The sequence below is a fragment of the Streptomyces sp. NPDC027663 genome (assembly GCF_055566415.1).
In genome coordinates, this window is the sequence record NZ_JBVHSK010000002.1 from 373,317 (window position 1) to 486,191 (window position 112,875).

Genomic DNA, 112,875 nt, shown 5'->3' on the forward strand with positions numbered 1-112,875 from the left:
GCGTCCGCGTCCTCGGCCTCGGCCGCCTTCGCCCATTGCGCGCGCGCCTTGTCCAGGTCGGCGGCGAGCGCGGCGACCGGCTTGCGGGCAGCCGCGGGCCAGTCGTGGGCCCGCAGCATCCGGGCCTGCGCCCCCAGCGCGGCCGCCACCCGGCCCGCCCACGCCTTGTGTCCCGGCAGGTCGTCCTCCACGTACTCCTCGTCGGGAGCGGTGGCGAGGGCCGCGTTGAGGATGTGAGCGGCCTTCAGATAGGCGACCTGGTCGGCGTCGAGGACGGTCTCGTCGTTGCGCAGCGACCCGGTCAGGTCCTCTCCCTCGTCGGTGTCGCCGAACACGCAGGTGACCTCGCGGTCTCCCGCGGCCCAGCTGTCCCCGGTCGGCGTCAGGTGGTACACGTCGACGTTCCCCGGGAGCGCCCAGCCGTCCATCGCGTAACCGTCCTGGAGGCCCCGGCAGCGCTCGCCGGCGGTCTCGGCGACCTCGTCGTCCCCGGGGTAGGCGGCGCCGGGCAGCCGGAAGGACGCGAACACCTCGCCGTCGTGCGGGCCGGAGCAGGGAACCTTGTCCACGTCGTACGTCTCACCGCTCAGCGAGCCGGCGGGCGAGTCGAAGCACTCGCCCTCGGCCGGCGAGACGGTCGCACCCTCGCGCGCGCCCTCCTTCATGCCCTTCCACATGTCCGAGGCGCCGCCCGTGGCGAACAGCAGCACCCAGAGCACGAGCCCGACCAGGGACAGCACCGCGCCGCCCACGGCCAGCCCCGTGCCGCGTTCGCCGCGCCGGCGGATCTGGCCCAGCGCAACCAGTCCGAGCACCAGCCCGACACCGGGCAGGAAGCACAGCACACCGAGCACGAGGGCGGCGATGGCGAGGCCGTTGACCGGCGCCGGGTGGTTGTACGGGCTGTAGCCCTGCGCCCACGGCCGGTACCCGGGCAACCCCTGGAAACCGTCGGGCCGTTGGCCGTACGGGGTCGTTCCGTACGGCCCGCCCGGGTCCGACTCGGGTGGCTGGAACGGCCCTTGTGGCTGGTGGGGGCCGGGTGGCGGGGGTGTGGACACCGGTACCGTGCTCCTGGGTCGGGGCGGCGGCAGCGCAGGACCGGCGGCCGGCCGGTGGCTGGACTGACGTACGACTGGCCGCATGGTAAGCGGGACGCGAGCGGGGGCGGAATGAGGGGGGAGACCGGGCCGGACGGCCGGGTGGACGACGTTGTGAACGGGGACGAGCAAGGAATGAGCAAGGCCTACGGGGAGGGCGACGAGTGAGCAAGGTGACCGAGGAGACCGTCCGGCGCGTCAACGGGCTGACGGCCCGCTGGGCGCACGCCCTGTCCGAGGGCACGGTGTTCTCGGCGCCGGGCGTCTGGCCCCTGCTGGCCTTCCTGGCCGACGGCGCGGCGGGCCCGGCGCGCGCGGAACTGGCCGGCGCCCTGGGGGTACCCGCCGAGCAGGCGGCCGGTGCCGCACGGGAGCTGCTGGCGGGGCTGACGTCGGTGTCCGGCCTGGACGCGGCGCTCGGCCTGTGGACGCACCACGGGCTGCCGGTGCGCGAGGAGTGGCGGGCCGGGCTGCCCGCCGGAACCCACGGGGTGTTCGGGGACGACCTCGTCACCGCGCAGGAACGGCTGGACGCCTGGGCGGCCGAGCGGACCGGCGGGCTGGTCGAGCGCATGCCGGTGACGCTCACCCGGGAGGCGCGGATGATGCTGGCCACCGCCCTCGTGCTGCGCACCGAGTGGCGCCAGCCCTTCACCGAGGTGCCGCTGCGGCCCGACTCCGGCCCCTGGCAGGGCCGTACCCTCCGCGGCCTGCACCGGCGCAGCGTACGGCCGGACCGGGTCGGTGTGACGGGCACCCCGGACGGCTTCGTCACCGCGCTTACGGTGCCCGGCGACAACGGCATCGACATCCATCTGGTGCTGGGCGAGGAACGGATGACGCCCGGTCAGGTGCTGGCGGCCGGGGTGGGAATCGTGGAGCGCAGCCTGCCGCTGTCCGGGGGCGGCACGCTGCCGCACGGGCATGTGGGCCCCGGTCTCCACATCGGGCAGCAGCCGGCCATGGCGCCGGAACCGACGACACTGGACGTGCGGACGGTGGCGTACGAGGTACGGGCCGACCACGATCTGCTGGCCCTGCCGGGCCTCTTCGGTCTCACGACGGCGGCGGACACCCGAGTCGGACACTTCCCGGGCGTGAGCGCCTACCCGCTGGCTGTCGGGGAGGCCCGGCAGTCGGCCGTGGCCCAGTTCGGCGCGCTCGGCTTCCGGGCGGCGGCGGTCACGGCGGTCATGCCCAGGGCGGCTGCCGGGGTCCCGCAGTACCGCTACGAGACCACCGTCGTCCGCGTCGCCTTCGACCGCCCCTTCGGCTTCCTCGCCGTCGACCGCGAGTCCCGTCTCGTGCTGATGACGGGCTGGGTCACGGAACCGGCGCCTTACCCGGTCACGAATCTCCGGCCGGCCGCACCGCCCCCGCCGCCGGTCGGCTGAGGCAGGCCCGAGGCAGAGTGCGCTAGCCCCCCAGGGCCGCGCCCTGGGGCAGGTGGAAGGGGACCGTGTTCCAGGGGCTGTCCGGGTGGGCGGCCAGGGCCCGGTGGGCCGCCAGCATCTCCTGGTACCAGCCGCCGAACTCCTCGTCGTCGAAGTGCAGGCACCGGCCGAGTGCGTAGCCGGCGGAGAAATCCGGCCACGAGGTGTGGGCGGACTGTGCGGCGCCGCTCGCCTCGACGACGGCCTCGCGCATCTCGGAGCGTGTGGCGAAGCGGGCGCCATGGCCCCAGCGCGCCATCATCGAGGCGCGGCCGATGTCCCAGGCGGCGACCGAGCCCACCGCGGCGTCCGGCGTGAGCAGCCCGTCGGCGCGGAACCGGGCCTCGTAGCGCAGCACCTTGCCGACCAGGCCCACGACGTGCCCGACGAACTCCTCCCAGTCCGGGCCGATCTCCTCCGGCGCCCGCGCGGCGCGCTCGCGCAGCGTCAGCTCGACGCATTCGCGCCACGCGGTGGCGTCGACGGCCTGCAACCGCCCGTTCGTGTGCCGGTGGGCGAGTGCGTTCCGTGCGTCGAGGACGAACTCCCAGTACCAGGGGGTGACCTCACGGTCGAGGAGCCTGCGCTGGGTCTCCTGCCATTGCGCCCGGTCGGTGACGCCCCACCACTTGGCGAGCCGCTCGTGCTCGATGGACAGGCCGAGACCATGGTAGTGCGGGTTGTTCCAGGCCTCGCCGTTGACGAAGCACATCTGGGCACCGAGGGCCAGGCCGTGCAGGAGCGGGCCGAGGGGCGGGGCGCCGGTGCGCCGGGTGACGAGCCGGTCGGCGCCGCCGTCGGGTTCCCAGTGCTCGTTGTGCAGCGCCCGCCACACCTGCCGCTCCTCGGCGTCGGCCGACATGAGCATCGGGCACGGCGTCTGGTTGTTGACGGCGATGCCCGCGACGTCGTCGGGCAGGTCGTCGGCGAGGTCGCGCAGGGTGTACGACTCGTAGACCAGGTGCGGGTGGGGGCGGGGCAGCAGACCGCGGGTGTAGACGGCGACGAGCCGTCCGACGGCGGTGTCGTGGACGTGGAAGGTGCGCTCGCCGGGCTCGGGCGAGGTCTCCTCGCGGCGGAACGGCACGTATACGAGGTCGGCGGCGAGTGCCTCCAGGTAGGCGAGCTGCATGTCGCCCCGGCCCTCTTCCTCGGCCTCCGCGTCCGCCCACTCGGTCGTGGCATGGCGGACGAGCAGCGCGTACAGATGCTGTTCGAGCTCGTCGGGCGCCTGCCAGGTTCCCGGCTCGGCGGGTGCGGGAACGCTCGGCAGCGCCTCGTCGTGATCGTCCAGCTCACCGACCACGTACTGCTCCGCCGGCTCCTCCCCTTCTCCACTCTGCTCGTACCGCGCCGCCCGTTTCCGACTGCCGAACACCACGTGCCCCCGTGTTGACGATCTTGGCTGCGGCCACTCTACGACCCCCGCACGGCGCGACGTCAGGGCGGCGGACGTGACCTCCTCCACCGACCAGCCGTTCCGGTGGCAGCCCTTCCGGCGTGGGAGTCGGTGCAGCGCGCCGCCGGTGATATGCGATCGCCGACACCGCGAGGAGGGGAGCCCAGGCGAGCAGCGGGGTGTAGCAGACGAGGAGGAGGACCGTCTGCGCCCTGGTGTCGGTGAGTGCGCCGTCCGCCAGATTGCCGCCCTGGACGAAGCCGACCAGAAGGCTCAGGGCGCACAGCAGGAACGCCCCGACGAGCGCCGGGACCACCACCGCGAGGGGGCGTACCGGCCGGCCGCCGATCAGCGGGACCCAGCGCGGCACGACCTCACTCCACGGCCGCACCAGGCCGAGCGTCAGCAGGGCGAGCCCCTCCGTGACCGCCGTCAGGACCAGGACGTACGCCACGCCCCAGCCCGTGCGCACCGGCTCCGAGGCCACCGGGAGCCCGGCGACCAGAGCGATCCGCCACAATCCCGAGGGCAGCGTGATCAACGGTACGGCGTAGGCGGCGCGGACGGCCCGGCGCGGTACGGCCCGGACGGCCCGGCGCGGTACGACCCGGACGGCCCGGCGCGGTACGTCCGCAGGTGTCTTCCTGAGCATGCGATCCACATTTGTCGCTGCGGCGCCCCCACGCCTCAGCCCGGGGGATCATCCTCCTCCCCCGTCCGGCGGAGACGGACCGGCACCCCTGGACGACTCCGCCGCCCGGCTTCCGCACCCGCACCCGCGCACCGGCAGCGGCCGACGACGACCGGCCCCGGCCGGATCCCGAGGCACCGACGGCTGCCCGGCGGCCCCCGCAGGGCTCAGTCCTCGATCACCGGGTTGCACGGCGAGAGGAACGGATCCAGGCGCTCCTCGACGGTCCCCCTGCGTACGACGCGCACCCGGAACGCGTTGTCGGCGTTCGGGATGTCGCCGTCGTCGGAGCGGTCGTAGAGCAGCCCCCACGCGCCGGGAAAGCGGCGTGCGACGTACGCCACCAGTTCGTCCAGCTCTCCGGCCTCGTAGCCGACGTGGTTCGTGTGGCCGGTGGCCGTGACGACGTCCAGCCCGTTGAACACGTCGAGCGCGACCTTGCAGCTGGAGGACCACTGGACCGCGTCGATCCGCGCACGCAGCTCCTCGACGCCCGCCCTCAGAGACTGCGAGTCGTCCTCGTCCGGGTCCTCGGAGATACCGAACCAGCCATGGAACTCGTACATGCCCTCACTCCGGCGAAGTCGTGTCGATCACCGGCTCGACGCCGTGAATCCCTGCTGGTGCACCGACCCCTATGACCGCACGTTGAAGCCCTAACGCACAGTAGCGAAGTAGCGAACAGGTCACACGTTGAAGCGGAACTCCACCACAACTTGTCTGACCTGCGGGAATGCGAAGCCATCCCAGCACCATCCCAGCACGGGATTCGCGACAAAATACGAGAAGGCTCGGGACCGCCAACATTACACAACAGCGTTAGCAGCAGATCGAGGTTCAAGGGACTTCTCCGCGACGCCCTTTCAGCCTTATCGCGCCCCAAATCCCTTGCCTCGCCTGCTATTCGCCACTCACAGCGGCCAGGCTGCCAGCAAGTGGCCGGGGTCGTAGGCGGCGTCGAGCCCCGGACAGTCGACTCCGCTGCGCGAGACCGCCACGACGGGAACGGGTTCGTCGGTGAGGGCGGCCCGGTGTCGATGGAGGGCGGCCAGGTCGTGCCGGTCGAAGGGCGACTGCTCGAGCCACTTGATGGAGCCTACGAAGAGCAGCTCCTTGGCAATGGGGGCGCGGTCCGCCCCGACGATGTCGATTTCGACGTCGTTGGTCCGGGTCCAGTAGCCGCCCACCGCGGAGGCTGCGGGCAGTCGGCCGTCGGGCAGTATCCGGGCAAGCGCCTCGCGGATGAGCGGCTCGATCGCCCGGCCGCGCCAGCTGGTCCAGTTCTCCCGGATGCGCGCCAGGGTCAGATCGCCCCGCCCCCGCTCGATCTCTTCCATGGACGGGCCGAGCAAGTGCAGCCAAAACCGCAGGTAGGGATCTGTCACCCGGTAGCGGCGATCCTTCGACGGACGCAGCGACACAGGCAGCTCCCCAGCGACGATCCGTTTGTCCGTAAGCAGCTCCAGAGCTCGCTGCAGCGGCGTGGCCCCGATCCCGCCGGCTGCACGGGCGATGTTGGTGAAGGTCCGCTCGCCACTACCGATAGCCGCCAGCACCGTACGCGCCTGGGCCTGCGGGGGGAACTCGGCAGCCAGCGAACGCTCGGCCGACACGAGCAGGGCCGAGACCGGATCACTCAACGCCTCGCCGAGGAAGTCCCACAACCCTGCGCCGCGCGGCCACTCAGCGCAGATCAGCGGCAGCCCGCCGGTGACCAGCGCAGCGTCGAAAGCTTCCGCCGGATCCAGCCCAAGCATCTGTCCCACCTCGGCGGGGTTGAGTGGTCCCAGCACCATCTCCCGGCCGCGCTGATGGAAGGGTCGCCCGTAGCTGTTCAGTGCCTCCATCATCGACAGATCGGAGCCGATGAGGACCAGCAGCACCGGCTTCGTTTCCAGCACCCGATCCCAGGCCCGCTGCAGCATCCCCTCAAAAGCGCCATCGGTATCCATCAGGTACGGCACTTCATCGATGACCAGCACGCTCGCCCGGTCAGCGGGCAGAGCCGCAGCCAGCACGTCGAACGCGGCATCCCAACTCTCCGGCCGCGCGGCGGCCACCAGCCCCGCCAACGGCAGCGTCGATGCCTGGGCATCCCGAGCCAGCCGAGCCAGATCATCCCTGGGGGACGCACCAGTCGCCGCGTAGAACAGGAACGGGGCTCCGGAGTGCTCCGCAAACCGCTCGACCAGTCGCGACTTGCCCACTCGGCGCCGCCCGCGCAACATCACGCACCGACCGGGCCGCTCCCCGCCAACCCCTGCCGCGACTTTCTGCAGCTCTCGCTCCAATGTCGCCAGTTCCTGCCGACGGCCTACAAAGTCCACCACGCCTGCCGACCTCCACCGTGATACTAACGTCAATGTTAGCAACATTGACGTTAGTAGGGCACTCTTACAGCTGTCGCTCAGGGTGCTGGTCCGTGCACTCCTGCTGCCAGGCACTGGACAGTGCGCGACCCAGTACCGGCGTCCCCCTGACATCCCGGCACGATCCCAGCACGGTACGGATGACCAGGGATGATGACAGGTGACGAGGGGTCAGCTATCCCAGCACCATCCCAGCACGAGAAAAGACAAAGGGTCCGACTCCGAAGAGTCGGACCCTCCTGACCTGCGTGTTTGCCAGATCAGCACTGTGATGATGCAGCGCCCGCTACACGTTGAAGCGGAACTCCACCACGTCGCCGTCCTGCATGACGTAGTCCTTGCCTTCCATGCGGGCCTTGCCCTTGGCGCGGGCCTCGGCCACCGAGCCGGTCTCGACCAGGTCGGCGAAGGAAACGACCTCGGCCTTGATGAAGCCCTTCTGGAAGTCGGTGTGGATGACGCCGGCGGCCTCGGGGGCGGTGGCGCCCTTCTTGATCGTCCAGGCGCGGGACTCCTTGGGACCGGCCGTCAGGTAGGTCTGCAGGCCGAGGGTGTCGAAGCCGACGCGGGCGAGGGTGGCGAGTCCCGGCTCGTGCTGACCGACGGACTCCAGCAGCTCCAGCGCCTCCTCCTCGTCCAGCTCGGCGAGGTCGGACTCCAGCTTGGCGTTGAGGAAGATCGCCTCGGCAGGGGCGACCAGGGCACGCTGCTCGTTCTTGAATTCCTCGTCGGTCAGCTCGTCCTCGTCGACGTTGAAGACGTAGAGGAAGGGCTTGGTGGTGAGCAGGTGCAGGTCGTGCAGCAGCTCGTTGCGCTCGGTGCCCTGGACGATGCCGTGCGCGAAGAGCGTGTCGCCCTTCTCCAGGATCTCCTTGGCCTCCTCGACCGCCTTGACCTTGGGCGCGATGTCCTTCTTGATCCGGGACTCCTTCTGGAGGCGCGGCAGGACCTTCTCGATGGTCTGGAGGTCGGCGAGGATCAGCTCGGTGTTGATCGTCTCGATGTCGTCCTTCGGCGAGACCTTGCCGTCCACGTGGACGACGTTCTCGTCCTTGAAGGCGCGGATGACCTGGCAGATCGCGTCGGACTCGCGGATGTTCGCGAGGAACTTGTTGCCGAGGCCCTCGCCCTCGGAGGCACCGCGCACGATGCCGGCGATGTCGACGAAGTCGACCGTGGCCGGGAGGATGCGCTCCGACTTGAAGATCGAGGCCAGCTTGGCCAGGCGGGCGTCGGGGACACCGACGACGCCGACGTTCGGCTCGATCGTGGCGAACGGGTAGTTGGCCGCCAGCACGTCGTTCTTGGTCAGGGCGTTGAACAGGGTCGACTTGCCGACGTTGGGCAGGCCGACGATTCCGATCGTGAGCGACACGTTGCGACTTCCCGTAGATGAGTGGGCCAGGGGCTGCCAGGGGGCCAGAGACCGACACTGGCCGATCCACCAGTTTACGGCGTCCCCCGCCCGTGGCTCACGGAAGCGTCGAACGCCCGGCCGAGCTCTCCGCCTCGGCGTGTCTGAGGGCCGATTGGGCACATAAACAGACCTAAGTTGGTCCGATGGAGCAACACAGATCGCGACCCCCGAACGACGGACCGCGGCGCGGCACACCGCCCACCCCGCTGCCGCCACAGACCCGGCGCCGGCCGGGCGGGGAGCGCAGGGCCGCACCGGGGGCGGCTCGTCTTGCGCGTGCGGGCCGGGCCGCGCAGCCCCCGGGAGCGGCCGGACGCCTGCCGAACCCGCGGCTCACCGGACTCGGCAGCGGGCTGTTCTGCATCCTGGCGATGTGCCTGCTCGGCTTCCTGGACCAGCTGCTCTTCGGGGCCTCCCTGACGGTGTACGGGGTGCTGTTCCTGCCGGTGTGCGTGCTGACAGCGCTGTGGGTGCGCCCCGGGGACGTGCTGACCGCGCCCGTGGTCGTGCCGATCGCGTTCGCGGCGGGGCTGCTGCCCGTGGCCGACGACAGCGCAGGGCTCGCCGGCCGGCTGATGGGACTGTTCACCGGGCTGGCCACACAGGCGGGCTGGCTGTACGGGGGCACGCTCGCCGCGGGGGTGATCGTGCTCGTACGCCGGGTGCAGTGGGTACGCCGACAGCAGCGGCGGAGCTGAGCGGGCGGGCCGAGGAGCCGGGCGCCAGAAGCCCAGGACGCCGGGAGCCGGGGTGCCAGGCGCACAGCGCGCCACGAGCCGAGGTGCCAGGCGCCCAGCGCGCCACGAGCCGAAGGTGCCAGGCGCCCAGGACGACACGAGCCGAAGGTGCCAGGCGCCCAGCGCGCCACGAGCCGGGGGTGCCGGGAGGCGGATGCCCCCGGCGTGGCTGGCGCTCGGCCCTGGCCCTGGCCCTGGCCCTGGCCCTGGCCCTGGCCCTGGCCCTGGCCCTGGGGCGGCTACGCCTTCTCGGCCGCTCTCATCGCCGCTCCCACGATCCCCGCGTTGTTCTGGAGCTGCGCGGGGACGATCTCGGCCTTGATGCCCTCGATGAAGTGCAGGAACTTCTCCGCCTTGCGGCTGACTCCGCCGCCGACGATGAACAGCTCCGGCGAGAACAGCATCTCCACGTGCGCCAGATACTTCTGCACGCGGTGGGCCCACTGCTGCCAGCTCAGCTCGTGGTCGTCCTTGGCCTTGCTGGAGGCACGCTTCTCCGCATCGTGGCCGTTCAGCTCCAGGTGGCCCAGTTCCGTGTTGGGGAGCAGGACGCCGTCCACGAAGACGGCGCTGCCGATGCCGGTGCCGAAGGTGAGCAGGACGACCGTGCCCCGGCGGCCCTGGCCGGCGCCGAACCGCATCTCGGCGACGCCCGCCGCGTCCGCGTCATTGGTCACGGTCACCGGGAGGCCGCCGAGTCTGCCGCTGAACAACGCGCGCGCGTCCGTGTCGATCCAGCCCGGGTCGACGTTCGCCGCCGTTCGCACCATGGCCCCGCCCGTGACCACCCCGGGGAAGGTCAGCCCGACCGGGCCGGTCCAGCCGAAGTGGTCGATCACCTGCTTGACCCCGTCGGCCACGCCGTCGGGGGTCGCCGGATGCGGGGTGAGCACCTTGCAGCGCTCCTGCGCCAGGTCGCCCCGGGCCAGGTCCACAGGGGCGCCCTTGATCCCGGATCCGCCGATGTCCACACCGAAGATCTGCATGGCTCCACGTTACGACGGGCGACCGACAGTCACGCCTCGGGCGTACCGGACCCACCGCGCTGGGCCACCAGGGCGGCGGCCTCCTCGCGCAGGTCACGGCGCAGTTCCTTGGGCAGCGAGAAGGTGATGGACTCCTCGGCGGCCTTGACGAGCTCCACGTCCGCGTAGCCGCGCTCGGCGAGCCACTCCAGGACCTGCTCGACGAGCACCTCGGGCACGGAGGCGCCGGAGGTGACGCCGACCGTGGTGACGCCCTCCAGCCAGGCCTCGTCGATCTCGTCGGCGAAGTCCACCAGGTAGGCCTCGCGGGCGCCGGCCAGCTTGGCGACCTCGACGAGCCGCTTGGAGTTGGAGGAGTTGCGCGAGCCGACGACGATGACCAGCTCGGCCTCGGCGCCCATCTGCTTGACTGCGAGCTGCCGGTTCTGCGTGGCGTAGCAGATGTCGTCGCTGGGCGGGGAGACGAGCCCGGGGAACTTGGTCTTCAGTGCGTCGACGGTCTCCATGGTCTCGTCGACGGAGAGGGTGGTCTGGGAGAGCCAGACGACCTTGGAGGGGTCGCGGACCTCGACCTTGGCGACATCGCCGGGGCCGTCGACCAGCTGGATGTGGTCGGGGGCCTCGCCGGAGGTGCCGATGACCTCCTCGTGGCCCTCGTGGCCGATCAGGAGGATGTCGTAGTCCTCGCCTGCGTAGCGGACGGCTTCCTTGTGGACCTTGGTGACCAGCGGGCAGGTGGCGTCGATGGTGGCGAGGCGGCCCTGCCTGGCCTCCTCGTGGACGACGGGGGCGACGCCGTGCGCGGAGAACATGACGATGTTGCCGGGCGGCACCTCCTCCGTGCGCTCGACGAAGATGGCGCCCTTCTTCTCCAGGGTCTGCACGACGTACTTGTTGTGGACGATCTCGTGCCGGACGTAGATCGGGGCCCCGTACTGCTCCAGGGCCTTCTCGACGGCGATCACGGCGCGGTCCACACCGGCGCAGTAGCCCCGGGGGGCGGCGAGCAGGACACGGCGGCCAGGCGAAGCGGTCATGCGTCCCATCGTAAGGGTGCGTCCGGCGGCGCAGGGATCGCACGCCGATCGCTGCACGGGAAGATCGGTGCCCGCGTCCGCAGCACCGGAATGACGGCTTCCGTGACCGGCGCCGGAGCCGGTCGAGCAGCTGAGCGGCTCGGGCGAGTGTGTGAGCGACTCGGGCGAGTAGCTGAGGCGCTCGGGCGAGTAGCTGAGCGGCTCGGGCGAGTAGCTGAGCGGCTCGGGCGAGTAGCTGAGCGGCCTGGGCGCCGGGCAGCCCCGACGGGGCGCGGCGGATGGCGCGACCGGTCACGACGCGCCCCAGCCGGAAACCGGCCGTGGCTCAACGGCGCGTGGCCGGACTGTCGGTCCCGGCCGTTAGGCTCGCCGCATGGCTGTCAACACGTCCCCCGAGGCCCCGCTCCCCGTCGGTGAGGTGTCCCGGATGATCGGGGGCTGGATCGACCGGCTCGGGGCGGTGTGGGTCGAGGGGCAGATCACCCAGCTGTCGCGCCGCCCCGGCGCGGGCGTCGTGTTCCTGACGCTGCGCGACCCCTCGTACGACATCTCCGTCAGCGTGACCTGCTACCGCCAGGTCTTCGACGCGGTCGCGGACGTCGTCGGCGAGGGCGCCCGGGTGGTCGTACTGGCGAAGCCCGAGTGGTACGCCCCCCGCGGTCAGCTCTCCCTGCGCGCCGCCGAGATGAGGCCCGTCGGCGTCGGTGAGCTGCTGGCCCGGCTGGAGCAGCTGAAGAAGGCGCTCGCTGCCGAGGGGTTGTTCTCCCCCGAGCGGAAGAAGCCGCTGCCGTTCCTGCCGCAGCTGATCGGGCTGGTGTGCGGCCGGGCCTCCGCCGCGGAGCGTGACGTGCTGGAGAACGCCCGGCACCGCTGGCCCGCCGTCCGTTTCGAGGTGCGCAACGTGGCCGTGCAGGGCGTGCACGCCGTCCCGCAGGTCGTACAGGCCGTCAAGGAACTCGACGCGATCGACGAAGTGGACGTGATCGTCGTCGCGCGCGGCGGCGGCAGCGTCGAGGACCTGCTGCCCTTCTCGGACGAGCAGCTGGTGAGGGCAGTGGCCGAGTGCCGTACGCCCGTGGTGTCCGCGATCGGGCACGAGCCGGACAATCCGCTGCTGGACCACGTCGCGGACCTGCGTGCATCCACGCCGACGGACGCGGCCAAGAAGGTCGTCCCGGACGTGGGCGAGGAACTGGAGCGGGTGCGGATGCTGCGGGACCGCACGCGGCGCTGCATGAACGCGTTCCTGGAGCGGGAGGAGCGCGGGCTGGCGCATGCGCTGGCGCGGCCCTCGATAGAGGATCCGCACCGGATGATCGACGAGCGCGCGGACCAGGTGGCTTCGCTGCTCGACCGCAGCCGCCGCACGCTGGGGCATCTGCTGGACCGCGCGGACTCGGAGCTGACGCACACGCACGCGCGCGTGGTGGCCCTCTCCCCCGCGGCGACGCTCCAGCGCGGCTACGCGGTGCTGCAAAGGGCCGACGGGCACGTGGTGCGCGATCCGGACGAGGTGACGGCGGGCGAGGAGCTGCGCGCCCGCGTCGCCGGCGGTGAATTCACGGTGAAGGTGGGCGAATGACGAGCAAGGTGGACGAGGCGCTCTCGTACGAGCAGGCGCGGGACGAGCTGATCGAGGTCGTACGGCGGCTGGAAGCCGGCGGCACGACGCTGGAGGAGTCCCTGGCGCTGTGGGAACGCGGCGAGGAGCTGGCCAAGGTGTGCCGGCACTGGCTGGAGGGGGCGCGGGCCCGGCTGGACGCGGCGCTGGCCGAGGAGGAGGACGAGGACGAGGGGCAGGCCGGCGCGTAGGCACCGACGCGCAGGTGCCGGCCCGCACCGGCCCGTGGGCACCGGCCACAGACACCGGCCCGGCCCGTAGGCACTGGCCTCAAGGCACCAGCCACAGGCACCGGCCCGTAGGCACCGACCGCAGGCACCGGCGCCCAGAAATGGGCCCGTAGGCACCCAGCCGTCGGCACCGAGGCGTGGACGCGGGCCCGTAGGCACCCGGTCGTGGGCCTGTGAAGCCCGTCACCACACCCCGGCATTGGTTGAAGGTTGAACTTCACCTGCCGTAGGGTCGGTGTCGTCAGCCGATCCGGACCATGGTCCGGTACGTCGGACCGAGGCACCCCAAGGAAGTTCACGCATGTCTCTCGTTCTTGACCCCGCCGCCCAGGACCTGCTGTTCCGCGAGGCCCGCACCGCGAACACCTTCAGCGACGAGCCGGTGACCGACGAGCAGGTCCAGGCCATCTACGACCTGGTCAAGTACGGCCCCACCGCCTTCAACCAGTCCCCGCTGCGCATCACCCTGGTCCGCTCCGCCGAGGCCCGGGAGCGCCTGGTCCGGCACATGGCCGAGGGCAACCAGCCCAAGACCGCCGCCGCCCCGCTGGTCGCGATCCTGTCCGCGGACAACGAGTTCCACGAGGAGCTGCCGGCCCTCTTCCCGCACTTCCCGCAGGCCAAGGACGTGTTCTTCAGCGAGCGTCCGGCCCGGGAGGGCGCCGCCGCGCTGAACGCCGCGCTCCAGGCCGCGTACTTCATCATCGGCGTCCGCGCCGCCGGTCTCGCCGCCGGCCCGATGACCGGTCTCGACTTCGAGGGTGTCCGCAAGGAGTTCCTGGACGACGACCACACCCCGCTGATGGTCGTCAACATCGGCAAGCCGGGCGAGGACGCCTGGTTCCCGCGCTCGCCGCGCCTGGCCTACGAGGACGTCGTCACCACCGTCTGACGGTCGAGCAGCAGGTACGCGCGAACCCGTACACGTGAAGAGGCCCCCGGCACCGCCGGGGGCCTCTTCACGTACGGTCACCGTCGCACACGACGGACGGTCACGTCCGCACGCCCGGCCACTTCAGCACGCGGTCACGTCCACGCACAGCCACGCCAGCTCGCGCGGTCACTTCAGCTTCAGTGCCGCCACCATGACCGTCAGCTCCTCGTAGGAGCCGGTGCCCGCCACCACCGTGGTGGAGCCGGGGGTGTCCTGCAGGACCAGGGCGTCGTAGCGGCCGCCGGTGTAGCGGGTCCACGTACGGCCGTCGATCTTCTCGGTCCGCTTGGTCGGCTTCCCGCCCTGGCTGGCCTGGTCGATGAATTCGGAGCGCTTCTGCGTGGACTGCTCGACCTGCACGTACTGGTCGGCCGGGGTCTGGAAGCCGAGGTGCCAGCGGTCGGAGTTCTCGCCCTGGAAGCGTACGGAGGTCGCTTTCCAGGTACTCGGCAGGCCCTCGGGCGCAGCCACGGGATAGCTCACCGCCCGCCTGGCGGTGACCAGCTCGACCCCGTAGTCGACCCGCTTGAGGTCGGGAGCGTGATCGTCGTGCGGGATGGAGAGGAAATAGACGACCGCCGCCGCGATGCCGATCAGGGCCAGGGAGAGGATCATGTCCCGGGCCGTCTTCTGCTTGCCGTTCGAACCTGCCACGCCCCCTATCGTCGCAGGTGCCCCAAGCGCTCATCCGTGGGGTCCCCTGCTCATTTTGTCTGCTCGGCGATAGAGTCAGGGTCCAATACCCTCATCCGGCCGTCGTCGTATCAGAAAGGTGCGCTCCGATGACCGAAAATCATCATTTGCCGTCCGAGCTCGATGTTCCCTCAGAGGCTCCCGACCGTAACCTCGCCCTGGAACTCGTCCGGGTGACCGAAGCCGCCGCGATGGCTGCGGGCCGCTGGGTGGGGCGCGGCGACAAGAACGGCGCCGACGGTGCCGCGGTGCGCGCCATGCGGACCCTCGTCTCCACCGTCTCGATGAACGGCGTGGTCGTCATCGGCGAGGGCGAGAAGGACGAGGCCCCGATGCTCTTCAACGGAGAGCAGGTGGGTGACGGCACCGGTCCCGAGGTGGACATCGCCGTCGACCCGATCGACGGCACCACGCTGACGGCCAAGGGCATGCCGAACGCGATCGCCGTGCTCGCCGCCGCCGAGCGCGGGGCCATGTTCGACCCGTCCGCCGTGTTCTACATGGACAAGCTGGTCACGGGTCCGGAAGCGGCGGACTTCGTCGACATCAACGCGCCCGTCTCGGTGAACATCCGGCGGATCGCCAAGGCCAAGCGGTCCTCGCCGGAGGACGTCACCGTCGTCATCCTGGACCGGCCGCGGCACGAGGGCCTGATCCGGGAGGTCCGGGAGGCCGGCGCGCGCATCAAGCTGATCTCCGACGGCGATGTCGCCGGCTCGGTGTACGCGCTGCGTGAGGGCACCGGTGTCGACCTGCTGCTCGGCATCGGCGGCACCCCCGAGGGCATCATCTCGGCCTGCGCCGTGAAGTGCCTCGGCGGAACGATCCAGGGCAAGCTGTGGCCCAAGGACGACGAGGAGCGGCAGCGGGCCATCGACGCCGGACACGACCTGGACCGCGTGCTCACCACGGACGACCTGGTGTCCGGCGAGAACGTGTTCTTCGTCGCCACCGGTATCACCGACGGCGAGCTGCTGCGAGGCGTCCGGTACCGGTCGGAGACCGCGCTGACCGAGTCGATCGTGATGCGGTCCAAGTCGGGGACCGTGCGGAGGATCGACTCCGAGCACCGGCTGAGGAAGCTGCGGGCCTACAGCGCGATCGACTTCGACCGGGCCAAGTAGCACCGGCCCCCGGGGGCTGCGCGTCCGCCGGACGGTGCGGGTCGCCCGCGACTCGTCGCGCAGCTCCCCGCACCCCTTGCGGTGCGTAGCTCCCCGCACCCCTTGCGGTGCGTAGCTCCCGCGCCCGTAGCGGTGCGCCGTTCCCCGGCGACGAAAAGGGCGCCCTCTGTGCGGAGAGGGCGCCCTTCGTCACACGTCCTAGCCGGCTATGCGGTTCGCCGCCGCCCTCGCCGCCTTCTGCAGTTCCATTTCGCGCCTGCGGCGCCGCGCGAGGACCACACGGCGTTCGGCTGCCGTGAGGCCGCCCCAGACGCCGTACGGCTCGGGCTGGAGGAGGGCGTGTTCGCGACACTCGACCATGACCGGACAGCCGGAGCAGACGCGCTTGGCCGCCTCCTCGCGGGACAGCCGGGCGGCGGTCGGCTCCTTCGACGGGGCGAAGAACAGCCCGGCCTCGTCGCGCCGGCACACCGCCTCGGTGTGCCAGGGTGCGTCTTGCTCCCTGTCTCGCGCTGGCCCCCGCTGGGCCGGAACGGCAGCTACCTGCAGGGACGAATGCGGCGGTTGCGGCACGGTCTACTCCTGACGACGGCTTCGCGAGCGAGAGACGATGCAGCAAGGCCTACCCGCTGTGCGCGCTCCTATGCACAGAGTTCCCAACCGCAGGCGTGCGGCAAGTCGTTCACGCCCCCGCACCGGCGTCATCGGCGGATCCGGCCCCTCCGATGGCCCGTGGATTCGCGACCGTCAATGGCTCAGGTGTTTGCGCAGCTTCCGGTCGACCTTGTCCTGGGCGCGGTCCAGCTTGTCCTGCACGCGCTCCAGGATGTCCGCCACGGTCCTGCCCCGCCTGGGCCGCGCCTCCACGTTGCCGAAGACGGCCCAGCCGTCGACATAGACCACCGGCGCGTCGGAGTCGACCGAGTCCAGCGGACTCACCTCGAAGTTGCCGAGCACCCCGCCCCCGGTGCCGCGCAGCGAGATGTTCTCCGGCACGCGGATCTGGACGTCACCGAAGACGGAGACCGCCTTGATCACCACTTGCTGGTACTCGAAGATCGCCTCGCTGAGGTCGATCTCGACGCTGCCGAAGACCGCGTACGCGTGCAGCCGGCGCCCGGCGCGCCAGCGACCCCGGCGCACGGCACTGCTGAACACCGCCACCACGTTGGCGTCGGCCTCCGCCGGGACCGCGCCCGGGCTGGGACGGGGCGGGACCGGCTGGTAGGCGGGTGCGGCCGGGCGCCGGTGGGCAGCGGGCAGGTCGCGGATGAAGACCTCCAGCTCCCCCACCGTCTTGGCGTGCAGCACGCCCTCCACGCGCTCGGCGTGCTCGTCGGCGGTCAGCCGGCCCTCGGCCAGGGCCTCGCGGAGTATGTCGGCGACCCGGTCGCGGTCGGCGTCCGAGGCCCGCAGTTCGGCTGCCGGAGTGGGTGCGGTCTGCTTCTGAAGGTCCACGACAGTCAGCGTACCCAAACACGATAGATCGCGACACCCCCAACTGAGCCTTACCTCACAAGCTCGGCCGGGTCGCCAGGTTCTACGCTGGTGGGCGCCCGCCAATGGAGGCGGCCGCTGTCTGTCGAGTGAGGAATGGGCTGCGATGCCTGAGTTCGCGTACACCGATCTGCTCCCCCAGGGAGAGGACACCACCCCCTACCGACTGGTGACGTCCGAGGGCGTCTCCACGGTCGAGGGGCCCGACGGGCGGACGTTCCTCAAGGTGGAGCCGGAGGCACTGCGCGAACTCGCCGCGGAGGCCATCCACGACATCCAGCACTACCTGCGCCCGGCCCACCTCGCCCAGCTGCGCCGCATCATCGACGACCCCGAGGCCTCGAGCAACGACAAGTTCGTCGCCCTGGACCTGCTGAAGAACGCGAACATCGCGGCGGCCGGCGTGCTGCCGATGTGCCAGGACACCGGCACGGCGATCGTCATGGGCAAGCGCGGGCAGAACGTGCTGACGGCCGGCGAGGACGAGAAGCACCTCTCGCACGGCATCTACGACGCCTACACCAAGCTCAACCTGCGCTACTCGCAGATGGCTCCCCTCACCATGTGGGAGGAGAAGAACACCGGTTCCAACCTGCCGGCCCAGATCGAGCTGTACGCCACCGACGGCGGCGCCTACAAGTTCCTCTTCATGGCCAAGGGCGGCGGCAGCGCCAACAAGTCGTTCCTCTACCAGGAGACGAAGGCCGTCCTGAACGAGGCCTCCATGATGAAGTTCCTGGAGGAGAAGATCCGCTCGCTCGGTACGGCCGCCTGCCCGCCCTACCACCTGGCGATCGTCGTCGGCGGCACCAGCGCCGAGTACGCGCTGAAGACCGCCAAGTACGCCTCCGCGCACTACCTGGACAACGCCCCCACCGAGGGCTCGCCGCTGGGCCACGGCTTCCGGGACACGGAGCTGGAGGAGAAGGTCTTCGAGCTGACCCAGAAGATCGGCATCGGCGCGCAGTTCGGCGGCAAGTACTTCTGCCACGACGTCCGCGTGATCCGCCTGCCCCGCCACGGCGCGTCCTGCCCGGTCGCCATCGCCGTCTCCTGCTCCGCCGACCGCCAGGCCGTCGCGAAGATCACCGCCGAGGGCGTCTTCCTCGAGCAGCTGGAGACGGACCCGGCGCGCTTCCTGCCGGAGACGACCGACGAGCATCTCGAGTCGGACGGCGACGTCGTCAAGATCGACCTCAACCAGCCGATGGACACGATCCTCGCCGAGCTGGCGAAGTACCCGGTCAAGACCCGTCTGTCCCTGACCGGTCCGCTGGTCGTGGCCCGCGACATCGCGCACGCCAAGATCAAGGAGCGGCTGGACGCGGGCGAGGAGATGCCGCAGTACCTGAAGGACCACCCCGTGTACTACGCGGGCCCGGCGAAGACCCCCGAGGGCTACGCCTCCGGTTCCTTCGGCCCGACCACGGCCGGCCGCATGGACTCCTACGTGGAGCAGTTCCAGGCCGCGGGCGGCTCGAAGGTGATGCTCGCCAAGGGCAACCGCAGCAAGCAGGTCACCGACGCGTGCGGCACCCACGGCGGCTTCTACCTCGGCTCCATCGGCGGCCCGGCCGCGCGCCTCGCCCAGGACTGCATCAAGAAGGTCGAGGTCCTGGAGTACGAGGAGCTGGGCATGGAGGCCGTCTGGAAGATCGAGGTCGAGGACTTCCCGGCGTTCATCGTGGTGGACGACAAGGGCAACGACTTCTTCCTGGACCCGGCCCCCCAGCCGACGTTCACCAGCATCCCGGTGCGGGGTCCTGGCCTGGCCTGAGTCCCCTGAGAGCCTCACAGACCCCTCGGCGTCGCCGGGGGGTCTGCTGCTGTCCATGGGCGGCGCTACAGTCCCCCGCTCCTGTGGCTCGAAGGGCAGTGACGCCGGCGCGGCAGCATCGGAAGGGTCCGTGCGCAGAAGTCCGTGCAATCCGCGTAGCCCGGGAGGCTGCTGTGTCGCTGCGGTTCATAGTCCGAGGTCCCGGTCCGAGGTCCCGGTCCGAGGTCCCGGTCCGAGGTCCCGGTCCGAGGTCCCGGTCCGAGGTCCCGGTCCGGGCTGAGCCGGGATCGAGGTGGTCGGCGAGCCACAGGTCTGTGCGCCGGGCAGGGGCGCATAGTGGATGGCGCACGTCATCCGTCCGGGAGGCCGCCGTCATGACGGACCGTTATGACCCCAGCCGCACTGCAGTACTGCTGGTGGATCCCTACAACGACTTCCTCTCCGAGGGCGGAAAGCTGTGGCCGCGCGTGGCGCCGGTGGCCGGGGAAGTGGGTCTGCTGCGCAACCTGCGCACGGTCATGGACGCCGCGCGCACAGCCCGCCTGACGGTGGCCTTCGTCCCGCACCGGCGCTGGGAAAGGGGCGACTACGTCGGCTGGGACCACCCCAATCCCAGTCAGCGCAAGGTGCAACGGCTGCAGACCTTCGCCCGCGGCAGCTGGGGAGGCGAGTTCCACCCGGACTTCCAGCCGCAGCTGGGAGATCTGCTGGTCAAGGAGCACTGGGCACAGAGCGGCTTCGCCAACACCGATCTGGACTTCCGACTCAAGCAGCACGGCATCACGCACGTCGTCCTGATCGGACTGCTCGCCAACACCTGCATCGAGTCGACGGGCCGCTTCGCGATGGAGCTCGGCTACCACGTCACTCTCGTCACCGACGCGACCGCCGCGTACAGCGCCGACATGATGCGCGCCGCACACGAGCTGAACGGCCCCACCTACGCCCACGCCATCGTCACCACGGCGGAACTCGTCCACACGCTGGCGGGCTGAACCCGCGAACGGCTCAACGCGGCGGTACCGCCCAGGGCAGCCTGGACGACTGTGGCGCCGGCCGCGGTGGATCGAAGTGGCCGCGTGACGGTGGGGTCAGCGGGGTAGGCAGCCGAACCAGTTCACGGTGTCGTCGTCGGAGGTGTAGCCGAGACACCTGATGGTCCTGTCGTGCAGGGTCTCGGTCCGGCCGACCCCTCCGTTCAGGTATCCCGTCTTGTAGTGGGGCTCCACGAGGGTGTCGATCTCGACGGTGTACCAGCGGCGCTCGTCGTCCGGCAGGCTGCAGCCGTGGGCGGTCATGTTGCGGCTGGGGTCGTCGCCGGTCCATATGGGCCGTTCGGCGCGGTCGCAGTACGCGCGGTGTGCGCGGCCGGCGGCGTCGGCCGCGCCGGCGCCGGTACCGAACAGGACCGTGGCGCCCGTGGCCACCGCCGCGGTGGCGCCGAGCAGGCGCTTCAGAGTGAGGTTCACCGGTTTGTCCTCCTGTAAGCCGCGATGACGGCCCGGAGCCGCCCTGTCACCATGAGTTGATAGTCACACTTATCCGGGATGTCCGGCTCGTCAGGCGGAGGTGCGGTCCCCCGACCCGGTGACTCCGGTCATGCCAATGCAGCAGCGGGCACCCGGGCTCCCGCCCGTGCGGCCCAGGGTCCGGAACATCCCCGGCGCCCTGACCGCTGATACCGGCATGAGTGAATACCGCATCGAGCACGACTCCATGGGCGAGGTCCGGGTCCCGGCCCACGCCAAGTGGCGGGCGCAGACCCAGCGCGCCGTCGAGAACTTCCCCGTCTCCGGGCAGCGGATCGAGCGGGCGCACATCGAGGCGCTGGCCCGCATCAAAGCGGCGGCGGCGAAGGTGAACGCCGAGCTGGGTGTGCTGGACAAGGACGTCGCGAACGCGATCCAGGAGGCGGCCGGGGAGGTCGCCGCGGGCCGGTGGGACGAGCACTTCCCGGTGGACGTGTTCCAGACGGGCTCCGGGACCTCGTCCAACATGAACACCAACGAGGTCCTGGCGACGCTGGCGACCGAGCGGCTCGGCCGGGACGTGCACCCCAACGACCACGTCAACGCCTCGCAGTCGTCCAACGACGTCTTCCCGTCCTCGATCCACATCGCCGCCACCGCTGCCGTCACCCACGACCTGGTCCCGGCCCTGGAGCACCTCGCCGCGTCCCTGGAGCGCAAGGCCGGGGAGTTCGCCGACGTGGTGAAGTCGGGGCGTACGCACCTGATGGACGCGACGCCGGTGACGCTGGGCCAGGAGTTCGGCGGGTACGCCGCCCAGGTGCGGTACGGCATCGAGCGCCTCAGGGCCTCCCTGCCGCGGCTGGCCGAGCTGCCGCTGGGCGGCACGGCGGTCGGCACCGGCATCAACACCCCGCCCGGGTTCTCGGCCGCCGTCATCGAGGAGGTCGCCCGGGCCACCGGGCTGCCGCTCACCGAGGCCCGCGATCACTTCGAGGCGCAGGGCGCCCGGGACGGCATCGTGGAGACCAGCGGGCAGCTGCGGACCATCGCGGTGGGCCTGACGAAGATCGCGAACGATCTGCGGTGGATGTCGTCCGGGCCGCGCACCGGCCTCGCCGAGATCCGGCTGCCCGACCTCCAGCCCGGCTCGTCGATCATGCCGGGGAAGGTCAACCCGGTCGTGCCCGAGGCCGTGCTGATGGTCGCCGCCCAGGTCATCGGGAACGACGCCACCATCACCACCGCTGGCGCGGCCGGCAACTTCGAGCTGAACGTGATGCTGCCGGTCATCGCCAAGAACGTGCTGGAGTCGGTCCGGCTGCTCGCCAACGTCTCGCGGCTGCTGGCCGACCGGACCGTCGACGGCATCACCGCCGACCGCGAACGCACCCGCGAGTACGCCGAGTCGTCGCCGTCCGTGGTGACCCCGCTGAACAAGTACATCGGTTACGAGGAGGCCGCGAAGGTCGCCAAGAAGTCCCTCGCCGAACGGAAGACGATCCGCGAAGTCGTCCTGGAGGGCGGCTACGTGGAGCGCGGCGACCTGACACTGGAGCAGCTCGACGAGGCGCTGGACGTCCTGCGGATGACGCGTCCGTAACTGCGAGCGAACCTTTCCGGCCACCGCCGTACAACCGTGACGGGTGCCGCAGCGTCCTACGACTGCGGCACCTAATATCTGTGCATGACGGACGACGGAGCGGTGACACGAGTGACGGCGGGACCTGCGGCGCACTGGACCCCGGGGACGCAGATCCTGTGGCGCTACCGCGAGAACGGGGGCGAACACGTCCACATCGCCCGGCCCGTCACCGTCGTACGCGACGACGCAGATGTCCTCGCGGTGTGGCTGGCCCCCGGCACCGAGTGCGTGAAGCCGGTCCTGACCGACGGTACGCCCGTGCACCTGGAGCCGCTGGAGTCCCGCTACACCAAGCCGCGCACGGTCCAGCGGGACCGCTGGTTCGGCACGGGCGTACTGAAGCTGGCCCAGCCCGGTCTGCCCTGGTCGGTGTGGCTGTTCTGGGATCCGGGCTGGCAGTTCAAGAACTGGTACGTCAACCTGGAGCAGCCGTTGACCCGTTGGGCGGGCGGGGTGGATTCCGAGGACCACTTCCTGGACATCTCCGTGCACCCGGACCGCAGTTGGCACTGGCGGGACGAGGACGAGTTCGCTCAGGCCCAGCGGGACGGGCTGATGGACGCGGCGACCGCCGAACGGGTGCGGGCGGCCGGGCGGGAGGCGGTCGAGGTGATCCGTTCCTGGGGGCCGCCGTTCTCGGACGGCTGGCCGCACTGGCGCCCGGACCCGTCCTGGGCGGTACCTTCTCTCCCCGAGGACTGGGACCGTACGCCCGCGCACGTGTCCTCATGAGACCCTTGATGCGCCCCCAGGCAAGAAACGTAGGATCGTCCTCCGCAATCATACGAACAAGGCCGGTGCACGGCACCGTCGTTGAGGGGTGGTGGTCGGGTGCCGAAGGGGAGCGTCAGCGCAACTTGCGGATCATGCACCGAGCTTGACCGATCGTCACCGAGGGGCGGCAGCACGTGAGCGAGGCGTACGAGGGCGGTACCACCGCGGACGGCGGCGGCTCTGCGAACGACACAGGAACAACCCCTGACCACGCGGGAATTCCGTTCCTGGGACACGTATTGCGGGTATCGGGATTTCGGCGGGACCAACTGCGCGCTCGGCGTACCCGGTGCGCAGCCCCGGACGGATGGATGCGACACGCGTGACGGAGCAGCCCACCTCCTTCGAACGCCCCCAGCCGGGCGTCGACCCCGCGGAGGCCCGCGGGGCGCTCCTGCGTACCCCGAAACAGCTCGGCAACCCGGCCTTACCCGCGCAGGCCCGGTCCGAGGGAACCCCCTCGGGCCCGGGCACGGCCACGCCCTGTGGCAAGGGAAAGGACGGCAAGGGGAAGGAGCCCCCAGTCAACGGCCCCGAGCACTCCCAGCCCGCCACCGACGACCCGATGGGTGGACCTCCCGCGAGGGGGAACGCGAGCGTGGGTGACCACCGCCCGCGCCCCGCTCCGGAGGGCATCCCGGCGCAGCCCGGTGCGGAGCCGGAGCGGGCCTCGGGCGGTCAGGAGCGCCGTACCGGGCGGGGACTGCCGCCGGGGCGTCCGATGCCCATGCGGCGTGACGGGGACCGGCTCAGGTTCGTGGGCGCGGCCACCCGGCGGATCGCCCGCGGGCTCGACCTGGACGAGATCGTGATGGGGCTGTGCCGGGCCACCGTGCCGACGTTCTCGGACGCGATCCTGGTCTATCTGCGCGACCCGCTGCCGGTGGGCGACGAGCGGCCCACCGGGCCGGTGGTGCTGCGGCTGCGCCGCACGGACCGGATACCGGAGGAACGGGACACCGAAGGGGTGCTGCTGCCGCCGGCGTTCGACCCGGAGCCGGAGCCGACCGCGCTGGCGGAGCTGTCGTCGCTCACCACCGAGTTGTGCGAGGTGCGGCCGGGCGGCGCGCTGAACGAGGTGCTGCGCGGGGTGCGGCCGGTGTTCGCCGACGCGCCCGCCGCCCGGGCCGCGCTGCCGGAGCTGCTGGGCGAGGGCGGCGAGGCGGTCGTACCGGGCGGGCAGCACGCGATCCTCGCGCCGTTGCGCGGCCGGCGCCGGGTGATCGGCGCGGCGCTGTTCCTGCGCCGCCCGGAGCGGCCGGCGTTCGAGGCGGACGACCTGCTGGTCGCCGCCCAGCTGGCCACGCACAGCGCGCTCGGCATCGACAAGGCGGTGCTGTACGGCCGCGAGGCCTACATCGCCGACGAACTGCAGCGCACGATGCTGCCCGAGACCCTGCCGCGCCCGACCGGTGTCCGGCTGGCCTCCCGGTATCTGCCGGCTGCGGAGACCGCACGGGTCGGCGGCGACTGGTACGACGCGATCCCGCTGCCCGGCAGCCGGGTGGCGCTGGTCGTCGGCGACGTCATGGGGCACTCCATGACCTCGGCGGCGATCATGGGGCAGCTGCGCACGACCGCGCAGACCCTGGCCGGGCTCGACCTGCCCCCGCAGGAAGTGCTGCACCACCTGGACGAGCAGGCGCAGCGCCTGGGCAGCGACCGCATGGCGACCTGCCTGTACGCCGTCTACGACCCGGTCACGCACCGCATCACGATCGCCAACGCCGGCCATCCGCCGCCCGTGCTGCTGCATCTGGGCGGGCGGGCCGAGGTGCTGCGGGTGCCGCCGGGTGCGCCGATCGGTGTCGGCGGTGTCGACTTCGAGGCGGTCGAGCTGGACGCGCCCGCCGGGGCGACCCTGCTGCTGTACACCGACGGTCTGGTGGAGTCCCGGCTGCGGGACGTGTGGACCGGCATAGAGCAGCTGCGCGAGAAGCTCGCCGCGACGGCCCAGCTGACCGGCCCGGACCATCCGCCGCCCCTCGAGGCGCTGTGCGACGAGGTGCTGGACATGCTCGGACCGGGCGACCGGGACGACGACATCGCGCTGCTCGCGGCCCGGTTCGACGGGATCGCGCCGAGCGATGTCGCGTACTGGACGCTGGAGCCGGAGGACGCGGCTCCCGGCCAGGCTCGTCGGCTGGCCCGGCGGGCGCTGGCCCGCTGGGACCTGGAGGAGCTGACGGACTCGGTGGAGCTGCTGGTCAGCGAGGTCGTGACGAACGCCGTGCGGTACGCGTCCCGGCCGGTGACCCTGCGGCTGCTGCGCACCCATGTGCTGCGCTGCGAGGTCGGCGACGACGTGCCGCAGCTGCCGCGCCTCAGACAGGCGCGGGCCACGGACGAGGGCGGCCGGGGCCTGTACCTGGTCAACAGGCTGGCGCGGCGCTGGGGAGCGACCCGGCTGAGCACCGGCAAGGTGGTCTGGTTCGAGCTGAACCGGGGCTGAGCGCCCCGAGCGAGCGACGTGCCGACGCCGTCGTCCTGCGCGCCCCGGGGGCCGGAGAACGGCGAAGGGCGCCCGGAGCCCCGCGGCGGTAGCCGCACGGCTCCGGGCGCCCTTTCCCGTGCGCGCCTACTGGCCGAAGTCGGCGTCGGGGTCGAGCGGGTCCTCCGTGGTGGGCGACGTCGGCGGCTTGGTCGTCGGGGTCTGGGGCTGGGTCGGGCTCTGCGACGGGCTCTGGGACGGCGACTGCGACGGCGACTGGGACGGCGACTGCGACGGCGACTGGGAGGTCGGCGGCTCGCTGGTCGGCGTCTGCGACGGGGTCTGGGTCGGGGTGTGCGTCCACGTCGGCGTCTCGGTCGGCTCGACGGCCGCGCCCTGCGTGGTGTTCAGGTCGAACTCGGACTGGTCGGTCACCCCGAAGGTGTATGCGGCCCAGATCTTCGCGGGCGGGCCGCCGCCGTTCACGCGGCCGCCGCCCATGGCGCCCCTGAGCGACACCTGGGCGCCCTTCTTGATCGGCTCGCCCGCACAGCCGGTGCCGCCGGCCTTGGCCGCCTCACCGAACAGGCCGACCGAGGTGACCAGGTCGGGTGTGTAACCGGTGAACCAGGCCGAGCGGTTGCAGTCGGAGGTGCCGGTCTTGCCGGCCACCTGCTGGCCGTTGCGCAGCGGGTTGCCCGCCACCGACTCCTGGGCCGTACCGTCGTCGACGACGCCGGTGAGCACGGAGGTGACCGTGTCGGCGGCCGTGCGGCTGATCACCGAGCCGCCGACCGCGTCCGGGATGTCGGCCGAACGGCCCTTGATCTCGGCCGACTTCAGGATCGACGGCGTCACCTTGTAGCCGTGGTTGTCGAAGGTGGCGTAGATCCCGGCCATCTCCAGCGGGCTGGCGCCCATGGAACCGAGCGTCTGGGCGGGCACGGCCTGCATGTCCTTGGTGTCCATGCCCAGCTTGTTCGCCGTGCTCATGACCTTGTCCATGCCCACGTCGACGCCCATCTGCGCGAAGACCGAGTTGACGGACGCGTTCATGGCGTTCTGGACGGTGATCTTGTCGTAGTTGTGGTTGTCCTCGTTCGGCGGAGCGAACCCGACCTTGGAGCCGTGGTCGACGACGGGGCGGCGGCTGGTGCCGTCGTAGACGGTGTTGGCGGCGATCGGCTTGCCGTCCTGCGTGGTGGCGTTCTCCTCCAGCGCGGCGGCGAGGATGACCGGCTTGAACGTCGAGGCCGGCTGGTAGTCCGTGCGTGTGGCGTTGCTGTAGTAGTGCTTGTAGTAGTCCTCGCCGCCGTACAGCGCGACGATCCTGCCCGTCTTGGGGTCGACGGAGACGGCACCGGCCTGCACGTCGTTGTCGACCTTGCGCTGCTTCTTGTCGAGCTTGCCGGTCAGGCGGCTCTTGACGGCCCGCTCCAGCGCGGCCTGCTTCTTGCGGTCGATGTTGAGGGTGATGGTCCAGCCCTTTTCGATGACCGCGTTCTCCGCCTGCGACTGGGTCAGCCCCTGCTGCTCCATGAGCTGCTTCTCGAGCTGCTGGTTGGCGAGTTCGACCAGGTAGCCCTTCTGTCCTTCGAGGCCCGGGGCGCCCTTGGGCTCCTTGATCTTGGGGAAGTGCATGGCGTCGCGCTTGCCCTTGGCCAGCCAGCCCTCCTCGACCATGTTGTCGAGCACGTAGTTCCAGCGTTCAGTGACCAGCTTCTTGCCGGTGGCCGAGGCGGCCGTCCAGTCGTACTGGCTCGGCGCCTGGAGGAGGGCGGCCAGGTAGGCGCCCTGTTCGACCGACAGCTCCTCGGCGTCGACGTGGAAGTAGGCCTGGGCGGCGGCCTGGATGCCGTAGGCGTTGCGGCCGTAGTAGCTGGTGTTGATGTAGCCGGCGAGGATGTCGTCCTTGGACGTCTCGCGGTCCACCTTCAGCGCGATGACCAGTTCCTTCACCTTGCGTGTGACGGTCTGGTCCTGGTTGAGGTAGAAGTTCTTGACGTACTGCTGGGTGATCGTGGAGCCACCCTGCTTGCCCCTGCCCGCCAGCGTGTTGAGCAGACCGCGGGCGGTGCCCTTGAAGTCGACGCCGACGTCGTTGTAGAAGCTCTTGTTCTCCGCGGCGACGAAGGTCAGCTGGACCTTGCGGGGCACCTTGGACAGGTCGACGATCTCGCGGTTGACCTTGCCGCTGCGGGCCAGAAGCGATCCGTCGCTGTACTTGTAGACGTTGCTCTGCTGCTGGGCGGCGGCGTTGCCCTCGGGGACGTCGACGTACAGGTAGAGCCCGATGAAGGCCGCGATCACCAGCAGGCACATCCCGAAGAAGGTCCCGAGGATCTTCTTCCAGGTGAACATCCGGCGTATGAGGCTCTTGCCGGGCTTGCCGCCGCCGGTGGCCTTGCGGCCGGCCGCGGGTGTGCCGCCGGTCGCGTTCTCTCCGCCGGGGGCGGACGCGGTGGCGGCCTCGGGCGCCGAGCGGCGGCGTTGGGGCGCCGCGCGGTGGCCACCGCGCTGTCGCGCTCGTCTCTCTTCCGCTCGTCCCATGTGTCCCTACGCTCGCTTCCGTCTCGGGGTCAGCTCCGAAAGCTAACACCCCCCTATATGACAAAGGGCGTCCGATCCGCTCTTTTACGGACGTGAGAATGAGCACCCGCCCCTAGGGAACCGACGGCTATCAGTGGCGAAGGGTTGCCTGACGGCTTAAAGTGATATCACTTAGCTAGAAGCAAGCTAGGCACTTCGAGAACCGGGGGTCCCCTGTGTCCATTTCCGAGCCGGCCGCCACCGCCGACGTCCCCGAGATGCCCGCGCCACGCGTGCGGGAGTTCACCGCCCACAGCATCGGCGGCGGCCTCGCCCTGCTGCTCGGGCTGATCGGACTCGGCGCCGCGATCGTCCTGTTCGCCGCCTCAGGAGCCGCCTCCTCGTCCGGCGCCGAGGGCGGGCTCATCGCCGCGGGAGTCCTCATACTCCTCGCGTCCCTGATCGCGATGCGCGGCCTGAACACGGTCGCGCCGGGCGAGGCCCGGGTGGTCCAGCTCTTCGGGCGCTACCGGGGCACGATCCGGCAGGACGGTCTGCGCTGGGTGAACCCCTTCACCTCACGCACCCGGATCTCCACCCGGGTGCGCAACCACGAGACCGCCGTGCTGAAGGTCAACGACGCCTACGGCAACCCGATCGAGCTGGCCGCGGTCGTGGTGTGGAAGGTCCAGGACACCGCCCAGGCCACCTTCGAGGTGGACGACTTCGCCGAGTTCGTCGCCACCCAGACCGAGACGGCCGTGCGGCACATCGCCATCGAGTACCCCTACGACGCCCATGACGAGGACGGCCTGTCGCTGCGCGGCAACGCCGAGGAGATCACCGAGAAGCTGGCCGTCGAGCTGCAGGTGCGGGTCGAGGCGGCCGGCGTGCAGATCATCGAGTCCCGCTTCACGCACCTCGCGTACGCTCCCGAGATCGCCTCGGCGATGCTCCAGCGGCAGCAGGCGGGAGCGGTCGTCGCGGCCCGGCGGCAGATCGTAGACGGCGCGGTGGGCATGGTCGAGGCGGCGCTGGCCCGGATCGCGGATGCGGACATCGTGGACCTGGACGAGGAGCGGAAGGCGGCGATGGTGTCGAACCTGATGGTCGTGCTGTGCGGGGACCGTGCCCCGCAGCCGGTCCTCAACACCGGGACCCTCTACCAGTGACGGACTCCCCGGAGACGCCCAGGCGGCGGCCGCAGCAGCGCAAGCAGGTGCTGCTGCGGCTGGACCCGTCGGTGTACGACGCACTGGCCCGGTGGGCCGGGGACGAACTGCGGTCCGCCAACGCGCAGATCGAGTTCCTGCTGCGGAAGGCGCTGGCGGAGGCCGGGCGGCTGCCGCGGGACACCGGCCCGCTGCCGCGCCGGGGGCGGCCCCCGGGCGGCTCCGCCCCGAAGCCCCCGTCGGCCTGACCAGCCCCGTCCCAGGCCAGGGGACGGGGCTGCCGGTCGTTACGGAACCATGACAATCGCGCGCCACCTGCGGGGCCGTACCGCCCGCCACGGCCTGCACACTCGGCGTATACATCCCGCGTATACACCGTGTGTAGAGTGCTCTGCATGTCCATCGGTCACACCCTCCTAGGGCTCCTGGAGTCCGGCCCGCGCCACGGCTACGACCTCAAACGGGCCTTCGACGAGAAGTTCGGTCACGACCGGCCGCTGCACTACGGCCAGGTCTACTCCACGATGTCCCGGCTGCTGAAGCACGGCCTCGTGGAAGTCGACGGCATCGAGGCGGGTGACGGCCCCGAGCGCAAGCGGTACGCCATCACCGACGCCGGCATCACCGATGTCGAGCGCTGGCTCGCCACCCCGGAGAAGCCGGAGGAGTACCTCCAGTCGACCCTCTACACCAAGGTCGTCCTCGCGCTCCTCACCCACCGCGACGCGGCCGACATCCTCGACACCCAGCGCTCCGAGCACTTGCGCAGCATGCGCATCCTGACCGACCGCAAGCGCAAGGGCGACCTCGCGGACCAGCTGATCTGCGACCACGCCCTGTTCCACCTGGAGGCCGACCTGCGCTGGCTGGAGCTGACGGCCGCCCGGCTCGACAAGCTCCGTGAGGCGGTGGCCCGATGACTCCTCCGCCCGGCTCCCTGCTCGCCGCCCAGAACCTGCGCAAGGCCTACGGCCCCACGATCGCGCTCGACGGCGCCGAGTTCTCCATCCACCCCGGCGAGGTCGTCGCCGTAATGGGCCCCTCCGGCTCCGGCAAGTCGACGCTCCTGCACTGCCTCGCCGGCATCGTGCCGCCCGACTCCGGATCCATCACCTACGACGGCCGCGAACTGGCCGGCATGACCGACACCCAGCGCAGCGCGCTGCGCCGCAGCGAGTTCGGCTTCGTCTTCCAGTTCGGCCAGCTCGTCCCCGAGCTGACCTGCGTGGAGAACGTGGCCCTGCCGCTGCGGCTGAACGGCACCTCCCGCAAGGAGTCCGAGCGGGTCGCGCTGACCTGGATGGAGCGCCTGGAGGTGGACGACCTGAAGGCCAAGCGGCCCGGCGAGGTCTCCGGCGGCCAGGGCCAGCGGGTCGCGGTGGCGCGGGCGCTGGTCACCGGACCACGGGTGCTGTTCGCCGACGAGCCGACCGGCGCGCTCGATTCCCTCAACGGCGAGCGGGTGATGGAGCTGCTGACGGACGCCGCCCGCTCCACCAACGCGGCCGTCGTGCTGGTCACGCACGAGGCCCGGGTGGCGGCCTACTCCGACCGGGAGATCGTCGTACGCGACGGCAAGTCCCGGGACATGGAGCGCGCGATATGAACGACAGGAGGGGGCAGCGCCCGCGCGAGCGAAGCCGAGCGTGGGGGAGGTCCCGGGACCTGGGCATGGGGATCCGGTTCGCGTTCTCCGGCGGGCGCGAGGGCTGGGTCCGGATGGTACTCACGGCGGTGGGCGTCGGCCTGGGCGTCGCCCTGCTGCTGCTGACGACCGCGCTGCCGAACGTCCTGGCGGCGCGGGACCAGCGGGGTTCGGCACGGCAGGACCTCACCTTCGGCGCGCCCATGCCGCCCAAGGGTGACAACACCGTACTGGTCGGCATGAATGACACCGAGTGGCACGACAAGGACATCCGGGGCCGGCTGCTGCAGCCCGAGGGGTCCCGGGCGCCGCTGCCGCCCGGCGTGGACCGCTTCCCGGCGAAGGGTGAGATGGTCGCCTCGCCCGCACTGAAGGAGCTGCTCGCCTCGGACGCGGGCAAGCTGCTGCGCGAGCGGCTCGCGGACCGCATCATCGACACGATCGACGAGCCCGGCCTGCTCGGCTCGCACGAACTCGCCTACTACGCGGGCGCCGACGACATGGTGGCGAGCAAGAACAGCTCGCGCGTGGTACGGCTGACCGCGTTCGGGGAACAGCACCCGACGACGACCGAGCGGGCCGACCCGGTGCTCATCCTGATGACGCTGGTGGTGTTCGTCGCCCTGCTGACACCGGTCGCCGTGTTCATCGCCGCGGCCGTACGGTTCGGCGGCGAGCGGCGCGACCGGCGGCTGGCCGCGCTGCGGCTGGTGGGCTCCGACAGCCGGATGACCCGCCGGATCGCGGCCGGCGAGGCCCTGGCCGGGGCGCTGCTCGGACTGGCCGTCGGCACGGTCTTCTTCCTGATCGGACGGCAGGTGGCCGGCTCGGTAGAGGTGATGGGCGAGAGCTTCTTCCCGAGCTACGTGGACCCCTCCCCCGCCCTGGCCCTGCTGGTCGCGGTGGCGGTTCCGGCCGCCGCGGTACTGGTGACGCTGCTCGCGATGCGCGGGGTGGTCGTGGAACCGCTCGGAGTGGTGCGTACGGCCAAGCAGGCCCGGCGGCGCCTGTGGTGGCGGCTGCTGCTGCCGCTGGCGGGCCTCGGGATGCTGTACCCGATGATCGGCAACGGCCGCAGCCACGGCGAGTTCAACCAGTACCTGGTCATCGGCGGCGTGCTGCTCCTGCTGGTCGGCATCACGGCGCTGCTGCCCTGGCTGGTCGAGGCGGTCGTCGCCCGGCTCGGCGCGGGTGCGGTCTCCTGGCAACTGGCCGTACGGCGCCTGCAGCTGAGCAGCGGCACGGCGGCCCGCATGGTCAACGGCATCGCGGTGGCGGTGGCCGGCGCGATCGCGCTGCAGATGCTGTTCGCGGGCGTGGAGAGCCAGTACACGAAGGACACCGGCCGCGACCCGCAGCGGGCGTCGATGGAGATCGACCTGTCGGACCGGTCCCGGGTTGCGGTGGCGTCCCGCGAGTTCGCCCGCACCAAGGGCGTACAGGCGTCGGTGACGATCTCCAGCGGCGGGTTCGGCGAGCGCCGCCGCGATCCCGCCACCACGGCGGGCATCACCGTCGGCGACTGCACCGCGCTGCGCGAGCTGGCCCACCTGCCGTCCTGCCGGGACGGTGACGTGTTCCTCCTGCCGGGCGAGGACGACGACGCCGCGCTGCGGGCCCTCCGGCGTGCGGGCCGGCACGGATTCATCGACCCGAGCTACAGCAGCGAGCGCGGGCGCGAGGTTCCCTGGACGGTGCCGGCCGGCCTGCGGCAGGCGACCGCGCGCAAGGACTCCCTGCAGTCCGGCCTCTCCGGCCTGCTGCTCACCCCGTCCGCACTGCCCGCCCGGGCCGCGCCGACGCTGTACCACCAGGTCTTCGTCCGTCTCGATCCGTCGGTGCCGGACGCGAACGAGTACGTACGGAACACGGCGGCGCACGTGGACCGGCTCGCCACCGCCTGGAGCCTGTCGCCGACCCTGACGTCCACGAAGTTCGCCTCCCTGCGCACCGGCCTGTTCATCGGCGCGGTCTGTGTGCTGGGGCTGATCGGAGCGAGCCTGCTGGTGTCCCAGCTGGAGCAGTTGCGGGAGCGGCGCAAGCTGCTGTCGTCGCTGGTCGCCTTCGGCACCCGGCGCCGCACGCTGGGACTGTCGGTGCTGTGGCAGACGGCGCTGCCGATCGCGCTGGGTCTGCTGCTGGCCTCGGTGGTGGGCCTGGCGCTGGGTGCGGTGCTGTTGAAGATGACGGCGACCCCGGTCACCGTCGACTGGGCGAGCGTACTGTCGCTCACCGGCGCCGGCGCGGCGGTGGTCCTCACGGTCACCCTGCTGAGCCTGCCGCCGCTGATCCGGCTGATGCGGCCGGAAGGACTGCGGACGGAGTAGGACCGCCGTCGGCCGGCTGCGGCGCCGTGGCCGGTTCCATCGCGGCGCCGCAGTGGCCGGTTCGGCTGCGGCGCCGTCGTGGCCGGCCGTCCCGCCGCGGCCGCATGTCCCGCACGGCGTGCTGCGAAGCCGCATGTCCCGTACGGCCCCGCGCCCTTCCGAGTTCTCTGCCCTTCGGGGCGCGGCCCCTCAGGCTTCCAGCACGCGTACCGGCAGGGGCCGTAGCGCGCCCCTCAAGGCCGCCGCCAGCTCCTCGTACTCGGCGGAGCGGGCCGCTCCCGCGCGCATGGCGAAGGCGACTCGGCGGCTCGGGGCGGGCTCGGCGAAGTAGCCGGTCAGCAGTTGGCTGCTGCGGGCGGTCTCCAGTTGCAGCGCGGTGCGCGGGAGCAGCGTGCAGCCGAGGCCACCCGCCACCAGCTGGACCAGCGTGGACAGTCCCGCGGCCGTGGTGGTGACGGGCGCGTCCTCGCGTCCGGCCTCCCGGCAGATGTCGAGGGCCTGGTCGCGCAGGCAGTGACCCTCGTCCAGGAGCAGCAGGTTCAGCTCCTTGAGCGCCTCGCGGGGGATGCCCTCCCGGCCGCCGAGCCAGTGGTCGAGCGGGGTGACGAGCACGAAGTCCTCGTCGAAGAGGGGAAGTTCGACGACTCCGGGAACACCGAGCGGCACGGCAAGCAACAGCAGGTCGAGGCGGCCGGAGTTCAGACCGTCGAGCAGGCTGGAGGTCTGCTCCTCGTGCACCTGGAGGTCGAGGTGCGGGTAGCGGTCGTGGACGAGCCGGAGTACGGCCGGCAGCAGATACGGCGCGACCGTCGGGATCACCCCGAGCCGCAGCACGCCCGTGAAGGGCGCCCGGACCGCCTCGGCCTCCTCCAGCAGCGCCCCGACCTCGTCCAGCACCGCCTTGGCCCGCACGGCCAGCCGCTCCCCCGCGGGCGAGAGCAGTACCTTGCGGGTCGTACGCTCGAGGAGGGTCACGCCGAGCGTCTCCTCCAGCGCCGAGACGGCGCCGGACAGGGCGGGCTGGCTCATTCCGATGGCCGCCGCCGCGTCCCGGAAGTGCAGATGCTCGGCCACGGCGACGAAGGCACGCAGCTGGGCCAGGCTCGGCTGCCTCCGCTTGCCGTTACTGATAGTCACTGATAGCCACCTCCGATCAACCTGACCCATTGTAGCTATTTCACTAATCAATGCACCCTGTGCCAACATCGATAACGTCCAACCCATGGGAAACATCCCCAAAAGGGGTGTTTCTTTGCTGCAAGGAGAGCGTGTGCTCACTGTCGGTGACAAGTTCCCCGAGTTCGAACTGACCGCCTGCGTCTCGCTGGAGAAGGGCAAGGAGTTCGAGCAGATCCACCACAAGTCCTACGAGGGCAAGTGGCTGGTGGTCTTTGCATGGCCCAAGGACTTCACCTTCGTCTGCCCGACCGAGATCGCCGCGTTCGGCAAGCTGAACGACGAGTTCGCCGACCGTGACGCCCAGATCCTCGGGTTCTCCGGTGACTCCGAGTTCGTCCACCACGCCTGGCGCAAGGACCACCCGGACCTGACCGACCTGCCGTTCCCGATGCTGGCCGACTCCAAGCACGAGCTGATGCGCGACCTGGGCATCGAGGGCGAGGACGGCTTCGCGCAGCGTGCCGTCTTCATCGTCGACCCGAACCGCGAGATCCAGTTCACCATGGTCACCGCCGGTTCCGTGGGCCGTAACCCCAAGGAGGTCCTGCGGGTCCTGGACGCCCTGCAGACCGACGAGCTGTGCCCGTGCAACTGGAGCAAGGGCGAGGACACCCTGGACCCGGTCGCGCTGCTGGCTGGTGAGTGACCCATGTCGCTCGACTCGCTGAAGTCCCGCGTCCCGGACTACGCCAAGGACCTGAAGCTCAACCTGGGCTCGGTCATCGGCAACTCGGAGCTGCCGGCGCAGCAGCTGTGGGGCACGGTGCTGGCGACCGCCATCGCCTCGCGTTCCCCGATCGTGCTGCGTGAGCTGGAGCCGGAGGCGAAGGCGAACCTGTCGCCGGAGGCGTACCAGGCCGCCAAGGCCGCCGCCGCGGTGATGGCGATGAACAACGTCTTCTACCGCACCCGGCACCTGCTGTCCGACCACGAGTACGGCACCCTGCGCGCGGGCCTGCGGATGAACGTCATCGGCAACCCGGGCGTGGAGAAGGTCGACTTCGAGCTGTGGTCCTTCGCGGTCTCCGCGATCAACGGCTGTGGCATGTGCCTGGACTCGCACGAGCAGGTGCTGCGCAAGGCCGGCGTGGAGCGCGAGACCGTCCAGGAGGCGTTCAAGATCGCCTCTGTCGTGCAGGCGGTCGGCGTGACCCTCGAGGCCGAGGCCGTACTGGCCGAGTGACCCGAGGCGGCGCATCACGGCCCCCTGCCCACCTGGTGGGCAGGGGGCCGTCGTCCGTCTTCTGAGTACCCGTACTCAGGCCCCGCGGCAGGCGGTTGCGGAAGGCTGCGGGCATGGAGACTCACCCCACGCCGACGCGGTCCGCGCTGCCCCGCGTCCTGGGTGCGGCCGCGACGGGAGCGCTGCTGGCCGTCGCCGCCCGCAGCTACCTCTCGTGGGCCGTCCACCGCACCGACGCGGAGTGCGCGACGACCGACGGCCTGTGCTTCACCTGGTGGGGTGTGACGGCTGTTCCCCTCGTCCTCGCCGTCTCCGCGACCGTCCTGAGCGTCGTCTACCGATGGCTGGACATCCGGCCGCGGCTCGTCATCGTCCCGCCGACGGTCCTGCTCGGGGTGCTTCCCCTCGGGGCCGCACAGGCGGTGCTCGGCCGGCCGGCGGTCGCCCTCGCGGGCGGGGCCTGGGCCTGCTCCCTCGCGCTCGCCGCGTGGCGCCGTCACCGCGTGCCGGCCGTCGTGGCCTCGGCCGCGCTGCTGCTCGCCGCCATGGCCGTGCTCTACGGCTGAGCCTGCACCGCCCGCGGTGCTGCGCCGCCCTAGACGCGCGCGTTCTCTTCCGCGCCGGCCGGGGCCGGCTCCCCGGCGGGTTCTCCCCCGGCAGAAGCGGCGGCCTTCTGCCGCTCCATCTCCTGCGAGTACTGCCGCAGATAGCCCACCACCGTGTTCGACACCGCGACCAGCGGTACGGCCACCACCGCGCCGCCGATGCCCGCCACCATGCCGCCGGCCGCCACGGTCAGGACGACCGCCAGCGGGTGCACCCGGACCGCACGGCCGAGGATGAACGGCTGCAGGACGTGCCCCTCGATCTGCTGGACCGCGAGGACGACCACGAGGGTCATGACGGCCGTGAAGACACCCTGGGTCACCAGCGCCACGATCACCGCGAGCGCGCCGGAGGCGACCGCGCCGACCAGCGGGATGAACGAGAACAGGAAGATGAAGACGGCCAGCGGGACGGCCATCGGCACGTCCAGGAAGTAGATGCCCATACCGATGAAAATGGCGTCGATGAGCGCCACGAGGACCGTGCCGCGGACGTACGCGGTCAAGGTGCGCCAGGCACGCGGGCCGGCGCCGGCCACGCCCGGGCGGGCTGCCGTGGGCACCAGCTTCAGGAACCACTGCCAGATCCGCTCGCCGTCGTAAAGCAGGAACAGCGTCGAGAAGAACACCAGCAGGATGCCGGTGAGCGCCTCCACGATGACCTGAACTCCCTCCAGGCCCGCGGACGTTATCTGGTCGGCGTTGGCGCCGATCGCCTCGCGGAGGTTCTTGGCGATCTGGTTGATCTGCTTGTCGGTGACGTGGAACGGGCTCTTCAGCAGCCAGTTGCGCAGGTCGTCGATGCCGCTCTGGATCTGGTTGGAGAGCGTGTCGATGTTCTCCATGACCTGCCAGGTCACGAACCAGCCCATGAGGCCGATGACGACGAAGCCGCTGATGGCGGTGAGCGCGGTGGCCGGGCCGCGCGGCACGCCGCGACGGGTGAGCCGGGCGACCGTCGGCTGCAGCAGCGCGGTGACCAGCAGGGCGATGACGAACGCGAACACCACCAGCTGGACGGCGCTGATGACCCGCATCAGCACCCACACGGTGCCGGCGAGGACGAGCAGGCGCCAGCCGGCCTCGGCCGCGACCCGTACGCCCCAGGGCACGGCCTCGGCCGGGTCGGGGCGAGGGCCCTGGGCGGCGGGCGGGGGCGGGTCGGCGGCGGGTGCGGCGGCCGGTTCCGGACCGGCCTGTCCGGCGGACCCGGAGGGGTCCTTCTCCGCCTCCGCGCGACGCTCGTCGAGACGCTCGCTCATCTCGGTGAGACCGGCCCCGAGCCGGCCGAGCCACCCTGGCACTCGCGACATGATCCGTCCTCTTTCCCCGCGTCCCCGGGTGCTCGCCACCACTCCCCCCTGGAGTCGTTCGGGTACGACCGTACAGGGCGAAAGCCCCTCCCCTGAGGACGGGGAGGGGCTGCGCGAGGTCGAGCGGAGCCGGGCGGCTCGGTACCGGTGACCGGCGGTCGGCCTAGTACCAGTGGTTGGCCTGCCAGAACGACCACGCCTGGCACGGGCTGCCGTAGCGACTGTTCATGTAGTTGAGGCCCCACTTGATCTGGGTGGCCGGGTTGGTCTGCCAGTCGGCACCGGCCGAGGCCATCTTGGTGCCGGGCAGGGCCTGGAAGAGGCCGTATGCACCGGAGGAGGCGTTCACCGCACGGTAGTTCCAGCTGGACTCGTGGTCCACGATGTTGCTGAAGCACTGGTACTGGCCGGAGGCCACCATCTGACGCGCCATCGCCTGGATCTGCGCCACGGTGTAGCTGCTCTGGGTGGGGAAGCTGGAGGAGTCGCGGACGTCGTCGCGGCTGGCCGCGGCCTTCGCCTCGGCGCGCTCCTTGGCCTCCTCGGCAGCCGCCTTCTCAGCGGCTTCCTTCTTGGCGATCGCGGTTTCGGCGGCAGCCTTGCGGGCCGCTTCCTCGGCGTCCTTCTTGGCGCTCGTGTCCGCGGCGATGGCCTGTGCGTCGGCCTGCTGCGTCAGGGACGCGGACGCGGCCTGCACCTGCACCTGCTGACCCGCGGGTATGTCCGCGAGGAGCGTGGTGTCGGCTGCCGTAGCCTCGGCGTCGTTGGTCTGCGCGGTGCTGCCCGAGGCAACGCCGACGACGCTTCCGACAGCGGTGACCGCGGTGGCGGAGGCCACTGCGAATCCCCGGACCGAAATCCGGCTCACACGGTTTCCTTCCAGCATCGCCCGCTTCGGTGACCCTGGCGGACGCAATCGTGCCCCTGGCACTGGCCTCCCAACTGCGGGGTCACGGGAGGCGCGGGCCCGGTGGGCAACTCCCTCAGCGGAAGCGCCGCGTGGTGCTCGGGCGGCATACGGCGGCGTTATGGAGTTGATGGTGCTGCTGTGGTGCGAACCGCTGGGGGTACACGTGTGCCGTATGCGGGGCCTGACAGGACTGAGACTCTGCCGCAACCGGACGCCGGGTGGCAATTCTGTGTTGCGTGTGAAAGCTCACATCCCGTTTGGCCCTGGTGATTTCAGGAAACCTCCACGCACGAAGGCGCCGCCCGGCTAGGCTCATGGCCTTTGCCGGACGGCGCCAACAGCCGTCAGCTCAGCGTCAGATGTGTCCGTCCTCCAGCATTTCGGTCACAAGCGCCGCAATCTGGGACCTCTCGGACCGCGTCAGCGTGACGTGGGCGAAGAGCGGGTGCCCCTTCAGCTTCTCCACGACGGCGACCACACCGTCGTAACGGCCTACGCGCAGATTGTCCCGCTGTGCCACGTCATGCGTGAGAACGACCCGCGAATTGGCGCCGATCCGGGACAGAACGGTCAGCAGCACGTTCCGCTCCAGCGACTGCGCCTCGTCCACGATCACGAACGCGTCATGGAGGGACCGGCCGCGGATGTGGGTCAGCGGGAGGACCTCCAGCATCCCGCGCGCGGTGACCTCCTCGATGACCTCGCGGCTGGTGACCGCCGAGAGCGTGTCGAAGACGGCCTGCGCCCACGGGCTCATCTTCTCCGCCTCGCTGCCCGGCAGATAGCCCAGTTCCTGTCCGCCGACCGCGTACAGCGGCCGGAAGACCATCACCTTCTGGTGCTGCCGGCGCTCCAGGACCGCCTCCAGGCCCGCGCACAGCGCCAGCGCCGACTTGCCGGTGCCGGCCCGGCCGCCCATCGAGACGATGCCGACGTCCGGGTCGAGCAGCAGATCGAGCGCGATGCGCTGCTCGGCGCTGCGGCCCTTGATGCCGAACGCCTCCCGGTCGCCGCGCACCAGGCGGACGTTGCCCTCGGAGGTGATCCGCCCGAGCGCCTTGCCGCGCTCGGACTGGATGGTCAGGCCGGTGTGCACGGGGAGGTCGGAGGCCTCCGGGACGTACACGTGCCCTTCCTCGAAGAGGATGTCCACCTGCTCACCGGAGAGGGTGAGTTCGGACATACCGGTCCAGCCCGAGTTCTCCGTGATGGCGAGTTCGGCCCGGTACTCCTCGGCCAGGAGACCGACCGACGACGCCTTGATCCTGAGCGGCAGGTCCTTCGACACGACGGTGACGTCGAACCCCTCGGCCTGCAGGTTGCGTGCCACCGCGAGGATGCGGGAGTCGTTGTCCCCCAGGCGGTAGCCGGTGGGCAGCACGCTGGGGTCCGAGTGATTGAGCTCGACACGGATCGTGCCGCCGAGGTCCCCGATCGGGATGGGGGCGTCGAGACGGCCGTACCGGACCCGGTAGTCGTCCAGCAGGCGCAGCGCCTGGCGGGCGAAGTAGCCGAGTTCGGGATGATGCCGCTTGGCCTCCAGTTCCGTGACCACGACGATGGGGAGCACGACCTCGTGCTCGTCGAAGCGGGTCAGGGCGTTCGGGTCGGCCAGCAGGACGCTGGTGTCGAGAACATAGGTGCGCCGGTCTGACTTGTGGCGCTTTGCGCTGGTCACCACGGAAGGACGTACCCCCTCGGATGAGGTCGGGGAGCGACGGAGTGGAAGCCGGGCCGGGAGGGCGGGGAAATCCAGGCCGGTCGTCGGCCGCCCTGCACGGGCCGAGAACCGGCCCTCCGCCTCTTCGTCCGCGCTGTGACCGCACGATCGGGCTGGTGCAAAGGGCCTCCCGGGCGAACGGCTCCGTGCCGCCCGCTGAGATCCGACACCCGTGGTTCGGGTGTCGACCTGCTTGGCTTATGCCCTCGAACATGCACTGCCATGCAAATACGGCCAACAGCGCGCCGGTGAACTCCTCATTACGTCCACACGAACCGGGGGAAACGACAACGCCCCGTCACCAAGCGGCGACGGGGCGGTTCCGGGCGGTCAGCCGCCGTAGCGCCGGTGACGTGCCGCGTAGTCGCGCAGCGCGCGCAGGAAGTCGACCTTCCGGAAGGCCGGCCAGAAGACCTCACAGAAGTAGTACTCGGAGTGGGCCGTCTGCCAGAGCATGAATCCGGACAACCGCTGTTCGCCGCTGGTGCGGATCACCAGGTCCGGGTCGGGCTGGGCCCCGGTGTAGAGGTGACGGCCGATCATGTCGACGTCGACGGACTCCGCGAGGTCCTCCACCGCCACGCCCTTGTCGTGCGCGTCGAGCAGCATGGAGCGCACGGCGTCGGCGATCTCCTGCCGGCCGCCGTAGCCGATGGCCACGTTGACGAGTATCCCGTCGATGTGGGCGGTGGCCTCCTCGGCCTCCTTCAGGGTGCGCTGCATGCCCGCGGGCAGCAGGTCCATGGTGCCGACGTGGTGCACGCGCCAGCGGCCGTCGGCGGCGAGGGTGCGGACGACGTCCTCGATGATGCCGAGCAGGGGGACCAGTTCCTCCTGCGGCCGCTCGAAGTTGTCGGTCGACAGCAGCCACAGGGTGACGACCTCGACGTCGGTCTCGGTGCACCAGCCGAGGAACTCCTCGATCTTCTCGGCACCGGCCCGGTGGCCGTGGACGGCACTGGAGCCGCTCGCCTTGGCCCAGCGGCGGTTGCCGTCCATGATGACGCCGATGTGCTTGGGCACCTGAGCGTGGTCAAGGTGGCCCTCCACCCGGCGTGCGTAGAGCCTGACGAGCAGGCCGCGCAGCTTGTCGCGCAGGTTCACGTGGCCCTCCGGGGGTTTTGGCGCGGGGTCAGGTGCCGGAGCCTACCGGTGCCGGGCGCCCGCTCACGGTCCGGGGTTTGGGTTCCCCAGGCCCTGGGTGAGGACGACGGGCGCCGTTCGAGCGGTTCCTGGACGTCCGCCACAAAAAACGGGCCGGTCCGTGGGGGGGAGACGGACCGGCCCGAGGGGGGGTTTCCACCATAACCCTTCGTGAGGGATGGTGGGTGCATCGGCGCGAGACAACTACTCTCCGGAATCACCCGGCAACCGCTCCGTGGCCCCGGAATGGTGCATTCAGGGGCGCTTCATGGCCGATTCACTGCGGAATCCCAGGGAAATGCGGCCGAATACGCAGGGATTCGCAAGGATTGAGCCATCTTGGGGGTGCGTCGGCGAGTTGTCCGGGGTCCCCCCGACGGGCGACTCGGTCAGCGAACGGTGACTTCACGGTTCCGCCACGCGCTCCGACCAAGATCATGCGGCTTCACGGCACCGCGCAACCCCCTCCACTGCGCGGTGCCGCCCGCGCAGCTTTGCTCACGCGAATTACCTTGGTCTGAACTTACGTGACCTGTGAGACGGATGTGAACCAGGCTCGATAACAATGTGGAAACCGCAGGGAACACTGAGGTGAACCGTCACCTGTTTCCTGCCGTATGCCGGTTTCGTCACTCCCTGGTTTACGTACGTCGAACAGCCGTCACTCCCTTGGTTTACGTACGTCGAAAAGCTGCCGGGAGCTGTGGGCGACGAACGGCCCCTCCCGCTCGATGTGCTCGTGCAGCGCACGGAGCCGGGGCTCGTACGCCTCCACCGTGAAGCCCGGGACCATCCAGACCACCTTGCGCAGAAAATGCACGACGGCGGCGATGTCATGGAACTCCATCCGCAGCCGCTCCGCCCGCAGCCCGGCCACCTCCAGGCCCGCCGCCTCGGCCTCCGCCCGCTCCCGCTCCGGATCACGGGCCCGCCGCACCTCCTCCGGCTGCGGCCCGAGGAAGTACTCGACCAGTTCGAAGACACTGCCCGGCCCCACATGCTGGGCGAAATACGTGCCGCCCGGCCGCAGCACCCGGGCGATCCCGGCCCAGTCCGGGCGCACCGGATGGCGGCTCAGTACCAGGTCGAACGCCTCGTCGGCGAACGGCAGCGGTGCGTCGTCCGGGGCGGCGACCACCACGACGCCGCGCGGCCGCAGCAGGGCGGTGGCCTTCGCCACGTTCGGCGGCCAGCCCTCCGTCGCAGCGACCAGCACCGGCCGGGCCGGCTCCGCCCGGCCCAGCGCGAAGTCCAGCACCTCCCCGCCGCCGGTCTGGATGTCGAGCGCGGCCTCGGCCATGGCCAGCCGCTCCCCTGCCGACCGGGCGTACCCCCACGAGGGCCGGGCCTCACCGGCCCTCCCCTCGAACCAGGAGAAATCCCACCCCTCGGTGGGCACGGCGACGCCCTCGGCCACGAGGTCCTCGAAGGAACGGTCAGCAGGCATACCGCCATGATCACAGCGGACGGCCGCCGGGCCCTGCTAGTTTCCCCGCGCATGACGACCTCTGACGCCTTTGCCGCATCGGATGCCGCGGACGCCTCCGACACCACGGATGCTTCCGGCGCCGTGTACACCGCCGGTGAGAAGGAGACCCTGCACCGGAGCCTGGACCGGCACCGCGACGCAGTGCTCTGGAAACTCGACGGCCTCGACGACGAGCAGCTGCGCCGCCCGATGACCCCGACCGGCACGAGCCTGCTCGGCCTGGTCAAGCATCTGGCCTCGGTCGAGTACGGCTGGTTCGTGGAGACCTTCGGCCGCGAGACGGAACCCCTCTGGTTCGACCCGTACACATCCGAGGACATGCGGATCGCCCCCGACGAGACGACGGACCGGATCACCGCCTTCTACGGCCGCGCCCGAGCCGCCGCCGACCGGGTGATCACCGAGCTGCCCCTGGACGCACCGGGCCACCCGGCCTGGCGGGACCACACCGTCTCCCTGCGCTGGGTCCTGGTCCACATGATCGAGGAGACCGCGCGGCATGCCGGGCACATGGACATCGTGCGGGAGCTGATCGACGGGGCGACGGGGGACCATCCGCGGGGGAACGCCGGGAGCTGAGCGACGGCCGGGCGGGGCGTGGGGCAGGGCTCGGTCACGGCACCAGTGGCCGGACCTCCTCCGCGGCGAAGCGCACGAAGCGCTCCGGGTCGGGCTCGTCGGCGGTGGGCTGCAGCACCACCGTGTCCGCGCCGGCCTCGGCCAGCCGCCGCACGGCCTCCGCCACGGCAGCCGCGTCCCCGGCGACCCCGACATCCGGCACCGACGCCAGCCCCTCGGCGGCGAGTTCGGCGCGCAGCCGGGCGCCGGCGCCGTCCCCGGTGGCGGCCAGGAGATAGACGACGAGCCGGTGTGCACCACCGCGACCGGCCGCCTGCCGCCCTTCCTCGACGAGTTTCCGGGCCCGCCGTACGCCGTCCACCGAAGTGGCAGCGGTCAGGAGGGTGCCGTCGGCCTTCTCGCCGGAGAGCCGGAGCGTACGGGGCCCGGTGCCGCCTGCGAGCACGTCGACCGGGTGCGGCGGGGGCCAGTCGAGAGCGACGTCGTCCAACCGGACGTACTGCCCCTGCACAGTGAGCCGCTCCCCGCGCAGCAGGGCGCGCAGGGCGTCGAGATGCTCGCCGAGCAGACCCAGCGGTGAGGCGGCCCGGGCACCGACCTGCCCCATCCAGTCCTGCACGCCGTGTCCCAGGGTCAGGATGGCCCGGCCGGGGAACATACGCTCCAGCGAGGCGGCCTCCATGGCGGTGACGGCCACGTTCCTGAGCGGCACGGGCAGCAGCCCGATGCCGACCCGCACCCGTTCGGTCCAGGCGAGTGCGGCAGCAGCCGTGGACACCCCACCCTCCAGGAAACAGTCCTCCCACAACCACAGCTCTTCCAGCCCCACGTCATCCGCGAGGCGGGCAACGGCTCGCAGCCGCTCGGGCGGAAGCTGGGGGCGGAAGACGACACCGAGTCCTGTCATGGACTTCTTCCTAGTGGGGAGGGTGAGGGGTGACAACCGGTTTTCCCGGGTGAAGAGCCGGGGGCGCCGACAGGTCGTGGGAGGGGGACGCGGGGCCATGGGAAGACGCCGGCGGGACGGGGTGGGGAAGCTGATCGTGCCGGGGGGCGAGGACGGGGAACACCCGACGGTTCTCCCCCTGGAGATCGCGAGCACCTACCGGGCGCGGACGAGGGGGCTCCTGGACCGGGACTCGATCACCGGGGCGATGCTGCTGTCACCGGCGAGCGGGGTGCACACGTTCGGGATGCGGATCCCGATCGACGTGGCTTACCTGGACCGCCGGCTGACCGTCATCGCCGTCCGCACGATGCGTCCCGGCCGCCTGGGCCTGCCCCGGCTGCGGGCACGGCACGTGGTGGAGGCGGAGGCGGGGACGATGGCGGGGTGGGGGTTGCGGGCGGGGGTGCGGGTGAGGGTGGAGACGGCGTAGGCACCGGTGCCGGTCGAGGGCCGTGACTCCGAGGCGCCGGGGCCCGGCGAGCGACGCGGACGGCACCCGTCGGATCTGGTCCGAGTACGAAGTGGGGGGCGAGGAGGCGGGGAGCCGGCCGGCCGGGCTACTGCTGGGTGCGGGGGAAGGACACCTCGACCCGGCGGTTCTTCCTCCGGCCCTCCTCTGTGGAGTTGTCGGCGATCGGGTACTGCTCGCCGTAGCCGCGGACGTCGAAGGTGATGCCCGAGTCGTTCAGGTCCTGGTCGAGGACGGCCTGTACGGCGTTGGCGCGCTGCTTGGACAGGGTGTCGCCGTGGGCGGAGGAGCCGAGGTTGTCGGTGAAGCCGAAGACACGGACCCGGGCCGCGTTCTGCTTCTTGACCTCCTCGGCGATGGTGGCGATGCGGGCCTTCGCGTCTTCGTCGAGCTTGGCGCTGTCCTTGCCGAACAGCACCTCGGCCTGCAGAGCGAAGGTCACATCGGCGTTGGTGTCCTCCCGCCGCTCGTCCCCACTCTGATCCTCCACGACCGACTTGATGTCCAACACCTTGGCCGCAGCCAGCGTGGCCCCTTCGGGCAGCTTGAGGTCGGGGTCGGTGGGGTCGACCTTCACGGGGGCGGTGGCGGTGGGTTCGGTGCCGGGGGGTTGGCTGGGGGTGTCGTCGGCGACTGCCGTGGTGCCGGACAGATTCACGGCACACAGCAGGACAACGGCGGTGAGGACGAGGCGGGGTGTGGTGATCACTTGGGCCTCAACCGGAGATCTGGATGGTGGCGGAGGAGAACGTCGGCAGCTGGAATTCCACGTCGGACGTGCTCGCTGGGGGTGCCGGGAACTGCATGAAGACCGCCAGTGTTTCACCGGCCTTGAGTGTCGAGAATCCGGTGGTGGTCAGCGGACGGCCCTCTGTGTCCCGGAGAACGTAGTAACGCTTCTTGCCCTGTGGATCAACCAGCGCGGCTCCGCCCAGGGACCTGCCGTTCTTGATGATCTCGGTTTCATTGCCGCTCAGGGCGGACGGGATCACGAGGCTCTGCGCACCGTCGTTCTTCAGCGTGCCGTTGACGGTGACGAAACCACCTGAGTCACGTTGAGCGGAGGTGATCTGGAGGTCCAGTCCCCTCGAGCCTTTCAGCTCGGCCAGCGGCTGGCCCGACTGCCCTTCCTGGACGCTGGGGCCGGATCCCCCCGCTTTGGAAGCGGACGCTGAACTGTCCGGCTTCTTGTCGTCGCCGCCACTTCCGCCGCAACCGGCCACACCGATGGCCAGACCAGCCGCAACGGTCAATGCGACCATTCCCTTGCGGGCCTTCGCAGTGAACCGAATGCTCATCGCTCCGCTTCCTTCGTCATTGATCGTTCGCTGGTGAGTCGGCCAGGTGGACGTCAAACAGGTTTTCTGGTCCCGGCAGGTCCTCAGGGGTATCCGGATTCGGTTTCCAGATCTTGCCGTCGCAGTCCAGCTCGGGCAGCGGGACGTCGTAGGAAGCGTCCTCGCCAGCGGGGTCGAACGTGCAGATCGGTTTGACGACGGCAGTGGCAGACTTGGTCGACTGGATGTTCTCGACCCCTGGGACGACCGACTTCCCGACCCGCTTGTTCGTCGTGACTTCGACCGTGATCTTCATCGGCTGCGAGTCGTCACATCCGTCGACTTGGCTATCGTTCTCTGCGGCGAGCTGGTAAGCCCGCCAGCACGACGGATTCGCGCCCACGTCGCCGTTGAAGACGTCCGGCCACTTGGTCGGGTCCTTGAGGATCTCCAACCATTTTTCCGCCAGGTAGTCCCGACGGTTCTGGGCAGCTGCAAGAGCGGCCGCATCCGCGGCCGTCTGCGCCTCACTCCTGTTCACCGCGGCCTGGCCGACCGCAAGGTAGGCGAACGCGAGAAAGAGCAGGCCCGCCACCACCGTGATGTAGATGGGGAAGGCCTGCCCTGCGTCGCGGAGCGGCGGAATCAGCCGCCGGTGACCTCGGCGATCTTGTTGGTGATCGCGTCGTAGATCGACTGCCCGATGCTCGTGCCGGTGATAGCCAGGACGATCGCCACCACCACCGCGATGATGCCGAGGTACTCCACCGCGGTCTGGCCCCTGTCGCTCCGGACGACACGGGCCCGTAGGTACGCAACGGTGGTGTTGTACCAGTTGCTCATGGTGGTCCCTTCCGGTTTCGCCGCCGATCCGGGAAACGTATGCCGGGGCACGGCGCCCGTCAGAGGGCCCCAGGACCCAACTCCAGGCCCATTTCCTCCCCGTGGTGCTCCCCCACCCATCCATCTCAAGCCACCCCCAGCCACTTCGCCGCGGCCTGTGACCTCGTTGTGCTGTGGAGCTTGGCGAAGATGCGGTTGATGTGGTTCTTGACCGTCTTCTCGCTGATGAAGCAGGCGGCGGCGATCTGCTGGTTGGTCATGCCGGACGCGATGAGGTCCATGATCTCCGCCTCCCTCGCACTCAGCCGGAACTCCGATCGGAACGACTGTCCCACAGGCCGTTGCAATTGCGAAAGAGGCGTGGCGGCAAAATTCGGTTCAGAGTCCAGGGGTTGGGGCACGGCATGTGCAGGTGCACCTTCCCGCAACCCTGTCAGTAACGCCCTCGCCGCCCCTGGGGTCACATGCGGCCGCCCCTCCCGTACGTCCCGCACCGCCCTCACCAACTGCTCCGTCGTGAACTCGCCGTGCACCAGGTATCCCCCTGCCCCCAGCCGCAGTGCCTCCCGTACGGTCTCCGTCTCGTGGCTGTAGGTCAGCATCATGACCGGGGCCAGCGGCACCAGGTGGGGCAACGCCGAGATTCCGTCGACTCCGGGCATGCGGACGTCGAGGAGGATGACGTCCGGCCGGTGCCGCAGCGCCGCCTCGTACGCCCCTCGGCCGTCCGTCGCCTGCGCCACCACCGTGGTGTCCGCGCGGCCCGAGAGCAGCGCAGTCAGGCCGGCGCGGACCACGGGGTTGTCGTCTGCGACCAGCAGCCGCAGCGGAGTCGAAGTCGGTGCCGGCGGGGGGACGTGGTCGTTGTCCGGGAGCCGCATCGTGCCTCCTCTCAGGGATTGCTGGAAACGGGGGTCGTCGGCGGAACGGGAAGGGACGGGGGCAGGGGCAGGTCCAGGCGTACCTCCGTGCCCCGGTCGTGCGTTCCCCGTCCGATGCGGATGCGGGCGCCGGCCTGTGCGGCCCGTTCGACCATGCCGAGCAGGCCGAAGTGACCGGTGGTGCGGAGCTGTTCGAGTGTCGTGCCGGGTGGCAGGCCGGTGCCGTCGTCGTGAATCGTGAGGCAGAGCAGGTCTCCCCGGACCGCCGCCCGGATGTCCACGCCGGTCGCGGACGCGTGACGGTGGGCGTTCTCCAGCGCTTCCGTGGCGATGGACAGGAGGTGGCGGGCCAGGGGGGCGGGCAGGGGTGGGAGGCCGGGGGCGTCAGGCGGCCAGTGGCAGGTGATCCGCAGGCCCGTGCGCTTGCCGGCCTGTTCGGCCGCCTGTGCCAGTTCGTGCCAGAACGGCGGCCGCTCCGACCGCTCACGCCGCAGGTCCGTCAGCAGTTCCCGGGACTCCGCCGCCGCCCTGCGGGCCGAGCGGGACACCAGTTCCGCCTGGTCCCTGATGCGGGCCGGGTCGGGGGCGGCTGCCGAGGCCGTGGCCGCCAGGCCGTCCGCCGCCAGGGCCACGCCGTACAGGGTCTTGGCCACCGAGTCGTGCATCTCCCGGGCCAGCCGAGCCCGTTCCGCGCTCACCGCCTCCGCCGCCGCCAGGCGGGCCTGGACCGTCGTCAGGGCCTGGGTCGCGGCGCCGAAGCGGAGCATCAGGTTGCGCAGGGTCGAGCCCATGGCCCCGGCGATGACGCACAGGCCGGGCAGCAGCAGGGCCTCGGCGACGGGGGCGTGCCGGTCGGCCTTCAGGGTGGCGTGGACCAGGAGCAGGATCAGGGACTGCAGGGAGGCGAAGCAGGCCGCGCCGCGCCAGCTGTAGACCAGGCCGGCCAGGAGCGGGGTGCAGACGCTGACGTAGGCGAGGGTGGTGTCCGGGCCCGCCGAGATCAGGAGGAACGAGCCGAAGAGGGTGTCGGCGGCCAGGACGCTGGGGTGGCGCAGCAGGAGGGGGCCGAAGCGTTCCCAGTCGCGGAAGAGGACGTAGGACACCATGAACGTGACGACCACGGCAGCCCCGACCAGACGGGCCCCCAGGCCGGGTGCCGCGTTGAGGAGAGCTGCGGGGGCCGACAGGACGATCATCGCCAGCCGGAAGCCGAAGACCTGGCGGCACATCGCCTGCAGGGCACGGATCTGGAGCTTCTCGGAGGGCTCGGCCGGGGGTGGTACGGCGAGGTCGGCGTGACCGACGCCGACGGCGTGGTCCGCAGGGTCGAGCCCGTCGGCGGGATCGACGCGGTCGACGCCGACGGCGTGCTCTGCCTGATCGAGACCGGCGGCGCGGTCGAGGTGGTCGATGGCCGGCCGGGCCGGCCGCGACAGCCGCAGCCTCCGCAACGGCCGCAGCGGCCGCCCCTGCGGCAGCGGCCGCCCCTGCGGCAGCGGTCGCCCCTGCGGCACCGGCCGCCCCGGTCGCCGTACGAACCACCCGCCCATGCCCCGAAACCGCGACCCGAGTCGCACTCCCCCCTCCCCGCTCCCGCGGCCTGTGAGACCCGTCAGTCCTGTCGCCGTCATGCCCGCCTCACTTCCCCGTGAGCGAGCCGAAGTCCACCCCGGAGCCCAGCAGCAGGCCGGCGCCGAGCAGCAGCATCGTCGCCGGGACCATGAACGTGGTGATCATCAGCGTGGCCTTGGGGACCGCGCGGGCGGCCTTGCGGCGGGCGTTCTGGGCGTCGGTGCGGCGCATGTCCTTGGCCAGGGAGACCAGGGTGTCCACGATGGGTGCGCCCAGTTCCTCGCCTTGCTGCAGCGCCGTCACGAACATCGCCACCTGCTCGGAGTCGTTGCGCCGGCGCAGTTCCGCGAAGGCCTGGCGGCGGTTCATGCCGAGGTCCATCTGGCGGAGCGTGATGCGCAGTTCGTCGGCCCAGGGACCCTCGTAGCGGGTGGCGACCCGGTCCAGGGCCTGGCGGAAGCCGAGGCCCGCGCTCACCACGACCGCCAGTACGTCCAGGAAGTCGGGCAGGGTGCGTTCGATGACGTCCTTGCGGACCCGGATCGCCGACCAGATGCCGACCTCCGTCCAGAAGGCACCGAACAGCAGCAGGAGCACGGCCACAAACCACTGGCCGCGGAGCAGGAAGACCAGGCAGCCCACGCCGCCGAGTGCGCCGTAGACCGCGCGGCGGGCCGCGTAACGGTCGATCGTCAGGCCGCCGGGATTGCCCGCGAGGTCGATCTTCCTGCGGTACTTGGCCACCATGCGCGGGCCCATCAGGCGCAGCACGGCGGGGGCGTAGCGCATGCCCATGCGGTCGATGACGGAGCCGACGGCACCGGTGCGGGTGGCGCCGACCTCCAGGGCGACGGCGAGGTCGCCGGGGAGCCTGGCGTCCGCGCGGTACATCCGGATGCCGGTGAAGGCCCCGAAGACGCCGAGGCCCGTCAGCAGGGCGAGCAGGAATGCCATCGGGTCACCTCCCTCACACGTCGATCCGGCTGAGCCGGCGGATGAGGACGAAGCCGACGGCGTACATGGCGAAGGCGATGATCACGCAGGCCTGGCCGGCCGGTGAGCCGGTCATGCGGTCCAGGGCGCCGTCCTTCACACCGTTCATCAGGAACAGCGCGCCGATGCCGAGCACAGGTACGGCGTACGACGTCATGGTCACCTGGGAGAGCTGGGTGCGGATCTCGCGCCGGGTCTCCTTGCGTTCCTCCAGGGTCTCGGTCAGGTTGCGCAGGGCCGACACCACCTGGCCGCCCGCCCGGTTCGACAGCACCAGCGTCGTGACGAGGACGACCAGCTCGCGGGAGGGGAGCCGGTCCGCGAGTTCGCCGAGCGCGTCGTCCAGGGAGTGGCCGATGGCCAGCTGGTCGGCCACCTTGGCCAGTTCCTCGCCGGCCGGGGCCTCCAGCTCCTCCGCCGCCATGCCGATGGCGGTGCGCAGGGCGAGTCCGGCCTGGGTGGCGTTGGCCAGGATGCGGGCCAGGTCGGGGAGTTGGCCGATGAAGCGTTCGATGCGTTTCTGGCGTTGCCAGTTGAGGAACTGGACCGCCGCCCAGATGCCGAGCAGTCCCGCGAGGGGGCCGAAGAAGGGGGCCAGGGTGGCCTGGCCGATCAGCCAGAGCGCGGCGACCGTGGCGAGCATGTAGACGAAGAACTCGCCCGGCGTGAGGTCCAGGCCGGTCGCCGCCAGCCGCAGCTCCAGCCGGCGGCCGAACCGGGTGCGGCGCAGCCGCCGGTCCAGGTCCCGGAAGCGGCGCCTGCGGCCGGCCGACGGGGACGCGCCGGTGTGCGAGAGGCGGTCGACCAGGGCTGCGCGCTGGGCCCGGCCCGAGGCGTACGTGTGGACGCCGGCCACCGCCAGGACGCAGGTCAGCAGCGCCACGCCGGTGGTGAGCTGGACGAGGGTGTGGAGTTCCATGGGTGGACTACCTACCTGGCTTCTCGGGTGGCGAGCTGTTCGGCGCAGTGGGCGACGCCGAAGGCCTGCGGGACGGGCTGGCTCGCCATGTAGAGGCGGTCGGCGGTACGGCGGGGCAGCGGGAAGTACTGGAAGGCGCCGGGTACGCGGCCGTCGGGTGTCATGGGCCGTGCGTCGAAGCGGGCGACGGTCGCCAGCCGGTACGGCTCCCCGCCGTGGCTGTCGAGCAGCGCGATCTCGGTGATGCGGCGGGCGCCGTCGGCGAACCGGGTGAGCTGGACGATGACGTCGACCGCGCTGTTGATCTGGTCGTGCAGCGCCACGAAGGGGACCTCGACGTCGGACATCGAGGCCAGGGTCTGGAGCCGGGTGAGGGCGTCTTCGGCGCTGTTGGCGTGCACGGTCGCCAGTGATCCGTCGTGGCCCGTGGACATCGCCTGGAGCATGTCGAGGGACTCACCGCCGCGGACCTCACCGACCACGATCCGGTCGGGGCGCATGCGCAGGGAGTTGCGGACCAGGTCGCGGATGGTGACCTGCCCCTTGCCCTCGACGTTCGGCGGACGCGACTCCAGGCGGACCACGTGCGTCTGCTGGAGCTGGAGTTCGGCGGAGTCCTCGATGGTGATGATGCGTTCGTGGGACGGGATCAGACCGGACAGCGCGTTCAGCAGGGTCGTCTTTCCGGTGCCGGTCGCGCCGGACACGATGATGTTGAACTTCGCCTGCACCAGCCCCGCCAGCAGGTACACCATGTGCTCGTCCAGCGAGCCGAAGCCGATCAGCTCCTGGAGGGTGAAGGAGCGCGGGAAGCGGCGGATGGTGAGGATCGGGCCGGTCAGCGAGAGCGGCGGGATGATGACGTTGACGCGCTCGCCGGAGGGCAGGCGGGCGTCCACCATCGGGTTCGACTCGTCCACCCGGCGGTTGACCGTCGACACGATCCGTTCGATGGTCTGCATCAGCTGGTCCGCGGAGGCGAACCGCAGCGGCAGCTGCTCGACCCGGCCGCCGCGTTCCACGAAGATCGTGTCCGGCCCGTTGACCATGATCTCGGTGATCGACGCGTCCTCCAGGAGCGGTTCCAGGATGCCGAGGCCGAGCGCCTCGTCCACGACCCGGCGGATCAGCTGGGACCGCTCGACCGTCGACAGCACCGGCCCCTCGCGGCTGATGATGTGCCCGAGCACCCGCTCCAGCCGTGCCCGGCGCTCGGCGGCGGCCAGCGAACTCATCTCCGCGAGGTCGATCTCCTCCAGCAGCTTGGCCCGGTAGGAGGCGACCAGATGCCCGTCCTCGCCCCGGCTGCCGTGCTCCTCCGGAGTGCTGATGCGTGCCCGCAGGCTCATGGTCGGCGGCTCCTCACTCAGTGGTCCAGCGGCATGGTGGCGGTCTTCTCGGCGGGGTCGAAGTCCCAGCCCGGGATGATCGAGGGGATGCCGACCCGGGCGGTGACGGTGACCGAGTCGGCCCCTCCGCCGCTCTCGCCGCACTTCACCGACAGCCCGCCGCTGACGGCTTGTGCGCACGCCGGCTGCGGTTCCTGCCGCAGGGAGGCCGCCCGCGCCCCCGCCCGGGCCGCCGTACCGGCCTGCTCGGCGGCGTAGGCGACGGCCCCGATCTGGAAGCCGGCCAGCCCGACGATGAGCAGGACCGGGATGAAACCGAGGTATTCGATGGCGACCTGGCCCGCGTCGCGCCTACGGCGGTACGGCATCTCAGTCCTTCACCTCCTCCACGGCGCCGGCCCGGCCGTGCACGGTGACCGGGAAGGAGATCACGCCCGGGAAGAGGACCGGGACCTTGAGGCGGACGTCGGCCGTGACGTAGCCGGACGGATTGCAGCGCACCGACGCGTCCCCCTTCCACGCTGCCGACAGGTGCTTCAGCCCCGCCTCGGCGCACGCGGCCTGACGTGCCTCTCCCCGCGGCGCCGCGGTACCCGCCCGCACCGCCTCGTCCGCAGCATTCCCCGCGAGCGTGAAGGTGTACCCCACCAGCACGGCCTGCCACATCAGCACCAGCGTCAGAACGATCAACGGAGTCATCCCGAGTAGCTCGATGCTCACCTGTCCCCGGTCCCCGCCCGGCCGTTTCATGGAGCGCTCACTCCTTCCGCCGCCGGAAGCCGCCCGGCCCCCGGCCTCCGTTTCGGTGGGAGCCCGTCTCGGCGGCGCCCTTCACCAGCCCCAGCTCCCCCGCGAGTCCCCACAGGGCCTGTTTCACCGTGCTCTTGGCGTCGAGTTCGTGCACCCGGCCCGCGTCCACGACACCCTGCAGTTCCTTGAAGTTGGCGGGTACGGCCGTGCGCGCCAGCGCGGTCCCGGTGATGCGCTGCACCAGCGCGGGCTGGATCTCCGTACTGCGCGTGTGCCGGTTGACCACGGCCGTGGTCTCCTCGGCCTTGCGGATCTGCAGCCGGTCCCACATCCGTACCGTGCGCTTGGCGGCGCGCACCGCGATGACGTCCGGGGTGGTGACGAGCAGGGCGGTGTCGGCCATCTCGACGGCCGCCGCCCCGGCGCCGCTCAGCTGGGCGCCGCAGTCGATGACCACGACCTCGTAGCGGGAGCGCAGGGCGCTGACGATCTGGCGGGCGGCTCGGTCGCTGACCTCTTCGCCGCGTTCGCCCTCGCCGGGCGCGAGGAGCAGGGCGAGGCCGGTGTCGTGGCGGTAGACGGCGTCGGCGAGGACACGGGGTGAGATGTCGGTGATGGCGGCGAGGTCGGCCACGGACCGGCGGAACTGGATGTCGAGGTAGGAGGCGATGTCACCGGTCTGCAGGTCGAGGTCGACCAGGGCGGTGGGGCGGCCGGAGGCCTGTGCGGCGAGGGCGAGCTGGACCGCCGTCAGTGTGGCGCCCACGCCTCCCTTGGCGCCGCTGACCGTGACGACCGTGCCGCCGGCGCCGCCGAACACGTCGGCGCCGTGGCCGAGGTGCCGTCGTACGCCCGTGGACCACTGGGCCACCGCCTGCACGCGGTTGGCGAGTTCCTCGTACGACAGCGGGAGCGCGACGAGGCCGCGGGCGCCGGAGTCCATGGCGGCGGCGAACAGGCCGGGGCTCGCGTCGGTGGTGACGAGGATGACGCCGACGGCGGGGAAACGCAGGGCGACCTCGCGGATCAGCTCCAGGGCGGGGACCGGGCCGATGCGTTCGTGGACGACGACGACCTCGGGGAGTTCGTCGACCGACTCGGCGGCCAGCCGGGCGAGGGTGTCGACCAGTTGCGTGGAGTCGGTCACCGGGGGTTGTGGTTCGGCGTCGGGCAGCTGGCTGAGCAGGGTGGTGAGGGAGCGGACGGCGTCCGGGTCCGCGCCGGCCGGGAGGATCCTGGTGGGCATGGCCGCCTCTCACTTGTCCGTCGCGAGTTCGTAGGTGCGGTCCTTGTCCGGGACGCTGGTCTCGCTGCCGGGGGCCACGAGCGCGAGCCGGACGCGCTGGGCGAAGGACTCGGCGTAGGTGATGCGCTGGGCGTCGAGGGCGGACAGCGCGAAGGTGATGGGGACGGCTTCGGTGGGCTGCTGCTGGTTCTTGCTGCGGTCGGGGTCGAGGGCGGTGATGTGGCCGACGTCGAGGACCCGGGCGTTGGTGACGATGATCTTCGACTGGTCGGGGTCGCCCTCCTTCTCCCCCTCGAAGGTGGCGTAGACGTTGACGCGCGAGCCGGGGGTGATCTTGCCGGCGACGCCGGTGGCCGCGTCGATCATGATGGCGACCTCCTGCTGGCCCGGCTGGAGGGCGGGCTGGTCGACGATCATGTCGGTCTGCAGCAGGGAGCCGGCGCGCAGGGTCGTGACGGCGATCTTGCCGCGGATCCTGCTCAGATCGGTGACGGCGTTGCCGGACAGCCACCGCCGCGGCATCTTGATCTTCTCGAACTGGCCGGTGTCCAGGGCGGTGTACGGCTCGACCTCGGACTTGACCCGGTAGGCGGTGACCTCGGGGCCGACCTTGGAATTCACGTCATGGACGACGGAGAGCACGCCGGCGAAGGCGCCGAGAGCGCACAGGACCGACAGGATCAGGAGTATCACGCCGCGGCGCTGACGGGAGTTCATGAACCGTGCAACCTCATTGGGGGACTCGGTCGAGCGGGATGTGAGGGTCGTGTCCGGGCCGGTCAGGCGGGGGCGCGTTGCTCCAGTGCGCGGGGCGCGGCGGGTTCGTGGGCGGGTGGCGGGGTGGCGGAGCAGAAGACGCACCGGTCTCCGATGACGTCGAGGCCGCACCAGTGGCAGCCGGTCTGCCGTACGGAGGTGACCAGTTGGTAGAGGACCGACAGGTCGGCGAGGTAGCTGCAGAACTCGACCAGGCGTCCGGTCCCCCACCACACCGGGGACTCGGCGGGCAGCGGGGTCTCGCGCAGCCCGTGCACGCTCCACCGGGTGCCGAGCCCGGCGGCCCACTCGCTCTGCAACTGGCCCTTGGCGACCAGCATCCAGGTGCTGAACTCGGGCCCCTTGAGGGTGGCGTCCGGGGTGACCTTGACGAGCTGCGGCTCGGGATGCGCGACGACGGCGAACTGGCTGCCGGGCACCCAGGATCTGGCGTGTGCCTTCAGCCCGACCGGCACCCGGTCCAGTCTGGCGACGGAGCCGAGGACGGCGCCGGCGTGGATGTAGTGGGTGAGCAGCCGGCCGGCGGAGGCGAGCACCCCCGGGCTCAGGTCGCAGGAGGCGAGCTGGCGCAGCTGCCGGGCCAGGACGGCGATGCCGAGCGGCGGCAGCTCGGGCCGGAACAGGGCGATGCGGTCGCTCTCCAGCAGCGAGCGCAGGGTGTGCAGGCGCCGGACGACCGGTTCCGGGGTGGCCTGTGAACACACGACGACCACGTACCCGTACTGCTCGGTCAGGGTGTGCAGTTCGGTGAGCGCGTGGTCCAGCGGCTTGCGGTCGAGGTCGCTCAGCACGACGGCGGGCATGGTCCGTTCGTCCTGCGCCGGCAGCGCCATGTCGGCACTGGTCACGGCAATGGCAGTTGGCACGCGCAGCTCCCCGCTCTTCACACCCTCCGGCCCATCGGTGTAACTCCCATGCGCCAGGACGACTTCATTGCGTGACTACGTGAGCACTGTATCCACGGCCGTATGACCGGAGAACAGCGTTTGTGAAGCCGGTGTGGAACTCTCCTGACGCAAGTCCCGCCAAACCCGGACAGGTTGAGCGAGTGAACGGAGACGGTTTCGGTCTGGACCTCTTGACACCCCGGATTGGTCTGGACCAACTTGTAGGCAAGCGGTGGCCACCGTGCACTCCCCCTCTCCCCGTCAACTCCCCCACCGGAGGCTCATGTGGACCGCGCACCAGGCATACCCAGACCCCGCGGACGGCGGCTCGCGGTGTGGTCCGCCGCCACCGCCCTGGCCCTCTCGTTCGCGGGCCTCGCCGCTTCCCCCGCCTCCGCGGCGGACGTCAACAACGTCAAGAACGCGGGCTTCGAGTCCGGCCTGGCCAACTGGACGTGCACGTCCGGCAGCGGCACGTCCGTCTCCTCTCCCGTGCACGGCGGCACGGGCGCCCTGAAGGCGACTCCGGCCGGCCAGGACAACGCCAGGTGCACCCAGCCGGTGGCGGTGAAGCCCAACTCGACGTACACGCTGAGCGCGTGGGTGCAGGGCGGCTACTCCTACCTGGGCGTGACCGGCACCGGCACGACGGACGTCTCCACCTGGACCCCCGACTCCCCGGCGTGGAAGCAGCTGACGACGACCTTCACCACGGGCGCGTCCACGACCTCGGTCACGGTCTACACCCACGGCTGGTACGGCCAGGCGGCCTACTACGCCGACGACATCTCCGTGTACGGCCCCGACGGCGGCGGAGGCGGCGACCCGGCCCCGACGGTCCCGGCGGCCCCGGCCGGCCTCACCGTCTCGGGCACGACCTCCTCCTCGGTCTCCCTGTCCTGGTCCGCGGTGCCGGGCGCGACGGGCTACAACGTCTACCGGAACGGCACGAAGGTCACGGCGGTGACCGGCACGTCGGCGACGGTGACCGGTCTGGCGGCCTCGACGTCGTACTCGTTCCAGGTCACGGCCACGAACGCGGCGGGCGAGTCGGCGAAGTCGGCGACGGTGACGGGCACCACGTCCTCCGGCACGGGCGGCGGGGGCGGGACGCTCCCCAAGCACGCGGTGACCGGCTACTGGCAGAACTTCGACAACGGCGCGACGGTCCAGAAGCTGTCCGACGTCCCCTCCGCCTACGACATCATCGCGGTGGCCTTCGCGGACGCGACGTCCACACCGGGAGCCGTGTCCTTCAACCTGGACTCGGCCGGCCTCGGCGGCTACACGGTCGACCAGTTCAAGGCCGACATCAAGGCCAAGCAGGCGGCGGGCAAGAAGGTCGTCATCTCGATCGGCGGCGAGAAGGGCACGGTGTCGGTCAACGACGCGTCCTCGGCCACGAACTTCGCGAACTCCGTCCACTCGCTGATGCAGACGTACGGCTTCGACGGCGTCGACATCGACCTGGAGAACGGCCTCAACGCGACCTACATGACGCAGGCACTGCGCTCCCTTTCCTCGAAGGCGGGCTCGTCCCTGATCATCACGATGGCCCCCCAGACGATCGACATGCAGTCCACGTCGAACGCCTACTTCCAGACGGCACTGAGCGTGAAGGACATCCTCACGGTCGTCAACATGCAGTACTACAACAGCGGTTCCATGCTGGGCTGCGACGGCAAGGTGTACTCGCAGGGCACGGTGGACTTCCTCACCGCCCTGGCCTGCATCCAGCTGGAGGGCGGCCTCTCCCCCTCCCAGGTGGGCCTGGGCCTGCCGGCCTCCACCCGCGCGGCGGGCGGCGGCTACGTCTCCCCGACCGTGGTGAACAACGCCCTGGACTGCCTGGCCAAGGGCACCGGCTGCGGCACCTTCAAGCCGTCCAGGACCTACCCCGACGTGCGGGGCGCGATGACCTGGTCCACGAACTGGGACGCGGCGTCCGGGAACGCGTGGTCCAACCCGGTGGGAGCGCACGTGCACGCGATGCCGTGACGTGAACGCCTGCTGACGTACGGCGCCCGGGACCTCTGCGGCCCCGGGCGCCGTCATGTGCGGGAGGTGGCGTGCGCCTGGCCGGACCTGACCGTTCACGCCGACTTTCGCGTTGCAGTCGCCAATATGCCGGTGTGATGATCGCGGGCATGGCTGAACATGGGGGAGACGTCGCTTCGACGGAGGGCGCCCGCAGGTCACGGCTGTACGACTACGCGGACATGACCGGTGCCGCGGAGGCGGAGAGCACGGGGCCGGAGGCCACGGAGCCGGAGACTTCGGAGAGCGGGACCGCGGGTCCGGGGATGAAGGAGCCGGAGACCGCGATTCCGGAGGCACCCGGCATGCCCACCGCCGTTGCCGAGAGCGAGCTGCGTCGGCGTGAGTTCGCTGCGCTGTTGGGGGAGTTCCGGCGCACGGCCGTGCTCGTTCCTCTGGATACGGAGACGGGGAGTCCGCTGGCCGCGGACTTCGGTGGTGTGCGCTGGTTCTACGCCTTTTCGAACAAGCAGGCGTTGGCGCGGTTTGCGGTGGCTCGCGGTGAGGCTTCTCGCGAGTGGGAGTACCAGCGGTGGCTGGGGGCACGCCTGCTGGACGCGGCGGTGCCGGCGGTCGGGGTGCCGTGCGGGGTGGCGCTGGACTGCGCGGACGGGGCGGACGGCGGTGTGCTGTTTCCGCCGGTGCGGGGGATCGTGCCGGACGAGGCTGCGGTGGACGTCGACAGCGGGGCGGGGGCTGAGAAGTGACCGACGGCGGTGGCAAGGACCTGGCGACGCAGGGGCTCGGTCTGATCGCGAAGGGTCTGACCGAGGCGCTGGGCGAGTTGAAGGAGCTGGGCATGGTCGGCACGGCCGGGGCCGGGCGTGGCTTCGGTGAGATCGCGCTGTCCGGGCTGGAGTTGGGGCACGAGGGTCTGACGGGTGAGTTCCAGTCGTTCTGTGAGCGCTGGGAGTGGGGCGTGCGGTCGCTGATCCATGAGGGCAACGGGTTCGCGCAGAAGACGGGGCTGGCGGCGGGCACGTACTACGAGACGGACCAGTACGTCGAGGGCACCATCAAGGTGGCCGAGAACGCGGTCGTCGGGAATCCGTACGCGTCCGAGGAGGACGTGCAGAAGATGGGCTATGGCGAGATCGCCACGTCCGGCGCGTGGGGCGGGGACGTCGACTACAGCAAGGAGTCCTTCGAGCAGGCGTGGGCCAACAGCAAGCAGGGCTGGAAGGACGCCGGGCGGGATGTGATGACCTCCCAGGCCCTGGGACCGCTGAGCCCGGACGCGGGGAAACTGGGCATGACGGACGCCGAGTACGCCAAGTATCTGGACGACACCTTCGGCCCCTCCCCCGAGGAGCGTGCCAAGGCCGCCGAGCAGCAGGGCGGTGAGCGCTGATGGGCATGGGGGACATCACCAACTCGCTCCTGGGCAGCGGCGAGAAGCTCCTGGACGGCGGCAAGAAACTCCTCGGTGAGGGCGTCGACTACACCACCGACAAGATCGGTGACGGCCTGGACTACGTCGGGGCGCACAAGGCGGCCGACGTGGTGGAGGACTGGGGTGACGGGGTCGCCTCCGACCTGGGTGCGACCCCCGGTGAGCAGCAGCTCGGCGAGACGGAGGAGGCGAACGAACTCGTCCACGGCAGCCCGTCGAAGATCCGGGAGAGTGCCAAGCACCTGCGGGACTTCCACGGCGCGTTCGACAAGGTCAGCCAGGGGCTGAAGAAGGTCGACTCCTCCGGCTGGAAGGGCGAGGGCGGCGACGCCTTCCGCAAGAAGTTCGGCGTGCATCCCACGAAGTGGGCGCAGGCGGCCGAGGCCTGCAGCACGGCTGCGGCGGCGCTGGAGTCGTACGCGGACACCGTCAAGTGGGCGCAGGACCGGGCCAAGGAGGCCGTCGAGCTCTACAAGAAGGGCGTGAAGGCAGGCAAGGACGCGGCTGACGACTACGAGCACAAGGCCGAGACCTACAACGCCAAGATCCGCGCGGGTGAGAACCCGGGGCCCAAGCCGCACCAGGACCTCGACGCGGGCAAGGCCGACGTCAAGGCCGCCGTGCACAAGCTGGCCGAGGCCCGCAAGCAGCGCAACACCGCCGCCTCCGAAGCGCAGGGCAAGGTGAAGGAGGCCCTGGCCCACGCCCCGGCCGAGCCCCCGCCCCTGGACCGCCTCGAGGGCAACCTGAAGGACGGCGCCCTGTCCACCGGCATCGAACTCACCCACTTCGGTGGGGGCGTCGTCAAAGGCACGGCAGGCCTGGTCAACTTCGTCCGCGGCCTGAACCCCACCGACCCCTACAACGTCACCCACCCGGCCGCCTACATGCAGAACGTCAGCATGACGCTCTCCGGCCTGGTCTCCAGCGGCGCCCACCCCGAACGCACCGCGAAGACCATGTGGGACGAGTTCCGCAAGGACCCCTCCGAGTTCGGCGGCCGCATGCTCCCCGAAGCCTTCGGCACCAAGGGCCTCGGCATGGAGGCGGGGCTGGCCCGCAAGGCCGCCGAGACGGGACTCGCCCGACGCGCGGCAGAAACGGCGGCGGGACGGGAAGCACGAGCCGGGGCGGAGGGGGCGGCCGGGAGATCGGGGCGGGGTCAGTTGGACGAGGACCCCGTACAGCCCACCCGGGATGGTGACTCGGTACACAGCGGCGGCACCGACCCCATTGACCTTGCCACCGGCAAGATGTACCTGCCGCAGACGGACGTCACCCTCCCCGGCGCCCTGCCACTGCTGCTGACCAGGCGAGTCGAGTCCGGGTACCACATCGGCCGTTGGTTCGGCCCTTCCTGGTCCTCCACCCTGGACCAGCGGCTGGAGGTCGACGCGGAGGGAGTCGTCCACGTCACGGAGGACGGCCTCCTCCTGTCGTACCCCCACCCGGCCCCCGGCCTGCCGACCCTGCCGAGCCACGGCCCCCGCCGCCCCCTGGACCGGGTGGACGGCGGCTACACGATCACGGACCCGCGGACCCACCGCACCTGGCACTTCGCCGACCGGGGCCCCGGCCTGGCGGTCCTGGAACAGATCGACGACCGCAACGGCAACTGGATCACCTTCGAGTACGACGTCGAGGGCACCCCTCTGGGTGTCTTCACGAACGCCGGCCAGGGCGTCCGCATCACGACGGAGTCAGGCCGCGTCACGGCGTACCACCTGGCCGCGACCGGCGAGGAACTGAAGCGCTTCGGCTACGCGGACGGCAACCTCACGGAAGTCACCAACTCCTCCGGTCTGCCGCTCCGCTTCACGTACGACGAGGCGGGCCGGATCACCTCCTGGACGGACACGAACGACCGCAGTTACACGTACGAGTACGACGACCGGAACCGCTGCATCGCGGAGGGTGGCTCGGCAGGCCACATGGCGCTCCGCCTGACGTACGGGGACCCGGACCCCGAGACGGGTCTGCGGACGACGACGGCGACGACGTCCGAGGGTCACACCCGCCGTTACCTGGTCAACGACGCCTGGCAGGTGGTGGCGGAGACCGACCCGCTCGGCGCGACGACCCGCTACCGCCGGGACCGCTACAACCGCCTGCTGTCCACGACGGATCCGCTGGGTCACACGACGACGTTCGAGTACGACGAGCCGGGCAACCTGACGTCGGTCACCCGCCCGGACGACCGCGGAACCAGGGCGGAGTACAACGACCTGGGCCTGCCGGTGAAGGTGGTGCACGCCGACGGCACGGTGACCCGCCAGACGTACGACGAGCGCGGCAACCGCACGTCGGTGACGGACCCGGCGGGCCAGACGACCCGCTTCGCGTACACGCAGGCCGGTCACCTGACGTCGGTGACGGACCCGCTGGGCAACACGACGACGGTCGTCTGCGACCGCGCGGGTCTCCCGGTGGAGGTGACGGACCCGCTGGGCGCGACCACCCGGTACGAGCGGAACGCTCTTGGCCTCCCGACGGCTGTCACGGACCCCACCGGCGCAGAAACCCTCCTGGAATGGTCGATCGAAGGCTGGCTGACCGGCCGCACGGCCCCCGACGGCACCACGGAGAGGTGGACGTACGACGGCGAGGGCAACTGCACGACCCACACGAACCGGCTCGGCGGCGTCTCGCGCTTCGAGTACACCCACTTCGACCTGCTGACGGCACGCACGGGCCCGGACGGCGTCCGCTACGAGTTCGACCACGACACGGAACTACGCCTGACCAAGGTCACGAACCCGCAGGGCCTGACGTGGAAGTACGCATACGACGCGGCCGGCCGCCTGGTGACGGAAACGGACTTCGACGACCGCAGCCTGACGTACGAGTACGACCCGGCGGGCCGCCTGGCCTCGCGGCGGAACGCGCTCGGCGAGGTGACGTCCTTCGAGCGAAATGAATTCGGCCAAGTCCTCCGCAAGGACACGGCGGGCCGAATCACCACATACGCCTACGACCTTACCGACCAACTGGCCCGGGCGACCGGCCCCGACGGCACCACACTGACGCTCCTACGGGACCGCTACGGCCGCCTGCACTCGGAGACGGTCGACGGCCGCACGGTGACGTACACGTATGACGCACTGGGCCGCCGCACGGGCCGCACCACCCCGACCGGAGCCGAGACGACGTGGTCGTACGACGCGGCGGGCCGCCGCACGGGCATGGTGGCGTCGGGCCGGCCGATCGACTTCACGTACGACGAGGCAGGCCGCGAACTGACCCGCCACGTCGCCGGCGCGATCGCCCTGGAGCACACCTTCGACGCACTGGGCCGCCTGACGACCCAGTCGGTGACCGGCGCGGGGGGCCACCGGGTCCAGCACCGGGCGTACACCTACCGAGCCGACGGCAATCTGATCGGCATCGAGGACCACCTGTCCGGCTCCCGCCGCTTCGACCTCGACGCGACGGGCAGGGTGACGGCGGTCCACGCGGCGGGCTGGACGGAGCGGTACGCCTACGACGAGGCGGGCAACCAGACCGAGGCGTCCTGGCCGACGGACCATCCGGGCGCAGAGGCGAGGGGGCCCCGTTCCTACGCGGGCACCCGCATCACCCGAGCCGGCAACGTCCGCTACGAACACGACGCTCTGGGCCGCATCACCTTGCGCCAGAAGACCCGCCTGTCCCGGAAGCCGGACACGTGGCGCTACGAGTGGGACGCCGAGGACCGCCTGACCTCGGTAGTGACCCCGGACGGCACGCGCTGGCGGTACACGTACGACCCCTTGGGCCGCCGCACGGCGAAACTGCGTATGGCGGAGGACGGCGAAACGGTGCTGGAGCAGGTGACCTTCACCTGGGACGGCACGACACTCTGCGAACAGACGACAACGTCCACGGAGCTCCCCCATCCGGTCACCTTGACCTGGGACCACCAAGGCCTGCGCCCGCTGTCCCAGACGGAACGCATCACGGCGGCGGAAGCCCCCCAGCAGGAGATCGACTCCCGCTTCTTCGCCATCGTCACCGACCTGGTCGGCACCCCGAGCGAGTTGGTCGATGAACGGGGCGAGATCGCCTGGCGCACGCGCAGCACCTTGTGGGGGACGACGGCGTGGGCGGCGAACAGCACCACCTACACACCCCTGCGCTTCCCGGGCCAGTACTACGACCCGGAAACCGGCCTTCACTACAACTACTTCCGCCACTACGACCCCGAGACGGCCCGGTACCTCACCCCGGACCCCCTTGGGCTCGACGCTGCACCAAATCCGGATATGTATGTACACAACCCTCATACTTGGGGAGACCCTCTGGGTTTGGCGCCAGACGAGTGTGAACCACCCGTCGAAAGGGTTCCTCACGAAGAGCTCGGCACCCTGTACCACTACACGAACGAGAAGGGCTACAACGGCATTCTTGGAAGTAACGAAATGCACCCATCCATAAAAGCACATAATCCTAAAGATGCACGTTTTGGCGATGGCCAGTACCTCTCCGACATAAAACCTGGAACCAAGACTGCCGGGCAGCTCTCGCACGCCTTCATGCGAATACCGTGGGCTGGCCACAAGTTCAGCCATTACATAGAGGTAGACGTCCGCGGACTGGAAGTCATGCGGTCCATTGAACGGCCGGACGTCTACGTCATACGGAATGACGGGGCGCTCGACCTAACGGGCCGCCTCGTCAGTCACGGAAAGAACTGATCATGGAATATTGGCAGGTGGACTGGTTGCACGACTTCGAGTCGGAACCGACGAAATTCTACAGTGAAGTCGCTGACGACGGATACGAGGTGCGCAAGGTGCAAGGTTACCGAGATGGTCGACTACTAAAAGCTGACAGCTCTCACGAGTCAGCAGAAATCGGACTGAGCGAAATCCCCGTAGGCCCCATTGACGATGTGTCCAACCAGCCGGAATTTACTGCTCGCCTGATTAGCCGGGCAGAGTTCGAGCAGGCATGGGATTCCGCCACTTGGCCCGCCAGTAAGCGGCATTGATGGACCGCACCAGTCGGCAACAGGCCGCCGCTGCCCCTCCGTTTTGCACACACGCGGCTGACGCACGCAGTCTGAATGGGCGCCCCAGAAGACGAACCCAAGTGCGGAGAAGCCCTGCCGGGTGATGTCCGATCCTGGCGGCCCCTGGCTCAACATTCCGTTCCGGTGACCGCCCTTCTTGGAGGGCGGCCACCGGAAAGTCTCACTCTTCGGTGAACAGCTCCGCGACGTCCGTGGCATGGACGGCCTTCTGGGCCCACGACTCCAACTGGTCGAGGTCGGTGCAGGCCTCGACTCGCTCGCGGGCGGCGTCGGTGACCGTGATGCCGCGCCACTCGAGGATGCGGAGGGTCATTTCCTGACGATCTTGAATGCGCCCCTGCTCCACGCCTTCCTCGAGACCCTCCTCCCTTCCCTCCTCGCGTACCTGTTCGGCGAGCGGGTGGCGCCAGAAGTACTGGATTGCCGTCATCAGGTCCCTCCACATCTGCTTCGCCTGGGGGTCGGCCAGGCAGGAGTCGACGAACTGCACGAAGACCGCGGCGTTGTCGGGGTCGATGGTCCGCAGGGCGGCTGCCAGGGATTCCAGTATGGCCGGAGCCTGCGGGCCACGCCCGTGTGTCATCGCCGAGAGCACTGCAAGAGGTACGTCCCGCTCGGCCTGGCGCACATCTGCGATGACCGGCACGTTGTCCGGGCCGATCACCAGCGGACGCACCGTCAGCGAATGCCATTCGCGGGAACCCGAGCCGGATCGGCCGTGCCGCCCACTTCGCCGTGGCACTGCTCTGCGTGATGACGATGAGCACCGGCTCACAGCGGTACTTCTCGTACAGGTACGACAGGTAGTAGGGCCAGCTGCCCCGCTTCCGCTCGTCCGCCTTTCCCTGCGACTCGACCACGAGGAGGTACGTGCCCTCGTCCGTCTCCGCCCGCAGCAGCGTATCCACCCGGCGCTCGACCGGTTCGATCTCGGTGAGGTCCACGTTCAGCGCGGCGATCTCCGTGGGCTCCGGGAACGGCACGTGCAGTACCCGTTGTAACGCCCTCGTCAGCAGCGCCGGATCCTTCTGGAAGATCCGGTGCAGCGCTTCGTGCGACGAGCCGACCATCAGTTCCCCTTTCGTACGACGTGATCAACGAGCTAGGCCGCCGAGAGTTCGCACCACACGTACTTGCCCCGGTCCCCGAACCGGGCCGACGGCTGCCACCCCCAGTAGTCCGCGCACGTCACGACCAGCCCCAGGCCCCGCCCGTCCTCAGCGTCCGCCACCTGGTCCAACGGCCGTGGCGGCGGGGGCGGCCCCGGGTCCGTGTCCCACGCCCCGATCCACACCACCCCCTCCACCGACCTGCGCACCCGCAACGCCGCCGGGCCCTTGGTGTGCCGCACCGCGTTCGACACCAGCTCCGCGGCGAGCAGTTCGGCCGTGTCCACGAGTCCGATCAGTCCGTGCATCGTCAGGATCAGCCGCAGGGTGCGACGGCAGACGGTCACGGCTCTGAGGTCGTTCGGGATGTAGAGGGTGTAGTCCCAGGTCTCGTTTTCGGGCATGCGGCATCGACTCCGGTCGGTGAGGTGGGATCTTGCGCACGGTGGCATTGCCGCGGCCGGCATGGCAGGACGGCGCGGTGCACTTCCGTTGCGTGTGTGCTGCGTCACTGAAAGTAGGGCATAAATTTCATTCGCAGCAAGCGGATCGCATAACCTTGCCCCGAACGAGCTGTCCCACCAGCGCCGTTGAGGAAAGAGGACGCCGTGCCGGCACGACGGAATCCCACTGCACGCCAAGTTCGCCTGGGAACGGAACTGCGGAGACTGCGCGAGGCCGCCGGGCTCAAGGCGACCGAGGCGGCAGCCCTGCTCGGGACGAACTCCGTACAGATGAGTCAGATCGAATCCGGAATCGCAGGAGTGAGTGAGCAGCGCGTGCGCAGGCTCGCCGCCAACTACACCTGTGCAGACCCCGGCTTGATCGACGCCCTTGTGGCCATGGCGACGGATCGTACGCGCGGGTGGTGGGAGGAGTACCGGGACTCCCTCCCTGCCGCTTACCAGGATCTCGCCGAGCTGGACCATCACGCGAGGTTCCGCAAGGACGTGGCGGTCATCCACGTGCCGGGGCTTTTGCAAACGGAGGATTACGCCCGCGCCCTCTTCGCCTACATGAACCCGGAGTTCCCGGACAACGAGGTGGACCTCCGAGTGGGACACCGGATGCGGCGCAAGGTCGTCATCGACGGCCCCGACCCCACCCCGTACGAGACCGTGATCCACGAGGCGGCGCTGCGCATCCGGGTGGCGGGGCGAGCCGCTTCCCGCGCTCAGCTCAACAGCATCCTGGAGGCGTCCGAGGCCGGCCACGTCACCGTGCAGGTCATCCCCTTCGCGCTGAACGACTTCGCAGGGGCCGGAAGCACCATGGTGCACCTGGGCGGACCCGTTCCTCGGCTGGATACCGTCGTGCGCGACGCTCCTCACGGCACGGCCTTCATCGACTCCGAAGCACAACTGGAGCACTTTCGAAAGCTCTTCCGTAAGGTGAGGCGAGAGGCGCTGTCGCCCGAACAGTCGCGCGACCTCGTCCACCGCCTGGCGAAGGAGCTGTGAGGACCGGCATGACCACCCCCACCTCGTGGAAGAAGTCGTCCTTCTCCGGCGGAGGTGAGGGCAACGACTGCGTCGAAGTCGCCCACCTCGGCACCCGCATAGCCGTCCGCGACTCGAAGGCCCCCGCCCGAGCCACCCTCACCTTTCCGGCCGGTGCCTTCGTCCGCTTTGTCGAGGGCCTGAAAGGCCGGGGCGGCGCAGTGGCAGGGCGGTGACTGTTACTCACTTTCGGGTGTGACCCGAGGCCGCTCGCGGTGCCGGGCGGATCGGACAGGCCCGGAAGGGGTGCGTTCGCCGCATAAATGGACATTACAGGCGAGAGTCACGGATATATGCGCGAATCGTAACAGCGCCCGCGCTTCCCCGATCACCCCCGCAGCCGGCTGCAAGGTGTGGACGTGCGGCCGACCGGCCGCCGTCCGTACACCGCACTCCGCGGCACTCACCCTGGGCCGCCGCGGAGTGCGCACCACCCTTGCGAAGGGGGACTTCGTGTCCGTTTCCGTTTCGGTCACCGCTCGCCGTGTCGCCGCCGCCGCCGTGACCGCGGCCGCCGTCGTGGGCGCGGTGGCAATGCCGGCCTCGGCCGCCGACCACGACCACGACCGCTCGCACCGCTCGTACCGCTCGCAGGTGGTCATCAGCGACGTGCAGCATCCGTCCTCGGACCGCCGCGACCACTCCGTCCGCCCCTTGAACAGGGAATGGGTGGAGGTCACCAACGAGGGCCGCCGGGCCGTGAACCTCGACGGCTGGACGCTGTCGGACGAGGACGGCCACACCTACACCTTCCGGCACTACCGGCTCGGGGGCTACGCAACCGTCCGCGTCCACACCGGATTCGGCCGGGACAACGAGAGCGACCTCTACCAGGACCGCCGCCAGTCCGTGTGGGACCGCGACCACGACACCGCGACCCTGCGCAACGACCACGGCTGGTTCGTCGACTCCACGTCCTGGGGCTACGAGCGCCGCGGTCACCGCGACGGCGGATGGCACCGCGACCACCGCGACGGCGGATGGCACGGCCGTCACCACTGACCCGCACCCGCACCCGCACCCGTCCGAGTACCGCAAGCAAGGCAAACAGCAGCCGGCACCGGCAAGCACCCGGACGCTGGTAGCCACTGGTAGGTACCTGCCGGTGCGCATCGACCTCGCCGTACCGCAGTTCTGATTTCCCCTCAGCGCGCCGTTCCGCCTCGGAACGGCGCGCTGTCGTGCGTCCCTCGCCCTTGGCACCGCGGCGCGCCCGGCCCGGCCCGTGGGCGCGGGCCCCGCCGGTCCGCGCTGCCCGGGCATCGAACGGTTCACGCCATCGACCCGGCCAAGGGTTGACCTGATCATGCCAAGGTCTCACCATGAGCGCCAACCCGCACAGCGGACCCACAGGGAGCCCCCACCGAAGGCCCCGGTGTGTCCGCACCCGCACGTCGCACTGGAACACCCCCACCTCCACCCACAAGGAGCGTTCATGCGACTTCGCATCCGCGGCTCCGGCGCGCGCGGCAACAGACGTACCGCCGCCCTCGGCGCGCTGCTGGCCCTCGCCCTCGCCGCCCCCGTCGCGGCCACCACCACACATGCCAGCGCCGACAGCGTCCGCAAGCCCACGCCCTCCGGTGACGACATCCGGCAGTACGAGATCCACCGGAGCACCACTCCCGTGACCCGTACGGCCATTCAGGCGGCCGGCGTCACCGTCGACGAGGCGGACGAGGAGACCGTCGTCGTGTCCGGGCGGGCGGAGCAGATCCGCAAGCTGCGGCGACTCGGCTATGACGTACAGCCGTTGGGGGCCGCTCCGCAGCGGTCCGGGGCTCGGCTCTACGACTTCCCCAGCTCCGACGCGAAGTACCACAACTACGCCGAGATGAACGCCGAGATCGACCAGCGGCTCGCGGCCTACCCGGGCATCATGAGCAAGCGGGTGATCGGGAAGTCGTACCAGGGGCGGGACATCGTCGCCGTCAAGGTCAGTGACAACGTCGGTACCGACGAGGGCGAGCCCGAGGTCCTGTTCACCGCTCATCAGCATGCGCGTGAGCATCTGACCGTGGAGATGGCCCTCTACCTGCTACGCGAACTCGGCGCCGGGTACGGGTCCGACTCCCGGATCACGAACATCGTCAACAGCCGGGAGATATGGATCGTCCCGGATCTGAACCCGGACGGTGGGGAGTACGACATCGCCAGCGGGTCGTACCGGTCGTGGCGGAAGAACCGGCAGCCCAACTCCGGATCCTCGTACGTCGGTACGGACCTCAACCGGAACTGGGACTACAAGTGGGGCTGCTGCGGCGGGTCCTCGGGCAGCAAGTCGTCCGAGACGTACCGTGGCGCCTCCCCCGAGTCCGCGCCCGAGGTGAAGGTCGTCTCCGACTTCGTGCGCGGCCGGGTCGTCGGCGGCAGGCAGCAGATCAAGGCGGGCATCGACTTCCACACCTACAGCGAGCTGGTGCTGTGGCCGTTCGGGTGGACGTACAACGACACGGCGACCGGGATGACGGCCGATGACGCCGCCGCGTTCAAGGCCGTCGGGCAGAAGATGGCCGCCAGCAACGGGTACACGCCGGAGCAGGCCAGTGACCTGTACATCACCGACGGGTCCATCGACGACTACCTCTGGGGTGTGCACAAGATCTTCGACTACACCTTCGAGATGTATCCGACGTCCAGTTGGAACGGAGGGTTCTACCCGCCCGACGAAGTCATCGAGCGGGAGACCTCCCGGAACAAGGACGCTGTCCTGCAGCTGCTGGAGAACGCGGACTGCATGTACCGGTCGATCGGCAAGGCCGACCAGTACTGCAGTTAGCGGCTACGCCTTCTCGGCCGTTTCAGCCTCTTGTGCCTCTTCGGCTTCCTCGAAGTAGGCGTCGAGCACCGCGTCGAGCTGCTCGTCCCACTCCTTGAAGCGCGCCCTGGCCGCCGCCTCGATCTCGATCGGGAACCAGCGGCGGTCGGGGGTGTGCACGGTGATCGTGTACCGCTTGCCGAAGCGGGGCGCCTCGGTCTCGACCGCGGCGATCTCGTCCCAGCGGAACTCGCAGGCCTCCTCGTCCAGGCGGAGGCGGACGCCCTTGTGGTCGGCCACTATGCGTGCGCGGCGGTCGGACGCCTCGAAGACCGGGCCGTCGACGGGTTCTTCGGCGTCGTCGGCCGCCGGCTCAGCGGCCGTCGGCTCAGCGGCGGCCGGTGCCGCGTCCTCGGGCTGCGGGTCCCCGGCCGCCGAGTCCGCGGCAGTCGTCTCCGCTGCCGTCGGCTCTGGCGCCTCCTCGGGCTCCCGCTCCTTCGTCACCGGCGCCGCCGGTGCCGGAACCGTGATTCCGGGGATGAAGGCCGGGTCGAAACCGGCGCCCGTCACGGGGTCGGCCTTCAACGGCTCGGCCTTGGACGGCTTGCTGCTCGATCCTATGCGCTGCTCCACGGCGGCAGTATGGACGACTTCCCTGTGCCGGAACCAGTCAGCTCACGAACACGCTGACCACACCGGCCACGGCGAACCCCGCCACCGACAGCACCGATTCCAGGACCGTCCAGGTCCGCAGCGTGTCGCGTTCGCTGATGCCGAAGTACTTGGCCACCATCCAGAAGCCGCCGTCGTTGACGTGGGAGGCGAAGATGGAGCCCGCCGAGATGGCCATGATGACGAGGGCGACGAAGGCCTGGGAGTGGTCGCCCTCGGCGAGCAGCGGTGCCACGATGCCGGCCGTCGTCACGATCGCCACCGTGGCCGAGCCCTGGGCCACCCGCAGTACCAGCGAGATCAGGTACGCCAGCACGATCACCGGCAGGCCCACGTCGTGGAAGGTGTCCGACAGGGCCTGGGCGACGCCGCCGGCCTTCAGCACGGCACCGAAGATCCCGCCCGCGCCGACCACCAGCAGGATGTTGCCCACCGGCTTGAGGGAGGCGGTCGAGACCGTCTCCAGGGACCTGCGGGACCAGCCGCGGCGGATGCCGAGCAGGTAGTAGGCGAGGAACAGGGCGAGGGTGAGGGCGACGAAGGGGTTGCCGAAGAACTCCAGGACCGAGCGGCCCGGGGAGGGGTCCAGGGCGATGGAGGAGAAGGTCGCGGCCAGGATCAGCACCAGCGGCGTACCGATGATGGTGAGGACCGTGACGAGCGGCACCGGGTGCTCGGGCGGCTCCACGCCCTGCGCGCGCTGCTCCGCCACCACGGCCCGCTTCGCCTCCTGGGCCGCCTCGGCCATGTCCTGCGGTACGGCGACGAAGATCCGCTTTCCGGCCCGGGCGGAGAACGCCCAGGCGGCCAGGACGGCCGGGATGCCGCAGACGACGCCCATGAGGATGACCCAGCCGAGCTGGACGTGCAGCAGTCCGGCGGCGGCGACCGGGCCGGGGTGCGGCGGCAGGAAGGCGTGGGTCATGGACAGGCCCGCGAGGAGCGGCAGGCAGTAGAGGAGGATCGATTTTCCGCCGCGATTGGCCGCCGCGTAGACGATCGGGGCCAGGACGAAGATGCCGACGTCGAAGAAGACCGGGATGCCGAAGACCAGGCCGGTCAGGCCCATGGCGAGCGGGGCGCGGCGCTCGCCGAAGAGGCCCAGCAGGCGGGAGGCCAGCACCTCCGCCCCGCCGCTGACTTCGAGGATCGCGCCGAGCATGGTGCCGAGTCCGATGATGATCGCGACATGGCCGAGGATGCCGCCCATGCCGGACTCGATGGTGGAGACGGCGTCGGAGCGCTGGACCGTGCCGAAGAGTTCGGTGACCGAGAGGCCGGCCAGCAGGCCGACGGTTATGGAGACGGCGAGCAGGGCGACGAACGGCTGCAGCCTGACCTTGATGATCAGGAAGAGCAGGAGGGCGATGCCGAGGGCGGCGACCGTGAGGAGTCCGGGGGTGCCGTCGAGGAGGAGGAGCAGGCCGCCGGTGCGGGGTGGCGGGGCGGGGGTGGTCGCGGCGAGCGGGAAGGGCATGGAGGGGGTCCTCGGGGTAAGTGCATCGTGCTTTCGGGCAGGGGGGATCGCGGCACGGCGCCCGGAGGGGTGCCGTGCCGTGCGGGACGTACGGGAGTCGCGGTGGCGTCAGCCGAGTACGGCGAGCGCGTCGATCTCGATGAGGAGGCCAGCCGGCAGACCGACGTAGACCGTCGTGCGGGCGGCGGGCGGCTGGGTGAGGCCCTGCTCCTCGAAGTAGGCGTTGTAGATCTCGTTCATCTCGGCGAAGTGGTCCACGTCGGTGAGGTAGACGCGGATCATCATCACGTCGTCCCAGCCGGCGCCGCCTTCCTCCAGGATCGCCTTGACGTTGGCGAGGGTCTGGAGGGTCTGCTCGCGCAAGGTGGGGCCGGCGGGCGTCGGGGGCTTGCCCTCCTCGGCGGGCAGGAAGCCGACCTGGCCGGCGACCTGGAGGATGTTGCCCTTCTTCACGCCGTGCGAGAACTTCGCGGGCGGGGTGGTGTGGGTCTTCGGGGTGAGCGCGGTCTTCTCGGTCATGCGGGGGTGCCCTTCACTGGTGTTCCGGTCGTGCGAGAGTGCCCTGCACCGGCGTTCCGGTCATGCGGGGCTGCCCTTCACCGGCGTTCTTCCGGAGTACTCGCCGCTGATGGCGTCCGCCGTACGGCGCACCAGCGGGAGCAGGGTGAGGAGTTCCTCGGCGGTGACGACCACGTTCGGCGCGGAGACCGACATCGCGGCGACCACCCGGCCGTCGGCGCCGCGGACGGGGGCCGCGACGCAGTTGATGGACTCCTCGTGGCCACCGAGGTCGGTGGCCCAGCCCTGTTCGCGCACCGCGGCCAGTTCCTTGAGGAAGGCCTCGGCGTTCGGGGTCGAACGGGGCGTGTACGCGGGGTAGTCGAGCTGCTCGGCGAGGGTGCGGCGCTCGGGTCCGGGCAGGTCGGCGAGGAGGAGTTTGGCCACGGCGGCGACCGTGATGGCCACCGGCTTGCCGATCCGGGAGTACATGCGGACCGGGTAGCGGCTCTCGACCTTGTCGATGTAGAGCACCTCGTTCTCCTCGTACACGGCGAGGTGGACGGTGTGGCCGCAGCTCTCGTTGAGCCGTACGAGGTGGGGGTGGGCGATCTCGCGGATGTCCAGGTTCTCCATCGCCTCCTGGGCGAGGGCGAAGAGGCGGGCGCCGAGCCGGTAGCGCTGGTCGGACTGGCGGTAGACCAGGCCGTGTTCGTGCAGGGTGCGCAGCAGGCGGAGGGCCGTGGACTTGTGGACGCCGAGGCGGTCGGCGACCTGGCCGAGGTCGGCGGGGCCCTCGGCGAGCAGCGGCAGGATGCTCAGGGCGCGGTCGACGGTCTGACTCATGGGGTGATTGCCTCCTCCTGGGCCTGCTCGGCTCGGGTCCAGCCGGGGCCGAGTCGAAGTCTCCCCCATGCGTCGTCGTCCAGGGCGGCGAGGCGGTCGGCGTGGCTGCGGGCGGGGGGTGCGGTGAGGTCGCCGGGGTCGGTGAGGGTGGCAGCGGCCAGGAGGTGGCCGTACCGCAGGCGGGTCCTCAGGGGCAGGCCGCGGAGGGTGGCGGAGAGGAACCCGGCGGCGAAGGCGTCTCCGGCGCCGACGGTTGCCACGACGTCGACGGTGAGGGCCGGTTGGAAGGTGCCCGGTGCTGCCTGCCTCGCGAACGCCGTCGCCCCCCGCGCTCCCTGCTTGACCACCAGCACCGCCGGTTCCGGGAGAGCCGCACGGATGGCGTGCGGGCCGCCCGCGACGCCCCAGGCCTCCTCCGCCTCGTCCTCGCCCACGAAGACCAGGTCCGCGCTGCGGGCGAGGTCCAGCAGGAGCAGCGGGGCCTCGGGGGTCCGCCACAGTCCGGGGCGGTGGTTCACGTCGAAGGAGAGCAGGGGGCGGCCGGGGCCGGGTGCCGTCAGTGCGTGCAGGAGGTCCAGGCAGTCCGCCGAGAGTGCCGCCGTGATGCCGGACAGGTGCAGGACACGGGCCGTCCGTGCCGCCGCGAGGTCCACGTTCCGCGTGCTCATCGCCGAGGCCGCCGAGCCCGCGCGGTAGTACGCCACCTCGTGCGCGCCCGTGGCCCGGTCCTCGGCCGTGCGGAAGTACACGCCGGTCGAGCGGTCGGGGTCGCGGTGGACGGACGACACGTCGACGCCGTACCCGGCGATCCGCTCCACCAGATGGTCGCCGAAGCCGTCCGTGCCGACCCGGCTGATCCAGCGCGCGGTGTGGCCGAGGGCGGCCAGCATGCAGGCCACGTTGGACTCGGCGCCGCCGATGGCGCGGTGGAAGGAGGGGACGTCGGCGAGGCGTCCGGGGACGGTGGGAAGGAACGTGACCATGGACTCGCCGAGCGTCGCCATGTCCACGAGTTTCCCTGGGCGCGCAACGGCCGAGACGTAAGCAGCGTCGTCGATGATGACTCCTGTCGATATCCGGGGCGACGACTCCGTTGACCCGGTGTTCGGCGAGATGCTAGACACCAGTAAGCACTGGATGCAATGACCGTTGCACATATCGCAACGGCGTAGAGAGGGGCTCCATGAGCACCGAAGCGCAGGCCCGCTTGGCCGCGGAACGTCTCGCCGGCCTGGCCGGGGAACGTGTCGACCACCGCTTCAAGGGCCTCCCGCCGGACGCCGACGGCCTCACCGTCCGCGAACTGGCCGCCCAGCGCCGCAACCTCTTCCAGGAGGGCGACGGCTTCACCACCCCCGTCCTCGCCCTGTCCGCCGAGCGCCTGGAGCACAACCTCGCGCTGATGGAGACGTACACCTCCCGGCACGGCCTGGCCTTCGCCCCGCACGGCAAGACCTCGATGGCCCCGCAGCTCTTCCACCGCCAGATCGAGCACGGCGCCTGGGGGATCACGCTGGCGGTGCCGCACCAGGTGCGGGTCGCCCGGGCGTTCGGCATCCGGCGGGTCTTCCTCGCCAACGAGCTGGTGGACGCCCCCGCCCTGCGCTGGATCGCCGGTGAGCTGGCCGCCGATCCCGAGTTCCGCTTCATCTGCTACGTCGACTCCGTGCGCGGGGTCGAGCTGATGGACGCGGCCCTGCGCGGTGCCGCCCGCCCGGTGGACGTGGTCGTGGAGCTGGGCGCGGGCGAGGGGGCCCGGACCGGTGTACGCACGCAGGCGGACGCCCTGGCCGTCGCCGGTGCCGTGGCGGGCACGCCGACGCTGCGGCTCGTCGGCGTGGCCGGGTACGAGGCCCAGGTACCGGGCGCCACCCCGGCGCTGGTGCGCGGCTGGCTGGAGCGGCTGGTCGCGCTCGCCGCGGAGTTCGACAAGGCGGGGCGGTTCGCGGACACCCAGGAGATCGTGGTGAGCGCCGGCGGCAGCGAGTGGTTCGACGCGGTGGCCGACGTCTTCGCCGAGGTACCCGAACTCTCCGCCCCGGTCCTGAAGTTGCTCCGCTCCGGCGCCTACGTCTCGCACGACGACGTGCACTACCGCAGGCTGACCCCGTTCAACCGGGTGCCCGAGGAGGGCGCGCTGGAGCCCGCGTTCCGGCTGTGGGCCCAGGTGGTGTCCCGGCCGTCCCCGGCGGAGGCGTTCGTCAACGCGGGCAAGCGCGATGCCGCCTACGACCTCGACCACCCGGTGGCGCACGTGGTACGCCGCAACGGCACCGAGCACCCCGCCACCGGCATCGAGGTGACCGCCCTGTCCGACCAGCACCTGTGGCTGCGCACCGAGCCCGGAGCGCACGTGGAGGTCGGGGACTGGATCGGCTTCGGCCTCTCCCACCCGTGCACGTCCTTCGACAAGTGGCAGCTGATCCCGGTGGCCGAGGCCGACGGGACGGTCGTCGACTACATCCGCACGTTCTTCTAGGAGGCCCGCGTGGAGCAGCTCGTCGTCCGGGACGCGGACGTCGTCGACGGCAGCGGGGAGCCGTCGTACCGGGCCGACGTCGTGATCGACGGCGGCCGGATCGTCTCGATCGTCAAGGAGGCCGCCGCGGCGGGCTGCCAGCGGCCGCGTGCCGTGCGCGAGCTGGACGCCGAGGGCCTGGTCCTGTCCCCCGGCTTCATCGACATGCACGCCCACTCCGACCTTGCCCTGCTGCGCGACCCCGACCACAGCGCGAAGGCCGCCCAGGGGGTCACGCTCGAAGTCCTCGGGCAGGACGGGCTGTCGTACGCGCCGGTGGACGACCGCACGCTGGAGGGGGTGCGCCGGGCGATCACCGGCTGGAACGGATACGGCGACGACATCGACTTCGACTGGCGGTCGGTCGGCGAGTACCTGGACCGGCTCGACCGCGGGATCGACGGCCGCGGGATCGCCGTGAACGCGGCCTACCTCGTCCCGCAGGGCACGGTCCGGGCGCTCGCCGTCGGCTGGGAGGACCGCGAGGCGACGCCCGCGGAGCTGGACCGGATGCGGCGACTGGTGGCCGAGGGGCTGCAGCAGGGCGCGGTCGGACTGTCCTCGGGGCTCACGTACACGCCGGGCATGTACGCCCCGGACGCCGAACTGACCGAGCTGTGCCGGGTGGTGGCGTCGTACGGCGGCTACTACTGCCCCCACCACCGCTCCTACGGCGCCGGCGCCCTGGAGGCCTACGCCGCGATGGCCGCCGTGGCCCGGGAGGCGGGCTGCCCGCTGCACCTCGCGCACGCGACGATGAACTTCGGCGTGAACGAGGGCCGGGCGCCGGAGCTGCTGGCCCTGCTCGACCGGGCCCTGGACGCGGGCGCGGACATCACCCTGGACACCTATCCCTACACCCCGGGCTGCACCACCCTCGCCGCGCTGCTGCCGAGCTGGGCGAGCGCGGGCGGCCCGGAGGAGGTCCTGGCCCGGCTCACCGACCCGGCGACGGCCGAACGCATCCGGCACGACCTGGAGGTCACCGGCTCGGACGGCCACCACGGCGTGCCGGTGGACTGGGAGACGGTCGAGATCTCCGGCGTGAGCGACCCGGCCCTCGGCGACCTCGTGGGCCGTACGGTCCGGGAGGCTGCGGAGCAGCGGGGCGAGCCGGCGTGGACGACGGCCCGTCATCTCCTGGTGCGTGACCGGCTGGGCACGACGATCCTGCACCACGTCGGCCACGAGGAGAACGTCCGCACGATCATGCGGCACCGCACGCACACCGGCGGTTCCGACGGCATCCTGCAGGGCGCCAAGCCGCACCCGCGCGCGTACGGCACCTTTCCGCGCTATCTCGGCCACTACGTGCGGGAGTCGGGCCTGCTGACGCTGGAGGAGTGCGTCGCCCACCTCACCGGGCGGCCCGCGGCCCGGCTGCGTCTGCCGGACCGCGGTCTGGTGCGTGAGGGGTACCGGGCCGACCTGGTCCTGTTCGACCCGGACACGGTCGCGCCCGGCGCCACCTTCGCCGAGCCACGTGCTCTGCCGGCCGGCATCCCGCACGTGCTGATCGACGGCCGGTTCGTCGTCGAGGACGGGAAGCGGACGGACGTCCTGGCGGGGCGGGCGGTCCGGCGTACCCCCGTGTGACCGCCCGCCGCCGGTGGTTACGGCTTGGGCAGGGTGCAGCCGGCGGCGCTCAGGTTGAGCTTGTTGCCGGTGGTGAAGCAGGCCGGGATGTTGTAGGTCTCCTGGGCGTAGTTGATGCCCTGTCGGACGGTGACGTTGCCGTTCGCGTCGACCTCGCACGGGTTGTTCACCGTGCACCGCTCGCCGTCCTCGTTGCCGGTGTTGTTCACGGCGACGACCTTGCCGGTGGCGGTGTCGATGACCGGGGAGCCCGAGGTGCCGCCGATGGTGTTGCAGGCGGAGGTGTAGCGGACCGAGTCCTTGAAGGTCCAGTCGCCCTCCTTCAGCCGGTACACGAAGCCGTCGACGTTGCAGCTGTAGATGCGCTTCCAGTAGCCGGAGACCACCTTGATGGCGGTGCCGGCGGTGGGGTGCGTGTCCTGCACGGTGAGCGGGCTGATGCCGTACGAGTTCTTGATCGCCGCGTACGTGGTGGTGGTGCGGTAGATCGTGACGTCCGTGTCCGTCATGGTCGAGTAGACGACCTGGTTGGCGCGGAGGGTCCCGATCCTGGTGCCGGAGGCGTTCAGCAGGCCGAAGGAACGGCTGGACGACTGGCCGGTGATGACCTCACCGGCGTCCGGCATGCCGGTCTCCAGGCAGTGGCCGTTGGTCAGCACGAGCGCCGGGTCGGTGTCCGTGGAGCTGGGGAAGCGGATGACGGATCCGGAGCAGTTGCTGAGCGAGACGGTGCCGGCGAAGTTGACGGTCACCGCCTTGGCGGAGTGCGGGGCGGAGGCCTGGGCGGCGCTGTGCGGTGCGGCGATCGCAGGGGCCGCGCCGAGCCCGGCTATCGCCAGGGAGGAGAGCGCGGCAAGGAGAGGCTTGTTCATGTGGGGGTCCCCTCTTACGACTTGGGCGACCGGAAAACTTCCGGCCGCCCACTCGGTTGTCATGCGCATTCTCAGCGCTTGGAGGGGCCGGGACAAGAAGCCGAGTCAGGTCATAGGGGTTTCCCTGTGCGCCGGCACTCGGTGCGGGCGCACCGGATCGCGGCGGGCGTGACCCCGGCTGGGGTTCCCCGGTGCGCCGGCACTCGGTGCGGGCGCACCGGATCGCGGCGGGCGTGACCCCGGCCGCGGTTTCGCTGTGCGCCGGCACTCGGGGCGGGCGCCCCCGGGTTCGGCGGCCGGGGACCGTACCGCGGATTTCCTTCGCGCCGGCGCTCAGCCCGGGCGGTTCTTGTCGCGACCGTGGCCGTGTCCCCTGCCGGCGGGGGTGGCCGACGGCGACACCGTCGGCTCGGCGGTCGTCTGCGCCGGCGTCGGGGCGCCGGACTCCGACGCGGCCGGCGCCGAGGTCGTGGCCGCCGGACCGCCGCCCGTGCCGCCGCCCGCGCCGCCCGCGCCGCTCTCGGTGGCACGGACGGCCGGGGACGCGGCCGGGCCGGAGGGCGCGCCGGAACCACCGTCGGCGGCCGGGTCCGCCGTGGCCGGGGATGCGGTGTCCGTGCTCGGGCTCGCCGGACTCGAACCGGTTCCTGCGACGCCTCCGCGGTCTCCGGGACGCGCCCCGTCCGGGGAGTCCGAGCCGCCCAGTGCGGCGAGCGCCGCCACGGTCCCGGCCACGGCCACGCCCAGGGCTCCGGCGACGACCGCGACCCGGCGGCGACCGCCGCTGCGCCGCTCCGCCCGCCGCCGCTCCGCCCGGCCCGCGCCGGGCTCACGCGGCACGGCGGCAGCCGTCGGTGCGGTCCCCTCCGCCGCCCGGGCCCCCTCGGACAGCGCGGACAGCGCAGGCAGCTCGCGCGTCTCGTCGTACGCGTTCTGCCAGCCGTGTGCCGTGGCCGGGTCGGCGTACTCCTCGTAGGCCGGGGCCGGAGCCGGCTGCGGCTGGTACACGTTCGGCCGGATCCCGGGCGTGCCACCCTCTCCGTGCATGCCGAACGCCCCCACCTCGTACTCCCGTTCCGTGGACATGCCAGCGGATTCTAGGGACGCAAGTGACTCCTGAGACAGCTGAAGGCGATATCCGGGCAAACCTTCGTGTCTCACGTGGCGGAAAACACGACCCGGGCGGCATGACCGGGCCGTAAGCTCACGCACATGCAGGTGATCCAGTCGACCAAGCTCGCCAACGTCTGTTACGAGATCCGGGGCCCGGTGCTCGAGGAGGCGATGCGGCTGGAGGCGGCCGGTCACCGCATCCTCAAGCTGAACACCGGCAACCCGGCCGCGTTCGGCTTCGAGTGCCCGCCGGAGATCCTGGAGGACATCCTCCGCAACGTCTCCAGCGCGCACGGCTACGGCGACGCCAAGGGCCTGCTGGCCGCCCGCCGCGCGGTCGTCATGCACAACCAGACCATCGGCATCGAGACGGACGTCGAGCACGTCTTCATCGGCAACGGCGTCTCCGAGCTGATCGTGATGGCGATGCAGGGCCTGCTGGACGACGGCGACGAGGTCCTCGTACCGTCCCCGGACTACCCGCTGTGGACCGCGGCGGTCTCCCTCTCGGGCGGCACCGCCGTCCACTACCGCTGCGACGAGCAGTCCGACTGGATGCCCGACCTCGCCGACATCGAGCGCAAGGTGACCGACCGCACCAAGGCGATCGTGATCATCAACCCGAACAACCCGACGGGCGCCGTCTACGACGAGGCGGTGCTCAGGGGCCTGACGGACATCGCGCGCCGGCACAATCTGCTGGTCTGCTCGGACGAGATCTACGACAAGATCCTCTACGACGGCGCCACGCACACCCCGACCGCGAAGGTCGCCCCCGATCTGCTGACCCTCACCTTCAACGGCATGTCGAAGGCGTACCGGGTGGCCGGTTACCGCGTCGGCTGGATGTCCGTCTCCGGCCCGCGCGCCCACGCCGACTCCTACCTCGAGGGCCTGACGATCCTCGCGAACATGCGGCTGTGCGCGAACATGCCGGGCCAGCACGGGGTGGTCGCCGCGCTCGGCGGACGCCAGTCGATCAACGACCTGGTGCTGCCGGGCGGACGGCTGAAGGAACAGCTGGACGTCGCCTACGAGCTGCTCACCCAGATCCCGGGCGTGAGCTGCGTACGGCCCAAGGGTGCGCTGTACCTCTTCCCGCGGCTCGACCCGCAGGTCTTCAAGGTCAGGGACGACCGGCAGCTGGTGCTGGACCTGCTGCGACAGGAAAAGATCATGGTGGTGCAGGGCACGGGCTTCAACTGGCCCGAGCCGGATCACTTCCGGGTGGTGACCCTGCCGTCGGTCGGTGATCTGCGGGACGCGGTGACCAGGATCGGGAACTTCCTGGACGGCTACAGCCAGCCGTAGCGGACGGAGACCGGCGGACCGCAATCCGTGACCCGGCTCAACTTTAGACGAAATCCAAGCTAAGATGGCTTCCTGTAGAGCACAGGAGGCCGTCACCCATGTACGAACCGATCCGCGCCAAGTCGGTCCACACGACGGCCGGCACCCCCTCCGACTACCCTCACCGGTCGCGCGAGGAGGAGCTGGACATCCAGCTCGCCGGGCATCTCGCCGCGCTGCTCGCGGCCACCGACGAGCTGCGCGCCCTGACACCGTCCGCCGACCTGGACACGGCCGCGCAGCGCCTTGCGGAGCAGGTGGCCCGGCTGCGGGGAGGACGTACGCCGCTGCGGGCGGCGGCGGCCGCGACGGGTGACCCGGCCGCACTGCACCGGCGCGCCCACACGCTCGCCGGCCGTGCGCTGGTGGTCGCCGCGTCCCGCGCGGACACGGCGGTGGCGATCCTCACGGCCGAGCGGATGGACGCGCACGCCGCCGCGTTGCCGGAGCCGAAGGAACTCAGCACCGCCCACTGACCCCTGCGGGGTCCCCCGATCGGCCCCGGTCCGCGTGCACCGCAGCGACGCGCGGACCGGGCGCCACACACTGCGCCGGCTCCGGCCCACCGTGCGTCTCGCCGTAGGTGTCCTCCTCGTCCCGCGGCTGCCGGGTGTCCGTGCTTGCTCGCGCCCACGCGGCGGAGCCGCACATCGGCCCGGGCCCGCACCCCCTTCGAGGCGCGTTGCAGGTCCGGGGCCGGTATGTCACCCCCCGTTCACCGGCCACCTCGGGGAATGTTGGGTTCCGCGAGCACGCTCCCCCGCGTGAGACGTATCGCAGGAATCGTCCTCGCGGTCCTGTTGCTCGGTGGCGTGGTGGCCGCCGTCGTCGCGGGCCGGCAAGCGGAGGACACGGGCACGGCAACGAAGACCGTGCGTGGAGTGATCGGATCGGAGAAGGCCGACTTCTTCGCCGATCCCGATGTGGTGAAGGCCCTCGCCGCCAAGGGCTACACCGTGAAGGCCGAGGCCTCCGGGTCCTGGGCCATGGAGGGGCTGGACCTCAAGGGGTACGACTTCGCCTTCCCGTCCAGCCAGGCGCCCGCCGACCAGCTGGCCGAGAAGTACCACGCGCAGGAGCCGCTGCCCCGGCCCTTCTACTCGCCGCTCGTCGTCGTGGCCCACCGCAGCGCGGCCGGCGTGCTCGCGGCGGGCGGACTCGCGGCCCTGGACGGCAAGAGCCGCGGCACGCTGAAGATGCGCGCCTACCTGGACGCCGCCCGGCAGGACCGGACCTGGCAGCAGCTGAAGGGGGCCACGAAGTACGGCGAGCTGACCGGGGCGCTGTACATCGCCAGCACCGACCCCGAGACCTCCAACTCCGGTGCCCTGTACCTCGCGGCCTCCTCCTACGTCGCCAACGGCGGCAAGGTCGTCACGGGCAGGGCCGGCCTGGAGCGCACCGCTCCCCTGCTGCGCAAACTGGTCAGCGTCCAGGGCGCCCAGCAGTCCAGCTCGGACGCGGTGTTCCGGGACTTCGTCAGCGGCGCCGGGAACCCGCTGGTGCTGGTGTACGAGTCGCAGGTCGCCGCGCTGCTCGCGGAGCAGCACGGGGTGGACGACCTCGTGGTGCTGTACCCGGACACCACCGTCAACAGCGACCACACCGTCGTACCGCTCGACGCGGACGGCCGGGCGTTCGGCGAACTGCTCGGCACCGACCCGACCCTGCGCAAGCTCGCCGTCCGGCACGGCTTCCGGCCGCAGGGCGACGCCGCCGAATTCGTCGCGGCCACCGGCGACCGCGCCGCCTACCTCAACCAGAAGCTCACCGGCGTCCGGCAGGCGCCCGTGCCCACCTCCGGGGTGCTGCACGAGATGGCCCGCCGGGCCCGCGGATGACGGGGGACCAGCACATGACCGGCCATGACAGCGAGTTCACGCTCACGCCGCCCGAGGTCGCCCTGCCCGTACCGAAGGACAAGGCCGGCGGGCTGGTGCCCGTCGAGGACGGGGTGCGCACCGACATGGAACGCAAGGCCGCCGCCTTCGTCGGGCAGCTGGCCACGCTCGACGCCCGCTCGCCCGAGTTCGCGGGCAAGGTCGGCGAGATCACCGGACTCGGCGCGGGCGAGATGCGTACCGCCGCCGCCCAGTCCAACCGGATGCTGGAGCGGGCCGTGCGCAGCCTGCCCGACAAGGGCGGGCAGGCCCAGGCGAAGGTCGCCGGCTCGCTCGTGGAACTGCGCAGGGTGGTGGAGGACCTCGACCCGAGGGACCTGCCCGCGGGCAAGGGACGGAAATTCCTGTCCCGGCTGCCCGGCGGCAACAGGCTCCGCGACCACCTCGCCAAGTACGCCTCCGCGCAGGGCACGCTCAACAGGATCGTGGGCGCGCTGCGCGGCGGCCAGGACGAACTGCGCCGGGACAACGCCGCGTTGCAGACCGAGCGGGTGCGGCTGTGGGAGACCATGGGCAAACTCCAGGAGTACGTCGTCCTCACCCAGGCCCTGGACGCCGCCGTGGAGGAGCACATCACCGGGGCCGGCGACCCGCAGGACGCCGACACCCTCCGCGCCGACGTGCTCTTCCCCGTCCGGCAGAAGCACCAGGACCTGCTCACCCAGCTCGCGGTGTGCGCCCAGGGCTACCTCGCCATGGACGTCGTACGCCGCAACAACGAGGAACTGATCAAGGGCGTCGACCGGGCGGCCACGACCACCGTCTCGGCCCTGCGCATCTCCGTGATGCTGGCCTCCGCCCTGGACACCCAGAAGAAGGTCGTCGAGCAGGTCAACGCGCTGCGCGGGACCACGGAGGACCTCATCCGGGGCAACGCCGAGATGCTCGCCACGCAGAGCGGCGAGATCCAGCGCATCGCCGCCGATCCGGCCGTCGGCGCCGAGACGCTGCGCTCGGCGTTCCAGCAGATCTACCGCACCCTCGACGCCATCGACAGCTACAAGGTCCAGGCGACCGAGGTCATGGCGAACACGGTCAGGTCGCTCACGGACGAACTGCACAGCGCCTCCGCCCACCTGGAGCGCAGCCGCGCCCAGGGCGCACTGGAAGGCGGCCTCGGATGAGACGACGGTCCGTACTCGCCCTGGTCGCGGCGACGGCCGCCCTGCTGAGCGCCTGCACGGCGCAGCCGGAGCACGAGGACGACCCGTCCGCTCCGCAGCCCGGCACCCTCCGCGTTCTCGCCTCCAGCGAACTCAGCGACATGACCGCCGTCTTCGACCGTGTCCACAAGGACACCGGCATCACCGTCCGGCCCACCTACATGGGCACCCTGGACGCGGTCGACCTGCTCGCCCGGGGCAGGACGGACGGGGCGTACGACGCGCTGTGGCTGTCCTCGGACGACTACCTGCGGCTGCGGCCCGAGGCCGCGAAGAAGGTCGTCTCCGAGACGCCCGTCATGTCCAGCCCGGTCGCCATCGGCGTGAAGCCGGCCACCGTCCGGGCCCTCGGCTGGAAGCCGGAGACCGTGACCTGGTCCCAGGTCGGACAGGCCGTGCGGGACGGCAGACTGACCTACGGCATGACCGACCCGGCCCGCTCCAACTCCGGCTTCGCCACGCTGATCTCGGTCGCCTCCGCGCTCTCCGGCGCCCAGTCCGCGCTCACCGACGCCGACGTGGCGAAGGCGACGCCCCGGCTGAAGGAGTTCTTCACGGGGCAGAAGCTGACCTCCGGGTCGTCGGGCTGGCTGGCCGGCGCCTACCAGCGGCGCGGCACCGTCGACGCCCTGCTCAACTACGAGTCGGTCCTCAAGGACATCCCGGGCCTCACCGTGATCCGGCCCCGCGACGGCGTCGTCACCGCCGACTACCCGTTCTCCTCGCTCGCCGCCACCGACGCCCGCACCCGCGAGGACGTCCGCAAGGTGACCGCCGACCTGCGCACCGACGCCGTGCAGAAGCTGATCACCGAGACCACCCACCGCCGCCCGGTCGTCCCCTCGGTACGGCCCGCGACCGGCCTGGACACCAGCCGGCGCCGCGAACTGCCCTTCCCCGGCAGCCGCTCGGTCGCCGACAAGCTGCTCGACTCGTACGAGAACGAGCTGCGCCGCCCCTCCCGGACGGTGTACGTCCTCGACACCTCCGGCTCCATGGAGGGCGACCGGATCGCCGCGCTGAGGAAGGCGCTGTCCGGGCTCACCGGCGACTTCCGGGACCGCGAGGAGGTGACCCTGATGCCGTTCGGCTCGGCCGTGAAGAGCGTGCGCACCCACGTGGTGGACCCCGAGGACCCGAAGGCGGGCCTCGCCGCCATCCGCCGGGACACCGACGCACTCAGCGCCGACGGCGGCACCGCCATCTACACCTCGCTGGAGCAGGCGTACGACCACCTGGGCGCCGGCACGGACGCCTTCACCTCGATCGTGCTGATGACCGACGGCGAGAACACCGCCGGCGCCGAAGCGGGCGACTTCGACGGCTTCTACCGCGCCCTCGGCGGCAGCCGGCGGGAGATCCCCGTCTTCCCCATCCTCTTCGGCGACTCCTCCCGCTCCGAGCTGCAGCACATCGCCGACCTGACCGGCGGCCGGCTCTTCGACGCCCAGCGGGGCTCGCTGGACGGCGCCTTCGAGGAGATCCGTGGCTACCAGTAAGGTCCTCGGCTACCTGGAGTCCCGCAAGAGCCTCACCGGCAGCGCCTGCGGGCTGCTGGGCCTGGCGTTGACGTTCACGGGGGTCGCGGGAGCGTACTGGCCGGTCGTGGTCGCCGGACTCTACGGCGCGGGCGCGCTGGTCGCCCCGCCCGAGCGGCCCGCCCTGCCCGACTTCCCGAGCCCCTCGGCCCAGCTGGACGCGGTCCGCGCCGACCTCGGGAAACTGGGCGCCTATCTCGCGGACGTCGACCTGCCGCCGACGGCCGCCGCCCGGCTCACCGAGCTGACCGGCCTGCTGACCGCGCTGCTGGAACCGGGCTGGGTCGCCGAGGCGCTCGCCCAGGACCCGGAGGGCGTGCACACCGTCTCCCGGGCGGTACGGCAGGACATCCCCGAGGCCGTGGACGCCTTCGTGCGCACCCGCTGGTGGACGCGCCTGACGCCGGGCACCGAACCGCCGGAGCGGCACCTGGAACGCCAGCTCGGACTGCTCCACGAAGAGGCCGGACAGCTGGCCTCGGCCCTGCGGGACGCCGAGCAGCGCAGGCAGGAGTCGCACACGCGGTATCTGGAGGACCGCGGCAACTGAACACGGGGCCCCGCACGCCTTCGTGCGGGGCCCCGGCAGGTGGTCACCGCGGCCGGTCGTGACGATCGCTGGTCAGGGCACATCCGGACCGGCCGCGGAGTCTTTCGGGTGCGGGCCTCAGCCCAGGCGCTCGACCAGCGCCCGGTACTGGTCCCACAGCTCCTTCGGAGTGTGGTCACCGAAGGTGTTGAGGTGCTCGGGGACCAGGGCGGCCTCCTCGCGCCAGACCTCCGTGTCGACCTTGAGCAGGAAGTCCAGGTCGGAGTCGGACAGTTCCAGGCCCGCGGTGTCCAGGGCGTCCTTCGTCGGCAGGACGCCGATCGGGGTCTCGACGCCCTCGGCCTTGCCGTCCAGGCGCTCCACGATCCACTTCAGGACACGGGAGTTCTCGCCGAAGCCCGGCCAGACGAACTTGCCCTCGTCGTTCTTGCGGAACCAGTTGACGTAGTAGATCTTCGGCAGCTTGGACTGGTCCTTGTCCTTGGCCACGTCGACCCAGTGGGCCATGTAGTCGCCCATGTTGTAGCCGCAGAACGGCAGCATCGCGAACGGGTCGCGGCGCAGCTCGCCGACCTTGCCCTCGGCCGCGGCGGTCTTCTCGGAGGCGACGTTGGCGCCGAGGAAGACGCCGTGGTTCCAGTCGAAGGACTCCGTCACCAGCGGCACCGCGGTGGCGCGCCGGCCGCCGAACAGGATCGCCGAGATCGGCACGCCCTTCGGGTCCTCCCACTCGGGCGCGATGATCGGGCACTGCGAGGCGGGGACGGTGAAGCGGGCGTTGGGGTGGGCGGCCGGGACGTCGGAGGCCGGCGTCCAGTCGTTGCCCTTCCAGTCGGTCAGGTGGGCCGGGGACTCCTCGGTCATGCCCTCCCACCAGACGTCGCCGTCGTCGGTGAGCGCGACGTTGGTGAAGACCGCGTTGCCCCACAGGGTCTTCATCGCGTTGGCGTTGGTGTGCTCACCGGTGCCGGGCGCGACGCCGAAGAAGCCGGCCTCGGGGTTGATCGCGTAGAGGCGGCCGTCCTCGCCGAAGCGCATCCAGGCGATGTCGTCGCCGATGGTCTCCACGGTCCAGCCGGAGATCGTGGGCTCCAGCATGGCGAGGTTGGTCTTGCCGCAGGCGGACGGGAAGGCGGCGGCGACGTACTTGGACTCGCCCTGCGGCGGGGTCAGCTTGAGGATCAGCATGTGCTCGGCGAGCCAGCCCTCGTCACGCGCCATGACGGAGGCGATGCGCAGCGCGTAGCACTTCTTGCCGAGCAGGGCGTTGCCGCCGTAGCCGGAGCCGTAGGACCAGATTTCACGCGACTCGGGGAAGTGCGAGATGTACTTGGTCTGGTTGCAGGGCCACGGCACGTCCTGCTGGCCCGGCTCCAGCGGGGCGCCGAGGGTGTGGACGGCCTTGACGAAGAAGCCCTCCTCGCCCAGCTCGTCCAGGACGGCCTGGCCCATGCGCGTCATGGTGCGCATGGAGACGGCGACGTAGGCGGAGTCGGTGATCTCCACGCCCAGCGCGGACAGGGGGGAGCCGAGCGGGCCCATGCAGAACGGGACGACGTACATCGTGCGGCCCCGCATCGAGCCCCGGAACAGGCCCTTCTCACCGGAGAAGATCTCCCGCATCTCGGCGGGGGCCTTCCAGTGGTTGGTCGGGCCCGCGTCCTGTTCCTTCTCGGAGCAGATGAAGGTGCGGTCCTCGACGCGCGCGACGTCGGTCGGGTCGGAGGCGGCGTAGTAGGAGTGCGGGCGCTTGATCGGGTCGAGCTTCTTGAACGTTCCCTTGGCGACCAGTTCCGCGCACAGCCGCTCGTACTCGGCCTCGGAGCCGTCACACCAGACCACGCTGTCCGGCTGCGTCAGTTCGGCGATCTCGTTGACCCACGAGATCAGTTCCTGGTGGTTGGTGGGGACGACGGTGGGAGCCGCGTTGTCGCGCGCCACGATTGCTCCTAAAAGAGGGATTTTTGTCTTGTTCGCCCCGTGGGGGCCGCGGCCCGGACGCTTCGTAGCCGCTCATCCGGTGCCGACCGCACTCATTTGATCATCCGATTCTAGTGCGCATCTGTCCAGAGGGCATCACAGGTGAGCGACGTGAGGAATCCCACGGTTAACGTGATTCTTTGCGTCCGCATTGGGTTCAACTGAAGGACTTTTTGCTCCACCCCGTTGGATGACCGTGCATTGATGGGCGACTTACGGAAGCGTCGGTACGATGCGGCGCATGACTGCGTCCGTCCCCGACGCGCCCATGGACCCGCCGGCCGCCGGCCGCGGTCCCGTGGCGCTCTCCTTGCCGCATCCGGTCAAGCCCAGGCTCCGCGGCTGGCTGCACCTCGGCATGTTCCCGGCCGTACTCATCGCGGGCCTCGTGCTCACCGCCCTCGCCGACTCGACCAGAGGCCGCGTCGCCTGCGGTGTCTACGTCCTGACAGCCTGTCTCCTGTTCGGCGTCAGCGCGCTGTACCACCGGGGCAACTGGAGCCCCCGCATGGACGGTGTCCTGCGCCGCCTGGACCACGCCAACATCTTCCTGATCATCGCCGGCACCTACACCCCGCTCACCCTGCTGCTCCTGCCCGACGGCAAGGGCCGATGGCTGCTGTGGGGCATCTGGGCCGCCGCGGCGGCCGGCATCGTCTTCCGCGTCTTCTGGGTCGGCGCCCCGCGCTGGCTCTACACGCCCTGCTACATCGCGATGGGCTGGGCGGCCGTCTTCTTCCTGCCCGACTTCCTGCGCGAGGGCGGCATCGCCGTCCTGGTCCTGGTCGTCGTCGGCGGCCTGCTCTACAGCGCCGGCGGCGTCGTCTACGGCATCAAGCGCCCGAACCCGTCACCGCGCTGGTTCGGCTTCCACGAAGTCTTCCACTCCCTCACCCTCGCCGCGTTCGTCGTCCACTACGTCGGCATCTCGCTGGTGGCGTACCAGCACGCATAACCCCTTCCCACCGCCCGTTTCCGGCCACGACTCACCCGAGTCGTGGCCGTTTTCGCGCCCCCGGAATCCCCCCCCCCCCCGCATTGACAGTCTCATTATTTTCAAAGTTGCTTTCATTTCATGGTGACTGTCACGCACGCGGGCGAGACGCTGGTGGCCCTCGTCTCGGCCCTGCCGGCCGCCGCGTTCCCGCCGGGCACGTCCGCCGCGGCGGCCGGGCCGGGGGGCGCCGCGCGGATGGCCACGTCCGGGAGCGATGCCCGACAATGACCCGCATGACGGCCGCACGTTCTCCCTACACCCCCGCCGACGGCCCCCGACTCGGGCTGCGGGAACGGAAGAAGATCAAGACCCGTGAGGCGATCCGCGCCGCGACCTACGCACTGGTGAAGGAGCAGGGATACGACGCCACGACGATCGAGCAGATCGCCGAGCGGGCCGAGGTGTCGCCGTCGACCGTGTTCCGCTACTTCCCGACCAAGGAGGACATCGTCCTCACGGACGAGTACGACCCGCTGATGCTGGAGGAGCTGCGGTCACGTCCCGAGGGCGAGCCGTGGATGGAGTCCCTCCGGCACGTGATGCGCAAGGCCCTCGAACTGAGCGAGCAGGAGAATCCCGAGGTGCTCCGGCTGCGGGCGAACCTCGGGTTCCAGGTCCCTGCCATCCGCTCCCGGCACTTCGAGAGCATGACGGAGACCGGGCGCCTGCTCCGCCAGGCCCTCGCCGAGCGCACGGGCCGCGACCCGGAGAGCCTGGAGGTGCGCGTCAGTGCGATGGCCCTCATCGGCGGCATGATGGAGGTCTCCATGTACTGGGCGGAGAACGGTTTCGAGGAAGAGCTGCGGGACCTCATGGAGCGGGCCCTGGACGTCATGGAGGACGGGCTCCGCCCCGAAAACCCCTGAGGCCCACGGCACCGTCCGTGACATCCTGACAGGGTGAACCGACCCGAGATCCACGTCGAAGTCGCCCCGGAACTCCATCTGTTCGTGCCGGCCGCCCGCCGCGGCGGAGCCACGGCCCTGGCCACGGACGGCGTCTCGACGCTCGGTCACGTGGTCGAGTCCCTCGGCGTCCCGCTCACCGAGGTCGGCACCCTGGTCGTGGACGACCACGAGGTGCCCGTCTCGCACATCCCGGCGGCCGGCGAGCGTGTCTCGGTCCGTGCGGTGGAACGACCCCAGCAGGTCCCCGGCGCACCGCTCCGCTTCCTCCTCGACGTCCACCTCGGCACCCTTGCCCGCCGGCTGCGACTGCTCGGCGTGGACGCGGCGTACGAGTCGACGGACATCGGCGACCCGGCACTCGCCGCCCGCTCGGCGGCCGAGAAGCGGGTGATGCTCAGCCGCGACCGTGGCCTGCTGCGCCGCCGGGAACTGTGGGCCGGCGCGTTCGTCTACAGCACCCGCCCCGACGACCAGCTCCACGACGTCCTGGACCGCTTCGCCCCCGAGCTGCGCCCCTGGACCCGCTGCACCGCCTGCAACGGCCTGCTCGAGGAGGCCACCAAGGAAGAGGTGGCCGACCAGCTCAAGGGCGGCACGCAGCGGTCGTACGATGTCTTCGCCCAGTGCACGGACTGCGGTCGCGCGTACTGGAAGGGCGCGCACCACGACCAGCTCGAAGCGATCGTGGCACGCGCCCTCGCGGACTTCAGCGGACGGAAGTGACTACCGCACGTCTCCCTTCCCGCACGCGACCTTGTCCCCGTTGCGGTCCAGTCCGAGGGGATCGTCACCGCCGTTGACCTTCAGACGTCCGTAGTGGTTCTGCTTCAGCCAGGTACAGCGAGCCGCAGCCGTCTTCTTCACCTTCGGCGGAAACACCGTCGGTACGCACACGTTGACCGAGCCGTAGTGCCGGTCGCAGCCGGAGACGACCGGGCTCACCTTCTGTGACGTCCGCTTCTTGCCGGGGCCGGTGACCTTGCCGGTCAGCGAGTCGGCGAAGGAGTGCACGTGCGGGGAGGCGGCGGAGGCGCTCAGGGCCGTCGGTCCCGTCAGGTGCACCCACTTGGCCACCGACGGCACCCCGTTCGCGTCGACCGCGAAGAGCATGTACCAGCCGGGCGGGGCCAGGTTGGGGTTGTTCGTGACGTTCAGGTCGACGTTGTTGCCCTCCACCGACAGCGGCAGGTCGACGAAGCGCTGGTTCGGGTCGGAGGAGTGGGTCACCGCGGCCGGGCGGATGAGTTCCGCCCTGGCGATGGGCCGGTCGACCGTGATCCGCTGCGTGTCGCCGTACTTCCACTCCTGGTTGATCACCGAGGTGATCGCCGGCCGGGTGCCCTGGTAGAGGTAGGGCGGGGTGTAGACGGACACGTTGTGGTTCCAGGTGCCGTTGCCCGGGTTGTCGCCCGTGGCCATCACCCGGCCGTCGGGCAGCAGGAACGCCGAGGAGTGGTAGCCGCGGGCTTCGGGGTCGGCGGCCACCGGGTCGAAGGTGTTCGTCCCCGGGTCGTAGATCGAGGACTCGTACACCGGGTCGGCCCGGTTGTGCAGGGCGCCGCCGGTCTCCAGCACCTTGCCGTCGGGCAGCAGGACGGCGGAGACGTACATCTTGCCCTGGTTGCCGGTCTCGGCGATCTTGCCGCCGCCGAGGTCGACCGTGCCCTGCGGAAGCGGCGGCCCGGCGACGTACGACGGGTTCGGCTGCTTGAGGTCGATCAGATCGGTGAGCCGGTTCGCGTCGGGGTTGGAGTCGATGTTGCCACCGCCGAGGGTGAGCACCTTCTGGTCCTGCGCCGGGGGCAGCAGCACGGACGCCGACTGGTCGCGCTCGTCCTTCTTCTGCAGGCCGGGGATCTGCGTGACCGTGTTGGCGTCGTAGTCGTAGACGGCCGAGCCGGTGCCGGGGATGTTGTTGCCGAAGACGTGGCTGCCCGAGTAGAAGAGCCGGCCGTCCTGCATGAGGATCATCGCCGGGTACAGACCCCAGTACGACCAGGTCTGGTTGACCTTCCACAGTGGCTGCCACTGCCGGTCCTTGTCCGACCAGCGCTCGGCGGTCACCGATCCGGTGGAGTCCTCGCGGAGACCGCCGAAGGAGATGACGTCACCGTTGCCGAGTTCGGTCGCCGACGGGTACCAGTGGCCGTCGTTCATGTCGTTGGTCTTGCTGTAGGTCTCGGTCTTCGGGTCGAAGATGTACGAGTCCTTGAAGCCCTCGTAGCCGTGCCCGCCCGCGACCGGGTACGCCTTGTTGCCGCTCATGACGAGCACCCGGCCGTCCTGGAGCTGGACATGGCCGGCGCAGAACATGTCCTTGGGCGTGGGGACGACCTTGTAGGTGCCCTTGGCCGGGTCGTACACCGCGGAGGTGAACGTGCCCGCGTTGAACTGCTCCTCGCTGTTGCCGGAGCCGGCGATGAGCAGCACCTTGCCGTTGCTGAGGACGACGGAGTGCATGGAGCGGACGGGGTTCTTCGTCGCCAGCACCGACCAGCTGCCGTTGGCGCACTGGTCGGCGCTCCCGGTGCACCGGGCGGGCGGGAGCGGGACGGCGACCTGCTCCATGGTGTAGTCGTCGGTGGTCGCCGAGCCGGTGCCGTAGACGGAGACACCCCAGGTGATCCGGTCGGTGCCGGCCGGGACCTCGGGGGTGCGGACCGTGGCCTGCGTCCAGCCGGAGGCGACCCCGAGGGTCTTGAGGTCGGTCCAGTACTGCCAGCCGGCCGTGGTGTCGTGCCGGAACAGGGTGATGTTGGCGTCGGGTGTGGTGGTCTTGTACCAGAGCCCGAGGTCGTACTGCTTGCCGACGGAGACCACCGGCGCGCAGTCGGTGGACTCGGTGATCAGCGCCTTGCGGTCTCCGTCGACCCGCCGGGTCAGCGAGACCTTCATCGCTCTGGCGCCGGAGTGGGCGTCGGAGGTGGTCGCGAAAGTGAAGTCGTTGTCGCCCCAGCCCGATTTCTCCCAGCAGTACGGCATGTCGCCGGTGCCTGCGGTCTCGAAGCCGGGGTTCTTGACGAGGTTGGCGGCCTCCGCGCTCTGCGGTGAGGTGAGGAGCAGACCGGCGGTCAGGGCGCCCACCCCGACCAGCGCGGTCCGTCTGCGGTATCTGCTCACACGGCTCTCCTTGCGGTCGTACGGTTCCCGGCTCGGCGGCGCGGGAGATAGACCAGCGCTTCGGTGCCCGCGAAGCGCAGGACGAACGTCAGCACCAGCGCGAGCGCCGTGGCCGGCAGGGCGCCCATGCCGAACCGGTGCACGAGCAGCGCGATGAGCGGGATGCGCAGCACGAGGTCGGCGTTGGCGAGCAGGGCGAACCGGCCGAGCCGGTCCCAGCCGCGGCGGTGCTCGCGCCGGTCCCGGAACAGCAACTGCTCGATGAGCAGGAAGTTCCAGGCGACGCCCAGCTGGTTGGCGAGGATCTCGGCGGGCAGGTAGTGCAGGCCGAGGGCGGTGAAGGCGTACAGGCCCAGCAGGTTGGGCACGAATCCGCTCGCGCCGATCAGCCCGAAGCCGATCAGGCGGGCGAGGGGCGTGGCGGTGCGCAGTCCGGCGAGGTGGCGCAGGAAGCGGAAGCCTTCCCTGGCCGTGGACTTGGACTCGCCGGCGAACCGGTCCTGGAAGACGAACGGCACCTCGGCGACCCTGCGGGGGCGGCTGCGCACGGCCAGTTCGAGCAGGATCTTGTAGCCGAGGGGCCTGAGGACGTCCGGGGTGACCGCGCTGCGGCGGATGGCGAAGAACCCGCTCATCGGGTCGCTGATGCCGTGCAGCCGGCGCGGGAACAGGGCCTTGGTGAGCCAGGTCGCGCCGCGCGAGACGGCCACCCGGTAGCCGCCGGCGAGCCCGGCCCGGCTGCCGCCCTCGATGTACCGGGAGGCGACGACGAGTTCGGCCGCGGCCCGCTCCCCGGTGGCGACCAGATCCGGGACCAGGGACGGCGGATGCTGGCAGTCGCCGTCCATGACGACGATCCACTCCGAGCCGGCCGCCTTCAGTCCCTCGACCACGGCCCCGCCGAGCCCGCCGACGGGATCCTCGCGGTGCACGACGGCCACCGGGAACGGACAGTCCTGGGCGGCCTTCTCGATCACGTCGGGGGTGTCGTCGGTGGAGTCGTCCACGAAGACGACCTCACAGGGCAGCCGGGCGGGCACCGACTCGGTGATCAGGTGCAGCAGCCGGCGGACGTTCCCCGACTCGTTGAAGGTCGGTACGACGATGGTGACGGCCCCGGGCTCCGGTACCTCGACGGCGTCGAGGCCGGGAACGGGGGTGGTGTACTCGTGGTTCGTCATCGGACGCCTCCCGCGGTCGCCGCCTGGATCTGCCGGATCTCGATGCGGTCGTCGCCGGTGCCGAAGGTGGCGACCGGCGTGGAGTGCTCGATGGCAGCCCGGACGTTGGGCAGGTCCTTGGCGTCCCGGCGGACGGTCGGCGAGGCGACGACGTAGTCGAGGTCCCGCCAGCCCCGCGGCATGGTCTTGGTGACGGCGGGGTCGAGGTCGGCCTTGTAGAACCAGACGGCCCCGAGCCCGGGCCGGTACCCGGCGTGCACGAGGTCGAGCCACAGGGCGTCGTCGACGAGGACCCGGGTGTCCTCCGGGTCGTCCACCTTGCTGCCGAGCCAGTGGGACGCCTGCCGGTAGGGCTTGTTGGCGTCGGCGGTGAGGGCGGTGCGGGTGCCGTCGTACCAGTGCGGGACGACGTAGGCGCCCGCGGCGAGCGCGAGGACGGCGGCCAGCGCGTACCGGCCGGCCGAGACGGCCCGCTTCTCGCCCTCGGCACGCCACCGCCGCAGCACCGCGTGGGCCACGGAGGCCGCGCCGCCGGCCAGCACCAGGGCGAGGAAGGGCAGCGCGCCGATGACGTACATGGCGGGCAGGTAGCCGTCCGGGCGCATCGCCACGGCGGCGAGGATCGCCACCGCCAGGGCAGGACCGGCGAGGGCGCGGGCGGTGACCGACCAGCGCCAGGTGAGGATGAGCAGGAGGGCGCCGGCGAGTCCGCCGAGGGGCAGGACGCGGTCGTAGTACAGCCAGGAGTGCAGCACCCCGTACGAACCGGAGTCCGGGTCGAGGACGAATCCCGAACCGGGCCGGGACATCTGGTACTTGATGCCGTCCAGCAGTGAGACGTGTCCGCTGCCCGGGAACAGCTCGCCCTTCAGCAGGGCGAAGAGCGGGTAGGAGAAGCCGATCAGGGCGCAGGCGGTGACGGCTCCGGTGAGGGCGAACTTGCGGGTGTCGCGGTGGCTGTGCCGCCACATGGTGACGAACAGGGCGGGCAGGACGACGAGCATCGTCTCCTTGGTGAGGACGCCCGCGGCGGCGGCGAGGCCCGCGCCGAAGTGGTGCCAGAGGTGGCGGCTGGGCGAGGCGGCGAGGCAGAACGCCAGCAGCAGCCACATCACGGCGATGTTGTCGAGGAAGATCTCCCGGCTGAGGACGACCGCGAGCGGGGAGAGCCCGAAGAGGGCCATGCCGAGTCCGGCGGCCCAGCGCGGCAGGGAGAGCCGGCGGCCCAGGACGTAGACGAGGACCGCGCTGGTCCCGCTGATCACGAGCATGGTGATCCGCATGGCGCCGACGGTCATGGAGTCGGGGCTGAGCACGGAGGGGATCCAGGTGAGCAGGGCTATCTGGATCCAGCCGAGCGGCGGGTGGTCGTACCAGTAGGTGTAGTGGGCGAGGCCCCGGCCCTCCTGGACGGCCCAGGCCTGGGCGAGGTAGGTGCCCTCGTCGTCGCTGAGGGTCGGGTAGGCGGCGATGTTCCAGCCCTGGACGACGAGGATCGCCATGAGCAGGACACCGCAGAGCAGCAGGTCGGAACGGGAGGAGCGGAGCCTCACCGGAGGCTGCGTTCGACCGGTCGAACGAGTCGTGGGCGCAGGCCGGCGTTGCGCGGGGACCTTCGCTCCGGTCACCGCGGGAAGAGTCGAGGTCACGCGGGAACGTCCTCTCGGATCGGCTCGGCCGCGGTGAGGTGCGCGCCGACGTGGGTGGTCAGCTCCCAGTCGTTACGGCCGCGCTGCTCGCGCCACACGGCGCGGATCGCGGCTCCTGCGAGGAGTACCTGGTAGAAGGGACCGCCCACGATGAGCTTGACGTAGTGGACGAAACGGACCCGGAGGCCGTACTGCTTGCCGAAGTCGTGCAGCCCGACCACCTCGAACACGAAGGTGACGGCGGCGGTGACCAGCGGCAGGAAGGTGAGGAAGGCGACCCCGACGGGCACGTCCAGGAAGAGCGCGACGGCCGCGTTCAGCGGGATGATCACGCCGGAGAACGCCTGCAGGAACGGCGTCATCAGCGTGTACCGGGCGAGCAACCGCTGCCCGAATCCCGGCAGTTGCTTCCAGTCCTTCTTCCGGTAGACCTGGAGGAAGCCCTGGTTCCAGCGGGTGCGCTGCTTCAGCAGCGACATCAGCGTGCCCGGGGTCTCCTCGCGGGTGACCATGTCGGAGTCGTAGGCGACGACGACCTTCTTGCCGACGCTGGACAGCCGGACGCCCAGGTCGCAGTCCTCGGCGAGGCAGTTGGGGTCCCAGCCGTCCGCCTCGCGCAGCACGTCGGTGCGGACGAAGACGGTGTTGCCGCCGAGCGGGATGAACCCCTTCTGCGCGTGCAGGTGCAGCCGGGAACGGAACCAGAAGAAGTACTCCAGGCAGTTGCGCAGGCTGTACCAGCTGGAGTGGAAGTTGATGAGCTGCACTCCGCCCTGGACGACGTCCGCACCGGTGGTCCGGAACGCGTGGTCGACGTGGGCGAGCAGTTCGGGATGGACCTGGTCCTCGGCGTCGAAGACCCCGACGACGTCGCCGCGGCAGTGCGGCAGCGCCGTGTTCATGGCCTTGGGCTTGTTCTTCTTGTCGTGGGTGTCGACGACCACCCGCACCCGCGGGTCCCGGCCGGCGGCCTTCTCGGCCACCGCGGTGGTCTCGGGGTCGTCGTGTCCGACGATCACGATGATCTCGAAGTCGGCGTGTGTGGACTCCAGCAGCCGCTGGATGGTGTGGTCGAGCACGGCCTGCTCGTGCCGTGCCGGCAGGAGCAGTGAGAACGACAGGTGCTCGGCGCCGTCCGGTCTGCCGAACCGGGTGGAGGCGAGCACCTCGGGCGTGCGCCACGCGTGCATCTGCCACCACAGGGTGAAGGCTGCCATCCAGAAAAGAGCAAGCGAGACGGCAGCGATGAAGACAGACGTCAGCAAACAGATCCCCCCAGATCCGATAACCCCCCTGCGGAAGTGACGGTTCGTCACATCCGCTGCATCGCTGTGGAGAGACTAGGCGGGATCTGTGAAGTCCGGGAGCTGTTCAGATAAAAAGCGTGTTTCGTGTCGGTGCGTCGAGTAGCGGGATCTTTCCGAACACTTGCTCACTTTCGGACAGTTCCAGCCGTCCGCTTGCCCGGAAACGCGCCGCTCAGCGCGTATTCACCGCCGCGCGCAGCTGCTCCGGATCGGCGGTCGGAGCGTCACATGTGAAGTTACGGCAGACGTACGCCGCCGGTTCACCGGCGAGGAGCGGCCGGCCGGCGAGGAGCGGGAATTCGTCACTGTCCGGCGTGCCGACCGCTACGACGGCGCCCGGGGCGGTACCGAGAAGGGCCGCGCGGTGCAGGGCGGCCGTCCCCTCGTCGGCGAGGGAGGGTCCGACGACCGCGACCTCCTTCGGCCCGTCGAGCAGCGCCTCCGCGCCTGCCAGCCCCCAGCCGATGAACCGCGGAACCCGCGGCCCGAGCGTCTTCACGACCCCCAGGGCCCGCTCGGCGGCGGTGCGGTGGGACTCGGAGCCGGTGTGGGCGGCGTAGCTCAGCAGCGCGCCGGCCGCGGCGGTCCAGCCGGAGGGGGCGGCGTTGTCGGTGGGGTCCTGGGGCCGGCGGATGAGCCGCTCGGCGTCGGAGGCGGTGTCGTACAGGGCGCCGGTCTCCGGGTCGGCGAACCGGGTGAGCACGTGATCGAGGAGCAGCCCGGCGAAGTCGAGCCAGACGCCCTCGCCGGTCACCGAGGCGAGTGCCAGGAAGCCCTCGGCGACGTCGGCGTAATCCTCCAGGACGCCCGCGTTGGGGCCGACGCGGCCGTCCTTGCTGGTGCGGGCGAGCCGGGCGTGTTCGTCGAGGTGGACGCGGACGAGCAGGTCGGCGGCACCGACGGCGGCCTCGATCAGATCGGGACGGTCGAAGTAGGCGCCGGTCTCGGCGAGTGCGGCGACCGCGAGCCCGTTCCAGGCGGCGACGACCTTGTCGTCCCGGCCGGGTGCGGGCCGCTCGGCGCGCTTCGCCAGGAGCCGCGCCTTGACGGACGCCACCGTCCCGGCGTCGAAAACGCCTTCGCTCTGCGGAAGCTGGAGCACGGACTGCCCGTGCTCAAAGGTGCCCTCCTCGGTCACGCCGAAGTACTGGACGGCGAGTTCGGCGTCGTCGCCGAGGACGTTCCGGAGCTGTTCGGGCGTCCACACGTAGTACGCGCCCTCCACGTGCCGCCCGCTGCCGTCGTCGCTGTCGGCGTCGAGGGCGGAGGCGAAACCGCCTTCAGGGGTGCACAGTTCGCGGACCATGAAGTCGGCGGTCTCCAGTGCGACGCGCCGGGCCAGGTCCGATCCGGTGGCCCGCCACAGATGGGCGTACACCCGACACAAAAGGGCATTATCGTACAACATCTTCTCAAAATGGGGCACGATCCAGTCGCGGTCCACGGAGTAGCGGGCGAACCCGCCGCCGAGCTGGTCGTAGATGCCGCCGCGGGCCATCCGCTCGCACGTGTCCTGCGCCATCTGCAGCGCGCCCTCGGCGCCGGTCCGCGCGTGATGCCGCAGCAGGAACTCCAGCACCATGGACGGCGGGAACTTGGGCGCGCCGCCGAATCCGCCGCGCTGCGGGTCGTACTCGCGGGTGAGGCCGAGGAGGGCCTGCGCGAGTTCCTGCTCGCCGGGCGCCTCGGCGGCCTGCCGGACGATCTCCCGCTGGGAGAGATCGCGGACGATCTTCCCGGCGATGTCGTCGACCTCGTCGCGGCGGGTGCTCCAGGCCTGCTGGACGCCCTCCAGCACCTGCCGGAACGACGGCATGCCGTGCCGCGGGGCGGGCGGGAAATAGGTGCCGAAGTAGAAGGGTTCGGCGTCCGCCGTCAGGAACACGGTCATGGGCCAGCCGCCCTGCCCGGTGGCCGCCTGGACGGCCTCCATGTAGACGGCGTCCACGTCCGGCCGCTCCTCACGGTCGACCTTGACGCTGACGAAGTGCTCGTTGAGGTAGTCGGCGGTGGCCTGGTCCTCGAAGGACTCATGAGCCATGACGTGACACCAGTGACAGCTGCTGTACCCGACGCTCAGCAGCACGGGTTTGTTCGTCCTGCGGGCCTCGTCGAAGGCCGCGGCCGACCAGGGCCACCAGTCGACGGGGTTGTCGGCGTGCTGGAGCAGGTACGGCGACGTCTCATGAGCCAGTCGGTTCGGCATGAGTCCATCCTGCCGCAGTACCCGCACGCCGAGCGTCAGCCCCAGACGGTGACCTCGAGTTTCGCCGGGCCGGCTCACCGGGACCGTGACGAGGATTCCCACCAGCGGGATCACGATCCCGACGACCCACCAGGCCCAGCGGGGTTGGTGTGGCTGGTGTGGTTGCCGTGACTGAGGTTGATTGCTGTGACTGCTGTGGCCGCTGTGGCTGCTGTGATACCGGCGAACCCGTGAACGCGTGCGCCCGCGGGCGGAGTCCCGCACACTTCTCCCACATCCCGACGATCGTCACCCTCTCGCGCTGCCGCGTCCACCGAAGGACACTCGTAGACAAAGGAGTTGCCGCCGGAGGGGGACGGGACATGCGGGACGGTCATCGGGCCGAGGCCGAGCGGTTGCTGGTGCGGGCCGTGGAGGAGGAGGTACGGCGTTCGGGCGGGCGGATCGACGGTCAGCTGCTGCTGTCGCGGGCGCGTGGCGCGCTGGACGCGATGGCAGGGGCGGCCGGCGAGGAGTACGAGGCCTATACGCACGCTCTGGACGACGCGGAGGCCGGGCGGCTGTCCTTCGGTCAGCGGTATGCGCGCGACGGCGCCGGAACGGCCCTTCTGGTGGCGGCCGTTGCCGCGGTCGGTGCCGCCGTGGCCGACCTGTCCCTCGGTACCGGCACCGGCACGGCCCTCGGCGCGGGCGTCACCGCGGCCGCGGTGGGTGCCGCGGCCTCGGTGGTGAAGGTGGCCGGCTCCCATCTGCCCGCCGCCCACCAGCGCGCGGGCGCGGCCGGCCAGCCCGGCGGCCCGGAGCAGTTGCGGCTGCAGTGGCTGACCGCGCTGGAGGTGCGGGGCATCCGCCCGTTCCTGGACCAGCAGCGGGTGCTCAGCGCCTCCACGGGCCCGAAGAAGGCCGGCGGCGGCCCGGCGCTGCGTGGTGCGGACAAGAGCGCGGCGGCCCGGAGGCGCTCGGTGCTGGAGCAGTCGTTCGGGCAGCTTCCGGACGCCGACGGTCCGTTCGCGGGGCGGCGGACGGAGCTGGCCCGGATCAGACAGTGGGCGCAGGCGGCCCGTGCGGCCACCGAGACCCGGCCGACGGTGGTCGTGCTGCACGGCGAGCCCGGCTCCGGCCGGACCACGCTCGCGGTGCGGGCGGCGCACGAACTGCGCGACCACTTCCGGGGCGCGGTGGTGGTGGACCTGCGCGGCGGCAGCCGGGAAGAGGCGCCGCTGGCCACCCGGGACGCCCTGCTGCATCTGCTCAACCGGCTGGGCGCACCCCGCGAGCAGTTGCTGTTCCGCGAGCGGTCCTCCCCCGACCAGCAGGTCAAACGGCTCGGCGAGCTGTACCACCGGCATCTGACCGGGCTGCCGGTGACGATCGTGCTGGACGACGCCCCGGACCCTGAGCAGGTGCGCGCCCTGGTCCCGGAGCGTTCCGACAGCCTGATCCTGGTGACCGCCCGCGCACCGCTCGACCTGCCCGCGGACCTGGAGGCCTGGGTGCACCGGCTGCCGGTGCAGCCGCTGGACGCGGCGGGCGCCGAGGAACTGCTGGCCGCGACGGCCGAGGACACCGCGGGGCCGTACGACGCCGAATCGGCCGAGGGAATCCGTCAGTTGTGCGGCGGGCTGCCGCTGGCGTTGCGCATCGCGGGCTCCGCGCTCGGCCCGCGCTCACCCCGGCAGCTGGCCACGGACCTGGGGGCGTACGGCCCGGTGGAACCGGTGGAGCGGGCCCTGTGGCTGCGCTACACCGACCAGCCGGAACCCGCCCGCCGGCTGCTGCGCAGGCTCGCCCTGGCGGGCCGGGCCTCGATGGGCACGGCGGCGGCAGCCGCGCTGCTCGCCACCGACGAGGCCGAGGCCACCCGCCATCTGACGGCGCTCACCCGGGCCGGACTGCTGGACCATGTACGCGGCAGCCGCTACCGGCTGCACGACCTGGTGCGCGCCTTCGCGCACGCCCGGCTGCTGGACGAGGAGGAGCCGGCCGAGCGCGCGGCGGCGCAGGAGCGGCTGATCGTGAACTATGCGGAGCTGGCCGAGTCGGTGCTGCGCCTGGTCGACGGGAACATGTCGACGCGGTCGAACCAGTTCGGCGCGCACGGCTTCCCCTCGCTCGACGAGGCGCTGCGCTGGCTGGACGACGAGTCCAGCTTCATCACGGCGGCCCTGCGGCACGCGGAGGGCGTGAACCAGGCGGCGGTGCTGAACCTGCTCGGCGCGCTGTGCGACTACTGCCTGCTGCGCGGCGATCTGTACCGGCTCGGGGAGATCAGCGAGCTGGCGCAGTCGGTGGACCAGGGGCTGCTCGTGCGTTCGGTGCAGTGGCGCACCGGTATCGCGGCCCGGCAGCTGGGCGAGCTGGACAAGGCGCGCAGCACGCTGTCCTCGGTCGTGGACCTGTACCGGGAGGCCCACCACGACGCGGGTGCGGCCCGTGCGCTGTGCTCGCTCGGCATCACCCTGCACCACCAGGGCAACCTGCCCGAGGCCGCGGCCAAGCTGCAGGAGGCGCTGGACATGCAGGCGGCGCCGGAGCTGGCGACGGACCGGGCCTGGACCATGCACGCGCTGGCTGCCGTCCAGCGCGACCGCGCCCGGCTGGCCGAGGCGATGGACCTGCTCACCCGCTCCCTGGTGCTGCACCGCGAGGGCGGCTCGGTGCACGGCGAGGCCTGGGCGCACTTCCAGCTGGGCCAGCTGGCGCTGCGGATGGGAGACGTACCGCGCGCGGAGACGGAGCTGCAGGCGGCTCTGGAGCGGTACGGCCGCACCCGCGACGCGCGGGGTGAGGCGTGGGCGCTGACCCAGCTGGCGCGGGCGCGGCTGGTGGCCGGCGATGCCCCGGCCGCCGTGGAGAGCCTGCGCCGGGCGGTCGCCCGGCACCGGGACAACGAGGACGCGCGCGGTGAGGCGTGGACGCTGTACTACCTGGGGCAGGCGCTGGAGGAGACCGGCGACCTGGACCAGTCGGTCCGCGAGCTGGAGCGGTCCCGGACGATGTTCTCGCGGATGCGGGACGTGTACGGCCTGGCCTGCGCCCGGCACCACTCGGCCCGGGTGACCCGGGACCAGCGGGCCGCCCAGACCGGCTCGCTGCGCAACTCCGGCTTCGCCCGGCAGCTGCTGGTGGACGCGCGCGCGGACTTCCAGCGCATCGGCGTCGCCCACGGCGAGGCCTGGACCTGCCTGGAGCTGGCGGTGGTGGACGCGGGCAACGCCCGTACACAGCAGGCGCTGGCGCTGTGCGACGAGGCGCTCACCCTGTTCACTTCCTACGGCGACCTGCGCGGCGAGGACTGGGCCCGCTTCCTGCGCTGCACCCTGCTGCCGTACGCGGCACCGGGCGGGGTGGACGTCGGCACCGCGGTCGCCCAGGAGGAGCTGGCCCAGCTGGCCCGCGCCGCACACCCGCTCCGGGACGAGAAGCTGGACGACTACGTCTCCGCGTACGCCCTGCTGCTGGAGCGGGGCGTACAGCTGGAGGCGGGCTGGCAGACCTGGCGGCTGCGCATGACTCCGGACCGCCACGCCCGGGAGGTGATGGGGGTGGCGGTACCGGCGGGGCGCTGACCCCCCGTGTCAGCCCTGCCGGGCCGCGGGGCCGGCCGTGCGCTCGCCCTGCCCCTCGCCGGCGTCCGGAGACTCCTTGAAGTCGACCTTCTGCATGTGCTTGTTCATCGACTTCATCAGGCCCCACACGGCCAGGGCCATCACCGCGAACACGATGAAGCCGAGGACACCGGGGGTGACCTTCTTCTCGTCGACCTCCTTGGCGAGGGGAACGAGATGCGTCACTGCCAGGCTCACGCTTGCGCTCATGTCAGGCATTGTCCCGGATGCCCGCGAAGAGGTCGCCCTCGGGGAGGGAGGTGTCGACGAGGGACTTCGCCAGCTCGTACTCCTCCGTCGGCCAGACCTCCTTCTGCACCTCCATCGGCACCTTGAACCAGCCGCCGTCCGGGTCGATCTGGGTGGCGTGCGCGATCAGCGCCTTGTCGCGGATCTCGAAGAAGTCCGCGCACGGGACGTGCGTGGTCAGCGTGCGCTCGGTGCGCTCGAACTCCTTCCACCGCTTCAGCCAGTCCCCGTACGGCGACTCCAGGCCGCGGTCCAGCATCGCGTGGTGCAGCGCCTCGGTGCGGGGGCGGTTGAAGCCCTGGTTGTAGTAGAGCTTCAGCGGCTGGTAGGCGGGCCCGAACTCGGCCTCGGGGTACTTCTCGGTGTCCGCCGCGCCCTCGAACGCCACCATCGAGATCTTGTGGGTCATGATGTGGTCGGGGTGCGGGTAGCCGCCGTTCTCGTCGTAGGTGGTGATCACCTGCGGACGGAAGGAGCGGATCTTCCTGACCAGCTCACCGGCCGCCTTGTCGACGTCCTCCAGGGCGAAGCAGCCCTCGGGCAGCGGCGGCAGCGGGTCGCCCTCGGGCAGCCCGGAGTCGACGAACCCGAGCCACTCCTGCTTCACGCCCAGGATCTCGCGGGCCTCGTCCATCTCCTTCTTGCGTACCTCGTGGATGTGCTCCTCGATGTACTTGTCACCCTGCAGTTTGGGATTGAGGATGGACCCGCGCTCTCCGCCGGTGCAGGTCACCACCAGCACGTCCACCCCCTCGGACACGTACTTCGCCATGGTGGCCGCGCCCTTGCTCGACTCGTCGTCGGGGTGCGCGTGAACGGCCATCAGTCGCAACTGGTCAGTCAAGACTCAATCCTCGGTAAGTCGGCGCCCCCGCGTCATGGGGTGCGATCGGCGACTTCTATAGTGACCGAATCGGGGGGCGAAAAATTCCGCGGAGAGGACGATCATGAGTACGGCGAGCGCGCGGCTGCCCGAGGGCCGCTACGGCCGTGCCTCCGGCGACCGCGACAAGCGCGCCGACCGCAGGCTCAGGATCGCCGCTTCCGTACTGGGCGGGGTCGCTCTCGCCCTGCTCGGCTACTTCGCCTACCACTACATCGCGCAGAACGAGATCAGCGCCGAGGTGATCACCTTCAAGGCGTCCGACGACACGGTCCAGGCGCATCTGGAGGTCCGCAAGGACGCCGGCGCCTCCGGCTACTGCACCCTGCGTTCCCAGTCGGCCGACGGCGCCGAGGTGGGCCGGGCGGACTTCCGCTTCTCCGGGTCGGCCACCCGGATCGACAAGGTCGTGACGCTCCGTACGACGGCCCGGGGGACGACGGCCGAGCTGCTGGGCTGTCACGCCGGCTGACGGCAGGCGCACACTCCCGGCTTCACCCGGAATCCGTCCCCGCCGACCTGCGCCGATGCGATTCTTGTGGCTTATGTCCTCCCCCTTTCGCCGGGGAATTGTTAGGCTCGTGGTTTCGCCCATCCAAGAGGGAACATTCTTCTGGGTAGGGCGATGCTTTGTATTTCCCAGTACCGACGAGGAGCACCCTGTGACCCAGACCAGCGAGAACGTCACCTGGCTGACCCAGGAGGCGTACAACAAGCTCAAGGACGAGCTTGAGTACCTTACTGGTCCTGCGCGCACGGAGATCGCCGCCAAGATCGCGGCTGCGCGCGAGGAGGGCGACCTGCGCGAGAACGGCGGGTACCACGCGGCCAAGGAGGAGCAGGGCAAGCAGGAGCTGCGCGTGCGCCAGCTCACCCAGCTCCTCGAGAACGCCAAGGTGGGCGAGGCGCCGGCCGCTGACGGTGCCGTCGCGCCGGGCATGGTCGTCACGATCGCCTTCGACGGTGACGAGGACGACACCCTGACGTTCCTGCTCGCCTCGCGCGAGTACGCGAGCGCCGACATCGAGACGTACTCCCCGCAGTCCCCGCTCGGCGCGGGCGTCACCGGCCACAAGGTCGGCGAGGACGCGGAGTACGAGCTGCCGAACGGCAAGAAGGCCTCGGTCAAGATCCTGAAGGCCGAGCCGTACACGGCCTGATCCCGGCCCCTGGTTCGCCCGGAGCCCCCGGCCGCCGCATCGCGGCGGCCGGGGGCTTCGCCGTTGCCCGGTGTGCCGGGCGGAGGGGCCGCGTCTGCCTCTTCGTCGAACGGACCGTTTCCCCAGGCCGCCGAACAGACCCTTCCGGCGCCGTCAGGCGGTCGCCGAGCGGTACTTGCGGACGGCGAGGGTGCGGAAGACGGCGATGATCAGGACCGAGTAGATCAGCGAGGCCCAGACCGGGTGCTCCATCGGCCAGGCGTGCGAGTCGGACTGTCCGGGGTTGGCGAACAGCACGCGGGTCGCCTGGACGGTGGCGCTGAACGGGTTCCATTCCGCGATGTGCCGCAGCCACGGCGTCATGTTGCCGGTGTCCACGAACGCGTTGGAGAGGAAGGTCACCGGGAAGAGCCAGACCAGCCCGCCGGAGGTGGCCGCCTCCGGGGTGCGGACGGTGAGGCCGATCAGTGCGCCGATCCAGGTGAAGGCGTATCCGAGCAGGAGCAGCAGTCCGAAGGCACCGAGGACCTTGCCGGCGTTGGTGTCGCCGAAGGACCCGACCCGCCAGCCGACCAGCAGCGCGACGACGGCGAGTATCAGCAGGGTGAACGCCGTCTGGACGAGGTCGGCGAGGGTGCGGCCGGTCAGCACCGCGCCGCGCGCCATGGGAAGCGAGCGGAAGCGGTCTATGAGGCCCTTGTGCATGTCGTCGGCGATGCCCGCGCCGGAGCCGGCCGTGGCGAAGGTGACGGTCTGCGCGAAGATGCCGGCCATCAGGAAGTTCCTGTAGTCGATCGCGCTGGTGCTGGCGCCGATCTTCATGGAGCCGCCGAACACGTAGGAGAACAGCACCACGAACATGATCGGCTGGATCAGACCGAAGATCACCACTTCCGGAATTCTGGACATGCGAATCAGATTGCGTTTCGCAACGATCAGCGAGTCACGGATGGACCGGCCCACGGGATTGCCTGGCGCCGCGGCGGGCACGGCCTCGGTGACGGCACTCATTTCACGGCCTCCTTGCCGTTGTCCTCGTCCTGGTCGGCGCTCTCGGCCACGTGTCCCGTCAGCGACAGGAAGACGTCGTCGAGGGTGGGGCGGCGCAGCCCGATGTCGTCTATCTCGATCCCTCGCACGTCCAGCTCGCGGATGATCTCGGCGAGCAGCTTGGCGCCGCCGGTGACGGGGACCGTGAGCTTGCGGGTGTGGTCGTCGACGGTGGTGTCGCCCTTGCCGAAGCCGCGCAGCACCTCGCCGGCCGTCGGTATGTGGTCCCGCTCGTGCACCACGACCTCGACGCGCTCGCCGCCCGTGCGGGCCTTGAGCTGGTCGGAGGTGCCCTTGGCGATGACCTTGCCGTGGTCGACGACCGCGATGTCATGCGCCAGGTGGTCGGCCTCTTCCAGGTACTGCGTGGTGAGCAGCAGGGTCGTACCGCCGGAGACGAGCTGTTTGATGACCTCCCACAGCTGCTGGCGGTTGCGCGGGTCGAGGCCCGTCGTCGGTTCGTCCATGAACATCACCGGCGGCGAGACCACGAGGGCCGCGGCGAGGTCCAGCCGGCGCCGCATGCCTCCGGAGTAGGTCTTGGCGGGGCGGTCGGCGGCGTCCGCGAGGTTGAACTGCTCCAGTAGCTCCGCCGCGCGCGTCCGGGCCGCCTTCGCCTTCATCTGGTACAGCTGCCCGACCATCTGCAGGTTCTCCCTGCCGGTCAGGTACTCGTCGACCGCTGCGAACTGGCCGGACAGGCCGATGGAACGGCGCACGGCGTCCGGGTGCCGCAGCACGTCCACACCGGCGACGACCGCCTTGCCGCTGTCGGGTCGCAGCAGGGTCGTCAGGCAGCGGACCGTCGTCGTCTTGCCGGCGCCGTTCGGCCCGAGCAGGCCGAGGACCGTGCCCTCGGGCACATCGAGGTCGACGCCGTCCAGTGCCCTTACGTCACCGAAGGTCTTGACCAGGCCTTCGGCATAGATGGCGCCTGGCATGTATGTCTCCACGTCGTCGGGGATCGGTGAGGGATGTCTGGCAAGGCTAGGTTTGCTCGCTTCGCGCCGCCCGCGATTTTCCGAATACGAGCAGGCGGTCCGGTGAACACACGAGAGACCATAACGCGATGTATCGCGTTCGACAATGGACTTCACTCGGGTGAGTGACGGCGCCTGCCCGGCGCCGTCCGGCGAACGCGTGCGGATCAGCTGATGACGGTGTAGCCGGCGTCCCGCAGGGCCTGGCGGATCAGCTGATGACGGTGTAGCCGGCGTCCCGCAGGGCCTGGCCGACCTCGGTGCAGTGCACCGGGCCCTTGGTCTCGAGGTGCAGCTCGACCTCCGCCTCCGTGAGCCCGAGCCGGGGATCGGTCCGTACGTGGCTCACGTCGAGGACGTTGGCGTCGACCACTGACAACACCCCGAGGAGCGTGGCGAGGGCGCCCGGCCGGTCCGTCAGCCGCAGCCGGACCGCCAGGTAGCGGCCCTGCGCGGCCATGCCGTGCCGCAGCACGCGCTGCATCAGGACCGGGTCGACGTTGCCGCCGGACAGCACCGCGACGACCGGCCCCTCGAAGGTGTCCGGCGCGGCCAGCAACGCGGCCACCGGGCTCGCCCCGGCCGGTTCCACGACCAGCTTGGCCCGCTCCAGGCACAGCAGCAGCGCCGCCGACAGCTGGTCCTCACTGACCGTGCGCACCTCGTCGACCAGCTCGCCGACGATCTCGAACGGCACCACGCCCGGGCGCCCCACCTTGATACCGTCGGCCATCGTCGCCGGGTTCTCCAGCGACACCGGCCGCCCGGCGGCCAGCGAGGGCGGATAGCAGGCGGCCCCCTCCGCCTGCACGCCGACGATCCGGACGTCCGGCCGCAGCGCCTTCGCCGCCACCGCGATCCCCGCCGCGAGCCCGCCACCGCCCATGCCGACGACGATCGTGCGCACCTCGGGGCACTGCTCCAGGATCTCCAGGCCGACCGTGCCCTGCCCGGTGATCACGTCCGGATGGTCGAAGGGGTGGATGAACACCGCGCCCGTCGCGGCCGCGTACTCCTGGGCGGCGGCCAGCGTCTCGTCGACCACCTGGCCGTGCAGGCGCACCTCGGCGCCGTACTCCCGGGTCGCGCTGATCTTCGGCAGCGGGGCGCCCCGCGGCATGAACACCGTCGCGTGGACGCCCAGCAGCGAGGAGGCCAGCGCCACGCCCTGCGCATGGTTGCCCGCGCTGGCGGCCACCACACCGGCCGCCCGCTCCTCCGGCAGCAGGCCCGCAATGCGCACATAGGCGCCGCGCAACTTGAACGAGCCGGTCCGCTGCAGGTTCTCGCACTTGAGGTGCACCGGGGAACCGACCAGCTGGGACAGGTGCCGGCTGCCCTCCATCGCCGTCACACGGGCCACGCCCGAGAGCATCTTCTGGGCGCCGCGTACGTCGTCCAGGGTGACGGAGCGCAAGGTGCCTGCCGTGCCGTAGCTCATGACTCCAGCATCGCAGTTCACGTTTGCGCACGACGGGTGTGACCAAGCTGCGAGACCGGTTTGCGCAGCGCCGGTACGGCCCGGCGCCGGGCCGCGTACCCTGTCCCCCAACCCAGCAGCCTTCATGAAGCGAGCCTCCGGCCATGCCCACAACACCTGAAATGTCGATGGACATGACGACCGTCGGTGACACCGGTCTTCTCGACACCCTCCAGCACGAGGTGGCGGTGTTCGCCCGCCGTGCCGAACAGACGCGGCTCGGCGGCGTGGGCCAGGTGCGCAACTCCATGGACCGCGCCGCATATCTGCTGCTCAACCGGCTCGACAAGGAAGGCCCGATGGGCGTCAAGGCGCTCGCCGCGAGCATGGGCATCGACTCCTCGACGGTCACCCGGCAGGTGGCGCCGCTGGTCGACACCGGGCTCGTCAAGCGCACCTCGCACCCGGAGGACGGCCGTGCCGTCGTGCTCCAGCTGTCGCCGCGCGGGGCCGCCCGGCTGGAGGAGGTGCGCTCCTCCAGGCGTCAGCTCATGGCCGAGCTGACACACGACTGGGCGCCGGAGGAGCGCGAGCAGTTCTGCACGCTCCTGACCCGCTTCAACGGCGCGCTGTCCGCACGGATGACGGTGCAGGGGGTTCCGGCCGCGGAGCAGCCGTCGGCTTCCTGACCGCTCCCGCCCGGCATGTCTCGGTTCCGGACTCTTGACCCCGGGCCGCCACTGGCCTCATATAGACCGGGTCCTGCGTACGCGGTTCGCCTGTCCCGTACCGGACGGGGCCCTTTCAGGGGGAGGCGCGGTGCGTGATCGGCAGGTGGCCCGCGGTGCCCGCCGGGCCCGGGAGTTCGAGGCGTTCGTCGCCGGCGCGTCCGGACGCCTGCTGCACGCCGCCACTCTGCTCACCGCGGAGGCGCCGGATGCCAACCCGCGCGCGCGGCGCCTGCTGACCCTGACGCTCGCCCACACCTACGCCCGCTGGGACCGGCTGCACGGCGAGGACCCGTACGACTGCGCCCGCCAGTACCTCGCGACGCGCTTCGCGCGCGCGGCCTGGCACCAGTACGGCGCCTTCGGCCGCGCCCGGCCGGCCCCCCGCAGCCCGCTCGCCACGCTCACCCCGCGGGAGCGGCTGATCCTCGTGCTCCGGCTCTACGAAGGCGTGGCCGAGGAACAGGCGGCAGCGCTGCTCGGCGTGCCCGCGGAACGGGTGCACACCGTCTGCGACCGCGCGACGGCCACCCTGCTGCATCCCGCACGGCCGACCGCCCCGCGCGCGGTGGGCGCCGAGGTGGCACCGTCATGAGGCACGCCGACGGGAGGTCGTGGTGAAGCGGTCCGAGCGGGAGGCCGCCGTGCGGCGGCTCATGGAGCAGGTCACGGCACCGGTGCCGCCGGAACTGCACGCGGAGGCGGTGCGCCGCGGCGAGCGCCTGCTGCGGCAGCGGCGGCTGGTCCGCCGGATGCTGTGGCTGCTGGCGTGCGCCGCGGTCGTCGCGTTCGCCGTGTGGGCGGCCGACGCCCACCCGTGGGTGGAGCCGCCCTCACAGACGACTCCGCCGATCACCGGGTGGTGAGCCTTCTTGCCGACGGATGAACGTTCTTGCCGGGTGGTGGGCCCTCTCGCCGGCGGATGAGCCCTCTCGCCGGGTGGCCGGCCTCCGTGGCCGGACCGGTCGGCCCGCCCCGTCGGCCGGACCGGCTCAGCCGAGGGCCTGCTGCAGGTCCTCCAGCAGGTCGTCCACGTTCTCGATGCCGACCGACAGACGCACCAGGTCGCCCGGGACCTCCAGCGCGGAGCCGGCGGCGGAGGCGTGCGTCATCCGGCCGGGGTGCTCGATGAGGGACTCGACGCCGCCCAGCGACTCGCCGAGGGTGAACACCTTGGCGCGGTTGCAGACCTCGACCGCCGCCTCCTCGCCGCCTTCGACCCGGAACGACACCATGCCGCCGAACGCCTTCATCTGCTTGGCGGCGACCTCGTGGCCGGGGTGCTCGGGCAGGCCCGGGTAGAGCACGCTCGTCACGCGCGCGTGCCGGGTCAGCATGTCGGCGATCTTCGTGGCGTTCTCGCTGTGCCGGTCCATGCGCACCGCGAGGGTCTTGGTGCCGCGCAGCACCAGCCAGGAGTCGAAGGGGCCGGAGACGGCGCCCATCGCGTTCTGGTGGTAGGCCAGCTCCTCGCCCAGCGCGGCGTCGGAGACGATCAGCGCACCGCCGACCACGTCGGAGTGGCCGCCCATGTACTTGGTCAGGGAGTGCACCACCACGTCGGCCCCGAGCGCCAACGGCTGCTGGAGGTAGGGCGTGGCAAAGGTGTTGTCGACGACGAGCTTGGCACCCGCATCGTGGGCGACCTGCGCGACCGCGGCGATGTCGGTGATGCCGAGCAGCGGGTTGGAGGGGGTCTCCACCCAGACGGCCTTGGTCTTCGGGGTGATCGCGGCGCGTACGGCGGCGGGGTCGCTGGTGTCGGCGACGGACCACTCCACCCCCCAGCGGGTGGCGACCTTGGCGAACAGCCGGAAGGTGCCGCCGTAGGCGTCGTTCGGGATCACCACGTGGTCGCCGGGGGTGAGCAGCGTACGCAGCAGGGTGTCCTCGGCCGCCAGGCCGGACGCGAACGCGAGGCCGCGACGACCTCCCTCCAGCGCGGCGAGGTTCTCCTCCAGGGCGGTCCGGGTCGGGTTGGCGCTACGGCTGTACTCGTAGCCGCCGCGCAGCCCTCCCACGCCGTCCTGCTTGTAGGTCGAGACCTGGTAGATCGGCGGGACGACCGCGCCGGTGAGGGGATCCGCGGTGTTGCCCGCGTGGATCGCGAGGGTCTCGAAGTGCTGACTGATGTGCCTGTCGCTCATGAGCATCGAGCGTAGTGCGCCTGACGCGATCCTGACGCCCGCGGAGCGTGCCCGGTACCGGCGGGAGGGATTTCCCTCTACCGACGACGGGCGCCGGCGGGGCCCGCATGCCCGGTACGACGGCTCTGGCGGGGGCACCGGCCAGGCACCGGCGGCGGCGCCCGCCAGCCGCCTGTCATGGACTGGACCGGAGTTTTCCACAGGGTCGCGGCGGGGGTTCGCCATTTGGCGGCGGCGTCTGGTTCGCTTGAGGCATGGCGATTCTCTGGCTGCTCATGGCGCTGCTCGTGCTGGGCTTCGTCCTGCTCCCGTTCATGCGGCGCAGGCGCGGGACGATCGAGCTGGTCCCCCCGGGACACCCGGACGCCGCCGACCCGGCGGAGTACGGCTTCGTGCGCCAGGAGGAGCTGGACCTGCGCCTGCCCGGCCCGGACCAGGACCTGCTGGACGTCCTGGAGCTGGTGCAGCGCACCCACGACTACCGGGCCGCCGCCCAGCTGCTGGCCGGCACGGAGGCGGAGGGCGAGCTGCGCTGGCAGCGGGTGCAGGCCGTCGCGGGCGCCGCCGCGCTGGAGCTGCAGCAGCGCCCCGGCGGGATACATGAGACGCCGGGCGGCCAGTGGCTGCGGGTGTGGCGGGCCGAACAGCCCAAGGACGCGGGCAGCGCGGCCGTCCACGCGGAGTTCCTGGTGCAGCAGGCCTGGCGGACGTCCACGCCCGGCACGGACGATTTCCGGATCATCATGGAGGAGGCCCGGGAAGCCTGTGCGCAGGCGGCCCTGCTGGCCCCCGGCGACCCGGTGCCGTATCTCGTCGAGCTGTCCGTCGCGCGCGGACTGGCCTACTCCCAGGCCGACTTCGACCAGTTGTGGCAGAAGATCCTGGACCGTGCCCCGCACCACATGGGCGCCCATCTGGCCGCGCTGCACCACTGGTGCGAGAAGTGGCACGGTTCGCGCGAGCAGGCGTACGCCTTCGCCGAGGCCGCCGCGGCCCGTGCCCCGGAGGGCTCACTGCTCGCCGCGCTGCCGCTGTTCGCGGTGTTCGAGCACCTCCCGGAGGTGAACCTGGTCGCGAGCTTCTACCAGAGCGAGGTCGTCACCCGGGCGATCCACGGCGCGCTGCACGCGGTGCACGCGGCCGGCCCCGACGACCCGACGCTGCCGCACGTCCGGCACATGCTGGTCTTCTTCCTGGTCCGCGCCAAGCGCTGGGCGGAGGCCATGGACCAACTCGTACACGTCGACGGCCATATCGGCGCGCTGCCCTGGACCCTTTCCACCGACCCGGCCCTCGAGTTCGCCGTCTACCGGGCCTTGGCCGTGGCCGGT

The 112,875-nt window shown here is 70.8% G+C and carries 103 protein-coding genes and 1 pseudogene (2 of these 104 running past the window's edge); 49 read left to right on the forward strand and 55 right to left on the reverse strand.

Translation table 11 applies throughout. The features are described 5' to 3' along the window. Positions 1-1,061, reverse strand: partial view of a DUF4190 domain-containing protein gene (locus tag ACZ4SF_RS06535; RefSeq protein WP_468379071.1) — the 5' portion only. 133 nt of this gene lie to the left of the window's left edge; 1,061 of the gene's 1,194 nt are visible here — the first part of the coding sequence; it begins with the start codon at positions 1,059-1,061; its stop codon lies off the left edge, out of view. Positions 1,062-1,264: 203 nt separating this feature from the next. Between ACZ4SF_RS06535 and ACZ4SF_RS06540 the strand changes: the two genes are divergently transcribed. After that, positions 1,265-2,494 carry a serpin family protein gene (locus ACZ4SF_RS06540; RefSeq protein WP_468379073.1) on the forward strand — a complete coding sequence of 410 codons (1,230 nt, stop codon included), beginning with the start codon at positions 1,265-1,267 and terminating at the stop codon, positions 2,492-2,494. 22 nt (positions 2,495-2,516) lie between these two features. On the opposite strand, the gene ACZ4SF_RS06545 is transcribed toward ACZ4SF_RS06540, so the two are convergent. From ACZ4SF_RS06545 to ychF, 5 genes are all read right to left on the reverse strand, one after another. Beyond that, the gene (locus ACZ4SF_RS06545; protein WP_468379076.1) at positions 2,517-3,839 is read right to left on the reverse strand and encodes a DUF1266 domain-containing protein; all 1,323 of its coding nucleotides are present in this window, start codon (positions 3,837-3,839) and stop codon (positions 2,517-2,519) included. Further along, positions 3,829-4,584 carry a hypothetical protein gene (locus tag ACZ4SF_RS06550; RefSeq protein WP_468379078.1) on the reverse strand — a complete coding sequence of 252 codons (756 nt, stop codon included), beginning with the start codon at positions 4,582-4,584 and terminating at the stop codon, positions 3,829-3,831. Before ACZ4SF_RS06550 ends, ACZ4SF_RS06545 begins: the two co-directional genes overlap by 11 nt. Before the next feature lie 206 nt (positions 4,585-4,790). Continuing rightward, positions 4,791-5,189, reverse strand: coding sequence for an Imm7 family immunity protein (locus tag ACZ4SF_RS06555; RefSeq protein ID WP_468379081.1), 399 nt, complete (start codon positions 5,187-5,189; stop codon positions 4,791-4,793). Positions 5,190-5,534: 345 nt separating this feature from the next. Continuing rightward, positions 5,535-6,953, reverse strand: a complete 1,419-nt coding sequence (locus ACZ4SF_RS06560; RefSeq protein ID WP_468379084.1) for an ATP-binding protein — start codon at positions 6,951-6,953, stop codon at positions 5,535-5,537. Between the two features lie 325 nt (positions 6,954-7,278). After that, positions 7,279-8,367: a redox-regulated ATPase YchF gene (ychF, locus tag ACZ4SF_RS06565; protein ID WP_468379087.1), complete on the reverse strand. Its 1,089-nt coding sequence runs from the start codon at positions 8,365-8,367 to the stop codon at positions 7,279-7,281. Positions 8,368-8,552: 185 nt separating this feature from the next. On the opposite strand from ychF, the gene ACZ4SF_RS06570 reads away from it, so the two are divergent. After that, positions 8,553-9,107, forward strand: a complete 555-nt coding sequence (locus ACZ4SF_RS06570; protein WP_468379090.1) for a DUF6542 domain-containing protein — start codon at positions 8,553-8,555, stop codon at positions 9,105-9,107. A 278-nt stretch (positions 9,108-9,385) separates the two neighbouring features. Here the strand turns inward: ACZ4SF_RS06570 and ppgK are convergent, their stop codons facing one another. Both ppgK and ACZ4SF_RS06580 read right to left on the reverse strand, forming a co-directional pair. Continuing rightward, positions 9,386-10,132 (reverse strand): polyphosphate--glucose phosphotransferase, encoded by a 747-nt coding sequence (ppgK, locus tag ACZ4SF_RS06575; RefSeq protein WP_468379093.1) that lies wholly within the window; start codon positions 10,130-10,132, stop codon positions 9,386-9,388. Positions 10,133-10,161: 29 nt separating this feature from the next. After that, positions 10,162-11,169 carry a 4-hydroxy-3-methylbut-2-enyl diphosphate reductase gene (locus ACZ4SF_RS06580; protein WP_468379096.1) on the reverse strand — a complete coding sequence of 336 codons (1,008 nt, stop codon included), beginning with the start codon at positions 11,167-11,169 and terminating at the stop codon, positions 10,162-10,164. Positions 11,170-11,542: 373 nt separating this feature from the next. On the opposite strand from ACZ4SF_RS06580, the gene xseA reads away from it, so the two are divergent. The 3 genes from xseA to ACZ4SF_RS06595 all read left to right on the forward strand — a co-directional run bounded on the left by xseA (position 11,543) and on the right by ACZ4SF_RS06595 (position 13,912). Next, a complete protein-coding gene (xseA, locus tag ACZ4SF_RS06585) occupies positions 11,543-12,751 on the forward strand; it encodes an exodeoxyribonuclease VII large subunit (RefSeq protein ID WP_468379099.1) in 1,209 nt (402 codons plus the stop codon). Continuing rightward, entirely contained in the window at positions 12,748-12,981 is a 234-nt protein-coding gene (locus ACZ4SF_RS06590) for an exodeoxyribonuclease VII small subunit (protein WP_468379102.1), read from the forward strand. Before xseA ends, ACZ4SF_RS06590 begins: the two co-directional genes overlap by 4 nt. Positions 12,982-13,321: 340 nt before the next feature. Then, on the forward strand, positions 13,322-13,912 hold the full coding sequence (locus tag ACZ4SF_RS06595; protein ID WP_468379104.1) for a malonic semialdehyde reductase: 591 nt from the start codon (positions 13,322-13,324) through the stop codon (positions 13,910-13,912). A 168-nt stretch (positions 13,913-14,080) separates the two neighbouring features. On the opposite strand, the gene ACZ4SF_RS06600 is transcribed toward ACZ4SF_RS06595, so the two are convergent. Continuing rightward, positions 14,081-14,608, reverse strand: a complete 528-nt coding sequence (locus tag ACZ4SF_RS06600; RefSeq protein WP_468379107.1) for a DUF4245 domain-containing protein — start codon at positions 14,606-14,608, stop codon at positions 14,081-14,083. A gap of 128 nt (positions 14,609-14,736) precedes the next feature. Between ACZ4SF_RS06600 and glpX the strand changes: the two genes are divergently transcribed. After that, a complete protein-coding gene (gene glpX / locus ACZ4SF_RS06605; protein WP_468379110.1) occupies positions 14,737-15,771 on the forward strand; it encodes a class II fructose-bisphosphatase in 1,035 nt (344 codons plus the stop codon). Between the two features lie 198 nt (positions 15,772-15,969). On the opposite strand, the gene ACZ4SF_RS06610 is transcribed toward glpX, so the two are convergent. Beyond that, positions 15,970-16,344, reverse strand: coding sequence for a WhiB family transcriptional regulator (locus ACZ4SF_RS06610; protein WP_468379113.1), 375 nt, complete (start codon positions 16,342-16,344; stop codon positions 15,970-15,972). Positions 16,345-16,518: 174 nt separating this feature from the next. Beyond that, complete coding sequence (locus ACZ4SF_RS06615; RefSeq protein WP_468379116.1) at positions 16,519-17,229, reverse strand: DUF1707 SHOCT-like domain-containing protein; 711 nt, start codon at positions 17,227-17,229, stop codon at positions 16,519-16,521. A 145-nt stretch (positions 17,230-17,374) separates the two neighbouring features. Between ACZ4SF_RS06615 and ACZ4SF_RS06620 the strand changes: the two genes are divergently transcribed. Both ACZ4SF_RS06620 and ACZ4SF_RS06625 read left to right on the forward strand, forming a co-directional pair. Further along, positions 17,375-19,045 (forward strand): fumarate hydratase, encoded by a 1,671-nt coding sequence (locus ACZ4SF_RS06620; protein ID WP_468379119.1) that lies wholly within the window; start codon positions 17,375-17,377, stop codon positions 19,043-19,045. A gap of 374 nt (positions 19,046-19,419) precedes the next feature. Beyond that, on the forward strand, positions 19,420-20,040 hold the full coding sequence (locus ACZ4SF_RS06625; protein ID WP_468379122.1) for a cysteine hydrolase family protein: 621 nt from the start codon (positions 19,420-19,422) through the stop codon (positions 20,038-20,040). Between the two features lie 96 nt (positions 20,041-20,136). Here ACZ4SF_RS06625 and ACZ4SF_RS06630 read toward each other — a convergent pair whose 3' ends face one another. Next, the gene (locus tag ACZ4SF_RS06630; RefSeq protein ID WP_468379124.1) at positions 20,137-20,514 is read right to left on the reverse strand and encodes a hypothetical protein; all 378 of its coding nucleotides are present in this window, start codon (positions 20,512-20,514) and stop codon (positions 20,137-20,139) included. A 217-nt stretch (positions 20,515-20,731) separates the two neighbouring features. Here ACZ4SF_RS06630 and ACZ4SF_RS06635 point away from each other — a divergent pair, with 217 nt between their 5' ends. The 3 genes from ACZ4SF_RS06635 (at position 20,732) to ACZ4SF_RS06645 (ending at position 25,385) form a co-directional block, all read left to right on the forward strand. Then, positions 20,732-22,117, forward strand: coding sequence for a class II fumarate hydratase (locus ACZ4SF_RS06635; RefSeq protein WP_468379127.1), 1,386 nt, complete (start codon positions 20,732-20,734; stop codon positions 22,115-22,117). 84 nt (positions 22,118-22,201) lie between these two features. Continuing rightward, on the forward strand, positions 22,202-22,891 hold the full coding sequence (gene fomD / locus ACZ4SF_RS06640) for a cytidylyl-2-hydroxypropylphosphonate hydrolase (protein ID WP_468379130.1): 690 nt from the start codon (positions 22,202-22,204) through the stop codon (positions 22,889-22,891). Between the two features lie 349 nt (positions 22,892-23,240). Beyond that, positions 23,241-25,385, forward strand: a complete 2,145-nt coding sequence (locus ACZ4SF_RS06645) for a SpoIIE family protein phosphatase (RefSeq protein ID WP_468379133.1) — start codon at positions 23,241-23,243, stop codon at positions 25,383-25,385. Positions 25,386-25,511: 126 nt separating this feature from the next. On the opposite strand, the gene ACZ4SF_RS06650 is transcribed toward ACZ4SF_RS06645, so the two are convergent. After that, positions 25,512-27,914, reverse strand: a complete 2,403-nt coding sequence (locus ACZ4SF_RS06650; protein WP_468379136.1) for a transglycosylase domain-containing protein — start codon at positions 27,912-27,914, stop codon at positions 25,512-25,514. Between the two features lie 257 nt (positions 27,915-28,171). On the opposite strand from ACZ4SF_RS06650, the gene ACZ4SF_RS06655 reads away from it, so the two are divergent. The 5 genes from ACZ4SF_RS06655 (at position 28,172) to ACZ4SF_RS06675 (ending at position 33,037) form a co-directional block, all read left to right on the forward strand. Then, the gene (locus tag ACZ4SF_RS06655) at positions 28,172-29,065 is read left to right on the forward strand and encodes an SPFH domain-containing protein (protein WP_468380401.1); all 894 of its coding nucleotides are present in this window, start codon (positions 28,172-28,174) and stop codon (positions 29,063-29,065) included. Continuing rightward, positions 29,062-29,313: a type II toxin-antitoxin system antitoxin gene (locus ACZ4SF_RS06660; protein ID WP_468379139.1), complete on the forward strand. Its 252-nt coding sequence runs from the start codon at positions 29,062-29,064 to the stop codon at positions 29,311-29,313. The genes ACZ4SF_RS06655 and ACZ4SF_RS06660 overlap by 4 nt, the downstream gene beginning before the upstream one ends. Before the next feature lie 147 nt (positions 29,314-29,460). Continuing rightward, positions 29,461-29,985, forward strand: a complete 525-nt coding sequence (locus tag ACZ4SF_RS06665) for a PadR family transcriptional regulator (protein ID WP_468379142.1) — start codon at positions 29,461-29,463, stop codon at positions 29,983-29,985. After that, entirely contained in the window at positions 29,982-30,671 is a 690-nt protein-coding gene (locus tag ACZ4SF_RS06670) for an ABC transporter ATP-binding protein (RefSeq protein ID WP_468379144.1), read from the forward strand. The genes ACZ4SF_RS06665 and ACZ4SF_RS06670 overlap by 4 nt, the downstream gene beginning before the upstream one ends. 65 nt (positions 30,672-30,736) lie before the next feature. After that, positions 30,737-33,037: an ABC transporter permease gene (locus ACZ4SF_RS06675; RefSeq protein ID WP_468379146.1), complete on the forward strand. Its 2,301-nt coding sequence runs from the start codon at positions 30,737-30,739 to the stop codon at positions 33,035-33,037. A gap of 189 nt (positions 33,038-33,226) precedes the next feature. On the opposite strand, the gene ACZ4SF_RS06680 is transcribed toward ACZ4SF_RS06675, so the two are convergent. After that, entirely contained in the window at positions 33,227-34,174 is a 948-nt protein-coding gene (locus tag ACZ4SF_RS06680; RefSeq protein WP_468379149.1) for a LysR substrate-binding domain-containing protein, read from the reverse strand. A gap of 133 nt (positions 34,175-34,307) precedes the next feature. Here ACZ4SF_RS06680 and ACZ4SF_RS06685 point away from each other — a divergent pair, with 133 nt between their 5' ends. The 3 genes from ACZ4SF_RS06685 to ACZ4SF_RS06695 all read left to right on the forward strand — a co-directional run bounded on the left by ACZ4SF_RS06685 (position 34,308) and on the right by ACZ4SF_RS06695 (position 35,965). After that, entirely contained in the window at positions 34,308-34,862 is a 555-nt protein-coding gene (locus tag ACZ4SF_RS06685; RefSeq protein WP_071381327.1) for a peroxiredoxin, read from the forward strand. A 3-nt stretch (positions 34,863-34,865) separates the two neighbouring features. Next, positions 34,866-35,399 (forward strand): alkyl hydroperoxide reductase, encoded by a 534-nt coding sequence (locus ACZ4SF_RS06690; RefSeq protein ID WP_468379153.1) that lies wholly within the window; start codon positions 34,866-34,868, stop codon positions 35,397-35,399. A gap of 113 nt (positions 35,400-35,512) precedes the next feature. Next, on the forward strand, positions 35,513-35,965 hold the full coding sequence (locus ACZ4SF_RS06695; RefSeq protein ID WP_468379156.1) for a hypothetical protein: 453 nt from the start codon (positions 35,513-35,515) through the stop codon (positions 35,963-35,965). Between the two features lie 29 nt (positions 35,966-35,994). Here ACZ4SF_RS06695 and ACZ4SF_RS06700 read toward each other — a convergent pair whose 3' ends face one another. The 5 genes from ACZ4SF_RS06700 to ACZ4SF_RS06720 all read right to left on the reverse strand — a co-directional run bounded on the left by ACZ4SF_RS06700 (position 35,995) and on the right by ACZ4SF_RS06720 (position 42,537). After that, complete coding sequence (locus ACZ4SF_RS06700) at positions 35,995-37,317, reverse strand: AI-2E family transporter (RefSeq protein WP_468379159.1); 1,323 nt, start codon at positions 37,315-37,317, stop codon at positions 35,995-35,997. A 163-nt stretch (positions 37,318-37,480) separates the two neighbouring features. Next, positions 37,481-38,185, reverse strand: a complete 705-nt coding sequence (locus ACZ4SF_RS06705; RefSeq protein ID WP_468379162.1) for an aggregation-promoting factor C-terminal-like domain-containing protein — start codon at positions 38,183-38,185, stop codon at positions 37,481-37,483. Positions 38,186-38,582: 397 nt separating this feature from the next. Further along, positions 38,583-39,908 carry a PhoH family protein gene (locus ACZ4SF_RS06710; protein WP_201831793.1) on the reverse strand — a complete coding sequence of 442 codons (1,326 nt, stop codon included), beginning with the start codon at positions 39,906-39,908 and terminating at the stop codon, positions 38,583-38,585. A 369-nt stretch (positions 39,909-40,277) separates the two neighbouring features. After that, the gene (locus ACZ4SF_RS06715; protein ID WP_468379165.1) at positions 40,278-41,051 is read right to left on the reverse strand and encodes an isoprenyl transferase; all 774 of its coding nucleotides are present in this window, start codon (positions 41,049-41,051) and stop codon (positions 40,278-40,280) included. A 700-nt stretch (positions 41,052-41,751) separates the two neighbouring features. After that, positions 41,752-42,537, reverse strand: coding sequence for a methyltransferase domain-containing protein (locus ACZ4SF_RS06720; protein ID WP_468379168.1), 786 nt, complete (start codon positions 42,535-42,537; stop codon positions 41,752-41,754). A gap of 51 nt (positions 42,538-42,588) precedes the next feature. On the opposite strand from ACZ4SF_RS06720, the gene ACZ4SF_RS06725 reads away from it, so the two are divergent. Next, entirely contained in the window at positions 42,589-43,158 is a 570-nt protein-coding gene (locus ACZ4SF_RS06725) for a DinB family protein (protein ID WP_468379171.1), read from the forward strand. A gap of 34 nt (positions 43,159-43,192) precedes the next feature. Here ACZ4SF_RS06725 and ACZ4SF_RS06730 read toward each other — a convergent pair whose 3' ends face one another. Continuing rightward, entirely contained in the window at positions 43,193-44,065 is an 873-nt protein-coding gene (locus ACZ4SF_RS06730; RefSeq protein WP_468379174.1) for an LLM class flavin-dependent oxidoreductase, read from the reverse strand. A 97-nt stretch (positions 44,066-44,162) separates the two neighbouring features. On the opposite strand from ACZ4SF_RS06730, the gene ACZ4SF_RS06735 reads away from it, so the two are divergent. Further along, positions 44,163-44,537 carry a DUF192 domain-containing protein gene (locus tag ACZ4SF_RS06735; protein ID WP_468379177.1) on the forward strand — a complete coding sequence of 125 codons (375 nt, stop codon included), beginning with the start codon at positions 44,163-44,165 and terminating at the stop codon, positions 44,535-44,537. Positions 44,538-44,664: 127 nt separating this feature from the next. On the opposite strand, the gene ACZ4SF_RS06740 is transcribed toward ACZ4SF_RS06735, so the two are convergent. The 14 genes from ACZ4SF_RS06740 to ACZ4SF_RS06805 form a co-directional block, all read right to left on the reverse strand. Continuing rightward, positions 44,665-45,285, reverse strand: a complete 621-nt coding sequence (locus tag ACZ4SF_RS06740) for an OmpA family protein (protein WP_468379179.1) — start codon at positions 45,283-45,285, stop codon at positions 44,665-44,667. 7 nt (positions 45,286-45,292) lie between these two features. Then, complete coding sequence (locus ACZ4SF_RS06745; protein ID WP_468379182.1) at positions 45,293-45,874, reverse strand: hypothetical protein; 582 nt, start codon at positions 45,872-45,874, stop codon at positions 45,293-45,295. A 16-nt stretch (positions 45,875-45,890) separates the two neighbouring features. Continuing rightward, positions 45,891-46,499 (reverse strand): pilus assembly protein TadG-related protein, encoded by a 609-nt coding sequence (locus ACZ4SF_RS06750; RefSeq protein ID WP_468380404.1) that lies wholly within the window; start codon positions 46,497-46,499, stop codon positions 45,891-45,893. Further along, on the reverse strand, positions 46,499-46,696 hold the full coding sequence (locus ACZ4SF_RS06755) for a Flp family type IVb pilin (protein WP_468380406.1): 198 nt from the start codon (positions 46,694-46,696) through the stop codon (positions 46,499-46,501). Before ACZ4SF_RS06755 ends, ACZ4SF_RS06750 begins: the two co-directional genes overlap by 1 nt. A gap of 125 nt (positions 46,697-46,821) precedes the next feature. Continuing rightward, positions 46,822-47,577, reverse strand: coding sequence for a response regulator (locus ACZ4SF_RS06760; RefSeq protein WP_468379185.1), 756 nt, complete (start codon positions 47,575-47,577; stop codon positions 46,822-46,824). 11 nt (positions 47,578-47,588) lie between these two features. Beyond that, the gene (locus ACZ4SF_RS06765; RefSeq protein ID WP_468379188.1) at positions 47,589-49,091 is read right to left on the reverse strand and encodes a sensor histidine kinase; all 1,503 of its coding nucleotides are present in this window, start codon (positions 49,089-49,091) and stop codon (positions 47,589-47,591) included. A 124-nt stretch (positions 49,092-49,215) separates the two neighbouring features. Further along, the gene (locus tag ACZ4SF_RS06770; protein WP_468379190.1) at positions 49,216-50,103 is read right to left on the reverse strand and encodes a DUF5936 domain-containing protein; all 888 of its coding nucleotides are present in this window, start codon (positions 50,101-50,103) and stop codon (positions 49,216-49,218) included. A gap of 13 nt (positions 50,104-50,116) precedes the next feature. Then, positions 50,117-51,061, reverse strand: coding sequence for a type II secretion system F family protein (locus ACZ4SF_RS06775; protein WP_468379192.1), 945 nt, complete (start codon positions 51,059-51,061; stop codon positions 50,117-50,119). A gap of 11 nt (positions 51,062-51,072) precedes the next feature. Beyond that, the gene (locus ACZ4SF_RS06780) at positions 51,073-52,410 is read right to left on the reverse strand and encodes a CpaF family protein (protein WP_468379195.1); all 1,338 of its coding nucleotides are present in this window, start codon (positions 52,408-52,410) and stop codon (positions 51,073-51,075) included. 17 nt (positions 52,411-52,427) lie between these two features. Next, positions 52,428-52,778, reverse strand: coding sequence for a TadE/TadG family type IV pilus assembly protein (locus ACZ4SF_RS06785; protein WP_468379198.1), 351 nt, complete (start codon positions 52,776-52,778; stop codon positions 52,428-52,430). A gap of 1 nt (position 52,779) precedes the next feature. Further along, positions 52,780-53,160 carry a pilus assembly protein gene (locus ACZ4SF_RS06790; protein WP_468379200.1) on the reverse strand — a complete coding sequence of 127 codons (381 nt, stop codon included), beginning with the start codon at positions 53,158-53,160 and terminating at the stop codon, positions 52,780-52,782. A 7-nt stretch (positions 53,161-53,167) separates the two neighbouring features. Next, complete coding sequence (locus tag ACZ4SF_RS06795; RefSeq protein WP_468379203.1) at positions 53,168-54,406, reverse strand: AAA family ATPase; 1,239 nt, start codon at positions 54,404-54,406, stop codon at positions 53,168-53,170. Between the two features lie 9 nt (positions 54,407-54,415). Further along, a complete protein-coding gene (gene cpaB, locus ACZ4SF_RS06800; protein WP_468379205.1) occupies positions 54,416-55,123 on the reverse strand; it encodes a Flp pilus assembly protein CpaB in 708 nt (235 codons plus the stop codon). Positions 55,124-55,185: 62 nt separating this feature from the next. Further along, on the reverse strand, positions 55,186-56,070 hold the full coding sequence (locus ACZ4SF_RS06805) for a hypothetical protein (protein ID WP_468379208.1): 885 nt from the start codon (positions 56,068-56,070) through the stop codon (positions 55,186-55,188). A gap of 285 nt (positions 56,071-56,355) precedes the next feature. Here ACZ4SF_RS06805 and ACZ4SF_RS06810 point away from each other — a divergent pair, with 285 nt between their 5' ends. The 5 genes from ACZ4SF_RS06810 to ACZ4SF_RS06830 all read left to right on the forward strand — a co-directional run bounded on the left by ACZ4SF_RS06810 (position 56,356) and on the right by ACZ4SF_RS06830 (position 64,469). Continuing rightward, on the forward strand, positions 56,356-58,068 hold the full coding sequence (locus ACZ4SF_RS06810) for a chitinase (RefSeq protein WP_468379211.1): 1,713 nt from the start codon (positions 56,356-56,358) through the stop codon (positions 58,066-58,068). Positions 58,069-58,217: 149 nt separating this feature from the next. Then, positions 58,218-58,814 carry a hypothetical protein gene (locus ACZ4SF_RS06815; RefSeq protein ID WP_468379214.1) on the forward strand — a complete coding sequence of 199 codons (597 nt, stop codon included), beginning with the start codon at positions 58,218-58,220 and terminating at the stop codon, positions 58,812-58,814. Next, positions 58,811-59,458, forward strand: a complete 648-nt coding sequence (locus tag ACZ4SF_RS06820; protein WP_468379216.1) for a hypothetical protein — start codon at positions 58,811-58,813, stop codon at positions 59,456-59,458. The genes ACZ4SF_RS06815 and ACZ4SF_RS06820 overlap by 4 nt, the downstream gene beginning before the upstream one ends. Continuing rightward, entirely contained in the window at positions 59,458-64,173 is a 4,716-nt protein-coding gene (locus ACZ4SF_RS06825) for a putative T7SS-secreted protein (RefSeq protein WP_468379219.1), read from the forward strand. Before ACZ4SF_RS06820 ends, ACZ4SF_RS06825 begins: the two co-directional genes overlap by 1 nt. Before the next feature lie 2 nt (positions 64,174-64,175). Beyond that, on the forward strand, positions 64,176-64,469 hold the full coding sequence (locus tag ACZ4SF_RS06830; RefSeq protein ID WP_468379221.1) for a DUF6881 domain-containing protein: 294 nt from the start codon (positions 64,176-64,178) through the stop codon (positions 64,467-64,469). A gap of 202 nt (positions 64,470-64,671) precedes the next feature. Here the strand turns inward: ACZ4SF_RS06830 and ACZ4SF_RS06835 are convergent. Together ACZ4SF_RS06835 and ACZ4SF_RS06840 are read right to left on the reverse strand one after the other, a co-directional pair. Continuing rightward, a pseudogene (locus ACZ4SF_RS06835) lies at positions 64,672-65,581 on the reverse strand (hypothetical protein). 32 nt (positions 65,582-65,613) lie between these two features. Further along, positions 65,614-66,024, reverse strand: coding sequence for an ATP-binding protein (locus tag ACZ4SF_RS06840; RefSeq protein ID WP_468379223.1), 411 nt, complete (start codon positions 66,022-66,024; stop codon positions 65,614-65,616). 204 nt (positions 66,025-66,228) lie between these two features. On the opposite strand from ACZ4SF_RS06840, the gene ACZ4SF_RS06845 reads away from it, so the two are divergent. The 4 genes from ACZ4SF_RS06845 (at position 66,229) to ACZ4SF_RS06860 (ending at position 69,898) form a co-directional block, all read left to right on the forward strand. Next, positions 66,229-67,080 carry a helix-turn-helix domain-containing protein gene (locus tag ACZ4SF_RS06845; protein ID WP_468379226.1) on the forward strand — a complete coding sequence of 284 codons (852 nt, stop codon included), beginning with the start codon at positions 66,229-66,231 and terminating at the stop codon, positions 67,078-67,080. A gap of 8 nt (positions 67,081-67,088) precedes the next feature. Then, entirely contained in the window at positions 67,089-67,295 is a 207-nt protein-coding gene (locus ACZ4SF_RS06850; RefSeq protein WP_468379229.1) for a DUF397 domain-containing protein, read from the forward strand. A 277-nt stretch (positions 67,296-67,572) separates the two neighbouring features. Next, the gene (locus ACZ4SF_RS06855; protein WP_468379232.1) at positions 67,573-68,121 is read left to right on the forward strand and encodes a lamin tail domain-containing protein; all 549 of its coding nucleotides are present in this window, start codon (positions 67,573-67,575) and stop codon (positions 68,119-68,121) included. Positions 68,122-68,554: 433 nt separating this feature from the next. Further along, the gene (locus ACZ4SF_RS06860) at positions 68,555-69,898 is read left to right on the forward strand and encodes a M14 family metallopeptidase (RefSeq protein ID WP_468379235.1); all 1,344 of its coding nucleotides are present in this window, start codon (positions 68,555-68,557) and stop codon (positions 69,896-69,898) included. A 3-nt stretch (positions 69,899-69,901) separates the two neighbouring features. Here the strand turns inward: ACZ4SF_RS06860 and ACZ4SF_RS06865 are convergent, their stop codons facing one another. The 5 genes from ACZ4SF_RS06865 to ACZ4SF_RS06885 form a co-directional block, all read right to left on the reverse strand. Then, the gene (locus ACZ4SF_RS06865; protein ID WP_468379238.1) at positions 69,902-70,510 is read right to left on the reverse strand and encodes a hypothetical protein; all 609 of its coding nucleotides are present in this window, start codon (positions 70,508-70,510) and stop codon (positions 69,902-69,904) included. A 37-nt stretch (positions 70,511-70,547) separates the two neighbouring features. After that, positions 70,548-72,026 (reverse strand): GntP family permease, encoded by a 1,479-nt coding sequence (locus tag ACZ4SF_RS06870; protein ID WP_468379241.1) that lies wholly within the window; start codon positions 72,024-72,026, stop codon positions 70,548-70,550. Between the two features lie 108 nt (positions 72,027-72,134). Continuing rightward, on the reverse strand, positions 72,135-72,545 hold the full coding sequence (locus ACZ4SF_RS06875; protein ID WP_468379244.1) for a RidA family protein: 411 nt from the start codon (positions 72,543-72,545) through the stop codon (positions 72,135-72,137). Between the two features lie 60 nt (positions 72,546-72,605). Next, positions 72,606-73,370 (reverse strand): IclR family transcriptional regulator, encoded by a 765-nt coding sequence (locus ACZ4SF_RS06880; RefSeq protein ID WP_468379247.1) that lies wholly within the window; start codon positions 73,368-73,370, stop codon positions 72,606-72,608. Next, the gene (locus ACZ4SF_RS06885) at positions 73,367-74,374 is read right to left on the reverse strand and encodes a sugar kinase (RefSeq protein ID WP_468379250.1); all 1,008 of its coding nucleotides are present in this window, start codon (positions 74,372-74,374) and stop codon (positions 73,367-73,369) included. The genes ACZ4SF_RS06880 and ACZ4SF_RS06885 overlap by 4 nt, the downstream gene beginning before the upstream one ends. A gap of 179 nt (positions 74,375-74,553) precedes the next feature. Here ACZ4SF_RS06885 and ACZ4SF_RS06890 point away from each other — a divergent pair, with 179 nt between their 5' ends. Together ACZ4SF_RS06890 and ACZ4SF_RS06895 are read left to right on the forward strand one after the other, a co-directional pair. After that, on the forward strand, positions 74,554-75,849 hold the full coding sequence (locus ACZ4SF_RS06890; RefSeq protein ID WP_468379253.1) for an alanine racemase: 1,296 nt from the start codon (positions 74,554-74,556) through the stop codon (positions 75,847-75,849). 9 nt (positions 75,850-75,858) lie between these two features. After that, positions 75,859-77,484: an N-acyl-D-amino-acid deacylase family protein gene (locus tag ACZ4SF_RS06895; RefSeq protein ID WP_468379255.1), complete on the forward strand. Its 1,626-nt coding sequence runs from the start codon at positions 75,859-75,861 to the stop codon at positions 77,482-77,484. Between the two features lie 17 nt (positions 77,485-77,501). On the opposite strand, the gene ACZ4SF_RS06900 is transcribed toward ACZ4SF_RS06895, so the two are convergent. Together ACZ4SF_RS06900 and ACZ4SF_RS06905 are read right to left on the reverse strand one after the other, a co-directional pair. Beyond that, positions 77,502-78,356 carry a S1 family peptidase gene (locus ACZ4SF_RS06900; RefSeq protein ID WP_468379258.1) on the reverse strand — a complete coding sequence of 285 codons (855 nt, stop codon included), beginning with the start codon at positions 78,354-78,356 and terminating at the stop codon, positions 77,502-77,504. Between the two features lie 333 nt (positions 78,357-78,689). Beyond that, on the reverse strand, positions 78,690-79,442 hold the full coding sequence (locus ACZ4SF_RS06905) for a hypothetical protein (RefSeq protein WP_468379260.1): 753 nt from the start codon (positions 79,440-79,442) through the stop codon (positions 78,690-78,692). Positions 79,443-79,568: 126 nt separating this feature from the next. Here ACZ4SF_RS06905 and ACZ4SF_RS06910 point away from each other — a divergent pair, with 126 nt between their 5' ends. From ACZ4SF_RS06910 to ACZ4SF_RS06935, 6 genes are all read left to right on the forward strand, one after another. After that, positions 79,569-80,780, forward strand: coding sequence for a pyridoxal phosphate-dependent aminotransferase (locus ACZ4SF_RS06910; RefSeq protein WP_468379262.1), 1,212 nt, complete (start codon positions 79,569-79,571; stop codon positions 80,778-80,780). A gap of 98 nt (positions 80,781-80,878) precedes the next feature. Then, on the forward strand, positions 80,879-81,295 hold the full coding sequence (locus tag ACZ4SF_RS06915) for an SCO4983 family protein (RefSeq protein ID WP_468379265.1): 417 nt from the start codon (positions 80,879-80,881) through the stop codon (positions 81,293-81,295). Positions 81,296-81,583: 288 nt separating this feature from the next. Continuing rightward, the gene (locus tag ACZ4SF_RS06920; protein WP_468379267.1) at positions 81,584-82,660 is read left to right on the forward strand and encodes a substrate-binding domain-containing protein; all 1,077 of its coding nucleotides are present in this window, start codon (positions 81,584-81,586) and stop codon (positions 82,658-82,660) included. Positions 82,661-82,674: 14 nt separating this feature from the next. Next, the gene (locus tag ACZ4SF_RS06925; RefSeq protein ID WP_468379270.1) at positions 82,675-83,844 is read left to right on the forward strand and encodes a toxic anion resistance protein; all 1,170 of its coding nucleotides are present in this window, start codon (positions 82,675-82,677) and stop codon (positions 83,842-83,844) included. Beyond that, positions 83,841-85,382, forward strand: coding sequence for a vWA domain-containing protein (locus ACZ4SF_RS06930; protein WP_468379272.1), 1,542 nt, complete (start codon positions 83,841-83,843; stop codon positions 85,380-85,382). The genes ACZ4SF_RS06925 and ACZ4SF_RS06930 overlap by 4 nt, the downstream gene beginning before the upstream one ends. After that, a complete protein-coding gene (locus ACZ4SF_RS06935) occupies positions 85,369-85,971 on the forward strand; it encodes a hypothetical protein (RefSeq protein WP_468379275.1) in 603 nt (200 codons plus the stop codon). The genes ACZ4SF_RS06930 and ACZ4SF_RS06935 overlap by 14 nt, the downstream gene beginning before the upstream one ends. 117 nt (positions 85,972-86,088) lie before the next feature. Here the strand turns inward: ACZ4SF_RS06935 and ACZ4SF_RS06940 are convergent, their stop codons facing one another. Next, a complete protein-coding gene (locus ACZ4SF_RS06940; protein ID WP_468379278.1) occupies positions 86,089-87,912 on the reverse strand; it encodes a phosphoenolpyruvate carboxykinase (GTP) in 1,824 nt (607 codons plus the stop codon). 280 nt (positions 87,913-88,192) lie between these two features. On the opposite strand from ACZ4SF_RS06940, the gene trhA reads away from it, so the two are divergent. From trhA to ACZ4SF_RS06960, 4 genes are all read left to right on the forward strand, one after another. Continuing rightward, positions 88,193-88,906 (forward strand): PAQR family membrane homeostasis protein TrhA, encoded by a 714-nt coding sequence (gene trhA / locus ACZ4SF_RS06945; RefSeq protein WP_468379281.1) that lies wholly within the window; start codon positions 88,193-88,195, stop codon positions 88,904-88,906. A 120-nt stretch (positions 88,907-89,026) separates the two neighbouring features. Then, positions 89,027-89,176, forward strand: a complete 150-nt coding sequence (locus ACZ4SF_RS06950) for a hypothetical protein (protein ID WP_468379285.1) — start codon at positions 89,027-89,029, stop codon at positions 89,174-89,176. A 5-nt stretch (positions 89,177-89,181) separates the two neighbouring features. Further along, positions 89,182-89,814 carry a TetR/AcrR family transcriptional regulator gene (locus tag ACZ4SF_RS06955; protein ID WP_468379288.1) on the forward strand — a complete coding sequence of 211 codons (633 nt, stop codon included), beginning with the start codon at positions 89,182-89,184 and terminating at the stop codon, positions 89,812-89,814. Positions 89,815-89,847: 33 nt separating this feature from the next. Continuing rightward, positions 89,848-90,579 carry a Mut7-C RNAse domain-containing protein gene (locus ACZ4SF_RS06960; protein ID WP_468379291.1) on the forward strand — a complete coding sequence of 244 codons (732 nt, stop codon included), beginning with the start codon at positions 89,848-89,850 and terminating at the stop codon, positions 90,577-90,579. On the opposite strand, the gene ACZ4SF_RS06965 is transcribed toward ACZ4SF_RS06960, so the two are convergent. The 5 genes from ACZ4SF_RS06965 to ACZ4SF_RS06985 form a co-directional block, all read right to left on the reverse strand. After that, complete coding sequence (locus ACZ4SF_RS06965) at positions 90,580-92,976, reverse strand: galactose oxidase-like domain-containing protein (RefSeq protein ID WP_468379295.1); 2,397 nt, start codon at positions 92,974-92,976, stop codon at positions 90,580-90,582. Beyond that, a complete protein-coding gene (locus tag ACZ4SF_RS06970) occupies positions 92,973-94,157 on the reverse strand; it encodes a glycosyltransferase (protein WP_468379298.1) in 1,185 nt (394 codons plus the stop codon). Before ACZ4SF_RS06970 ends, ACZ4SF_RS06965 begins: the two co-directional genes overlap by 4 nt. After that, positions 94,154-95,806, reverse strand: a complete 1,653-nt coding sequence (locus ACZ4SF_RS06975) for an ArnT family glycosyltransferase (RefSeq protein ID WP_468379301.1) — start codon at positions 95,804-95,806, stop codon at positions 94,154-94,156. The genes ACZ4SF_RS06970 and ACZ4SF_RS06975 overlap by 4 nt, the downstream gene beginning before the upstream one ends. Further along, the gene (locus ACZ4SF_RS06980) at positions 95,803-97,071 is read right to left on the reverse strand and encodes a glycosyltransferase (RefSeq protein ID WP_468379303.1); all 1,269 of its coding nucleotides are present in this window, start codon (positions 97,069-97,071) and stop codon (positions 95,803-95,805) included. The genes ACZ4SF_RS06975 and ACZ4SF_RS06980 overlap by 4 nt, the downstream gene beginning before the upstream one ends. A gap of 214 nt (positions 97,072-97,285) precedes the next feature. Beyond that, a complete protein-coding gene (locus ACZ4SF_RS06985; RefSeq protein WP_468379306.1) occupies positions 97,286-99,319 on the reverse strand; it encodes a thioredoxin domain-containing protein in 2,034 nt (677 codons plus the stop codon). Positions 99,320-99,681: 362 nt separating this feature from the next. On the opposite strand from ACZ4SF_RS06985, the gene ACZ4SF_RS06990 reads away from it, so the two are divergent. Further along, positions 99,682-102,888: a tetratricopeptide repeat protein gene (locus ACZ4SF_RS06990; RefSeq protein WP_468379309.1), complete on the forward strand. Its 3,207-nt coding sequence runs from the start codon at positions 99,682-99,684 to the stop codon at positions 102,886-102,888. A gap of 9 nt (positions 102,889-102,897) precedes the next feature. Here the strand turns inward: ACZ4SF_RS06990 and ACZ4SF_RS06995 are convergent, their stop codons facing one another. Next, positions 102,898-103,146 (reverse strand): hypothetical protein, encoded by a 249-nt coding sequence (locus ACZ4SF_RS06995; RefSeq protein WP_468379312.1) that lies wholly within the window; start codon positions 103,144-103,146, stop codon positions 102,898-102,900. Further along, the gene (gene mca / locus ACZ4SF_RS07000) at positions 103,139-104,020 is read right to left on the reverse strand and encodes a mycothiol conjugate amidase Mca (RefSeq protein ID WP_468379314.1); all 882 of its coding nucleotides are present in this window, start codon (positions 104,018-104,020) and stop codon (positions 103,139-103,141) included. The genes ACZ4SF_RS06995 and mca overlap by 8 nt, the downstream gene beginning before the upstream one ends. Before the next feature lie 103 nt (positions 104,021-104,123). Between mca and ACZ4SF_RS07005 the strand changes: the two genes are divergently transcribed. Together ACZ4SF_RS07005 and greA are read left to right on the forward strand one after the other, a co-directional pair. Next, positions 104,124-104,531, forward strand: a complete 408-nt coding sequence (locus ACZ4SF_RS07005) for a DUF4307 domain-containing protein (RefSeq protein WP_468379317.1) — start codon at positions 104,124-104,126, stop codon at positions 104,529-104,531. A gap of 190 nt (positions 104,532-104,721) precedes the next feature. Further along, complete coding sequence (greA, locus tag ACZ4SF_RS07010) at positions 104,722-105,219, forward strand: transcription elongation factor GreA (RefSeq protein ID WP_468379320.1); 498 nt, start codon at positions 104,722-104,724, stop codon at positions 105,217-105,219. 153 nt (positions 105,220-105,372) lie between these two features. Here greA and ACZ4SF_RS07015 read toward each other — a convergent pair whose 3' ends face one another. From ACZ4SF_RS07015 to ilvA, 3 genes are all read right to left on the reverse strand, one after another. Continuing rightward, complete coding sequence (locus tag ACZ4SF_RS07015) at positions 105,373-106,230, reverse strand: ABC transporter permease (RefSeq protein ID WP_468379323.1); 858 nt, start codon at positions 106,228-106,230, stop codon at positions 105,373-105,375. Beyond that, positions 106,227-107,210: an ATP-binding cassette domain-containing protein gene (locus ACZ4SF_RS07020; RefSeq protein ID WP_468379326.1), complete on the reverse strand. Its 984-nt coding sequence runs from the start codon at positions 107,208-107,210 to the stop codon at positions 106,227-106,229. The genes ACZ4SF_RS07015 and ACZ4SF_RS07020 overlap by 4 nt, the downstream gene beginning before the upstream one ends. Before the next feature lie 250 nt (positions 107,211-107,460). After that, on the reverse strand, positions 107,461-108,690 hold the full coding sequence (gene ilvA / locus ACZ4SF_RS07025) for a threonine ammonia-lyase (protein ID WP_468379329.1): 1,230 nt from the start codon (positions 108,688-108,690) through the stop codon (positions 107,461-107,463). 161 nt (positions 108,691-108,851) lie between these two features. Here ilvA and ACZ4SF_RS07030 point away from each other — a divergent pair, with 161 nt between their 5' ends. From ACZ4SF_RS07030 to ACZ4SF_RS07040, 3 genes are all read left to right on the forward strand, one after another. Beyond that, entirely contained in the window at positions 108,852-109,358 is a 507-nt protein-coding gene (locus tag ACZ4SF_RS07030) for a MarR family winged helix-turn-helix transcriptional regulator (protein ID WP_468380409.1), read from the forward strand. Positions 109,359-109,488: 130 nt separating this feature from the next. Next, complete coding sequence (locus ACZ4SF_RS07035; RefSeq protein ID WP_468379332.1) at positions 109,489-109,992, forward strand: sigma factor-like helix-turn-helix DNA-binding protein; 504 nt, start codon at positions 109,489-109,491, stop codon at positions 109,990-109,992. A gap of 22 nt (positions 109,993-110,014) precedes the next feature. Further along, a complete protein-coding gene (locus ACZ4SF_RS07040) occupies positions 110,015-110,263 on the forward strand; it encodes a hypothetical protein (protein ID WP_468379334.1) in 249 nt (82 codons plus the stop codon). Positions 110,264-110,389: 126 nt separating this feature from the next. Here ACZ4SF_RS07040 and ACZ4SF_RS07045 read toward each other — a convergent pair whose 3' ends face one another. After that, a complete protein-coding gene (locus tag ACZ4SF_RS07045) occupies positions 110,390-111,544 on the reverse strand; it encodes a cystathionine gamma-synthase (protein WP_468379337.1) in 1,155 nt (384 codons plus the stop codon). 254 nt (positions 111,545-111,798) lie between these two features. Here ACZ4SF_RS07045 and ACZ4SF_RS07050 point away from each other — a divergent pair, with 254 nt between their 5' ends. Continuing rightward, on the forward strand, positions 111,799-112,875 hold the 5' portion of the coding sequence (locus ACZ4SF_RS07050) for a hypothetical protein (RefSeq protein ID WP_468379340.1). Its footprint extends 42 nt past the window's final position; 1,077 of the gene's 1,119 nt are visible here — the first part of the coding sequence; its start codon is at positions 111,799-111,801; the stop codon falls past the right edge of the window.

Excerpts from the sequence above, each read along its gene's own strand:
- ACZ4SF_RS06550 (WP_468379078.1), bottom strand. The coding sequence starts at position 4,584 with ATGCTCAGGAAGACACCTGCGGACGTACCGCGCCGGGCCGTCCGGGTC.
- ACZ4SF_RS06555 (WP_468379081.1), bottom strand. The coding sequence starts at position 5,189 with ATGTACGAGTTCCATGGCTGGTTCGGTATCTCCGAGGACCCGGACGAG.
- ACZ4SF_RS06570 (WP_468379090.1), top strand. The coding sequence starts at position 8,553 with ATGGAGCAACACAGATCGCGACCCCCGAACGACGGACCGCGGCGCGGC.
- ppgK (WP_468379093.1), bottom strand. The coding sequence starts at position 10,132 with ATGCAGATCTTCGGTGTGGACATCGGCGGATCCGGGATCAAGGGCGCC.
- ACZ4SF_RS06580 (WP_468379096.1), bottom strand. The coding sequence starts at position 11,169 with ATGACCGCTTCGCCTGGCCGCCGTGTCCTGCTCGCCGCCCCCCGGGGC.
- xseA (WP_468379099.1), top strand. The coding sequence starts at position 11,543 with ATGGCTGTCAACACGTCCCCCGAGGCCCCGCTCCCCGTCGGTGAGGTG.
- ACZ4SF_RS06590 (WP_468379102.1), top strand. The coding sequence starts at position 12,748 with ATGACGAGCAAGGTGGACGAGGCGCTCTCGTACGAGCAGGCGCGGGAC.
- ACZ4SF_RS06595 (WP_468379104.1), top strand. The coding sequence starts at position 13,322 with ATGTCTCTCGTTCTTGACCCCGCCGCCCAGGACCTGCTGTTCCGCGAG.
- glpX (WP_468379110.1), top strand. The coding sequence starts at position 14,737 with ATGACCGAAAATCATCATTTGCCGTCCGAGCTCGATGTTCCCTCAGAG.
- ACZ4SF_RS06620 (WP_468379119.1), top strand. The coding sequence starts at position 17,375 with ATGCCTGAGTTCGCGTACACCGATCTGCTCCCCCAGGGAGAGGACACC.
- ACZ4SF_RS06625 (WP_468379122.1), top strand. The coding sequence starts at position 19,420 with ATGACGGACCGTTATGACCCCAGCCGCACTGCAGTACTGCTGGTGGAT.
- ACZ4SF_RS06635 (WP_468379127.1), top strand. The coding sequence starts at position 20,732 with ATGAGTGAATACCGCATCGAGCACGACTCCATGGGCGAGGTCCGGGTC.
- fomD (WP_468379130.1), top strand. The coding sequence starts at position 22,202 with ATGACGGACGACGGAGCGGTGACACGAGTGACGGCGGGACCTGCGGCG.
- ACZ4SF_RS06645 (WP_468379133.1), top strand. The coding sequence starts at position 23,241 with ATGGATGCGACACGCGTGACGGAGCAGCCCACCTCCTTCGAACGCCCC.
- ACZ4SF_RS06650 (WP_468379136.1), bottom strand. The coding sequence starts at position 27,914 with ATGGGACGAGCGGAAGAGAGACGAGCGCGACAGCGCGGTGGCCACCGC.
- ACZ4SF_RS06655 (WP_468380401.1), top strand. The coding sequence starts at position 28,172 with ATGCCCGCGCCACGCGTGCGGGAGTTCACCGCCCACAGCATCGGCGGC.
- ACZ4SF_RS06665 (WP_468379142.1), top strand. The coding sequence starts at position 29,461 with ATGTCCATCGGTCACACCCTCCTAGGGCTCCTGGAGTCCGGCCCGCGC.
- ACZ4SF_RS06670 (WP_468379144.1), top strand. The coding sequence starts at position 29,982 with ATGACTCCTCCGCCCGGCTCCCTGCTCGCCGCCCAGAACCTGCGCAAG.
- ACZ4SF_RS06675 (WP_468379146.1), top strand. The coding sequence starts at position 30,737 with ATGGGGATCCGGTTCGCGTTCTCCGGCGGGCGCGAGGGCTGGGTCCGG.
- ACZ4SF_RS06690 (WP_468379153.1), top strand. The coding sequence starts at position 34,866 with ATGTCGCTCGACTCGCTGAAGTCCCGCGTCCCGGACTACGCCAAGGAC.
- ACZ4SF_RS06695 (WP_468379156.1), top strand. The coding sequence starts at position 35,513 with ATGGAGACTCACCCCACGCCGACGCGGTCCGCGCTGCCCCGCGTCCTG.
- ACZ4SF_RS06700 (WP_468379159.1), bottom strand. The coding sequence starts at position 37,317 with ATGTCGCGAGTGCCAGGGTGGCTCGGCCGGCTCGGGGCCGGTCTCACC.
- ACZ4SF_RS06720 (WP_468379168.1), bottom strand. The coding sequence starts at position 42,537 with ATGCCTGCTGACCGTTCCTTCGAGGACCTCGTGGCCGAGGGCGTCGCC.
- ACZ4SF_RS06725 (WP_468379171.1), top strand. The coding sequence starts at position 42,589 with ATGACGACCTCTGACGCCTTTGCCGCATCGGATGCCGCGGACGCCTCC.
- ACZ4SF_RS06730 (WP_468379174.1), bottom strand. The coding sequence starts at position 44,065 with ATGACAGGACTCGGTGTCGTCTTCCGCCCCCAGCTTCCGCCCGAGCGG.
- ACZ4SF_RS06735 (WP_468379177.1), top strand. The coding sequence starts at position 44,163 with ATGGGAAGACGCCGGCGGGACGGGGTGGGGAAGCTGATCGTGCCGGGG.
- ACZ4SF_RS06745 (WP_468379182.1), bottom strand. The coding sequence starts at position 45,874 with ATGAGCATTCGGTTCACTGCGAAGGCCCGCAAGGGAATGGTCGCATTG.
- ACZ4SF_RS06755 (WP_468380406.1), bottom strand. The coding sequence starts at position 46,696 with ATGAGCAACTGGTACAACACCACCGTTGCGTACCTACGGGCCCGTGTC.
- ACZ4SF_RS06760 (WP_468379185.1), bottom strand. The coding sequence starts at position 47,577 with ATGCGGCTCCCGGACAACGACCACGTCCCCCCGCCGGCACCGACTTCG.
- ACZ4SF_RS06770 (WP_468379190.1), bottom strand. The coding sequence starts at position 50,103 with ATGGCATTCCTGCTCGCCCTGCTGACGGGCCTCGGCGTCTTCGGGGCC.
- ACZ4SF_RS06775 (WP_468379192.1), bottom strand. The coding sequence starts at position 51,061 with ATGGAACTCCACACCCTCGTCCAGCTCACCACCGGCGTGGCGCTGCTG.
- ACZ4SF_RS06780 (WP_468379195.1), bottom strand. The coding sequence starts at position 52,410 with ATGAGCCTGCGGGCACGCATCAGCACTCCGGAGGAGCACGGCAGCCGG.
- ACZ4SF_RS06785 (WP_468379198.1), bottom strand. The coding sequence starts at position 52,778 with ATGCCGTACCGCCGTAGGCGCGACGCGGGCCAGGTCGCCATCGAATAC.
- ACZ4SF_RS06790 (WP_468379200.1), bottom strand. The coding sequence starts at position 53,160 with ATGAAACGGCCGGGCGGGGACCGGGGACAGGTGAGCATCGAGCTACTC.
- ACZ4SF_RS06795 (WP_468379203.1), bottom strand. The coding sequence starts at position 54,406 with ATGCCCACCAGGATCCTCCCGGCCGGCGCGGACCCGGACGCCGTCCGC.
- cpaB (WP_468379205.1), bottom strand. The coding sequence starts at position 55,123 with ATGAACTCCCGTCAGCGCCGCGGCGTGATACTCCTGATCCTGTCGGTC.
- ACZ4SF_RS06815 (WP_468379214.1), top strand. The coding sequence starts at position 58,218 with ATGGCTGAACATGGGGGAGACGTCGCTTCGACGGAGGGCGCCCGCAGG.
- ACZ4SF_RS06825 (WP_468379219.1), top strand. The coding sequence starts at position 59,458 with ATGGGCATGGGGGACATCACCAACTCGCTCCTGGGCAGCGGCGAGAAG.
- ACZ4SF_RS06830 (WP_468379221.1), top strand. The coding sequence starts at position 64,176 with ATGGAATATTGGCAGGTGGACTGGTTGCACGACTTCGAGTCGGAACCG.
- ACZ4SF_RS06840 (WP_468379223.1), bottom strand. The coding sequence starts at position 66,024 with ATGCCCGAAAACGAGACCTGGGACTACACCCTCTACATCCCGAACGAC.
- ACZ4SF_RS06850 (WP_468379229.1), top strand. The coding sequence starts at position 67,089 with ATGACCACCCCCACCTCGTGGAAGAAGTCGTCCTTCTCCGGCGGAGGT.
- ACZ4SF_RS06860 (WP_468379235.1), top strand. The coding sequence starts at position 68,555 with ATGCGACTTCGCATCCGCGGCTCCGGCGCGCGCGGCAACAGACGTACC.
- ACZ4SF_RS06870 (WP_468379241.1), bottom strand. The coding sequence starts at position 72,026 with ATGCCCTTCCCGCTCGCCGCGACCACCCCCGCCCCGCCACCCCGCACC.
- ACZ4SF_RS06875 (WP_468379244.1), bottom strand. The coding sequence starts at position 72,545 with ATGACCGAGAAGACCGCGCTCACCCCGAAGACCCACACCACCCCGCCC.
- ACZ4SF_RS06880 (WP_468379247.1), bottom strand. The coding sequence starts at position 73,370 with ATGAGTCAGACCGTCGACCGCGCCCTGAGCATCCTGCCGCTGCTCGCC.
- ACZ4SF_RS06885 (WP_468379250.1), bottom strand. The coding sequence starts at position 74,374 with ATGGCGACGCTCGGCGAGTCCATGGTCACGTTCCTTCCCACCGTCCCC.
- ACZ4SF_RS06890 (WP_468379253.1), top strand. The coding sequence starts at position 74,554 with ATGAGCACCGAAGCGCAGGCCCGCTTGGCCGCGGAACGTCTCGCCGGC.
- ACZ4SF_RS06900 (WP_468379258.1), bottom strand. The coding sequence starts at position 78,356 with ATGAACAAGCCTCTCCTTGCCGCGCTCTCCTCCCTGGCGATAGCCGGG.
- ACZ4SF_RS06905 (WP_468379260.1), bottom strand. The coding sequence starts at position 79,442 with ATGTCCACGGAACGGGAGTACGAGGTGGGGGCGTTCGGCATGCACGGA.
- ACZ4SF_RS06910 (WP_468379262.1), top strand. The coding sequence starts at position 79,569 with ATGCAGGTGATCCAGTCGACCAAGCTCGCCAACGTCTGTTACGAGATC.
- ACZ4SF_RS06915 (WP_468379265.1), top strand. The coding sequence starts at position 80,879 with ATGTACGAACCGATCCGCGCCAAGTCGGTCCACACGACGGCCGGCACC.
- ACZ4SF_RS06925 (WP_468379270.1), top strand. The coding sequence starts at position 82,675 with ATGACCGGCCATGACAGCGAGTTCACGCTCACGCCGCCCGAGGTCGCC.
- ACZ4SF_RS06930 (WP_468379272.1), top strand. The coding sequence starts at position 83,841 with ATGAGACGACGGTCCGTACTCGCCCTGGTCGCGGCGACGGCCGCCCTG.
- trhA (WP_468379281.1), top strand. The coding sequence starts at position 88,193 with ATGACTGCGTCCGTCCCCGACGCGCCCATGGACCCGCCGGCCGCCGGC.
- ACZ4SF_RS06950 (WP_468379285.1), top strand. The coding sequence starts at position 89,027 with ATGGTGACTGTCACGCACGCGGGCGAGACGCTGGTGGCCCTCGTCTCG.
- ACZ4SF_RS06955 (WP_468379288.1), top strand. The coding sequence starts at position 89,182 with ATGACGGCCGCACGTTCTCCCTACACCCCCGCCGACGGCCCCCGACTC.
- ACZ4SF_RS06970 (WP_468379298.1), bottom strand. The coding sequence starts at position 94,157 with ATGACGAACCACGAGTACACCACCCCCGTTCCCGGCCTCGACGCCGTC.
- ACZ4SF_RS06985 (WP_468379306.1), bottom strand. The coding sequence starts at position 99,319 with ATGCCGAACCGACTGGCTCATGAGACGTCGCCGTACCTGCTCCAGCAC.
- ACZ4SF_RS06990 (WP_468379309.1), top strand. The coding sequence starts at position 99,682 with ATGCGGGACGGTCATCGGGCCGAGGCCGAGCGGTTGCTGGTGCGGGCC.
- ACZ4SF_RS06995 (WP_468379312.1), bottom strand. The coding sequence starts at position 103,146 with ATGCCTGACATGAGCGCAAGCGTGAGCCTGGCAGTGACGCATCTCGTT.
- ACZ4SF_RS07005 (WP_468379317.1), top strand. The coding sequence starts at position 104,124 with ATGAGTACGGCGAGCGCGCGGCTGCCCGAGGGCCGCTACGGCCGTGCC.
- ACZ4SF_RS07015 (WP_468379323.1), bottom strand. The coding sequence starts at position 106,230 with ATGAGTGCCGTCACCGAGGCCGTGCCCGCCGCGGCGCCAGGCAATCCC.
- ACZ4SF_RS07020 (WP_468379326.1), bottom strand. The coding sequence starts at position 107,210 with ATGCCAGGCGCCATCTATGCCGAAGGCCTGGTCAAGACCTTCGGTGAC.
- ilvA (WP_468379329.1), bottom strand. The coding sequence starts at position 108,690 with ATGAGCTACGGCACGGCAGGCACCTTGCGCTCCGTCACCCTGGACGAC.
- ACZ4SF_RS07030 (WP_468380409.1), top strand. The coding sequence starts at position 108,852 with ATGTCGATGGACATGACGACCGTCGGTGACACCGGTCTTCTCGACACC.
- ACZ4SF_RS07045 (WP_468379337.1), bottom strand. The coding sequence starts at position 111,544 with ATGAGCGACAGGCACATCAGTCAGCACTTCGAGACCCTCGCGATCCAC.